This is a genomic window from Candidatus Binatia bacterium (genome assembly GCA_023150935.1).
Lineage (GTDB): Bacteria > Desulfobacterota > Binatia > HRBIN30 > HRBIN30 > JAKLJW01.
In genome coordinates this window covers 1-115,343 of sequence record JAKLJW010000004.1, presented here as the reverse complement: position 1 = coordinate 115,343, position 115,343 = coordinate 1, and the positions used below count along the sequence as shown (strand labels likewise).

Genomic DNA, 115,343 nt, shown 5'->3' with positions numbered 1-115,343 from the left:
CGATCGACTCCGCGAGCGTGGCCGACCTGCGCCGGAACGTCGACAGCGACAGGCTGTTCCACGGCAATCTGGTGTCGGAGGACGGCACTGCCACCGTCATTCTGGCCGAATTCGACGACCGCCTGACCGACATCGCCATTGCGGACCGCATCGAGGCGATCGTCGCTCCGGAGCGGGACGACACGGTTATCGTCGCACTCGCGGGGGCACCGATCCTCCGCTACTGGCTGACCCAGTACACCCGCATGATCGCCGTCCTGTTTCCGGTAGCGGTATTGGTGATCGGCCTGATCCATTACGAGGCCTTCCGCACCGTGCAGGCGATGCTCTTACCGCTGGTCACCGCGCTGCTCAGCGTGTTCTGGGCGCTCGGCATCATGGGCCTCTCGGGCGAGCCGATGGACACGTGGAGCGCCATCACGCCGGTGGTGATCCTCGCCGTGGCGGCCGGTCACGCGGTACAGATCCTCAAGCGCTTTTACGAGGAGTTCGCGCGCCTTGGCGACGTTCGCGAGGCGGTCGTGGCGTCGATCGTTGCGGTGGGTCCGGTCATGTTGACCGCGGGCCTGGTTGCGGTCGCCGGTTTCAGTTCTCTGCTCACCTTCGATGTCACCAGCGTGCGCGTCTTTGGACTGCTGCTCGCTTCGGGAATCGGCAGCGCGCTGCTTATCGAGATGACGTTCACGCCCGCCTGCCGCTGCCTCCTCCCGGCGCCGAAGCTGCGCGAGATGCAGCGCGAACGGGAGGGCCACTGGCTGGGTCGTGCCCTCGACGCGATTGCCGGCGTCGTGACGGCACGGCCGCGAGCCGTGCTCACGGTTGCGGCCCTGGTGACGATCGTTGCCGGCCTCGGCGCCCTGAGGCTTCATGTGGACAACAGCTTTCGCCTGTGGTTCTCGCCCGCAACGCAGGTGCGCAAGGACGATGCCCTCCTGAACGACAAACTGCAGGGGACAGCGTCGTTGCGTTTGCTGATCGAAGGCGCGCGAGACGGCGTGTTGACCGAGCCGGCGGTCCTTCATGCCCTCAGCGATCTCGAGGCGTTTCTGGAAGATGAGCCGGAAGTCGGCGGGGTAATGTCGATCGCCGGACACGTAAAGCGCATGCACAAGGCCATGAACCGGGGCGATGCCGCGGCTTACGCCATCCCGGACAACGCGCGGCTCATCAGTCAGTATCTTCTGCTCTACGATATGGCTGCGGGGCCTGACGGCTTGAGCGCCGTCGTCGACCCGGCACAGCGCAACGCCGTGGTCCGGGCGCTGAGTAAGACCGACAGTGCTGCCTTCTCGGCGGCGTTCATCGAGCGCGTACAGGGTTACGTGGACCGCCGCTTCGAGGGTCTTCCGGTCGAGGTGGGGGTCGCGGGGGGGACGCTCGGCGTGCAGACCGCCATGAACGAGGTCGTGATTCGGGAGAAGCTGGCCAACATGGTGCAGGTCGGGCTGATCATCTTCGTGCTCTCCACGGTGGCCCTGCGTTCGCCGATCGGCGGCCTGCTCGTCCTCACGCCGCTCTGTATCGCGACGATCGTCACGCTGGGAGCAATGGGGTGGTCGGGCACGTGGCTCGACATGACCACGGCGGCGTTCACGGCCATGGGGGTCAGCATCGGCGCCGACTTCGTCATCTACCTGCTGTTCCGCATTCGCGAGGAGTTGCGTGGCGGGACGGTCGATCTACCCGCGGCTATCGCGACCAGTTTGCAGACCTCGGGGAAGGCCATTTTCTTCGTCTCGTCCGCCGTGGTGCTGGGGTACCTGGTACTGCCGTTTTCCGGCTTCAGCCTCTGGATTCGACTCGGCGTGCTGACCGCCCTGATCATCGGCACCAGTGCGCTGGCGACCCTGGCGGTGATCCCGGCCCTAACGGTCGTCGGCCGGCCCCGGTTCTTGCTGACTGCCAATCCGCAGGAACCGCCGGCCGAGGAGCCGGAGCATCTCGCGGTTGGCGGCCTCCGCCGCGAGTTCACGGAAGCGCCACACGTTCAGGTCGACATCGTAGAAGCGTAAGGGGTCACAGCCGGCGCCGGCGAGCAGCCGCACCGTCCGCCGCCGGGAACACCGCGATCCGAGTACGTTCCACCTCAGCGCGGGCTGCGCCCGCAACCCATTGCGGAATTCGGATTGCGGAACTCATGAATCCGTCGTCCGCAATCCGAAATCCGCATTCCGGAATTCTTCGCACCATGCGACGAACTCGCGAACTAGTGCGTCAGAAGGGGTTGGACCGGAGGTTGGAGTCAGGCTGCGGCCGGGGCGGCGCCGTTAAGTGCCCCGAGCAACAGATAGCTGTTCAGCCCGCCGTATCCGTAACTGGTGACCAGGGCTTTCCGGACCGCGCAGCGGCGGGGCTCGCCGGGGACATAGTCGAGATCGCACGCCGCGTCGGGTGTCCTGAGGTTATGAGTGGGCGGTATTGTCTGATGACGAATAGCCAGCGCCGAGGCCGCCGTCTGAAAGGCGCCGGAAGCGCCGAACGGATGACCGATGACCCCCTTTATAGAAGAGATCGCGAGGCGGCCGGCGTGGTCTCCGAACGCGGCCTTTACCACGGTAGTCTCTTTGCGATCGAAAAGCGGCGACGAGTTGGCGTGGGAGCAAATATAATCGACCTCGTCGAGTTGCAGGCCGGCACGTTCGAGCAGGCGGCGAATCGCGCTGGCTCCCGCCTTTCCCGACTGGTCAACGCCAAACAGGCCGGCGCCGTCGCAGGAAGACGCCGCACCCAGAACGTCCGCATAAGGATCGATACCGCGCGCGGCCGCCCGTTCCGGGCTCTCGATCAGGACGAAGCAACTGCCCTCGCTGAGCACGATACCGGCGTGCTCGGCATCGAACGGGCGAGACGCCTGCTGCGGATCGTCATTGCGCGCCGACAGCTCCTGGGTTCTGCCCATCCCTGCCATAATCAGCGGCGCAATGGGGTTCTCGAACCCGCCCGCCACGCACACGTCCACTTCGCCGGTGCGCACGAGCATGGCGGCGTGACCGATGGCCTGCAGGCTGGAGACGCAGCCGCTCGAAAACGTGGCTTGCGGCCCTTGCGCCCCGAGCGCGCCGGCAACTTCGGCGCCGGCCGCATGATTGGGCGTACCGTTGGCGATGAACGGGTTAACGCGGCGGGCACCGCGTTCGAGCAGGATAGAATGCTGCTGTTCGGCCTCGAACCAACCCCCGAGCGACGTGCCGACGATGACGCCGACCCGGGTCGGGTCCTCCCAGTGCGTCGACAAACGCGCGTCCCGCAGGGCAAACTCGGCCGCCGCCAGTGCCATGCGGGTCACGTGGGTGGTGGTGCGAACCTTGCGCGGGTCAATCAGCTCTTCGTAGCTGCGGTCCGGGACTTCTGCTGCAATTTGGGATGCATAGCCGGTGGGATCGAAGCGGGTGATGCGGCGAACGCACGCGGGCCCCCTGAGGATAGAGTCCCAAAACCCTCGCACGTCGAACCCGGTCGGACCCACAAGCCCGATGCCGGTAATGACGGCCCGGTCCACGGTCCAAGCTTATTACACAGCACGGCGCTTATCACAAGTCACAATCGCAAATAACCCGCTATAATGTCTTTCATGAGCTCCGATACGCCACCGCCGAGGCTGAGGACCCGCATGTCCCTGTAAACTCGCGTGATCCAGTTATCGGATAGGAAGCCCGCGCCGCCCTGCATCTGCATGCAGTCCGTCACGAGGTCGTGCAGCATGTCGACCACGCGGAACTTTATCATACAGATCTCTTTCGCATCGACCTTGCCATCGCGGTAACGCTCGCACACCGAGTATACGAAGTGCCGCGCCATCTCGAGTTCGGTGGCATGTTCGACGATGCGATGGCGTACGGTCTGCAGGTTCGACAGTGGCGCCTCGTAGACGATGCGCCGCTGTAAGTGGCGGACCGTGTCATCGAGAATCAGTTGGCCGAGCGAGACCGAGCAGACGCCCGCCATCAGCCGCTCTTCCAGCAGGTTCTGCGTATGGTAGAAGAACCCGACGTTGAGTCTGCCGAGCGTGAGGCGCTTTGGAACGCGGCAGGCATCGTAGGCCAGCCATCCGGTCGGCGAGGTGTGCATGCCGAGTTTCCGGAGGCTTTCTTTGACGCGAAACCCGGGCGTGTCGGTGGGCACGATGATAAGCGTGAAACTCGTCGGCGAGACGGTCTCGCGGGTCTTCGCCAGCGTGATGACGAAGTCGGCGATCGGCCCGTTGGTAATGTAGAGCTTCTCGCCAGTCACCACCCAGTGATCGCCGTCGCTGACCGCCTCGCAACGGGTGCCGCGAAGGATATCCGAGCCCCCGTCCGGTTCGGTCGACGCCACCGCCCCAATTCGCGTGCCGGCAATCGCGGGGGCCAAGAACTCGCGTTTTTGCTCGTCGTTGGCCTGCCACGCCAGCAACGGCACGACAAGACTGTTCTGCAACACCACACTCAGGGACAGCCCGGGCATCTTGGACCGGGGCAATTCCTCAGCCAGCACAACATCGTACCCGAAGTCGAGTCCCTGACCTCCGTAGGCGGGATCCCTCGACATTCCGATGAACCCCTGACTGCCCATCTCCGCAAACACCGAGCGGGGCAGGGTCCACTGCGCCTCCCACTCGTCGGCATTGGGAGTCAGCCGGCCTTCTACATACGCGCGCAGTCGCTGCCGGAAGGCCTCATGGGCCTCCGAGAATAGGGTCATGACTGAGGAGAGGTCAGCCGGTCGTACAGGTAGTCGACGATCCTTCCGAACTGGTTCAACTCCACGACCTGAATAGGATCGATTTGGATCTCGTACTCATCTTCCAGCGCCGCTTGAAGCTCCAGAAACGCCAGCGAAGACATCTGCAGTTGGTCATCGACGCCCGCCGCGTCGGTAATGGATTCCGCAGGAATCCCCCCTATCTCCCCAAGCAGTTGGGCCAGACGGTCGCGCACCACGGCTCTACTTATCACCCTCATGCACACCTCTGGTCTCATATGTGGCTGGCTGGACACTTCGGACAGGAGGGAGCTTTCCAGAATATCCGGTTAAGATCGCACTTGACTACCTAGACAATCGCAGGGGAACATACGAAAAGTGGGAGACAAATCAAGCGGCTTTTCACAGATTGCTAAGCCACACTCGCGTCGGGCTTCCACGCGCCCTGCCGGCGCGACGCCACACCGAGGCATACGCCCATGGACCCCGCCAAGCTGTTGCACGGTTTGAGTTTCAGCGTTGCTGGTGCGACTGAGACCTCGGAGGTGCTGGCGCTCCGCCGCACCGTATACACCGCCGCCCTGAACAACGAGGGTGTGGACTCCTTCGATACGACCGCCGACCATCTGATGGCTCGCGGGCCGGACGGCACGATCGTAGCGGCATTCCGCCTGCTCGGTCCCGAACAGCGGCCGTTCCCGATCGAGGGGTTTGTCGACATAGACAAATTGCTGCTCGGAGCACGGACACCAGCCTACTTGGACCGCTTCGTAATCCGGGAAGACCAGCGCACCATCAGCAGCCGGCAGTTCATTCCGCTAGGCATGCTGAAGCTCGCCATCTTGCGAGCCCGTCAGAGGGCGATCACCGACTTCCTGATCCTGTCCTTGCCGCACCTTCGGAGTTTATACCGCTCGGCGTTCTTCCGCCCATTCGCGGAAGCCTTCAAACATCCGGTCTGGGGTGAAGTATACCCGATGCACCTCGACATCTTGGCGATCGAGCGCGTCCATTCCGAAAGGCACCCGACCCTGGTGCGGTTCCTGTTCGAAACGAGTTCAGCCGGCTTTCCCGGTTAGTTCCCATGATCCGCGCGCTGCCGGGTCTCACCCCACTCTTAGCCGCCGTTGCGAACCTAGTGCTCGCCGCCGTCGTGGCGCGACGGGCACAGCGCGACAGCCTGCGAACCGCCTTCGTAGTACTCGCCATTCTTCTCGTTTTCTGGAACCTGAACTTCTTCATCCTCCAATCCGTGGAGAACTACAATCTTGCATTTTCACTCAGCCGCATCTGCCGCACGGCGGTTATGTTCCTTCCCCCGGCGATTCTGCACCTCATGCTGGCGGTCCGGGGCCCGCTGCGACCCGGTTGGCGACGAGCCCTGCAGATAGACTATGCCTTTTCCTCGTTTCTCGCGATCCTCAACGCCGGCGACCTGTTAGTCTCGGGTCTTCGCCAGGAGCCCATGGGATGGGTATCGGAACCAACCCGTCTGCTCGGCCTCTTTACCCTCTCCACCTTGATTAACTTCGCGGTTGCCGTCGCCGCGGCTGCCGCCGGATACCGCGACACGTCCGATCTGAGGACCCGTGTCCGCATTAGGTTCTGGATAGGGGGCGCGATTGTTGCCGTTCCGCTCGCACTCACCAACCTCCTGAGGAACTACGGGGTCCCGGTATACCCCCTCGGTCCACTTGGCACGGCGGCTCTGGCCGCGGTGATCGCCTACGCGATCATACGTCACCGACTAATCGACATCGACATCGTTGTTACCAAGGGGGTTGCCTATGCAGGGGTGGCAGTGGTGCTTATCGCCCCCGCCTTCGTCCTGGCACTCTGGCTTCAACGAGCCTCCTTCGGCCAGGTGCACACGGATTTCTCCTTCGCCATATTGCTCATGCTGATAACTGTCGGCGTACTGTTTCCGGCGCTCAGAATGCGCGCCGAAACGCGGCTGGAACAATCTCTCTTCCGCACCAAGTACGAGGACCGCAACGTCCTGATGGCGTTCTCCGGCTCCCTGGTCCGCATCCTCGACCGCGACCGGCTCGTGCGGGACCTCGCCGCTACCCTGCGCGAAACCCTGCGGCTCGATCGCGTCGCCGTTGCCCTCAGCAATCCCTCCGGCCGCGTCTTTACCGTCAGCCACGCGCTGGGCGTTCCGCCCGCCGACGATCATTTCGCCGACAGCGACGGCTTCCTGACCGCACTCCACCGCCGCCGTCAGGCCGCCCTGCGCGAGGAGATCGAGGCCACCGCAACCGGGGACGAGCGTCCGCGCGTCCACGAAGTGTGCACGCGCAACGGCTGGCAGGCATGCATTCCCCTCCAGGGCGGCGGCGACCTGATCGGCTTCGTGGCCCTCGGGGCCAAACGCACCCGCGACGCGTTCTTCTCCGGCGAACTCCAGATCCTCGATGGCCTCGGCGCCCAGGCATCCATCGCCCTCGAAAACGCCCGCCTCTACGAAGAGCTCAAACGCTCGCAGGAAATCATTCGCCGCTCCGACCGCCTCTCCGCACTCGGCACCCTCGCCGCCGGCATCGCCCACGAAATCCGCAATCCCCTGGTGTCGATCCAGACCTTCTTCCAACTTGCCCCCGAAAGGTTGCACGACGAGGAGTTCCTTACGACCTTCCTTTCGCTCACCTCCGGCGAGGTCAAACGTATCACCACTCTCATCTCGGAGCTCCTCACCTTCGCCCGCTCCCCCACCCCCACCGTGGGCCCCATCGATCTCAACGAGGTCGCCGACCGCGTCGTGGCCCTGCTCGCCCCCGAGGCCCGCAAGCACAAGGTGGCCCTAGACTACGTGCCCGACCCCAGCCTGCGCCCCGTGCTCGCCGACGCCGACCAGATCAAACAGGTGCTGATCAATCTCGTGCTCAACGCCATCCAGGCGACCCCCCCCGACGGCAACGTTACGGTGCTCTGCCGCCCCACCGAGCATCACGGCGAGCCCTGCGGTCAGATCGAAGTACGCGATACCGGCGCCGGCATCCCCGCCGACCTCCTGGAGAACGTCTTCAACCCCTTCTTCACCACCAAGGACAAGGGTACCGGCCTCGGGTTGACCATCGCCAATCAGATCGTCACCGAACACGGCGGTTTCATCGCCGTCGAAAGCAGCGAGGGCGCCGGCACCCGCTTCCTCGTCTCCCTGCCCACCAGCGACCACAACGCCACCCAACCGGCCGCCGCTGCCGCCGAGGGGTAACCGAAGCCGCCCCGGACGACGCCGCTGCTTTTTTCCCCGCCGCTCCCGGCGAGGCTGCAGGTGTCTCCGGCAGGAACCAACTCCCGCACAGCGAGGCGGCACGAAAGCGGGCAGCGACGGGAGGTCAGAATCGCCACCGAACCGGACGTTCCGGTTCGTAGCTGCAAAAGGTGCCCGTCTTGACGCTGTTGGCAAGGTGGCGCCAGAGGTCGGTATCGTGCCGGGCAATGCGCGCCAGGGCGTTGGCGATGTTGTTGCGCACACTGATACGCGCGCGCTCGGTTGCGGAACCGGCGCCCGCCCCTTCGCCTTCGATCCCGCCGCCGGTTGCGAGTTGGCGCGAGAGGTGTCGGATCTCCTCGCGAGCGGCGCTCATGCGCCCGAGGTCGCAGTTGGCCTCCGCCTCCGCCAACCGGTCCCGCAGATCGCGTAGCCGCTCGCGATACGCCCGGCGGGCATCGAGGTCGACGATCGGCCCCATACCCCCGCCACCGATCGTCAGACCCGCGGCCACGGCCGCCCCGCGCGCTCCCACGCCACCAGCCGCCGGCGTCCCGGAATCCGCCCCGACCAGCTCGAGCACGTGCACCTCCCGCCCCGGATATTGCACCAACCAGGCAAGATAGCGCAGGCCCCGCGTATCGCGGAGCCGAAAGCTACGATCGGCGCCACCGAGCACCCAACCATCGCCGTCGCGGCTGAAGTACCGCTCGACGCTCTCTCGCGGAACCGATCCGTTAGAGGCTGCCCCAAAGCCCTTGACCCGTCGCGTTGCGGGCATCGATGCCTGAGTCGGAGTATCAAGCGTAAGCCCGAACCGCTCCAAACGCCGCAACAACGGACGCATCCTGAGGCGCCGCGCCAGCTCTCGCGCACCGTCGACGAGAACCACCACCTCCGGAGCGGTCAAGGAATAGCCGGCTTGCACCAGACTCGCGGCCCATTCGTATTTGATGCGAGCGACCATTGGCACAGCCTTCATGCGCTGCGCCGTATCGAGCGCCGACGCAAAATGCTCCTGCGCAACTTCGTGTCGGCCACTGACCGCTGCAAGCAGGGCGAGGTAACGCGCGACGGGTCCGAGATAAGCAGCCACTCCAATCGAAAGGACCTGCCCGTCATATTGATGGATCGCGTCGTAAAGATCGGGCGCCAAGCCCGCATGGCCGACCCTGGCGACAGCTTCGGCAAGCAGGCCGCAGGAAAGCAGCCAATAAAAGTTGTTCGAGATCTCGTCGACGGACAGTCTCTGGAGCATCCGCTGGACCCGGTCCAGCCGATCCGTCTCCGCTTCTACGAACAAGAGCGCCATTTCCCAGACGCACATCTCCGGGTACAGCCGCGCCAGTGTCCGCACCCTCTGAACAATGCCTCGAAGACCTCCGACATCGCGGAGAATGCCCATCATGTGCGCTACGTAGTAGAATTCCGCGAGCGCAATATTGCCGCCACACCCGATAGCGAGCGCCTCACTTGCTCGCCTTTGCGCGTCCGCGAACCGGCCCTCCACCACTGCCAGTGTGGCTTGCATCGCGGTGACCTGCCAGGAATGACGGGGCTGGCGTAATTCGTCCGCCAATGCGGCGCAACGATCGGCATTGCTGGCCGCTGCTTCCATATCTCCTTCCCGCAACACGAGGGTGAACCGCAGTAGCTGTGCCAGAGCCTCGACCTCTCCGTGACCTCTATCCGCCGCATATCCGCTTATCAGGTCCATCCACTGCACGACGTTAAGAGAGCGGTCCGGAAGCCATAGTACGTCATGCGCCGCAAAGACCGCCGCCGTATGACCCTCGAAGTCGTCGATGCGCGCTGCCATGTCGAGCGCGGTGCGCGCCAACGCCGCCCGCCTTTCCTGCGATGGCGCCAGCGATAAGGCACTCACCATGCGGGCCAATAAACGCACGTGCGAGGGGCTCTCGATTCCGGCCATACGCGCGAGCGCCCACTCGAGAACCGAGATAACCTCCGGATCGGGCTGACCCAGAATTGGGGGACCGGCATAGGCCAGCGCCGCCCGGGCACACAGCTCCGGGTCGCCAACCTTGCGGGCAATCTCCAGCAGCAGTTGCGCCGTTTCTCGCGCGGTCTGCGGCTGACTGGCGTTGCGCTGGGCGTCGGCAAGCGCGGACAGAACCTCGAAGCGCACCGAATCGTCGTCCGGGGCGATCTCGAGCGCACGCGTGAAGTGCTCCGCCGCCTCCTCGAACGCCAGAAGACGCCGCGCATGCTTGCCGGCCCGCAGCAGGTACGCGAACGCCTCGCGCCGATCCTCCAACCCGCCCGCGGCACCGAAGTGATGCGCGATCGCGGCCAGATGCTGTCCGTCCCGGTCCCCGTATCGCGCCGCCAGCGTGACCGCGAGACCGCGATGGAACGTCATCCGGGAAGCGGGCGCCACCCCCGCGTAAACGCAGTCGAGTATCAACGCGTGCGCGAAGCGGAAACGATCGGCCGCCTCCTGCACCGGCATCACCATCCCCAGCCGTGCGGCGCGATCGAGCGCCGCAAACACCGCGCCCGTTTCCAGCCGCGTCACCGCCGCCACCGACGAAACCTCGAAATCGCGACCGGCAACCGAGGCCGCCTCCAACACCTTCCGCGATTCCGCGGACAACTCGGCAAGACGCGAACCGATGACGTCACGCAACGTGGGCGGTACGCGGGCGACAACCTCCCGCCAATCGTCCGCATCGGCGTGTCGGCGGTCGACCAGCGCCCGTGTCAGCTCGGTGACCAGCAGAGCATTGCCGTCGGTGCGCGCGCGTAACTCCTCGACAAGGCCGGCCGGCGGCTCGATTCCAAGCGCTTCCCCGACCACGGTACCGACGTCCGTCGCGTCGAGTCCGCTCAGATGCAAGCGCTTGCACTGCGGAGCTCGAAGCATCGCCGTCAGGGCACGCTGGAACTTCTCCGCCACCACCACCTCGGTATCCCGGTAGCAGGCGACCAGCAGCAATCCCGGAAACGACAGGTGCGCGGCCACAAACCGCAGGAGTTCCAGCGACGGCGCATCGGCCGCGTGCAGATCGTCCACCCAGAGCGCCATTGGCCTCTGCGCGCCGGCGGCTTTGAGCAGCGACAGTACCGTTTCGAACATCCGGAAACGGGCCTGCTCCGCGTCCAGCGCCGGCGGAGTCGGCGGAGCCTTCACATGCCCCTCGATCTCCGGCAGCAGCAGTACCAGATCGCCGGCCGCAACCCCCACGTTCGCCAGCACCCTGGCCGCACCCGGAGCGTCGACGATGCCCCGCAGGAGCTGCACCCAGGGCCAGAAAGCCGGGGCACCGCCCCCCTCCCAGCACCGGCTGCGCAACACCCGAACCCCGCCTTGCTGCACCAGCGCCAGCGCCTCGGTCACCAGCCGCGTCTTACCGATGCCGGGCTCGCCGGCAACCAGGACGATACGGCTCTCGCCCCCCTGCACCGCCAGCCGCGCCGCCTCCAAAACGCCCAGCTCGTGCGCCCGGCCGACGAAAGCCGGTGTCCATACGTCGAGAGTCGGGTCCGGCGTGGAGGCTCTGGCTGGAAACGCTGGGCGCATATCGAGGCGTGCGACGACCGCAGGAAGCTGCGTTCCCCCACATGTGACCAAGGCGTACCGCAAGTTTCAAGAACCAATCGGACGACAGAACCAATCGGACGACCCGCGAACAACGGCCCCACGCCCATTGACATCCGGTAGCCCGTTGAGTAGCGGTTTCAGTTTCGCGGCACCCCCAACCCAATCGACTCCACCCCGGTCAACTATGTTCGACGCGCTCAGCGAAAGATTCGACCTGACCATCCGCAAACTGCGCGGCCTCGGGAAGATCACCGAGCGCAACATCGAGGATGCCGTCCGCGACGTCCGCCTCGCGCTGCTCGAAGCCGACGTCAACTTCCAGGTCGTCAAGGACTTCACCGACCGCGTCCGCACCCAGGCGATCGGCGAAGAAGTCCGCGCCAGCCTGACCCCCACCCAACAGTTCGTCAAGATCGTCCGCAACGAGCTTACCGCCGTCATGGGCGGCAGCGTGACCCCGCTCGACCTCTCCGCCTCCCCTCCGGTGGCGATCATGGTCGTCGGCCTCAACGGCTCGGGGAAGACCACCAGCGTAGGTAAACTCGCTCGCTACCTGAAAGCCGACCTCGGCCGCCGCCCGTATCTCGTACCGGCCGACGTCTACCGGCCCGCCGCCATCGAACAGTTGAACGTCCTCGCCCGGCAGATCGACTGCCCGATCCATCCCGCTCACGCCGGCGACGATCCCGTCGAGCTCGGCCGCACCGGCGTCGCCTTCGCCGGCAATCACGGCCACGACGTCGTACTCATCGATACCGCCGGCCGCCTGCAGATCGACGAGCCGCTCATGCAGGAGCTCGAACGACTCAAGGCCGCCATTACGCCTCATCACATCCTGCTCGTCGTCGACGCCATGACCGGACAGGATGCCGTCAATGTCGCCCGCGGCTTCAACGACCGATTGCATCTGAGCGGCGTCTTGCTGACCAAATTCGACGGCGACGCGCGCGGCGGCGCCGTGCTCTCGGTGCGCGCCGTCACCGGCGCCCCCGTGCTCTTCGTCGGCACCGGCGAAAAACTCGACGCCCTCGAACCCTTCTACCCGGACCGCATGGCGTCGCGTATCCTCGGCATGGGCGACATGCTCTCGCTCATCGAAAAGGCCGAGCGCGCCTACGACGAAAAACAAGCGCTCGCCCTCGAACGCAAACTCCGCCGCAACGAATTCACCCTGGAAGACTTCCGCGAACAGCTCCAGGTCGTCCGCAAGATGGGATCCATGGGCGATCTCCTCGGCATGATCCCGGGCATGAAGAAAGTCACCCGGGGTATGGACATGAGCCACGCCGAAAGCGAAATTAAACGCGTCGAGGCCATCATCGGCTCGATGACCAAGGAAGAGCGCCGTAATCACCTCATTATCAACGGCAGCCGCCGCCGCCGCATTGCGGAAGGTAGCGGCGTCTCGGTATCTGACGTCAACCGCCTGCTGAAACAGTTCCAGCAGACCAAGAAGGTCATGAAACAGATGGGGAAGCTCATGGGCCGCGGTGTGCCCCCGGGCCTCCCCACCTAGATTGCTCACCCCACTCGAAAGGATTACAGTCCAACCATGGCAACAGCGATTCGGCTCTCTCGGCACGGCGCTAAGAAGCGCCCGTACTATCGCATTATCGTTACCGACTCTCGCGCGCCGCGCGACGGCCGGCGACTCGACCAGATCGGCACTTACGACCCCTCGCAGAACCCATCGCGTGTGGTCATCAAGGAAGATAAGCTGACCCACTGGCTGCAGCGCGGCGCCCAGCCGAGCCTCACCGTTCGTCAGCTTCTCAAACGCAGCGGACTGCAGGCGCTCTCCACACCCCCGAGCGAGGCGATCTCTACGGCCACCAATCCTGACCCCGGAGAGACCCAGACATGAAAGATCTCGTGGTGTTCCTCGCCCGCTCGCTGGTAAGCGACCCGGACGCGGTCGAGGTCAAGGAGACGCAGGGCGATACCGCCTCCGTCTTCGAATTGAAGGTCGCCAAGGAGGACCTCGGGCGCATCATCGGTAAACAGGGGCGTACCGCAAAATCCATTCGCACCATTCTCACGGCCGCCGCCTCGCGCACCAACCGCAAGGTGGTGCTCGAAATTGTCGAGGACAAGTAACGCCGCTCTCCGCCCCCGCCGGTGCGGCACCGCCGCCCGGCGTGGGCGTTCGCGGCCCCCCACGCCCTTCGAGAACTCGCCGTGACCGACGAGACACTCGTGTCGCTGGGCAAGGTGGTTAAGCCACACGGTATCCGCGGCGAAATCCGCTTCGCACCTTTCAATCCGACCTCCACTACGGTCAAGGCCGGTTCGATCGTCATCCTGCGCCAGAACGGCGCCGAACAGCCTCGGCGCGTCATCGCCGTCCGCCCGCACAAACACCTTCAACTCCTTACGCTGGAGGACTGTACGTCGATGACCGCCGCCGAAACCCTCGTCGGCGCCGAGGTGTGCGTGCCCGCCTCCGCACTGCCCGCACCCGACCCCGGCGAGGTCTATCACCGTCAGATCCTCGGCCTTGCCATGGTCACCCTCGACGGCACCGCCGTGGGGACGGTAGTTGAGATAATGCCCCTGCCAAGCGCGGATGTCTGCGTCGTCCGCGCCGATTCCCGCGAACACCTCGTCCCCCTCGTCGCCGACATCGTCAAGGAAATCGATGTGCAGGGCGGCCGCATCGTCATCGACCCGCCGCCGGGCCTGCTCGACATCTGATGGACTTCCACATCCTCACGCTCTTTCCGGAGTTCTTCGCCTCACCGCTGTCGGCCTCCATGCTTCGCAAAGGCCAGGAACGCGGCGCCCTCACCTTCCATCTGCACAACATCCGCGACTACGCCACCGACAAGCACCGCGTCACCGATGACACCCCCTACGGGGGCGGCGACGGCATGGTAATGAAACCCGAGCCGATGGTCGCCGCGCTTGAAGCCCTCGGTACCGGACCCGTAGCCCCGCGCCGCATACTGCTCTCGCCGCAAGGCCACCGGTTCACTCAAGAGCGTGCCGTCGCACTCGCCACCGAACCGGCGGTCGCCCTGGTCTGCGGCCGCTACGAAGGTGTCGACGAAAGAGTCCGATCCTTCGTCGACGCCGAACTGTCGATCGGCGACTTCGTCCTCTCCGGCGGCGAGGTCGCGGCGCTCGCGGTCATCGATGCCGTGAGCCGCCTCGTCCCCGGTGTGCTCGGCGGCCCCCGCTCGGTTGTCGAGGAGTCCTTCGCCGACGGTTTGCTCGAGTATCCGCACTACACCCGCCCGCCCGAGTTCCGCGGCCAGCGCGTACCCGACGTGCTGCTCTCCGGCGACCATGCCGCCATCGCTCGCTGGCGCCGGGAACAATCCCTGCGCCGCACCCTCGAACGGCGCCCCGACCTGCTCGTCAACGCCCGCTTGTCGGACGAAGATCGCGCCCTGCTCGCCGGCCTCGACAGGTCCCGCAATGGCTGAGCTGTTCGTCGTCATCTTGCACTATCCCGTAATCGACAAGAACGGCATCGTCGTCACCACCGCGGTGACGAACATGGACATCCACGACATTGCCAGGTCCGCCAGGACTTACGGCGTCCGCGCGTTCTTCGTCGCCACACCGACCCGCCCCCTGCGCATCCTCGCGGCAAAGATCCTCGAACACTGGGACACCGGCTTCGGCGGCACCTACAACGTCACCCGCAAAGAGGCCCTCGAACTGGTCAGCCTCGAACAGGACCTCGATACCACTCTACTCACGGTCGAACGCCTGACCGGTCGCCGTCCGTGCGTCGTCGTAACCTCCGCGCGCCCGGGAGCCAACCGCGTGTCGTTCGCAACCCTGCGCGCCCGCCTCGACACCAGCGACGAACCTCACCTCCTTGTGCTCGGAACCGGCTGGGGTCTCGCGCCGGAGATCCTCGCCCGCGCCGACCTCGCCCTCGAACCCATCTCCGGCCCCACCGACTACAATCACCTGTCGGTACGCGCCGCCGCGGCAATCATGCTTGACCGCCTCCGGGGCGCACGCTAAACACCCATCTCCGCTTCGAATTCCTGCCGCGAGGTGGCCGTCATGAACGTAATCGACGCAATCGAGAGCGCCCAGTTGCGCACCGACATCCCATCCTTCAAACCCGGGGACACTTTGCGCGTCCACGTGAAGGTCATCGAGGGCGAGAAGGAACGAGTCCAGGTGTTCGAGGGCTTCGTCCTGCGGCGCAGCGGCAGCTCGACCCGTGAGACGTTTACGGTCCGCAAGGTGTCCTACGGCGTCGGTGTGGAGCGAACCTTCCCGGTCCACTCCCCGCGCATCGACAAGATCGAAGTGGTTACCCGCGGCCTCGTGCGCCGCGCCAAGCTGTACTACCTGCGCCAACGCTCCGGTAAGGCGGCCCGCATCGAGGAAAAGACCACCGCCAGGCCCGGAACCGCGGCCGCCAGTTCAGCCGCCAAGCCGTAGCCTGACCGTCGCCGTCCCGGTCACGAGTCGCTCCCCCTCGGCGTTCTCCATCACCAGGTCGCACTCGAGACGAGTGTCGCCCTCTTCTGCGTGGCGCTTCTCGGTGACTACGCCCCGCAGCACGAGCGGCTGCCCCGGACGAACCAGCGCGCGAAACGTGGCGCTCAGACGCTCTATCCGCCCGTCCGGAATCGATCGCGAGAGTAGCCCGGAAAACAAAGCCAGGCTCATGTTTCCCGGCACGATCTGCCCCGGCAGTCCCTCCTTCCGTGCCTCCTCGTCGCTGCTGAACCGCGCCCCGGGCATGTTGGCGATCTCCGCATACGCCCGCACCCGGTCGCCGCTCAGCGTCAACGACTCCGTCGCCAGTTCGTCGCCGATATCGAGATCGTGCATGCTCCCCCCACTCACCGGAACATCAAGCGCTGATCGATAGTTGCCACATGCTCGCCGGATTGATTGGCAACCTCCGTGCGCAGGACGACGAACGCCATCGTGCCGCTTCGGCCCGTCTTCTCGTAGATGTCGTGGACGCTGCCTACCACCGTCAGGACGTCGCCCACGCGCACCGGCACTCCCAGCTCCATGTCCTTGCCCGCGTCGAATCCCATCGTACCGAGTTGAGGCATGTTCGCCGGCATGAAGCGCTTGCCACGGAGGCGCAAGACGAAGGTCACCGGCGCTACCAGGGCGTCCCCGTCCTCGCGGACCGGCTCCCCGGATGCCTCCGCATAGGCGCGCACCTCCGCCTCGGTCACCGGAGCGAAGACCCAACGATCGAATTCGCTGCCGACTATCGACCGATCGATCGACGACACCATCACCCTCCCACCTTCGCCCGCTCCCGGAAGTCCACCGGCCGGTAACCGCCGACCCGCAACACCTCGACCAGATCCTCGACCGTGCGAATCTGCGCATCGATTTCGGTCGCGCAGATGCCGATGAAACTCGCCAAATGCGCATCGCTGCCGCCGACTGCCCGGTAGCCGTAGCGCTCGATCAGCGCCTGCACGCGCTCGTTCTCGCCCCGCCGGCTGCCGCCGTTCAGCGCCTCGACGGCGACGATCCCCTCCAGCGGCGGCCTGGTTGCGTAGTGCTCGCACAATCCGATCGTCGGCCGCCCCGGATGACAGGGCAACGCCAGGGCTCCCGACACGGCCGCGGCCCGCACAAACGCCTGAGCCGGCAGGCGCACGTTGGCGAAGTCGAACCTTGCCGTCAGGTCGGCATTGACGCCGTAGACGAGCATGTGCCCGTAATCGGTCTCCACCTCGGCACCGCGCAGGATCAGCAAGCCGTACTTGTCCTCCAGCGCCCGGTAATCCGCCGCCGGATTCCACTGCCGATGCTCGGTCAGCACCAGGCCATCGAGCGGCAACACGTCGCGTTTGCGGGTCAGCCACTTCAAATAAGCCTCCACCGGCACGCGGCTGTCCTCGGACGCCTCGGAATGGGTGTGCAGATCGAGAATCATGCCCGGGTAGTCGACGCGGTCACGACACGGGACGGAACTTAGGGATCGATGTGTCGGCGGTCAGGTCGTCGAACGTGACCTCGACCGGCATACCGATGCGAACCGCATCCGGGGCGCAGTCGACGATGTTCGTCAGCAGCCGGACACCTTCTTCGAGCTCCACGTACGCCAGCACATACGGCACACTCTCCCGGAAGCCCGGCGCAAGGTTTTGATAGGTCACGGTGTAGGTGTACACGGTGCCCCGACCTGACGAAAGCACCCACTCGGGATCTGCGGCCAGACAGGTCGGGCACAAAGCCCGCGGGTAGTACCGTACCGTCCCGCAGTCCCGGCATCGCTGTACGTACAACTCGTGCCGTGCGCAGGCCTCCCAGTAGCCCTTCGACTCCTCGTCGACCCGCGGCACCGGCTTTCCCGACGCTTTCGTCTCGGCCATCGAGATCTCACCCCCGTCCCAGCACCAGCGTGGCGCCGCTGTGCCGCAATCCGAGCGTCCCGCCGGTTCCGTGACACAACGCGATCCGGCAGTCGGGCACCTGGCGCACACCGCACTCGCCGCGCAACTGTTTCACCGCTTCGATCACCAGGAAAATACCGCGCATTCCCGGGTGGTTCGACGACAGCCCTCCGCCGTCCGTATTGATCGGCAAGGCCCCGCCGAGACCGATCCGCCCCTCCGACACGAACGCGCCCCCCTCGCCGCGGCCGCAGAACCCCAGCGCTTCGAGTGTCATAACCACGGTAATCGTGAACGAGTCGTAGATCATGCACATGTCGACGGTGGCGTGCCCAACTCCCGCCATCGACATGGCGCGCGGACCCGACTGGCTGGCCGCCATGTCGGTGAGATCGCGGTGCCCGGCGCCCGTGTGGCAGCATGCCTCCGCGCCGCCAAGAACGTACACCGGCGGTCGCCGCAGGTCGCGGGCGCGCTCCGCCGTAGTTACGACGATCGCTCCACCGCCGTCGCTGATGATGCAGCAATCGAGCAAGTGCAACGGCGCCGACACGATCCGCGACGCCAGCACGTCGTCGACGGCGATCGGGTCGCGGAACTTCGCCGCCGGATTGAGCCCGGCGTGCCGCCGCGTGGTCACCGCCACCTGCGCCAGTTGCTCCGAGGTCGTTCCGTAGGCGTGCATGTGCCGCTGCGCCGCCAGCGCGTACGCACCCACGACCGTCGGCCCGTACGCGGCTTCGAACTGATCCGGCGGGTCGCCGCCGAACCCACCGCCGGTACCGACCGCGAAGCGCTCCGAGGCCGCCGTGCTCCCGTAGGTGATCAGCGCCACCTCGCACAAGCCCGCGCCGATCGCTGCCGCCGCGTGCGTCACGTGGGCGACGAACGAAGACCCGCCGATCGAGGTCGAGTCGAGGAATCGCGGCTGCAGGTTCAGGTAGTCGGCCAGCGACAGAATACCCATCTGACTGACACCCGACGTGAAGTACCCGTCGACGTCGCCGATACCGAGACCCGCGTCGGCCAGGGCGCCACGCGCACTCTCGGCATGGATCCGATACTGCGTCTTCTCCGGCGCCCACCGCGTCGGGTGCTCGTAAACGCCGGCGATGACCACCTGCCGCCCGAACCCCATCGGCTACCTCCGTGCGGAAACGAAGACCAGACCGCCGCCGAACCGGGGCACGGAGATAGCCGCCCGGCGAGCGCCGCGAGACTTCGCCGGCAAGCTCAGGCTGCGGGTCCGCGCCGCTTCACGCTCGTCGATCCGTCGGTTCCGCATCCGCTCGGTGTCTCCGCGTCTGGGTAGCACAGTCGACTTCCGGATCACGGTCGGCTCGTCTGTCCCAGAAACCGCAGGAGCGTTTCCGCAAACGCCACCGGTTGCTCGTTCGCGACCATGTGTCCCGCCCCGTCGATAACTTCCAACCTCGCCCCGGCAATCCTCTCTTGCAGATCCCGGGCGCCCTCGACCGGCAGCATCGCGTCGGCATTGCCAACCGCCACCAGGGTCGGCACCCGGATCGTTCCCACCAGCGCTGCGGCGTCAAAGGCGTCGAGCGCACGGAGGTCGCCGTAGCGCACCCGCGGGTCCGTCTTCACCTGTTCGCTCCACACGCTGCGCATGATCGCCATGTCCGTGCCGGGCGCGAAGATGTCCGGCGCGAACGGCTGCGGCTGGCGGCCCTGCGTTACCCGCTTCCAGGTGTCCATCGTTTCCGCAGCCACCGCCATGCGCGCCCCCGCGCCGACGAGAACCAACCCACGCACCCGTGCCGGCTCGGCCGCCGCATAGGCCAGCGCCGCGGCAGCGCCGAGGTCGTGACCGACAACCACGCATGGCCGCAGGCTCAGCGCCCGCACGAAGTTGGCCAGACACGCCGCGTACGCCGCGACGCTGCCCAGGCTCTCGGTCCCACCCGATCGCCCATGCCCCGGCAGGTCCACCGCCACCGGACTGTGCGCCGCCGCCAGCGCATCCAGTTGGTCGCGCCAGATCTGGGCGTTCCAGCCCGCGCCGTGGACAAAGAGCACGACTTCGCCGGTCGCGAATGCCGGCGCCACCGCGGGCAGCGTCGTGCGGCCGGTGTATACGTAATTGACGGCAATGCCGTCGATGCAAACGTACTTGGATGGCATGCTCAGACCGCGAGCCGTGCGGTCACGCCCGCACGGCTCGCAACCGGATACGCCGGGTACCGCACGACCGCCGTTGTGTCAACGCTATGAATCGCGGTACGGACAACGTCGTCACCTGCCCCTACTCGATCACGACATCGGCGGGAAGCTCCGTAATGGAGATCGCCGTTCGCTCCCCGATTTCCGTGCGCCGCCCGTTGACCGTAACCGCAACCGGCAATTCCGGCCTCGGTCCCGCCAGGACAATACCGCCCGGAGGCACCTTCAGGTTGCCGCCCACCCGCACCCGTAACCTCGCCGGCGTTTCGCGTTGCATCGTGTAGTCGAGGGAACCGTAGTAGGTGGGCAATTGGCTCACACCCGTCCCGCCCGGGGCGTCGACCCACTCCGGCCGCACGCCGGCTGCGAGCACCAGCGCTTCATCGGCTTCGCGTTCGTAGGCAAACAGACTGCGGACGGCCTGCACGTAAGTCGAACCGATCCACGTGTGCGGCATGTCGCCGACGAACTGCGGCGCGGTCGGATCGCGCCATAGGATCTCCGGCCATTGGTTCCACCCGGGCGGGCGGCGGTCCGCAAGCACGCTCTCCAACAGCGCCCAGGCCTGATCGGTTTCGCCAAGCCTGACGAACACGCCCACGTTGCGGAGTTCGTACGGCGTGTACGCCTCCCAATCGGAAGCCACGCGCCGGCGGGAAAAGATCTCTGCGTACTGCGCAAACGTCCGCCGCAGAGCGGCGTCCGGCAGATACCCGAGCTCACCTCCCGGAGTTACCGCAATTGCGGTCGAGCTCGGGTCGAAATCGCCCAGCTCGACCGACGCCGGTATGTATTCGAGCTTGCGCTCCTGCATGGTGCGCTCGATCGACGCGTAAACGTCGCCCCGGAACTCGTCGCGCCACACCCGGAATTGGGCAGCCCGTGCCGCGTCGCCGACGACGGACGCCAATCGCGCAGCGTCGACAAGACCGCGCAGGGCGAAGAAATCGTCCCAATACGAATGCACCGGGCGCCGCGCGTAGCCTTCATGACTGATCGATTCCGGCATCAGCCCGAAATACGCTCGGCGCTCCGGGCCCCGGTAAGCGTCGCTGCGGCGGCGTTGGCGCAGCTCATCGATCGAGGCCGCCGCCCGGACAACCGCCGGCCACATCGAGTCAACCAACGCCGCATCTTGGGTGTACCGGTAGTACTCCGCTACCGCGTAAATGAACTCCCCGTTGCTGTCGTATTCGGGAGTGGGGTCGGCACCCCGGCGGTCCACGCAACAGGGGATCCGCCCGTCCTCGAGCTGATAAGTCGCGTACCAGCGAATGAAGTTCCGCACCGGGCCCGGAAAACCCATCTCGAGCAGTGCCGCCGACGTCATCGCGCCATCGCGAATCCACGAACGGGCATACGTCCGCGAGCCCGGCTGAATCGCCGGACCGTCGGCGTTGATGAGAATGTAGGCGATGTTGCTACGCAGGGTCCTTATCAGCGGCAACGCCGGCGCGGGCACGCGGATGTCGACCCGGTGCAGAAGAGCGCGCCAGAACCCGACTGCGGCCGCGAGGCGGGTGAGGACCGCGGCCCGCGGCGGCGCCTCGAGCGACCCCTCCTGACCGTGCAGCGGCACCTCGATCGCGACTTCGGAGACGGCTCCCGCGGCGACGCGCAGCTTGTAGTGGAGGGCGCCGGAAGCGCTGCCGGCCGGATCCATGACCCGGGTCCGCACCGGCAGCCGTCCGTCGGCGAGGAAGTCGGCGATCGTTCCTTCGCCGCCGCCGGTCACACCGCACGCGTGCGCCGCGGTGAGCGTCAGCAGACGCGGCACCCCGTCGACAAGCACGCGGCCGCCGGCACAAGCGAGCTCGTGAATGGCAGTGGCGCCACCGACCATGTTAAGCGCCTGCCAAGGCGGCAGAACCTGAAACGGCCGCACGGCGACGAATAGATCGACATCGGCGGTGCGGCTCCCGGCGTTGGCGACCCGATAGATCGCGACGATGGACGACGCCCCGGGCGCACCGTCGGCAAACACGGTAACGGCGAGGCGCAGTGCGCCCGCATACCACGTGACCGTCGGGATGGGCAGTTCGCCGTCCTCAAGGCGCTGCGCCGTGTTCGCCTGCGCCCACGTGATCAGCCGGCCGTCCGCGAACAGGAACGGCTCGATCGAGAACGCGCCGGTGTCGACTTCGAGCATCCCGTCGTCATTGAACAGCCCCTCCTTGTCGTCCTCGGGCACACCGACGACGGTCCAGTAGGTCTGTCGACCCGTCCAGTAACGCGGATACGCACCCGGCGATGCCACGCGCGCCCGCGCGACGATCGCTTCGTTCGGCGACTCGTCCCAACCCGCGGCTTCCGGCCAGGCACAGAGAGGTTCGCTGTCACCGACGCAGGCCGGCGCCGAGGGCGCTGCCGCCGGCGCGGTTCGCGGAATCGTCGAGCCGGCGGCTACAAGAAGCGCGAGCGTCAAACGCGCGAGACACCAGCAACCGAGATTTCGACCTGTACGGGCCCGCACGGCGTTGGTGTGCCCGACTCGGGGCCGATTGTCGACCGCCCATGGCCTGGTCCTTTTCGCCCACCCGGCTCTTTTCGCGCATTCGCCCCAGCACCTGCCACAGCAGCTAACCGCGCAAATTCACGAAGGAAGTCGTCACCGCCGTGTCATTTCGACCACTTCCCGGCGAAGAGCTGACACGGCGGGCGGACGGGCTTGCCATTCATCTATCACCGCCACCTGCGTGGCTGATGGCATGCAGCTTGCGGCATACGGACACGGGAGTGGACAGCGTCATGCAATCACAAACCAATCAGGAGCACGCACTCATCAAGCTGCTCGGTCAGGCCGGCACCCTCACCGCGGATCAGGTGCAGGAGGCGCAGGCAGACCTTGCCGAGGGTAAGGAAGCAGCCATCGAGTGGGTCGTCGCCAGGGCGGGCCGGTCGGAAGAGGAGGTGGCTCGGACCATTGCCGATCAGCTCCGAATGCCTTTCGTCAACCTGCCGACTCAGGCCCTCAGCGGGACGGTAACCAGCCTCGTCAAGGAGGAGCTTGCCAGCCAGGGAGTGGTGCCGCTACGCGCCTTCGACGGGGGCATCGTCGTGGCGATGGCCAACCCGCTCAATCGTGACCTGCGCCGCAACATCGAATTCGCCACCGGCCGCCGCGTCTTTGTCGAGGTCGCAACGCCGACCGCCGTGCGGGACGCCCTGCAGCATGCCTACCATCTGGACGATTCCCTCAACACCTACCTCGACGGCATCCCCGAGGAAGGCGAGGTTCCAGTCGCCGAAATCACCGATGAGGGCCTCGACCTCAAGGGACTCATGCGCGAAAGCGCCCTGCCGCCGGTGGTCAAACTCCTCAATGTCATCTTACTCGAAGGCATACGCGGCGGGGCCAGCGACGTGCACATCGAGCCCAGCATGTCCGAAGTCCGCGTTCGTTACCGCGTCGACGGCGTCTTGCAGGAGGCGTTCCGGCTGCCGAAGTGGGTGCAGGACCCGCTGGTCGCCCGTTGTAAAGTTCTCGCCAAGCTCGACATCACGGAGCGGCGCGTGCCGCAGGACGGCCGAATCAATCTCCGCTATCGCGAATCGCTCATCGATCTGCGGCTCTCCAGTCTGCCGACCCAATTCGGCGAAAAGGTCACCATGCGCGTTCTCGATCCGACCAACGCCCCCGACGGTCTGGAACGCCTCAACCTGTCCGAGCGCGACTGCTCGCTGATCAGGCACGCCATCAGCCGTCCCGAAGGCATGGTGCTGGTGACCGGCCCCACCGGAAGCGGCAAGACCACGACCCTCTATGCGATGCTCGCCGAGATCGTCTCGCCCAAGCGCAACATCGTCACCATCGAAAACCCCATCGAGTACCAGTTGCGCGGCGTTAACCAGGTTGAGGTCAACGAACGCCAGGGACTGACGTTCGCCGGCACCCTGCGATCGATTCTGCGCCAGGACCCCGATGTCATTCTGGTCGGCGAGATCCGCGACAACGAAACCGCCGAGATCGCGCTGCGGGCGTCGCAGACCGGTCACCTCGTGCTCAGCACGCTGCACACCAACGATACGGCCGCAACGATCAGTCGTCTGCTCGACCTCGGCATCGAACCCTACATGCTCGCGTCGTCCTTGCACCTGATTCTCGCGCAGCGCCTGGTCAGAAAGATCTGCCCGAAGTGTGCGGTGCCCTACGAACCCGAAGCGACGGCTTTGGCGGCATTGCACCTCACCGACACGACCCAGCGATTCATGCACGGCAAGGGCTGCCCGGCGTGCCACAAATCCGGTTACCTGGGCCGCACCGCCGTGCTGGAGGTCATGCCGATAACGCGCAAGGTCGCGGCGCTGATCGAGACCCGGGCACCGGAAGCGTCGCTGCGCGCCACGGCGCGCGAAGAGGGTCTCAAGACGCTCGCCGACCATGCCGTCGAGAAAGCGCTGGCCGGCGTCACGACGGTCGAAGAGATCCTGCGCGTGGTCGATATCGAATCGGAAGCCACCTACTGCCCGGGCTGCAACCGCCAGGTCGAAGAGAACTTCGCGGTCTGTCCGCACTGCGCGACGGCCTTACGCAACAACTGCGGAAGCTGCGGACTGCAACTCCAGAGCGAGTGGCTGGTTTGCCCGTACTGCGGAAACGCCGCCAAGAAACCTGCCCCCGTCGCCGCAATCGCTGCCCGCCCGGCGGCACCCGTTCCTCCCGCGGCGCCGGTGGCGGCCATCTCCGAAGCGCCTGCGACCCGGGTCTTCCATGCCCTCGTGGTGGACGACCAACCGGACATGCGTCGTTTGGTGAGCCATACACTCGAGCACGGCGGCATTCCGATCACCGTGACCACGGCGGCCGATGGCACCGAGGCCCTGCAGCTCGCCGAGGAAACCGTACCCGATCTCATCTTGCTCGATGTGATGATGCCGGGAATGGACGGGTTCGACGTTTGCGAGCGCCTGCGCCGCAACGTCCGCACGGCGTTCACGCCCATTCTCATGTTGACCGCGCTCGACGATGCGGGCAGTCGCGCGCGTGGTTTCCATTCCGGCACCGACGACTATATCGCCAAGCCGTTCGCCCGGGCCGAACTGCTCGCGCGCGTGCGGCGTCTGCTCGAACGAACCTACGGGGCCGTCCTGCCCAGCGATCAGCCCGCCGGGCAACCACCCGTGGCGCGGATCAGTAACGTCGCGCCGCTCAGACTATCCGCCTGAAACAAACGGGCACGAGGGAGCACCATGCACACTACCAGCACGTATCCGGAAACCGCCGTAGTCGACGCGGCCGACATCAAGGCCCGCTTCGACGAGGACCCCGATCTCATGCGGGAGATCATCGACCTGTTCCTGACCGATTATCGGGAACGCCTGACCGCCCTGCAGGCCGCCCTCGATCGTAACGACGCCGGCGACCTCTGCCTGCAAGCCCATTCGCTCAAGGGCTCCGCGGGCGCAATCGGCGCCAGTCAGGTCGCCGCCTCGGCCGCGACGCTGGAAAGCCTGGCCCGCGCGGGTGCACTTGCCGATGCCGGTCCGGCCTGTCAGGCGGTTCGGCAGCAACTCGATCGGATTGCCCCGCTGCTCGGCGCCTTGCTGGCCGCCGACCCACGGGACGTGGCCGCCGCGTAAGGTCACCGCCAACCGGCGGCAGCGGCACATACGTATACGGAAGCGCTCCTGCCAGCCCGACCGGACGTGGTTCGACGTCGTGCCGGAGCATGTGCGTATGCCGGAGTAAGAGGGCCCGCGAGCCCAAGCCGAGTCGCTCGGACGCCAGATCCGGCGCCCGACGCCAGACACTCCCACCTCGGCCCTCCGGCATGCGCACTCTTGTCGTCGCGCAAGCGGCTTTGTTAGCCACACGCAGTTGCACGACCTACCCGTCACCTTCGTTTCCCACTCTCCGATTGACAGCGGGGGCAGGGGCGTCGACTATCTTCGCCCCATGACGACACCGAAGTGGCACGATCTGACCGGGCGCGTCGCGCTGATCACCGGGGCGAGTAAGGGATTGGGCCGCACGATCGCCGAAGCGCTGGCGCAAGCCGGTGCGACCGTCGCCCTGGTCAGCCGCACCAGGGCCGACCTCGAAGCCGTCGCCGACTCGCTTGCCGCCGGCGGAGCGCGGGCGATTGCGGTCAGCGCCGACGTTACCGACGAGGCCAGCATCCAGGACATGGTCGCCGAGGTGCTCGGCCGGTGCGGACAGATCGACATCCTGGTCAACAACGCCGGTGTCGGCGAGACCGGCGCGGTTGTCGATATGGACACGAGCCGGTGGGACTGGATCATGGACATCAACGTCCGCGGACCCATGCTGTGCTGCAAACATGTCGGTCCGCACATGATCGAGCGGTGCAGCGGCAAGGTCATTAACGTCGCCTCGGTCATGGCCACGCGAGTCGCCCGCTACATGGCTGCCTATGCCGCCAGCAAGGCCGCGCTGGTGCAGTTCACCCGCACGCTCGCCCTCGAATGGATCCGTCACAACGTCCAGGTGAACGCCCTCTGTCCCGGCTACTTCCTCACCGACATGAACGCCGAGTTCTTCGCCTCCGAACGCGGCCGGCGTTTCGTCGCGGAGCTACCGATCGGCCGCCTCGGGGATCCGGCCGAGCTCGCCGCGGCGGCGATCTTCCTCGCCTCCGATGCCACGAGCTACGTCACCGGTACCGCCCTGTACGTCGACGGCGGCCACTCGCTGGGCTGATTTACGAATTCCGTGTTTGCGCGCACGGCGCGAAGAAATCTTCAGGCCATGGAGCGGCTGTGCCCCGCCGTTCGTCCCAAGTAGCGCCTTCTCGATGACCCGATCGCCCTGAGTAGCCGATGTCTTCTCAATCGGCGTATCGAAGGGCTCAGGCGGCGAATCGAGGGACAGGTTCGGCACGGGCGAACGGGCTGGTTGTTCGCTTTGGGTTGCGGGCGGTAGCCCGCGCCGAGGAAGGAAACGGCAGGAGATGCGCGGACTAAACATCGGCCGGCGCTGCCGCTTCCGTTGCTACGCTCTCGGCGCAGCGTAGAATTGTCACATGCATAATATCGCCGATTCCGAGGCCGCCGGCCTCGATGCGTGGGTGGCTGCCTTCGATCGACTCGTCAGCAGCGACGGGCGCACCCAGGGCCAGCGGCTTGTCGGTCGCCTCGTCGCCCGCGCCCAGGAGCTGGGTCTGGCACTGCCGGCCGTCCTCAACACACCCTACGTCAACACCATCCCGGTGGAGCTCCAGCCACCGTTTCCCGGCGAGCGCGAAATCGAACGCCGCATCAAGAACGTCATTCGGTGGAACGCCATGGCCATGGTGGTCCACGCAAACAAGCGTTCCGCAGGTATCGGCGGCCACATCTCTACGTACGCCTCGGTGGCGACACTGTTCGAAGTCGGCTTCAACCACTTCTTCCGCGCCGCGGAGGAGGGCCGCTCCGGAGATCAGGTGTACTTCCAGGGCCACGCCTCCCCCGGCATATATGCGCGCGCCTTTATCGAGGGCCGCCTCACCGAGCGGCAACTCCTCAACTTCCGCCGCGAACTCGCCCCCGGCGGTGGGCTGGCTTCGTACCCGCACCCCTGGTTGATGCCCGACTTCTGGCAGTTCCCCACCGTCTCGATGGGTCTGGCGCCGATCTCGTCGATCTATCAGGCCCGCTTCAACCGTTATCTCGAAGCGCGCGGACTGGTGTCGGGGCCCACCGGTCGGGTCTGGGCTTTCCTCGGCGACGGCGAAATGGACGAGCCGGAAGCTCTAGGCGCCCTCACGCTCGCCAGTCGGGAGGAACTCGACAACCTGGTATGGGTCGTCAACTGCAACCTGCAGCGGCTCGACGGTCCCGTGCGCGGCAACGGCAAGATCATCCAGGAGCTCGAAGCCATCTTCCGCGGCGGCGGCTGGAACGTCATCAAAGTCGTCTGGGGCGACGATTGGGACCCGCTTCTGGCGCGCGACGCCGAAGGCGTCCTCGTCCAGCGGATGAACGAGGTGAACGACGGCCAGTACCAGAAGTACACAGTCGAATCGGGAGCGTACATTCGCGAGCACTTCTTCGGCACCGATCCGCGCCTGCTGGAGATCGTCGCCGACCTGACCGACGCCAAGTTGCGCAAGCTGCGCCGCGGCGGGCACGACCCGGAGAAGGTCTTTGCGGCCTACAAGGCGGCCTGCGAGCACCGCGGTTCTCCCACGGTAATCCTGGCCAAGACGATCAAGGGGTACGGTCTCGGCGAAGCAGGCGAAGGCCGCAACGTTACGCACCAGCAAAAGAAGCTGAACGAGAAGGAGTTGCGCCACTTCCGCGACCGCCTCGGCATCCCGATCGGCGACGCCGACCTGCACGAGATTCCCTTCTACAAGCCGCCCGACGACAGCGAAGAACTCGACTATCTGCGCGAGCGGCGCCGCGTTCTCGGCGGTCCGCTGCCGCGCCGACAGCCGCGCGCCACCGCGATCGCACCGCCCCCCGGGGCTCTGTTCGCCGAGTACCTCGGCGGCTCCGGCGAGCGCGAAGTGGCCACGACGATGGTGCTGGTGCGGTTACTCCGCCAACTGATGAGCGATCCGGAGATCGGCCCGCGTATCGTACCGATCGTTCCGGACGAAGCCCGCACGTTCGGCATGGACGCGTTGTTTCGCAAGTTCGGGATCTACTCCTCCAAGGGGCAACGCTACGAACCCGTCGACTCCGACGTCGTCGCCTTTTATCGCGAGGCGACCGACGGGCAGTTGCTCGAGGAAGGCATTTCCGAAGCCGGTGCCATGGCGTCGTTCACCGCGGCCGGTACCGCCCACGCCACGCACGGGGTGCAGACCATCCCGTTCTTCTTCTTTTACTCGATGTTCGGCTTCCAGCGCATCGGCGACCTGATCTGGCAGAACGCCGACGCGCGGGGACGCGGCTTCCTGATCGGCGCCACGAGCGGCCGCACGACGCTCGCCGGCGAGGGCCTGCAGCATCAGGACGGGCACAGCCACGTCCTCGCCAGTACGGTGCCGACGGTGCGGGCGTACGACCCGGCGTTCGCCCACGAAATCGCCGTCATCGTCGAAGACGGCATCCGGCGGCTGGCCGTGGAGCAGGAGGACGCGTTCTACTACCTGACGGTCGCCAACGAGATGTACGTTCATCCGCCAATGCCGGACGGGGCGCGCGACGGCATCCTGCGCGGCATCTACAAACTCGCGCCGTCCGGTGCCCCCGCAGACTGGCCGCGCGTTCACCTCTTCGGCAGCGGCGCCATCCTGCGCGAAGCGTGGCAGGCACAACGCATACTGGCGGAGCGCCAGGTGGCGGCCGAGGTCTGGAGCGTCACGAGCTGGACCGAGTTGCGCCGCGACGCCCTGGCTGTGCAACGGTGGAATATGCTGCACCCGCTCGCGGAGCCGAGACAGTCGTATCTGGCCGAGGTACTCGCGCGAGAGCCTTACCCGATCGTCGCCGCCAGCGACGCGATGAAGATCGTGGCCGACCAGTTGGCGCCGTTCGTTCCCGCGGGACTGTTTGCGCTGGGCACTGACGGATTCGGTCGCAGCGACGAGCGCGCTTCGCTGCGTCGCTTCTTCGAGGTCGACGCCGCCAGCATCGCAGTCGCCGCGCTGTACGCGCTCAGTCGCCGCGGCGACCTCTCCCCCGCGGCCGTCTCCCGAGCTATCGAGGATCTCGGGATCGACCCGGAAAAGGCGGATCCGGCCCGAAGCTGAGGCGGCCGTGGCGCGGCGGCCGGCTCGACGAGCCGACCCCATCGGGGTCTCTCCCGTTGCGGGGGTGGGCGGCTACCGCCATACTCCCGGCGCGATGCGGCACAGCCTTCCCGCCCGCATGTTTGCGGGCCTGATTATCGGCGCCAGCATGGGTGTGCTGGCGCACGCGGTTCTCGGAGACTCGCCGGGGCTAGGCTGGGTGCTGGCGACGATCGTCGAGCCGCTCGGCGCGATCTTCCTCCGCCTGCTGTTCATGCTGGTCATTCCGTTGATCATCACCGCGCTCGCACTCGGCGTTGCCGGACTTGGCGACATGCGCCATTTGGGCCGCGTCGGATTGAAGACCCTCGCCTACACGGTGGCGGTATCGGCCATCGCGGTGGCGATCGGCGTCACCCTGGTCAATCTCGTGCGGCCGGGCGACGGCTTGCCGCCGGCGCTGCGGGAAAAGCTGAGCGAACGGGCGGCGGCAGTGCCGCCGGCGGCGACGGCGGCGGGCGCGTCGGGCGTGGGATTCATTGTGCAACTCGTGCCGAGTAACGTCGTCAAGGCAATGGCCGACGGGGACATGCTCGCGGTCATGACGTTTTCGTTGTTTCTCGGGGTCGGTTTGCTGGTGACGCGCACCGACTCGGCGCGACGGTTCGAAGTCGCGCTCGAGGGGTTGTTCGACGTGGTCATGCGCTTGCTGGAAGTGGTGATCCGGCTGGCGCCGCTCGGAGTGGCATGCCTGCTGTTCTCGCTTACCGCGCGTCTGGGTTGGGAGGTCCTGCGGCAACTCGGGGCCTACGTCGGAGTGGTTGTCGTCGCGCTGCTGGTGCAGCAATTCGTCGTCTACGCCGCGGCGGTGCAGTGGCTGGGGGGGATGTCGCCGCGGCGCTTCTATCGCGGCGTGCGGGCGGCGATGGTGACGGCGTTTGCGACCGCCTCGAGCAACGCGACATTGCCGACGGCACTGGAGGTGGCGGAAAAGGAGTTGCGGCTGCCGGCGCACGTGAGTCGTTTCGTCCTGACCATCGGCTCGACGGCGAATCAGAACGGCACGGCACTGTTCGAGGGGGTTACCGTGTTGTTTCTGGCCCAGTTCTACGGGGTCCACCTCACTCTGGCGCAGCAGGCGATGGTGGTGTTCGTTTGCATACTCGGCGGTATCGGCACTGCCGGCGTGCCGGCGGGCTCGATCCCGGTGGTGGCAATGATTCTCGGGGTCATCGGCGTGCCAGTGGAGGGTATCGGCATGATCCTCGGCGTCGATCGATTCCTCGATATGTGCCGGACGACCGTCAACGTCACGGGCGACCTCGCCGCGGCAGTCGTCGTCTCGCGGGGCGAGCCGGGTACGCTACCGGCACGCTGAAGAGCCTCCCAACGAGTCGGAACGTAAGAGAGCACGGTCGCACCGATCTTCGGGTCCGTGCCCGAGAAGCGGAGGCCGGGGTCATCCCCGTGGGACTGCCAACTCGCGTTCTTCCGGGGGGCGACTTATTCGCGCATCGCTTTCCGCCGGGAATAGGATTAGACTCCGAGGCGTCTGAGGGTGATGTCAGTCAGGTTCCGGCCGCCGCTGCCGGGGAGGAGGGCGCCATGAGTGCTCAACCTGGATCGTTACCTTCGCAATCCACGCGAACACAGGCGGACCGCGCGGATGCGTCCATCTATCTGCACGGGGCTGCCAGCGGGCTGGTCGGCGCGCTGACGGTAGCGCTCTGGTTTCTGTACCTCGACTTCAGTCGGGGGCACATGCTGTACACGCCGACGGTGCTCGGGACGGTGTTGTTCTACGGGGGTGGGGAAACCTCTTCGTTGGCGCCGTCGCTCGGCGTGAGCGCCCTGTTCACGGTCGTACACGCCTCGGTCTTCGTCATCATCGGCATCGCGGCGGCGCGGTTGCTCGACCTGTTCGAGCATCGCATTAACGTCGTGCTCGCGGTCATTCTGCTGTTCGTTATTCTGGGGTTCGCGTTCCTCGCCTTTGCGATGACGTTCTCCGCGTTGCCGCGCGAGGCGCTGTCGTTGCCGGACGTGTTGTTCGGCAACGTGCTCGCCGCGGTCACGATGGTCGCGCACCTCTTCCGCGCCCGCCCACCACGCGAGGTCGATCGGCCCGCCCCGTAACCTGGATTACCCCGCGGATCGGAACGTAGCCGACCCGCCGGCGAGGTTTTCCGGGAACCTCAATTGAGATCCTCCCCCGGCGCCCCTGCGTTGCTATGAAGCGGGTCCGGCAGGTCAGCGGTGCAGCGTGCGCACGGCCTCCGCCAGCCGGGCGACCGCGGCGCCGACGGTCATGACCGCGGCGCGCAGTTTTTCGTCGCGGAGGTCGTCCCCGTCGAAGGCGGTGTGGGCGGCGCTGACGACGGCCTGCTCGGCGACGAGCGCCAGACCGAGATTAGCGAGGTACTGGCGCGTGATCGGCAACGCCCGGATGCCGCCGAATGCGCCCGGCGAGGCGGAAACCACGCCGGCAACCTTGCCGCGGAGGCACGCCAGGCCGGACTGCGCCTGGCGCTCGCCGTACGGGCGCGACAGCCAGTCGAAGGTGTTCTTGAGCAGCGGCGTGATCAGGCCGTTGTACTCGGGCGCGGCGATCAGGATGCCGTCGTGGTCGGCGAAGATCTGGCGCAGGCGCGCCACTGGTTCGGGGATACCGAGTTCGGCTTCGCAGTCGCCGTCGTAGATCGGCAACGGGAAGTCCGCGAGATCGATCACGGTGACCTGCGCGCCGGCGTCGCGGGCGCCGCGCGCCATGACGTTCAGAGCCTTCTTGTTGAACGAATCCCGTCGCGCGCTTCCAGCCAGGGCCGCCAGTGTTGCCATGCGGTCGTCTCCTCCTATCGTCTGCTCCTACCGTATAGGACGTCCGGGGCCGTGCAACCGCCGCAGACGGCTGTATGCGCCGGGGCATGGGGATCGGCGGGCGCGTCGGGTCGCCGTTGTCGGTCAAGAGTTTGCGCGAGGACCTGGATGTCGCGCACGGCCGGGTGCCGGGTGGCCCGCTACGCCCGCAGCGGCGCCGCGGCCCGCCCGCGGCTCGTCCTCTCGATCGCGGCGCGACCGCCCTCGTGATACAACGCGGCTGCAATGGCGGACCTCAGTGGCGACTGGCTGACGCAGCCACGGCGCGACCTCGAACAGGCCGAGGATTCGCGGCGTGCGGGACGTCACGAGTGGGTCTGCTTCGCCGCGCAACAGGCGGGAGAGAAGGCCGTGAAAGCGCTGCACCTCCACGCGGGCCAAGAAGCCTGGGGCCGGACTGGTGTTGGACACCCACCATGCTTGGGGCCGAGCGACCAAGCGGGCAGCGTTCCGGTCCGGCGCCGACTGGTGAGCTTCGGCGTTCGGCTTCCACTCCGTACACGTACTCAGCGAAGCGGTACACGTACTCGTACACGGACTGAGGGCACGCAGCGATGGAGTTGGACCACGAGCGGTTGGACGTCTACGAGGGAGCGGCCGCCGGCTGCCCGGCAACCCGGCACCGCTTAATCCCGCGGCTCTGTAGTCACGGCAAACACGTCGATGTCGAGAACACCGCGTAAGGCGAAGACGTTTCGGACAACCGCCGCATCCGACCGCCGCCGGCGCACCCCTACGTCCCGGAGGAACCGATCCGAGGCGCGAATATCAGTAATAATACCGACGCTGCGCAATCTGCAGCTCTCGTCCCGATCCCTTGCCGACAACTCGGTAGACCAGGCGATGCTCGCCGGTGATCCTCCGCGACCACCAGCCGCTGAGGTTGCCCCGCAGGGGCTCGGGTTTGCCGAGTCCCGAAACGGGGCGGCGCTTCACGTCCGCGATGATCCTATCGATGCGCTGAGCCGTCTTCGGATCTCGCTTGCGAAACCAGCGGTAGTCTTGCGCAGCACCGGCGGTTCAGCGCTCGATCATCCGCTCGGATTGCGAACGAAGCGCCGCCGGTTCGCATCGCGCACGGCCCTCTGCAGGCGCCGCGCGTTCTTCGGGCTGCGCAGGAGATGGAGCGTCTCGGCCATGGCCTCGTACTCTTCCAGCGCGAGCATGATCACGGCCGGCGCCTTCCGTCGGGTCACGATGACTGGACGACGATCTTCGACCACCGATTCCATGAGCTTCGCGAGCTGTTGCCGGGCGGCAGTGTAACCGACGACATCCATCAATAACCGAACCTCCGAACTGTACCGTTTCTTGTTCGAATCGGCCGCGTCGGCGTCAACCGCATGTGGTGCGTAGTTCTCGCAATCCGATCTCGGGCCGCGGACGCGGACGGACGGAACGTAGGGACGGCACGCCAGGAGCTGCGCACCAAGGGCGGGGGCTGGTGTTGGACACCCACCATGCTCGGGGGCTGGTGTTGGACACCCACCATGCTCGGGGCCGCGCGGCGAAGCCGGCAGCGTTCCGGTCCGGCGCCGGCTGGTGAGCTTCGACGTTCCAAGAGATCGGTGAGGAGCGCAACCCAACCGGAGCGTGGTGGAGCGCGACCTCCGGGCGCGCTCGGGGCGGTGTGGGGCATGGCGGACACCACTCCGCCGCCCCGCCGAACGCGCCCGGAGGTCGCGTTCCACCGCCTGCGAAATCTCTGCGCGCCGCGAGGATTCTCGGAAGTAGTAGCGCAGCGCCCCCACAGGCCTTGGCGCGGAGCGAATGCAGCGATTGCCCTCGACGGCGCTACGGGCGTACGCTCGTGACCGGCATGGATATGCGGGTTGCGGTGCGGGATCTCCCCGACGACGATCGAACCCGCGGGTGGTACGAATTGCTGCCGCCCGCACCACCGGCGAGCCGAGCGGAGTCGCAGCGCAGCCGATCACCCAGCTTTGGCCTTTCCGGCCCGCCGGCGGCCAAAGGGGGCGTGTCAGCTTCCATCGGCAGGCCGAGAATACCTCGTCGTGGTCGGCCCGCCAAAGGTGACGGCCGTGAACTGGGAAACAGATATTGCCCCCCGGACAGGCGGGTTTGCACCCGTCGCACGAGAATCATGGATGCCTCGGTCGGTACCGCCGCAGCTGAGGTTCCCGAGCTCGCCACGCCGCCAACGTCGCGAAACAGTAGGTCAAGGATGGAAGTGGTCGCACGTGGACTCGAACCACGGACCTCCTGCATGTGAGGCAGGCGCTCTAACCAGCTGAGCTATGCGACCGACCGCAGCGTCGTGCAGGCGTTGGGGCTAACACAGCCGAATTGGGGGTTCAAGTGAGGACGGAACCGGTAGCCCGGGGTTGGGTTCCGTCCTTGTTAAGGTGGTAAGGTGCCGCCCCGTCAGGGTTTAACCCTTCCCGGGATCGACAGTGGCCAGCCTCCGGCATCCAGCCTCAATTCTCCCTTCGCCCAGCCCCCGGTCTCCGGCCTGCGGCCGCGTCCTCCATCTGCTCGTCCTCACCACCCTCGCCCTCTTCGTCTTCGGCTATCGCGCGGATTCCGCTGACCTGCGCGACGACGCCGACGCCGTGCAGCCGCAGCTCATCGTTCACGTCGCCAACGGCGACGGCTTCGTTCTCCCTCGCCGCAACGGTGTGCAACTCCCCGAGAAACCTCTGCTCTACCCGTGGCTCGGGGCCCTCTCCGCCACGCTCCGCGGAAGCGGCGTCGACCTGCTCGACGTCCGCCTCCCGGCGCTGCTCGCCGCCGTTGCCACCGTCGTCGCGACCTATCTCTTCGCAAGCAGCATCGCGGGCCCACAGGTCGCCCTCTGGGCCGGCCTCGTCCTCGTCACCACACCCCAGTTCGCCATCGGCGCTCGCGACCCGCGGGTCGACATGGTGTTCGCCGCCTGCGCCGTCGTCGCCATCATGCTCGGCTGGCTCGTCTGTGCCGGCAACGCCGGCCACCGCTCCGCTCTCGTCGCCGCCCTGTGCACCGGCCTGGCCGTGCTCGCCAAGGGACCCCTCGGCCTCGCACTCGTCGCCCTCGTCCTGAGCCTCGGGGTGATCGTCCTCCGTCCCGGTCGCGGCTGGAGAACCTTCCTCACACCCGCCGTTCCGGCACTGGCCGCCGGGCTTCCCGCAGTGTGGTACGCCGCCGCCACCGTGGTCGGCGGACGCGAGTTCCTCGCTCTCCATCTCCTCGAAGAGAATGTCCGCCGCCTCACCGGGGGCCTCGACCGCTCACCGCCCTGGTATTACGTCGAACCGCTCGTCACGCTCGGACTGCCATGGACGCTGCTGCTGCCGTGGGTGGTGGCCGGCGGCTGGCGACCCGACCGCCGAGCGAACGACCCGACTGTCCAACAGTGTACCAGCCCGTCTGCCGACCTGCGCTTCGTCGGGCTCTGGTTCCTCGGGATGCTCGCACTGTTCACGCTGTCCGTCGGCAAGCGCCGGGCGTACCTGCTGCCGCTGCGGCCGGCGCTCGCCATCCTCGTGGCGGCGTGGCTGGTGCCGGCCTTTGCGCGGGGCCGCGGGTCGGTCCTCGCGCGGGCGATGCCCGCCGCTGCCGACGCGGTAATCGGCGGACTGACGGCGGTCGCCCTCGCCGGCGTTCTCGCGCTGTGGTTGGGTGCCGGCGGCTGGGGCATGCATCACCAGGGCAGCTACCTGTACTGGTGGCGCGTGCACCTGCGGGATCACCTGTTGCCGGTCATGGCGCTCGTTGTCGGCAGCGGCATCGCCATCGACCTCACGATCCGCTGGTGGCTGGCAGGCCGCCGCGAACTGGCCGCGTGCGCCCTCGTCGGACTCGCCACCCTCGTGCTAGGCATCGGCGTTTCGGCCGACCAAATCATGCGCGGCGAGGCCGTGTCTTTCCGGCCGTTCGCCGCCCAGGTTAACAGCGTGGTGCCGGCCGGCACCACGCTGTCCTTCCTCGACGTCAACCAGCAGTTCACCAACTCGTTCCTGTTTCACGTCCGACGCTCGGTCGCCGTGCGGCAGGCGCCGGACCCTTCGGCTCCCTGCATCGCGCCGGCGCCGGGATACTATCTGCTGAGCGAAAAGCGCTGGGATGCAGCCCAGTGTGCGGCCGACCCGCGCTGGCGCGAACTCCTCCGGGGCGGCCCGGAAAAGGAACGGCAGCGGTTTCGGCGGCTGGTGCTGGCAAGCTATACGGGATGACCGATGCGCTACCTGTTGGTCGCCTGTGAGGTCCTGCTGCGCGAACTCGCCGACGCCGTGGCGCACTCGCCGCATATCGTCGACGTCGACTTTCAGCCGAAGGGGCTGCACGACTCCGGCTGCGTGCGCATGCTGCAAACTCTGCAAGCCGCCGTCGACCGCGCCGAGCCGTCGCGCCACGACGCGGTGCTGCTCGGTTACGCCCTCTGTGGCAACGGCCTGCACGGCCTAAAAGCGCGCGGCGTGCCGCTGGTGGCACCGCGGGCTCACGACTGCATCGCCCTGCTCATGGGCAGTCGCCAGCGCTATGCGCGTCACTTCGCCGAGAATTCCGGCGTCTTCTACCGCTCGACGGGCTGGGTGGAACGCGGCCGCGGCATGGAACAACTCGGCGTCGACGGCGAAGCCGGCATCACCCTCGACGACCTGATCGCGCGCTACGGCGAAGACAACGGCCGCTACCTCTACGACGAGATCGCCCGCGTCCGCCGGGTCTACCGGCAGTTGACGTTCATCGAGACCGGACTCGAACCGGATGAAACCTGCGCGCAGTCGGCGCGTGCGGAGGCGGCCGAAAGCGGGTGGGCATTCGCGAAGATCCCCGGCGACCTGCGCCTGTTTCGCGCCCTGGTCGCCGGCGACTGGGACCCCGCGGATTTCCTCGTCGTCGAGCCGGGCTATCGGATCGTGGCCAGCTACGACGACGGCGTGATCCGCGCGGAACGGATTCCGTCGTGAAGACCCGGTCGACCAGTGCCCCTCTGCCGGCGGACGCGGTTCGGGCAAGCGTCACGGTTGCTACGTTCCGCCGGTGCGGGGGGCAGGCACAGGGCCTGCGCGTCCCCGGGCAGGCACGAGGCCTGCCCCTACCGGAGGGGATTCCCGACTCATGACCCACCGGCGCTTGCGCTACGATCCGGCGCGGGACGGCGCGATCGAGGATTTCCTGTTCGATGCGGGGGTCGAGTTCCCGTGCGGTGGCACCTCGCTCTGCGGCGGTTGCGCCATCCGAGTGGTGGCCGGGGAGGTGCCGGTCACGCCCGGGATGAGCGAAGCGCTCACCGAGCAGGAAATCGCCGATGGCTGGCGACTGGCCTGCCGTGGAGTCGCCGGTGGTCCGATCGAACTGGAGGTCGCGCAATGGTCGCGCGAGATCCTGACCGACGAGACCGCCGTGCCGTTCGAGCCGCGACCGGGCGCCGGCGCGGCAATTGACGTCGGCACCACGACGCTGGTGGCACAACGCGTCGATCTTGCCTCGGGCGAAGTTACCGCCGTGGAAACGGCGCTCAACGAGCAGGCACGCTACGGGGCCGATCTCATGAGCCGAATCGAGCACGCCCGGCGCGAGCCCGGACGCCTCGGAGAGATCATCCGCTCGCAGCTGCGCGCCATGCTGAGCGGCATGGGGCCGCTGGAGGAGATCGTGCTGGTCGGCAACACTGCCATGCATCACCTGTGCTGCGATCTGGACGTGACGCCGCTGTCGTTCGTGCCGTTTCGTTCCCCGACGCTGGGCCTCCGCGCACTGCCGCCGGCCGTGCTGGGCGCGCCGGCAGCGTTCTTGCCGTGTATCGGCGGCTTCGTCGGCAGCGACCTGCTGGCCGGAATCGTGGCCACCGGAATGCTCGACGCAAGCGAACCGACCGCCCTGCTCGATCTTGGAACCAACGGCGAAATCGCCGTCGGCGACCGACACGGTATCGTCTGCGTCTCGACCGCGGCGGGTCCGGCTTTCGAGGGCGGGCGCATCGGCCGGGGCATGCGGGCGGGGCACGGCGCAATCGATCGGGTCGACGTTCACGACGGCCGCCTCGTGTGTCACGTCATCGGCGGCGAGCAGGCGCGCGGCCTGTGCGGCAGCGGCGTCGTCGATGCCGTCACTGGCGCGCTTGCGCTCGGATGGATCGACGGTAGTGGCCGTCTCGCCGGCGGCCGTGGGTCCATCCCGCTGGCCTCGGACGTGGCGCTTTCGCAGACCGATGTCCGGGAGCTGCAACTCGCCAAGGGCGCCGTGGCTGCGGGATTGCAACTGCTGTTGGGCGATCGGGTGTTACGCACCGACAGGGTGTTTCTCGCAGGGGCCTTCGGCAACTACGTTCGCGCCGAAAGTGCGCGCCGCATCGGTCTGCTTCCCGCGTGGGCGACCGCACCGGTCGCCGCCGGCAACGCCGCCCTGCGCGGCGCCCGCATGCTGCTGCTGGCGCCGTCACGGCGGCAGCAGCTACTCGACCGCATCGCCGCCGATGTCCGCCACCTCGAACTCGCCGCCGATCCCCGCTTCGAAGACGCGTTCGTGGAAGCGATGCGCCTCAAGGGGGGGTGAGGGCCTGGCGCAGGAACCTTACGATCGCCTCGTTCGCCTGACGGGCAATCGCAATCGGGAAGGCGATGAAGCCGTGGATGCCGCCGGGGAACACCAGCAACTCGGCGCGGTTGCCCGCGGCGAGCCAGCGGGCGTGCATGAACAGGCTGTCGTCAAGCAACGGGTCGAGCGTTCCGATCGTAAAGATCGCGGGCGGCAGGTTGGCGAGATCGGCGTACAGCGGCGATACGTCCGGATCCCGGCGGCGGGCGGCCGGAACGTAGTGGTCGGAGAACCACTGCATGATCGGGGTGTTGATGACCAGGTTGCGCGTGCCCCAGCGGCGCGCGCTCGGCGTCATGGCGAGATCGAACACGCCGAACGTGAGCATGGCGCCGGCGAAGCCGGTGAACCGGTGGCGGTCGCGCATTCGCAGGAGGGTTGCGGCGGCCAGATTGGCGCCGGCGGATTCGCCGCCGATGAGGAGGCGGTCGGTGCCGAATTCGCGCCGCGCGTGCGCCGCCAGCCATACCGCCGCCGCCTCGCAATCGTCGGTGCCGGCAGGATACGGGTTCTCGGGAGCGAGCCGGTACTCGACACTTACAACGGCCACCTCGGCGTGCGCGGCCAACCCCGACAGCGGCACGTCGTGATGATGCGCGGCGCCGAGCATGAACCCGCCACCGTGAATGTGCAGGCAGACGCCCTTTACGGTGTCGGGGATGAACTGGCGAAGCGTTATCGGACCGGCCGGACCGGGAATCCGGCGCTCGGTCGCCGAGTCCACACGCACCACGGGACCGTACAGCGACGCCCCCGACTCGCGCGCGTCGCGAATCGCCTGCGGCGCGAACTCCGTGATCGGCGGCTGCGTCGCAATCAATTGCTCGACGGTGTCATTGAACGCGGCCGTCTCCGGATCGACCGCCTCCGAAAGAAACGCTGCCGGATCGAACGTCATCGCCTTCCTCCATTCAATAACCCCCTCACGCCCCCAAGCCCCCGCGTCCTCACGCCCTCGATCTCTCAAACCATCGTCAACCCCCCACTGACCGACAGTGTCTGACCGGTGACGAACGCCGCGTCGTCGGACGCGAAGAAGGCCACCGCGGCGGCGATTTCGGCGGGGTCGGCGAGGCGGCCGAAGGGGATGGCGCGCTTGAGGGCCTCGGCGATCTTCGGATTCTCGGCCGAGATGCCCTGCAGCAGTGGGGTATCGGTCGGACCGGGGCAGACGACATTTACGTTGATGCCGTAGCGCGCCAGCTCGCGCGCCAGCGTTTTCGAGAAGCCTATGATGCCGGCCTTGGCGGCAGCGTACACGGCCTCTCCGGTGGAGCCGACGCGGGCGGCGTCCGAGCTTATGCTAACGATGCGGCCGGCCCGGCGCGCAATCATACCGTCGAGCACGGCGCGGGTACACGCGATCGGGCCCCGCAGGTTGATGGCAAGCACCCGGTCCCAGGTGTCTTCCGTCGACTGCACGAAAGGCTCGACCTTGTCCCAGCCGGCGTTGTTCACAAGGACATCGATACGTTGCAGCCGCTGCTCGGCGTTCGCCACGGCGCTACGAATCGACCCCGAGTCGGTGACGTCGAGAGTCAGTCCCAACGCGGCGCCGCCGATCTCGGCGGCGGTCTTCTGCGCACCGGAGGCATCGATGTCGGCCGCGACCACCGTCGCCCCTTCGGCGGCGAGCCGGTTAGCGATCGCCCGCCCGATGCCGCGAGCGGCACCGGTGACGAACGCGATCTTCCCGTCCAGACCCTGCATCGTCAGCTCCTGTATTGGCGGCGTCCACCATGATCGAAATCGCGAGCGGTGTGAAGAGGGACACGACCAGGGCCGAAGTCGCCAGCGGAGCCGTGATACGCCTTCCTGGGAACGCGGGCGTCCCGCCCGCTCCTTGCCAGGCGCTTGAATTCACCGGCGAGCGGGCTGGACGCCCGCGTTCCCGGGCTATGTGCGTTGCCGTTGATGTCCGCCGGCGACTGCCGGCCGTTCCATTCCGCTTTGCTGCAACAGCTTGGCCACCAGCGCGGTCCAGCCGGTCTGATGGCTGGCACCGAGTCCCGCGCCGGTATCTCCGTCGAAGTACTCGTAGAACGGAATCAGATCGCGCCAGTGAGGGTCGGTCTGGAACCTTTCCGTGCCACCGAATACCGGCCGCCGGCCGCCCTCTCCGGGCAGGAAGATACGGGTCAACCGCCGCGAGAGGTCAGTGGCAACCTCCCACAGAGTCAGTTCCTTGCCCGAGCCTACGGGGTGCTCGACCCGGAATTCATCGCCGAGAAAATGATCGAACTTCTGCAGCGACTCAATGAGCAGAAAGTTGACCGGAAACCAGATCGGTCCGCGCCAGTTCGAATTGCCGCCGAAGATGTTGGTGCGCGATTCCGCCGGCTCGTAATGGACCTCGTACCGCTCGTTGCCGATCTCGATCGCGTACGGATGGTCGCGATGGACGCGCGACAGGGAGCGAATGCCGTGCGGCGACAGGAACTCGTTGGGATCGAGCATGTAGCGCAGCACCCGCCGCAGGCGCGCCCGATTGACCAGCGACAGAAAGCGGCGTGGGCCGGCCTCCGTCGAAACGATCTCGATGAAGTCCGCCAGTTCCGGCCGGTTCTCGATGAACCACTGCAGGCGCCGCTTGAACCCCGGACAACTATCGACATCTCCCGGTTCGAGGGTCTCGACCGCAAACAGCGGGATCAGCCCCACCATCGAGCGGACCCGCATCGGCGTGGCGGCGCGACCGGGCATGTAGAGCACGTCGTAGTAGAAACCGTCACGCCCGTCCCACAGATCTATGCCGTCGCGCCCGAAGTCGTTCATGGCGCGGCAGATGTAGACGAAGTGCTCGAAGAACTTGCTGGCCACGTCCTCGTAAGCTTTGTCCTCGCGCGCCAACTCGAGCGCGATGGCCATCATGTTCAGGCAATACATACCCATCCAGCTTGTGGCGTCGGACTGCGCGAGCCGCGCACCGCTGGGAAGGTGGTCGGAGCGGCGGTCGAACACGCCGATATTGTCGAGCCCGAGAAACCCGCCGTCGAAGATGTTGCGTCCGGAGGCGTCCTTGCGGTTCACCCACCACGTGAAGTTGAGCAGGAGCTTGTGGAACACACGTTCCAGGAAGTTCCGGTCGCAGCGGCCTCGCCGCCGGCCCTCGATCTTGTAAACGCGCCACGCCGCCCACGCGTGCACGGGCGGGTTGACGTCGCCGAACGCCCACTCGTACGCTGGAATCTGCCCGTTCGGGTGCATGAACCACTCGCGCAGCATGAGAATGAGCTGTTGCTTGGCGAAGGCGGGATCGACGAGCGCCAGAGCCACGCAGTGGAAGGCGAGGTCCCACGCCGCGTACCACGGGTACTCCCACTTGTCGGGCATGGAGATGACGTCGCCGTTGAAGAGGTGTTCCCACTCGCAATTACGGCCGCGGAGGCGCGGTGCCGGTGGCTCCGGCATACCCACATCGCCCCGCAGCCACCGCTTCACGTCGTAGTGGTAGAACTGCTTGCTCCACAACAATCCCGCTAACGCCTGACGCATGACCGCACGACCGGCGGCGTCGAGGTCCGCGGGGATAACGCCGGCATAGAACTCGTCGGCTTCCTGCCGGCGCTGCGCCACCGTGGCGTCGAAGGCGGAAGCGAAGGGGTCGCCGCCGGGCGCGATCGCCGTGTCGGTCAGACGAAGCCGCAGCGTAACCGTTTGTCCGGCGGCGATCGCCAGTCGATAGTGCGCGGCGGCCCTGGTGCCGGTTTGCCGAGGGTTGACGGCGGCGGCCACGCCGTTGACCACGAAGTCGTCTATACCGTCCCTGGCGTAGGTCGGACCGTCCGTGGCGCCGAACAGGCGGCGCGTATTGGTTTCGTTGTTGGTGAAGAGGAGCGGCGGCGCACCGGCGGCATAGAGCCAGCGTGAGCCGTAGTACCCGTGCTGCACCGCGATGGTAGCGGCACCGGCTACGGGATCGTCGCGAGTCGCGTGAGGGCGGCGCTCGCCGACGCCCCACGACCAGGTATTGCGGAACCATAGCGTCGGCAGGACGTGGATTTCCGCCGTCTCGGGCCCGCGGTTGGCGACGTGTATGCGAACGAGGATATCTTCCGGCGCTGCCTTGGCGTATTCGATCTCGACATCGAAGTAACGATCGCCGTCGAATACGCCGGTATCGATCAGCTCGAACTCCGGCTCATCGCGGTTGCGGCGGCGGTTTTCGTCGACGAGGCGGGCATACGGAAACGCCGCCTGCGGGTACTTGTAGAGGTACCGCATGTACGAGTGAGTCGGCGTCGAGTCGAGATAGAAGTAGTATTCCTTGACGTCTTCCCCGTGATTGCCTTCGGGTCCGGCCAGCCCGAACAGGCGCTCTTTCAGGATCGCATCGTGCCCGTTCCACAGCGCGAGGGCGAAGCAAATCAGGGCGTGGCGGTCGCAGATGCCGGCAATGCCGTCCTCGCCCCAGCGATAGGCGCGAGAGCGCGCCTGATCGTGGGTGAAATAGTTCCATGCGTCGCCGCCGGCGCTGTAGTCCTCTCGTACCGTGCCCCACTGCCGTTCGCTGAGGAACGGCCCCCAGCGGTTCCAGTGGCGCGTACGTTGCGCGGTTTCATCGAGACGCTGTTGTTCGGCACCCCTGGGAACGTTTGTCGCGGTTGGGGACGAGGCCTTCATATGGACGACGATGCCGGGCCGGAGGAGGGTTCGAGGGAAAAGAAAAGCTGCGGGGCGGTCATGCCGCCGCCTGCGGCACGGTGGGCAGTGCGGCAAGCGTCGAGTCGATCGACTCCTGGGTAAGCTCGACGTCTTCGAGTTCGCCCGACAGATACTTCTCGTAGCCGACGAGGTCGAAGTGGCCGTGGCCGGAAAGGTTGAAGACGATGCACGGCGAAGTGCCCGCCGCCCTGGCTCGCAGCGCCTCGTCGATCGCCGCCCGGATGGCGTGAGCGGTTTCCGGTGCCGGGCACAGCCCCTCCGTGCGCGCAAACGTCACCGCCGCCTCGAACACTTCGCTCTGGCGGTAACTCGCCGCTTCGAGGACGCCCATGTGGCGCAGCAGCGAAACCATGGGCGCCATGCCGTGGTAGCGCAGGCCGCCGGCATGGATCCCCGACGGCATGAACCCGTGGCCCAGCGTGTACATGTACGCCATCGGCGCCAGGCCCACCGAATCGCCGAAGTCGTAGGCGTACTTGCCGCGGGTGAGACTCGGACACGCCGCCGGTTCGACGGCAATCAGGCGCGGCCCCTTGCCGGCGAGCGTGCGCGACACGAACGGGAACGCAATGCCGGCGAGATTCGAACCGCCGCCCGCGCAGCCGATGATCATGTCGGGCGTTTCGCCGGCGAGGGCCAACTGCTTCTCGGTTTCCAGACCGATGACCGTCTGGTGCAGGCAGACGTGGTTGAGGACACTACCGAGGGTGTAGTTGGTGTCGGGGCGCTTGGCGGCATCTTCCACCGCCTCACTGATGGCGATGCCGAGCGAGCCGGAGCACTCGGGGTCTCGGGCAAGGACGGCCCGCCCGGCCTCGGTGTCGGGCGACGGCGACGGCACCACCTCGGCACCCCAGAGGCGCATCAGCGACCGCCGGTACGGTTTCTGTTCGTAGCTGACGCGCACCATGTAGACCTTACACTCGAGGCCGAACAGACCGCAGGCGAAGGCGAGACTGGAGCCCCACTGACCGGCGCCCGTCTCGGTGCTGAGACGCGCCATGCCGGCGATCTTGTTGTAGTACGCCTGCGCGACCGCCGTGTTCGGCTTGTGCGAACCGGCCGGGCTGACCGACTCGTTCTTGTAGTAGATGCGTGCCCGGGTACCGAGATGCTTCTCGAGATTGACGGCGCGAACGAGCGGGGTCGGCCGCCACAGGGCCAACTGCTCGCGCACCGGCTCGGGGACGGGTATCCACCTTTCCGTGGCTACCTCCTGCTCGATCAATGCCGGCGGAAAAATGGCCGCCATGTCGGCAGCCGTCACCGGCGCTCCGGTAGCGGGGTGTCGATGCGGGGGCACCGGTCGCGGCAGGTCGGCAACCAGGTTGTACCAGGCTTCCGGGATTTCCCGCGTCGAGAGCACAATGCGACGTTCGCTCACCGTGGACTCCTCATGCTTCGGCGAGCCGGCTGCCGAAAGCCCCCGCAACCGGCCCTCGATTTTCTTGCTTCCAATACCGTGGTCCTCCCGATAAAACCAATGCCAATATACACTTGGCCTTTGCGATGCCATTTGCCGAGGATGGGCATGCAAGCCCGATGAACACTGGGGCACACATCGTCGACACCGAGACTGCGTCCACAGTGGCGCGGCGGGTTCGCGCGCGGGCACGCCGCTGCTGGCGCAACGCCGCCACGGCGGTACACCACCTCGGCCCCGCGGCGCGCTACGTCGAAGGGTGGGTGATCGTGCACCCACGCGATCCCTACGTTATCGAGCACGGCTGGTGCGAGGTCGACGGGCGAATCGTCGACCCGAGCTACACCGAATATGTGACCCGCGGGCTAAGCCCGCTGGACCCGCCGCTCGCTTACTTCCCGGGCTACCGATTTTCCCCACGCGCGGCCGCCTCGGCGCTGACCAAGAACCGATTGCCGATTGCGTGGAACGGCGGCGACGGGCCGTACGAAGCCGCTTTCCGCGAAGCGTGGCGCGAGGTGGCGACGCGAACGTCGGCCCCCGGCAACCCCGTTAGAACCCAGCTCGTCAACTGCCGCACGGTGCCGTTCGACGTCTTCATTGGCAGGCCCTCGCGATGGGCAAGCCCGTTCCATTTCGATCGGGACGGTTCGCGCGAAGCCGTTATTGCCCGCTATCGGCACTGGCTGATCCGTCAGCCGCTACTGCTGCGCGACGTACAGCACCTGCGCGGCAAGGTCCTCGGCTGCAATTGCCCGCCGCGCCGCTGCCACGGCGAAATCCTCGTCGAACTGGCGAATGTGCATTTGGGGGCCGCGGGGGCCGCGGGGGCCTGAGGGCTTGGGGGCGTGGGGGCCTGCTCAGGGAATTGCGATGCGCTCACGGGCGGCGCGGCGACGCTCTACCCGGCTTTCGATCATTTCGTAGAGGGTCGGCAACACGACCAGGGTGAGCAGCGTCGACGTCACGATGCCGCCGATCACCACCGAGGCGAGGGGCCGCTGAATCTCCGCTCCGGCGCCGGTCGATATCGCCATCGGCACGAACCCCAGTGACGCCACGAGTGCCGTCATCAGCACCGGCTTCAGTCGCCTTCCGGCACCCGTCACGATCGCTGCCCGCAGCGTCATGCCGTCGCTGCGCAACTGATTGATCGCGACGATGAGCACCACGCCGTTGAGCACGGCAACACCGAACAGCGCGATGAAACCGACCGATGCCGATAGGTTCAGGTTGATGCCGCGCAGCCACAGGGCGGCGACTCCGCCAATGAGCGCGAACGGAACGTTGAGGATGACCAGCGCCGCCTGCCGCACCCGGTCGAAGGTCACGTACAGCAGAATGAAGATGATCGCCACCGACAGCGGCACCACCACCGCCAGCCGCCGCGTCGCCCGTTGCTGGTTTTCGAACTGTCCGCCCCAGCGCATGTAGTAGCCCATCGGCAACTGCACCGCGGCGGCGATCCGGTCTTCCGCCTCGGCTACGAAGCTACCGATGTCACGGCCACGGACGTTCGTTTGCACCACCAGGCGCCGCTCGCCGTCCTCTCGATTTATGACCTCGGGGCCGCGCACCGTGTGCACGCGCGCCACCTGCCCGAGCGGCACCCGTTCGCCCCCCGGAGCGGTGAGCAGGATGCCGGCGACCGCCGCCGTGTCCTTGCGCAGGTCGTCGGGAAACCGCACCGCGACGCCGAACCGCCGCACCCCGTCGAGTATCTCGGTGGCCACCGTACCGCCGACTGCCGTTTCCACCACTTCGCGCACGTCGGCGACGTTGAGTCCGTAGCGGGCCATCTGGTCGCGGTCGATGTCGATCTGCATCTGCGCGGCGCCGGAAAGGACTTCGATTTGCAGGTCGGCTGCGCCGCGAACCCTGGCCAGCACCTCGGAGATCTTCGTGCCCAGACGCTCCAGTACGGCCGCGTCCGGACCGAATACCTTCACCGCCACGTCGGCCTTGACCCCGGATACGACTTCGTCGAGTCGCATCGCCATCGGTTGCGTAAAATTGAAGGTCACCCCGGGCATCCCCGAGAGCTTCGCCGCCATCGCATCGATGAGTTCCTCCTTGCTGCGCCCCGTGGTCCACTCCTCGTGCGGGTGCAACAGGACGTAGACGTCCCCCTGGTAGATGCCCATGGCTTCGGTGGCCAGGTCGGGCCGCCCGATCTTGGTCACAATCCGGCGCACCTCGGAAAACTCGAGCAATTGCTGTTCGATGCGAGTCGAGATGGCGGCGGAGTCCTCGAGTGCCACCGACGGCAGCTTGCGGGTTTCGATCAGAATGGAGCCTTCGTCGAGCTTGGGCATGAACTCCGTGCCCAGCAATGGAATCGAACCCAGTGCCACCACCACCGCTAACGTCGCCACGCCGATCGTACGGAGGCGGCGGTCCATCTGCGCAGCGAGATGGTGGACGTACAGGACGCGCAGGCGTTCGAACCAGTCCTCGCGATGCTTGGCGGTGTCGAGCCGCAACACCAACGAGGCGAGCACCGGGATCGCCGTGAGCGACAGGACCAGCGACCCGAAGATGGCCGAGCAGACGGTGATCGCCATCGGCCGGAACATCTTCCCCTCGAGACCCTGGAGCGTGAAGATGGGTAGATACACCGCAATGATGATCAGCACCCCGAAGAGCACCGGGCGCGCCACTTCCGTAGCTGCCGACGTGAAGAAGGCGCGGCGCTCGGTTGCCGTTGCCGGCAGCGCAGGCAGGTCTTCCCGGCGGCGGATGAAGTTCTCCATCATCACCACCGCACCGTCGACGATGAGCCCGAAGTCGATGGCGCCGAGGGACATCAGGTTGGCCGATATCCCGAAACCCCGCATGCCGAGGAAGGCCGCCAGCAGCGACAGGGGGATGACCAGCGCCACGAGCAAGGCGGCGCGGACATCGCGCAGGAACACGAACAGCACGGCGACCACCAGCAGCGAACCCTCGATCAGGTTCGTACGCAACGTCCGCGTCGTGCGATCGATCACTTCGGTTTGATCGTAGAACGGTTGCAGCTTCACCCCGGCGGGGAACGATCGCTCGATCTCGTCGACCCGCGCCTTGACGCGCTCCGCGACGCTCTTCGCGTTCTCCCCCTTCAGCAAGATCACCATGCCGGAAACGGTTTCGCCCTTGCCGTCCCGTGTCACCGCCCCGTTGCGCGGCATGGGGGCGACGATCACGTCGGCAACGTCGCCGACGAAGACCGGCACACCGTCCTTGCTCGCCAACACGATGCGCTTCAGATCGTCCACGCCGGCTGCCAGACCGAGGCCGCGGACCGTATAGCGCTCCGAGCGATGTTCGATGAAGCCCCCGCCGAACGCGGTGTTGTTATCGGCGAGGGCGCGCAGCACCTGGCGCAGCGCCAGCCCGTATTTCTCCAGTTTACGGGGATCGACGACAACCTGAAACTGCCGTGTCTGCCCACCCCACGAATTCACTTCGCCCACGCCCTTCACCGAGCGCAGGCGCTGGCGGACTTCCCAATCGTGCAGCGTCTTGCGCGTCATCAGGTCGTTGTCGTCGCCCTCGATCAGGTAATGGTAGATCTCGCCGAAGGCGGTGGCGACAGGTCCAAGCGTGGGCTCGACGCCCGCCGGGAGGCGGGCGCGCGCATCGTTGAGGCGCTCGGTAACGAGCTGGCGCGCGAAATACGTCGGCACGTCGTCGTCGAACACCACGGTCACCATGGCCAGCCCGAACTTCGACAGTGACCGTACCTGTTCGGCGCCCGGGACGCCCATCACCGCCGTCTCGATCGGATAGGCAATGCGATGTTCGACTTCCGGCACCGCCAGGCCGGGGGCTTCCGCAACGATAACGACCTGGTTGCTGGTCAGGTCCGGAAACGCCTCGACGGGGATCGTTTCGTAGGCGGTGACGCCGACGACGACAAGGGCGGCAACCCCGATGAGCACCAGAAACCGCTCGCGCAGGGCGAGGGCCACGAACCTGTCGAGCGGCGACATCGGCTCACTCCTCGGCCGCCGCGCTCTTCAGCAACTCCGACTTGAGCAAGAAACTGCCCGCGACCGCGAGGCGTTCGCCGGCGGCCAATCCGGCGGCGACTTCGACACGCCCGCCCGCCTCCGTGCCGGTGGCGATCGGTCGACTCGTGAAGGTCTCCCCGTCGGTAGTCACGAACACCACCTGCGTGCCGTCGAGGTCCTGCACCGCATCCGTGGGTACGGTTACGACCTGACGCGGCGCGCGCGTCTCGAAGGTGATGGTGGCAAACATGTTGGGCTTCAGCCGGCCGTCGGGGTTGGGGACGCTGCACCGTACCGTCACGCGGCGGGTGATCGGGTCGAGCGTATCGCCGACAAAGACGATGGTGCCCGAAAAAGTCTCGGCCGGATACGCGGCGACGCGCAGGGTTACCGGCGAGCCCACGCGCAGCAGCGGCAGAGCCGTCTCGTTGACCTCGGCGAGTGCCCACAGCCGCAACAGATCGCTGACCACGAAAAGCGGCGCGCCCGCGGTGACCGCCGTGCCCTCGGTGACGAGGCGTTCGAGGACGGCCCCGCCGATCGGCGAGCGCACGGGGATCTGCTCGCCCCCTTCGCCGCGCGGGTCGTCCCCGGAAGTGATGCCGAGATGCTCCATCACCTCCGCGGAGCGGCGAACTTCGGTGTTCGCCATATCGAGCGCCTGGACGGCGAGGTCGCGGTCGACCTGGGTTCGCTGAACCTCCTGCAACGAAACGGCCTTGTCGGCAAAGAGGCGGCGGGCGCGCTCGTCCGCTTCGACGGCGTATGTGAGTTCGGCGGTCGCACGTTTCCGTTCGGCAAGGGCCTTGCGGTACGCCGCCCACGACTCGTGAATTATGTGGCTGTGGAGCTCGGCAAGAACCTGTCCGGGGTGCACGCGGTCGCCCACCTGCACGAAGACGGCGAGGACCTTGGCTTCGACGATGGCGCCGATGCGGGCGGTGAGCGCTCCGTCGACCGCCAGAGTGCCCGGGGCCTCGAGTTGCTCGGTGCGTTGCTCCGCGCGGGCCGGCTCCACGACGATCCCGGCGGCCGTGCGTTGCGCGGCATCCAGCCGCACCGTGTCGGCTGCCTCGTGGACCGCCGCCACCGGCGCGGGAGGGGCCGGCCGTGATCGCCATCCGATAATGGCGGTGGTGGCCGCGACGGCGACGAGGCCGCCGAACACGATCAGCTTACCGACGGGCCGTGGAGAGGTCATGGCGCCAGCTCGGCGGGCAGGTCAACTTGCACTTCGAAGGCCCGGGCGATGGCTTCGAGGGTCACATCGAGCGCATCGCGATGCGCCTCGGTATGGACACGTTCCGCGTCGACGAGAGCCAGGACGTTGCTGCCGAGCTCGCGAAAGGTGGAGCGGGCTGCCTGCCGTGCGACGTGAGCCGGCTCGACGAGATCGGCATCGATTCGGCGCGCCCGCTCGGTCAGGCCCCGCGCGCCGGCGATCAACGCCATCGCCTCGGCGGCGAGCTGACGGCGCAACGCCTCGATGTCGGCGGCGGCGGCGCGTTCTTCGGCTAGGGCGCGTTCGATGTTGCCGGCGTTGGTGTCGAGAACGGGAATCGGCACCACCACCCCCATGACGATAGTGTCGCGATCGTCGACGCGTTTGTAGCCGCCAGTGACGAGGGGGTCGGGAATACGCCTGGCCTTCTGCAGCCGTACCGTCTCGTGGGCGCGCTCCAGGCGGGCCCGCGTCGCGCGCAACAGCGGTTGCGCTTCGACGATGCGCGCGGCAAGAACATCGGCGCTTTCCGGAGGCAGGTCGATGAGGGGCGGTTCGACCAGTCGAGCCGGCGCGACGGGAGTGTCGTCGCCCATGTTAACGCCGAGGGCCAGCGTGCTGCGTTCGAGGTCGAAGCGGGCCTGGGCGAGTTGCGAGTCGACGCGGGCGGCCTCCGCCTGCAACTTCGCGAGGTCGGCGGCAGCGGTATAGCCCTGAACGACACGGCGGCGCACCACCTCGAGGAGCGGGTCGAGTTCGGTGCGGTTCTCGGCGAAATACGCGGCGAGTTCGCGGGCGCGGACGGCCGCCAGGTAAAGGCGCATGGTGTCGAGTTTGACCTGGCGTTCGGCCAGTTCCAGTTCGGCCCCGCTGGCTTGCAGGTCGGCGGCGGCAACCGCGGTGCGCGTGCTGCGTTTGCCGCCGAGTTCCACCGGCTGACTGAGCAAGGCGAAGAAGTCGAGTGGCGGATTGCCCGCCGTAAATACGTTGCTGTCGACGCGAACGTTTTCGGCTCTCGCCTCGAACAACGGGTTGGGGAAGCGACCGGCCTGATGGAGAGCGCCACGCGCCGCGTCGACGCGGTCCGCCGCGGCCCGTAGCTGCGGCGCCACCCGCTCCACGCGCGCGATCGCCGCCGCCAACGGAAGGGGCGCAGGCTCCTCGATCCCCGAGACGGAAGAGGCAGTCATGACCGCCACCACGATCAACGCTCGGAGCGCCGGACGCGCCGCGTCGGCTAACATCAGGCGCATCCAAACCACTCCGCCCCTCGGCGTGCAAGGTCCCGGCCCGCGGCAACAACCTTCGCGGCGCCGCCGGGAGAGAGCCGGCACCGCCACATCCGCCATCCGCGTCAACTGCACCGGCGTGCTACACGGGAGTCGCGCCCGACAGCCCGGCGGGGGCGACTCCGACCCCGAATCGTCCGAGCGGGGGGCCGCCAGGACTCCTCATCGATAAGGTCTCTGACCGCCCGAAGACGACTGGCCGGGCCCGAGCGGGGCGCGTTCCTTCGGCGGGCCGATGATCTTTGCGTAGTCGAGCATATCGCGCTCGAGTTTGCGGATGTCGCGAAGGATCTTGGCCCGCAGTTCTTTGCCCTTGGGTTCCTCGTCATCGACGAGCGAGTAGGTCCGGCTCGCCAGGGGGCGTGTCTTGCCGTCGCCTTCGTCGGCGAAATCGCTGGCCTCGAAAGAGATTACGCTCTCGCCCTCCCGGGAGTTCTGCACGGTGATAACGCTGACGATGCGCTTACGTTCGGCCGGGTGGGGGGTGGGCGCCGGTGGCGGCACCACGGGCCCCAGCTCCATGATTACCGGAGGCGACACCGCCTGAGCGTGCGCCGATGCGGCGCCGAAAAGCGCGGCGCCAAGCGCCAGCACCGCCACGCCTGCCCGGTGCGCACCGCGGCCCGGTTGCATACCCCGCTCGCTCGGTCGATCGGATGCCGTCACGCTCAGCCCCCCACGTTGAGAATGATGCTCTTAACCGCGCTGGCGTTGCCGGCGCCGTCGAGCCATTGCACGCTCAGTCTGGTCCGCCCGTCCGGAAGACGCAGGGCGCTACTGAGGACGCTGCGAGTGCACGCCTGCACCAGGCTTTGTTGCCTGTTCACGAAGGCGATGTCGGTACTGAACGGGTCGAGCGTGCAGGCAAGGCTGCTCGCCGTCACTACCTCTATGCGACAACCGAGGTCGTTCAGCGCCCTTGCCACGGCCGCGTCGGATGGGTTGTAAGTCTGCACCCTGGGCACTCCGCCGAGCGGGAAATCCGGTAGGGGTCCGGCGTCGCAAACCGTCTCGCTGCCGTTACCGAAGTCGTTATCCGCCCAGAGTCGGAACCCCGGCGCCGCGTCGGGGTTGTCTGCGTTGTAACTGTTGGTGCTGGGGGGGCTGCTGCTGGAACCGGGGCGCGATTCGACCACGATGTAAAAGAAAGCGCCGAACGGGCGCGTGTAGACGTCATCCAGACCTTCCTTCCCCGACGAGGCGACGGGAAAGCCCTCGGCGTTGGCGAGGCCGAAGTACGTGATCTGCGGACCCGGCAGGATGATCGAGGTCGGCGTGGGCGTCGGCGTCACCGTGCGCGTGGGCGTGATCGTCCGGGTGCGCGTCTCGGTCGGCGTCCCGCTCTGCGTGGGGGTAAGACTCGGCGTCCGCGTCAGGGTGGCGGTGCGCGTGGCAGTCGGCGTCTTGCTCGCCGTGGGGGTGCGGCTTTCGGTCGCGGTGCGGGTCGGCGTGCGGGTCGGCGTATCGGTCCGCGTCGGGGTCGTCGTGCGCGTCAGCGTCGGGGTTCGCGTTCCAGACGGAGTTGGGGTCGGGGTGGTGGTACGCGAACTGGTGGGGGTTCGCGTCGCGGTGCGAGATGGCGTGGCGGTACGGGTGACGGTCGGGGTGTGCGTGGCCGTGCCGCTCGGAGTGAAGGTGCGCGTCAACGTCGGTGGCGGAGACGTCGGGGTAATCGTCGGCGTTTCGCTGGGAGTCGGACTCTCCGTCGCCGTGGGTGTCTCGCTTGGGCTCGGGCTCACGGTTACGGTCGGCGTCTCGCTGGGGGTCGGGGTCGGGGGCAGCGTCGGTAGAGCGAGAACGACCCCGACGGCATCGGCGATCGTGACGGCCCCGTCCCGGTTAACGTCGGCGGTGGCACACTCGGATGGCATACCGAACACGATGTCAATGACGGCCTCGAGGTCGAGGGTATTCACGAATCCGTCGCAGTTGGCATCGCCGTGCAACTGCCCGCTGGCCACGGGCGCGACGCCGAGCACTCCGAGGAACACAACCAGAACCGCACTCCTGCGAGGTCCGTTCACGTCCTAACCTCCACGGCGAGGCATTTTCGCAGCCGCACTGCTTAGCCGGAATCGCCGGACCACGCCAGTTGGCTACGCTTACAGAATAGTCGAGTCGACCGCCGATAGTCGACAGGCAACTCACGACCGCCGATCCGCAGAGCCGTATTGGAACAACTCACTGCACGGCCCCGCGGTCCTCGAAGGTGAACACCGTCAGGACGTCGCTGCCCTGAAACTGGTGCAGAGCGGGGAAGTTGAGGACGAAGCGCGCGGGAGCGCTCGACCAGTCCGTGCACGAGAAATTCCGTCCGGTACGTTCAAGCTCCAGCGACGAGTCGCCATTGTTGAAATTGGCGATCGTCGCGCGCGTCCGTGCCGTGGTCATCGCGAAGGGCTGCGGTCGGCCCCCGTTCTCATCGCCGCATGGGAGGGAATTTTCGATCGCCAGCACGAGCGGCAACCCGCTGATATTTAGCTGTGGCACGGGCGCTATGATCGCGGCACCCGGGCCGCTATCGCCGAGGCTCTGATCGAGATCGAGCAACCCGTTGCAGACACCGGGATGCGCGCCGGCAGTTCCGCACACTCCCTCTTCGAACTCGGGATCGGGATCGCACTGGGCGTCGGACCGACACGGCTCCCCGACGCGGCCCTCGGCGCAAGTGGAGTCATCCAGGCCGCATACGGCGCCGGTACCGCAATCCGCATCGGACCGGCAGAGTTGTCCGGTGTTACCGGTGGCGCATATCCGGTTGCGGCCTTCGACCGTGCCGCCGGCGGCGTCGCACTGCTGGACGTCGAACCCGTCCACACCCACCTGTCCCACATTGTGGTCGATCGCGGTGACGATACTGAAGTCGAGCCCACCCTTGCAGGCGACCACACCGGCCGCGGACACCGGCAACTGTGGCTTCAGACACAGCACAAGGCCGACGTTGGCGCCGTCGACAAATATGTACTCTGATCCACCGACAACCGCGATTGTCGCCATGCCCGTGGCATCGGGAATCCCCGCTTCGAGGTCGAGGTAGGCGTCCTCCACCACACCACCGGTCTGACCGCGAAATCCCCCAACCTTCAAGATAAACCGCGGATCGAGAATCGCCTCGAAGGAGCTGGCGCTCGGATCGATAACGAACCGCCTGCGGCCGAGCGCCGTCGGCGACGGCTCGGGTGTAGGCGACGGGCTCGGCGTCGCCGTGCCGACGACGGGACAGCCCTGCAACACGTGGCCAACGGCCACGACGATCTCGTCGATGGTGATAGCGGCGTTTGCATCGAGGTCGCCGGCGAGGCAGACGGCAGTCGTTTCGCTGCCGCCGGCAATATTCACCAGTACAATAACGTCGTCGATGGTCACGGTGCCATCGCCATTGCAGTCGCCGCCGCACGCCGTGGGGCTCGCCGCCTGCGCCGTCGCCAGCGGCAACATCAGCGCAAAGGCGAACACGATCCTGCCGATCGACGCCGCGGCGCAGGTCGCTACACGCAGTCCGTCACGGTCTCGGAATCGTTTCGCCGTTCGGCTGAATGCCATCATCGTCCCCCTGCAGTCGCGAGGTAAAGGGCAGATCCGTTCCGGCGCGCCACCCAGCGGCGTGCCGGCCGTCAAATTGACAGAAGCCGGGTTGGCGGCATAGTACGGATACAATTCGATTTTTGGAAGGAGAATCGCACCATGACAAGAGTCGCGCTCTTGTTGGTGGCCGTCCTATCGATCTGGAACGTCGGCACGATGCCGGACACGGCACTGGCGCAGGACGCCGTCACCGTCCAGGGCGAGGTGGTCGACCTGTCATGCTATCTCGCCAAGGGAAGTCGCGGCGCCGCGCACAAGTCGTGCGCTCAGATGTGTGCCAAGCGTGGGCTGCCGCTCGGCGTGCTCACCGAGGGCGGCGATCTTTATCTGCTCCTCGACGACCACGACAATTCGGATCCGTACGACCAGGTCAAGAAGGATGCGGGTTTGCGGGTCGAAGTCAGCGGCAAGCGTTTCGTCAGGAACGGCATGAACGGAATCGTCGTCGGCAGCGTCAAGGAGCTGTGATGTCGCGCGGGCCGCACGCGGGTCCGCGCCTCGCTCGGCCACTGCGGTGGTGGCAGCTCCTGGCCACCGGGTTCGGCCTGTATTGGGTCTGCGGGGTCGCCGGTTGCGCGGGGGACGGTCCGCCGCCGAAGACCGGCGGCGAGTACGACGCCATCCAGGCGGACATCTTCAACGTGCATTGCCTCGGCAGTGGTTGCCATAACGTTCTGGACAAGGCCGGCGGTCTGGTACTCGAAGCGGGCCTTTCTTACGACGACCTGGTCGATGTGCCGCCCGAGAATCTGGCGGCTCGCGACGCCGGCATGCTGCGGGTGAGAGCGCTGGATGCAACGGGGAGCTTTCTCCTGACCAAGCTGATTGGGCCTGCGGCGGGGGAGGGTTCGGCGATGCCGTTGGGTTCCAGTCCGCTGGCGGCTGGCGATATCGATCGCATCCGCGACTGGATTCTTGCCGGCGCCCCGCCGCCGGCCACGCCGCCCCCGGGAGCCTCGATCGACTGAAGCGGGTGCGCGTCCCGAGTCGAGCGGGACCAGGGACGCGCTCACTCTTGCGGCGGCTCAGTTGCCGCCGCGCCGTCGGGTTGCGTGCACAACGTAAACGGTGTGCTGGTCCCGCCGCCTTGAATCCGGACGCTGATTGAAACCGGTTCGACGCAGGCAAAGGGCATGCGCACCGCAAGCATCGTCGGCGTTACCGCTTCCACCCTGGCCTCGACCCCGTCGATCAGCACGCAATTGCCGCGCAGCGGGCTGCAGCTATTTCGGGTTTCGAGGTCGACGCACTGGGCGTCGTTACTGTGCCCGTCGATGGCGTTGAAGCCCGTCCCGAACAAGCGCACAAGCTCGCCCGCGCGCCCGGCGAGGGGCCGCGCCGCGGTTACCACGGGAGCCCGCTGCGAGCGGTGGGCCTGCGCCGGCACGAAGGCGGTATGCACGCCGTGGTCGCTGATGTCGTAAGCTGCCACCGCGCCATCGTCGCAGACCGTCGAGCGCCCGCACTGCTCCCACTGGTTGTTCAGGGCCATCACCGGAGCGGCGGTAGCGTTGCGGAAATTGTCTCCCGCGCCGCTGCGGCCGTTCTGCGTAAAGGCATTGTGCCCCGCACTCGACGGTCCGCCGAAGTCGACTCGCGAGGTATTCTCGACCGAGGCACCGTGCGTGCCGTTGCACGCCGCAGCGATGCCTTGGGCGATAGCGGTAGCCGCATCGCTGCCGCGGTTGTAGACGCGCAGGCCGGCGGTGGCGTTGGCTGCGAGGTAGTCGTTGGCAAGCTCGGCACGTGCGGTTCCAAGGACGACGATCCCGTTGGCGCCGTTGTGTCGGACGATGTTTCCGTTGGTGGCGAGTTCCGATAACACGCCGTCGCCGCCGTTGGCGGAGATACCGTTGCGGGCCGTCTCGTCGGGCCCGGCGTTGTATTCGACCACATTGTCGCGTGCGACTGCTCGGCCGCCGAGGGTCACCTGGATGCCGCCGTTGCGGTTGTCGCGGATCAGCGACTCCTCGATACGCGCGTAAGCCCCGGTGGTGACCTTGATGCCCTTGTCGGCCGCACCGGAGATCGCCGACCTGATCACGACGTTTGCGGTGCCGGCGAGGTCCATGCCGGCGTTGTCGTCGATACCGATACCGTCGCCGGTCGTTGCCGTGGTCACGGTGCAGCGTTCGATGCGGTTACCCCACGCCCCGGCGCCATTGATCGAGAGGACGTCGCGGTTCGACCCGCCGGCACCCGTCAAACCCAGACCGATGACGCGATTGCGGGCGCCGGCAATCGACAGCGCGGGTATATCGAGGCCGGCGGCGTCGACGATGCGCATACCCGCGGCGCCGGTGGCGTCGATACCGTCGATGGTGACGTCATCGGCTTGCAAGCGTGGGAGCGCGCTGGCGAGGGTAATCGTGGTCTTCACCCCGGCGGGGAAGGCCGCATCTGCGAACTGGATCAGAAATGGCTTTGGTGCCGCCTGAGCCGTCGTCAGCGCGTCTCGCAGGCTATCCGCGGCGACGCCGTCTTCGACGGTCCGCACGGTGGCAACCGCCGGGAAGACGGTGAACCGCACCTCGTTGTCTCCGGCCCCTGCGCCGAGCAGAAGGGTGTCGCGGTGTTGTACCTGACCGGTCGCGGGTTTGCGGACCTGCACCGTATGGACCCAAATCCCGGGGGCCAAATCGGTCAGACGCGGTGGCGACTCCCTGCCGGCGGTGTCGTAGGTAAGCGCCAGATCCGGCGCCGCCTCGCAACTGGCCGCGAGGCGGTAGCCGCTGACCGCGACGTCGAGCGCCTCGATTCCCGCCGGGTTGTCGAGGACGAAGGTCAGTGCCGCACCGTCCGGGGGGCACGGCGGCAGAGTCGGCGTGCTGGTTGCGGTCGCGGTGGCAGTGACCGTCGGCGTATCGGTTTCGCTCGGGGTGGGCGTTGGAGTGGCCGTGGCCGTGGTTGTTTCGCTGGGGCTTGCGGTAAGCGATGCGGTGGGTGTCGGCGTCACCGTGAAGGTTGCTGTGCGCGTTGCGGTCTCCGTCGGCGTCGGGGTCGGTTGCGCGAGCGTACCGATCAGCGACGGGAAATCGGCACTCGACAGACGCCCATCGGCGTTGGCGTCCGCCCCGGCGCAGAGGGATCCTTCGAAGACCGCAGTCGTCAGAGCGACGAGGTCGGAATCGTCGACGCGTTCGTCGCAGTTGGCGTCACCGGGCACAGCCGCCCGCGCCGCAGCGACCCAAGCGAGCCCTACGAGGCAACCAACACCGATCCGCCTGCCGAACGACACCCTTTCCTTTTTAGCGGATGCGGTGACGATCGCGCCACGGGAATCGGCTGGGAGGTCTTTCAGCTCACGTTGCCGACGCCACGGGCCTGAGCCCGGTCGAGTCCCTCGTTGAGCAGGGCGACGATGGCGGCGCTCTTGGTGACGCCAAGCCGTTGGGCAACGCGGTGAACACGACCGAGAAGGTCGGCAGGGACCTTGAGGTTGACCAGGCGCCGGCCCGCAGCATCTGTCGGACCGCCGATCAGATGAGCGAGACGCAATTCCGTCAACGGCACGTCAGGAGCTTTCCGCGCACGCTTCATACCGCCGCACCTCCTCGGCCCGCCCCGGCGGGTCTGGTCCAGTCCGTTACTGGTTCGTGCCTACACCGAAAGCTTTCTCGGGTGCAAGTCTCGTCAACGGCAACGAGGGGCACCTTCACCTCGCCCACGCGCTGCGGTATGCTCCGGCCCCGAAGGAGGACCCCACCATGACGGAACGTGTCCGCGAGATCCTCGGTTGGTACTCGAGCGACAACCCGGGAACGCTCGCCAATCTGGCGCGAATGATGAATACCGGCCGACTGGCCGGCACCGGCAAGTTCGTTATCCTGCCGGTCGATCAGGGGTTTGAGCATGGCCCCGCGCGCAGTTTCGCGCCGAACCCACCGGGCTACGATCCGCGGTATCATTTCGAGCTGGCATTGACGGCGGGCTGTAACGCTTATGCGGCGCCGCTGGGGTTCCTGGAGGCTGGAGCCGCCGAGTTCGCCGGCGAGATCCCCTTGATACTGAAGCTGAACAACTCGGATTCGCTCTACACCGGCGCCGACCCTTGCCCGGCCATCACGGGCAGCGTCGACGATGCCCTGCGGCTCGGTTGCTCGGCGATCGGATACACGATTTACCCGGGCTCGGCGTTCCGCAACCAGATGTACGGCGACCTGCGCGCCCTGGCCGAGGAAGCCAAGCGCAAGGGTCTGGCCGTGGTCGTGTGGTCGTACCCGCGCGGCAGCGCTCTGTCGAAGGAAGGCGAGACGGCCATCGACGTCGCGGCCTACGCCGCGCAGATCGCCGCGCAGCTCGGGGCGCACGTCATCAAGGTCAAGCCGCCGTCGGCCCACCTGGAGCAGGGTGCCGCAAAGAAGGTGTACGAGAAGGAACGCATCCCCACCGGCACGCTGGCCGAACGCGTCAAACATGTCGTCCAGAGCGCCTTTGCCGGACGGCGGATCGTCATCTTCTCGGGCGGGGAAGCCAAGGGCGACGACGCCGTCTTCGAGGAAGTGCGGGGCATACATGCGGGCGGCGGCTTCGGCTCGATCATCGGCCGCAACTCCTTCCAGCGGCCGAAGTCCGACGCCGTCAAGTTCCTGCACAAGGTAATGGACATCTACGCCGGGAAGGCGGCATAGCATCCGCTGTATTCGGCGCCGGCGCAGCCGGCAAGGCGCCCGCGCGGCGCTTTGCCGGCGCTGCGCGCACGGCGCCTGCCGCCGCAGTTGCGCGTGGCACGGAGGTGCCGGCCGGCGGCGCGATTGGCAGCCGCATGCCGCGTTGAGTCGACCGTCGTCTGTTGCTTGATGGGGCGAAGGCATGGCCGAACGGCGTGGCATCCGCGTTGCACTTCTGCGGAGGCATGAAGTGCGTCGCGCAAGAACTCATCGGTGCCGCGCTCGCTGGCAGTCTCGTGCTGGCAGTTCACCACGAGACGGCGCGCGCAACAACCTTCGTGGTCATGTCAGACGATGCTCTGGTTGCCACCTCGGCCGTGGTCGCGGTCGGCACAGTCAGCGCGATTGCAACCGGCGCCGACTCTCCGGATCGGCTCCACACGACAATCGCGCTGCGCGTCGACACGCAGGTCAAGGGGCCGGTACGCGAGGAAATCGTTTTCGTCGAGCCCGGCGGCGAGGCGGCCGGGAGGCGGCGCGTTGTATTCGGCGCCGCGCATTTCTTCGTCGGCGAACGCGTGCTCGTATTTCTGCGCCGGCGCCCCGACGGTCGACTGGCGACAAACGCCATGGCCATGGGGAAGTACAGCATCGTGCGGAGCGCGAGTGGCGACGTCGCTCGGCGTCAGCTCGGCGGTGAAGCGGGCGCCGCCGCTCTGACCTACGATGCCCGGCGTGGGGTCCTGACGGCCGCAGCAGCCGTCGATCAACGTCCGCTGGCCGAGTTCCTCGACGAGTTGCGGGCCCTGGCGGCCATCGCACCTGCGAACGACACGGCGCCGGCGCTGCCTGACGAATCGCTCCCGAACACGGGTAGCGCTGCCTTCACCTTCCTAGGCCCGCCGGCGGCGCGCTGGGCGGAACCGGACGCCGGGTTGCCGGTCGCTTATCGCGTCGATCCGAATGGCGACGCGGGCATCGGAAGAAACGCATCGTTACTCGCGGTAAGTCGCGCCATGGCGGCGCTGAGCCATGCCGAGACGAGCCTCCGGCTGGTTGACGCCGGCCCGGCGGTGCCGGCGCGCTTTCAGGCCTGCGACGGCGCCAGCACCATCCAGTTCAACGATCCCTTTGGGGAGATCGGCGCGCCGAGCAACTGCGGCGGCATTCTGGCCATCGGCGGCTATTGCACCAGCAGCGCCACGACCGACGTGCCGGGCGTCCCCTATCCGATGCAGCGCATTGCGGAAGGCGATCTAACGGTCAACGACGGCTTCGGCGGCTGCGGTTTCTGGACGGCAACGAACCTCGCCGAGGTCCTGACCCACGAATTGGGGCACACCGTTGGCCTCGGCCATTCGTCCGAGAATGGCCGCGAGGCCGATCCCGTGCTCAAGGACGCAACCATGTACTACCTCGCCCACTTCGACGGCCGCGGCGCCGCGGTGCGCGCCGACGACATCGCGGGGCTCCGGACCCTGTATCCCGCCGCCGCGCCGAGCGATGGAGACGGCGACGGCGTTGCGGACGGCGACGACAACTGCCCGGACGCGGTCAACCCCGAGCAGGTGGACGCGGACAACGATGGGCGTGGCGACGCCTGCGATCCTATACGCGTACGTTCGTTCACGATCTGGACTGATGCCCAGGGTCTGGCGGTAACGGCGCAAGTGTACTTCCCGGCCGGTAGCGCCTTCGATCCGGGGCGGCAATCGCTTGGCATCGAAGTGCGCGACAGTACCGGAGCGCTCTACCGGGGCGCCATGAATGCGCGTTCGTGGCGCCGCAGCGCGAGCAGTCTGCCCTCTTACAGCGGCACCCTTTCCAGCAGCACGAACGATGCGCGGGGGCGGGTGACGTTTCGCTGGCTGCGCGGTAACGCCGCGAGCATCACCGTCCGCGCCAGCGCCGCGGCGCTGGGCGGGGCAACCGGCGAGCAGACCGAGATGACCCTGACGTTCGGAAACTCGACGTTCACCGAGTCGCTGGTGCTCGAACGTAGTGGCGAGGCCTGGGTGCGTCGCTAGCCAGCCTGAGCGACGCTACGGGAAGGCCGGGAGTCGCAACGCCCGCCCCGAGCCGTCCAGAAATTGAGGGGGGTGAACGGCTGGAGATATTGGCTGGTTCACCCCCGGCCTCCGGTGCCCGCTCTTAGACTCCGCAAGTCTTCGACTCCTCGATCCGTCTTATTCCGCACTCTTTAGCGGCTTCTCGATTCCCGAACTCCCGGACTTCGGCCGCCGCCGGGTGTGCCGGGGACCTGCCGGCCGATGCCATGCGGCTTGCCGCAGCGCTAATTTCAAACCGGCAGCCTGCGCTTTTCGCTTGAAAAAGTGGGTGCGGCCGATGGAGAGTGGACCGTCGACATGCCGTCACCTTCGCGCACAACGCGACTAGAATAACGGGCTGCACTCGGTCGAGGAGAGGTTACATGAGAAAACTGTTGCCTGCGGTGCTGCTGTGGTCGGTCATCATTTCAAGCGGCGGCTCCGCACTCGCACAGATCACGCTCGTTCCGGGACAGGCGGTCCAAGTACCCCGGCGTCCAACGTACATCACTGCGGCCGACTTCAACGGCGACCGCCTCGCCGACGCGGTCGCGCTGAACCCCGGATCGAACAAGGTGACGGTGCTCTTCGGCGACGCCCAGGGCACGTTCAAGACGATTTCCGATTTCGACGTCGCTCGTGGCCTCGAACAAGTGCAGGCCGGAGACCTCAACAACGACGGTCGTCCCGATATTGCAATCGTCACCAACTTCGCGGGCGGCAGTGTCTATGTGCTCTATTCGGAGCTCAACGGGACGTTCAAAAAGGCCGCCCAGCTTGGGAAGACGTCCGGACGTCGCCCGGTGGACCTTGCCATCGGCGACTTCGATCGTCCGAATGGGAAAGGCAACGACGTCGCCACGGCCGACATCAATAGCGACAGCGTCGGCGTTTTCCTCAATTTCGGCGGACAACTTGGCTTCTCGTCCCCGTCGGCCTCCCAGGCCGGCGACCGGCCGCAACGCGTGGTTGCGGGCGACATCAACCGAGATGGCAACGATGACCTCGTAACGCTCAACACCGGGGCAAGCGGCGCCGAGAGCGTGTCGGTGCTGTTCAGCTCCGGAACAGGCGCCTTCTCCTCGCCGCGACCGTTCACGGTTGGCGTCCGCACGCGCACCCTGGTCCTGGCCGACGTCAACCGCGACCAGGCACTCGATGTTCTGGTGCTCAACGGCGGTATTTCGCCGCGGACCAACAACTTCGACGTATCCGTGTTGTTGAATAACAATCCGGCACCGGGGTCTACCGATCCTTTGTTTTCGACCATGATGCCGGTGAAGGTGAGTTGTCCGTCGAGTATCGGTGGGATCGCGATCTTCTGCCAGCCGAACGGGATAGCGGCCGGGGACTTCGACCAGGATGGATTTGCCGACTTCGCCGTTTCGGTTCACACGATTGCCCAAACCGGATCGAGCCCGACCGCGGGACTGCTGCTCGCTTATGCCGGGAACGGAGACGGCACCTTCAGCTTTGCGACGCAGGCCTCCGTGGGCACGCGGCCAAAGGGCATCGTTGCGGCGGACTTCAACGGCGACCTTATCCCGGACCTTGCCGTCGCCGAGGAAGGCGATCGTACGGTCCGTGTCGTTCACAGTCTGCCTCCGGTAAAGCGCAATCTCGGCCTGCCGTGTAACCTCGGCACCCAGTGCGAATCGACGCTCTGCCTCGACGGGGTCTGCTGCAACGCCAGCCAATGCCCCGCAGGCCAGTTCTGCAATATTCCGGGTAGCGAGGGCACCTGCGCGGTTCCGCTCGGCAACGGTAACGCCTGCACGGCTGGAAATCAGTGTGCCTCGGACAACTGCGTCGGCGGCTTCTGCTGCGGGTCGGCCACCTGCCCGGCCGGACAGTACTGCAACACCGGCAGTTGCGGCCCGCCGGCCCCGAACGGGACGCATTGCGCGACCCCCGACCAGTGCGCGTCGAGCAATTGCGTCGACGGCGTCTGTTGCGCCTCGGAGATCTGTCCTTTCGGAGCGCGCTGCGACATCCCGGGGTCGGAAGGCGTATGCATCGGACCCCAGCCCATCGGTAACGCCTGCACCAGCCCGTCGCAGTGCGACTCCGGTTTCTGCGTCGACGGTGCCTGCTGCGGCGTGAACTCGTGCCCTCTCGGTCAGTCTTGCAACGTGCCCGGCAGCGCCGGTGGATGCGCGAACATACCCCCGGCATCGGCAACCCCTACCCCGACGGCAACGCCCACATCGACGCCGACACCGCAGCCGATTGGAGCCCAGTGCAGTTCGGGAACTCAGTGCGTCTCCGGAGCCTGCGTCGATGGGGTCTGCTGCGCGTCGGCAAGTTGCCCGCAAGGCCAGGCCTGCAACATCTTCGGCGCACTGGGGAGCTGCTCGGCCCTGCGCCCCGACGGCCAGGAGTGCCGCACCGACGGCGACTGCCTGTCAGGCAACTGCCAACCCGGCACCCCGCCCGTCTGCGCGGCGCCCCGAACCCCGACGCCGACTCTCACGGCGACCCGCACGCCGACGCCGACGCCGCTCGCCAACGGGCAGTTCTGCCTCGACGACTCCGACTGCCAGTCCGACTTCTGCACCGATGGCTTCTGCTGCGCCGCCCGCTCCTGCCCGGAAGGCCAGGCGTGCAACATCGAAGGCCGCGAAGGCCAGTGCAGCGCCCCGAAACCGACCGGTGGCCAGAGCTGCAATCCAAGCGAGGCCAGTCCGTGTGCGGGCGGTCTGTTCTGTAATCCCGAGAGCGTCTGCTGCCAGTCCGCCACCTGTCCGCAAGGGCAGCGCTGCGACATAACCGGCAAGGAGGGTCGCTGCGCCGCCCCTTCGGGTTCCAACGCCGAGTGTTCGAAGAACACCGACTGCCAGAGCGGCCTGGAATGCCGGTTCGATGCGACGACCGAGAAGTACCGCTGCCTGCCGCCGCGGACGCCGACGCCGACGCTCATCCCACAGCCGACCCCGACGAAGGTCGGTGGAACGACGATTACGTCGACGCGCAGTGGCGGGTGCTCAATCGCCGATACCGGCAGCGACAGCAATGGCGCCTGGCTGCTCGCCGCATTGCCCGTTGCCCTTGGTCTCCGCCGACGGGCAATCGCGATCGTCAGCAGCCGGCGCCAGTAAGGCGGCGCACGCGGCCTGCCACTCGGGAAGCCGATCGGCAGGCCGCGTCGCACCATCGATCTCGAACACGCACCCGTCGCGTTCTCCCCGATTGCGCAACCACGCCGCCAGGATCGTCGTCCCGTCGACGTCTTCCGCAGACGGGCCACGCGGGCGCGCCGCCGCATCGCCCGGCATGCATCGCGCGATCAGACCTCCAAGATGCGCGGGGTCCTGCAACCGCTCCCGGCCGACCAACCTTCCCCCCACGACAACGTACGCGCATACAGACCGCCGGTCCGCTACCGGCTGCAGCACGAGGAAATTCTGCCGCTCGACAACCCACCCCAGCACCCGACAACGCCGCGCCAACCTTTCCAACAGCTCGATGTCGCGCTGCGCTCGGCCGGCTGCCTCGTAAGCGCACTCGGCAGCAAACGCGTCCCGCCGTCGCACCAACTCCCGCTCGGCCCAGGTCGTGTCGCCGTCGAGGAAGCGCTGGCATGCGCTCACCTGCTCCGCATACGCCTCCGCCTCGACGCGACCGGCGCACGGCGCCGTGCACGCCCCCACCTGACCGTGGAAGCACGGGCTCGCCTCGGCGTCCGGCCGCAATCTCTCCGCACACGTCCGCAGGCGAAACAACCGGCCCAGTAAGGCGCTGACGCGCTCGGCTTCCTCGCGCCCGCGAAACGGACCGATAAAGCGAGCCCGGCCCCGGCTGAGACGGCGGACGATCGAGAGACGGGGGTAGGCACCGGTCAGCGACAGCTTCACGAAAGCAATACGCGGCAGGTGTTTGCCGAGCCGGTTGTACGGCGGCTGCTCGCGCCGGATGGCCGCCGCCTCTTCGAGCGCGGCCTCGAGCTCGGAGCCGGTTACCGTCACACGCACGTCGTGGGTGTGACGAATCAGCGCCAGCGTCTTATTGCTGTGCCCGCGCGCATTACTCAAGTAACTGCGGACGCGCTCGCGCAGGTTGCCGGCCTTGCCGATGTAAAGCAGTTCACCCTTCTCCCCGAGCAGCCGGTACATCCCGGGGGCCGCCGGGAGTTGGTCGACCCGCACCCGCGGCAAAGCGCACACGAACGGCCGGCCGTCACGCGCCTGACCCTGCAGATCGATCGCCTGATTCAGCAGCGTGACGCCCCTCCCCGCGAGCCGTTCGAGCAGATGGAAGAATACCTCGACGGTAATCCGCACATCGCCGAGAGCGCGATGCCGATCCGCCTGCGGGATCGCAAAATAAGCCGCCAACGCGTCGAGACCGCGCCGGCGCAGAGCGGGCAGCAGTCGCCGCGCCAGCCTGAGCGTACACAGGTGCGGATGCGGCAGAGGGCCGCCGTCGAAAACCGTCGCGGCAGCGTTCAGGAATCCGAGGTCGAAAGCCGCGTTGTGCGCGACGACGACGTCCGTACCGAGAAAGGCCCGGAACTGCGGCCACACCACGTCGATCGGCGGCGCCGCTGCGAGCAGGTCGTCGGTTATGCCGGTCAGGCGGCTGATAAACGGCGGCAGCCGGGTGCGCGGATTTATCAACTGCTCGAACGTCTCGACGATACGCCCGTCGCGCACCCGGGCTGCCCCGATCTCGATGATTCCCGTCGCACTGGCCCCGAGGCCGGTCGTTTCGATATCCACCACGACGAAAGTCGTCTCCGCCAGCGGACGGGCGAGCGCCGTGTTGACCCGCGCAATCCAGGTCCGCTCCTCCGGCTGCCAGACGAAGCGCGGATCGTCGCCGAGCAACTGCTGCAAGACCCGGTTACCGAGTTCCGGGTCGGCAGTCGGCTGCGAGAATACCAGATCGATGAGCTCACGCGACGACGCACCACCGGGCCGCTCGCGCAGGTATTCGTAAAGCTTCTGCCGCACACCAGCCTCCTCTGCCCCCACCCCGGCTCTTAACCTGTCGGCGACCAGAAAGCGAGCAAAAGGCGAAAGGTGCGGGGCCTACCGACGACGGCTGACCGGTCAGTTGGCGGCGGCCTGCAGGTACGCCTCGATAAACGTGTCCAGATCGCCGTCGAGCACCCCGTCCGCGTTGCCGACCTCAACGCTGGTGCGGTGATCCTTCACCAGCCGGTACGGGTGCAGCACGTACGAGCGAATCTGGCTGCCGAAGGCAATGTCTTTTTTGGACTTGTCGAGTTCGGCCATTTTGTCGCGTTGTTTCTGCTGCTCCAATTCGTAGAGGCGCGCCCGCAGGATCTTCATCGCCATCGACTTGTTCTTGTGCTGAGAGCGCTCGTTCTGACAGGCCACCACGATTCCGGTGGGCAGGTGCGTCAGTCGCACAGCCGAATCCGTCTTGTTGACGTGTTGGCCGCCGGCGCCACTGGCCCGGTAGGTGTCGACCCGCAGGTCCGCCTCGTTGATCTCCACCACCACTTCGTCGTCGATTTCCGGGTAAACGAAGACCGACGCAAACGACGTGTGGCGGCGCGCATTGGCGTCGAAGGGAGAGATCCGCACCAGTCGATGGATGCCGGCCTCCGCTTTCAAGTAACCGTACGCGTACGGCCCCTCGACCGTGATCGTGGCGTACTTGATGCCGGCGCCTTCGCCGGGGGCCTGGTCCACGAGTTCCACCTTGTAGCCACGCCGTTCCGCCCAGCGCATGTACATGCGGAGCAGCATCTCCGCCCAGTCCTGCGCCTCGGTTCCGCCCGCCCCCGGGTGCAGGGTGACGATCGCGCTGCCGGGATCGTGTTCGCCCCCCAGCTTCCGTTCCAGCTCGAGCCGATCGAGGGCCTTCTCGATCTCGCTCAACTTCGCACCCGCTTCCGCCTCGGCCTCCGCATCGCCTTCGGCACCCAACTCGGCGAACACCCTGGCGTCGTCGACGTCGTTGCCGAGTTTTCGCCATGCCGCGATCGGGGCGGCAAGATCGGCACGCTCCTTCAGAACCGCCTGGGCCTTTTCGGCGTCGTTCCAGAACTCGGGGGCTGCCGCGCGGGCATCCAACTCGGCGATCCGCCGCTCACGGGTCGGGACGTCAAAGATACCTCCCGAGCGTCTCCAGACGGGCGGTGGCGGATGCGATGCGATCGGCAATCGATGTCTCGGTCATGATTCCTCCCGGGCTGTATTCTTGCGGCCTCGCCGCGGCGGCGCAAGGGACTGACTCGCCTCCAGCGCAGCCATCGTCCGGCGTTCGGCCGCCCGCATGCGCCGGGCCTCGGCGGCCGATCTCTCGTGATCGTAACCCAGCAGGTGCAGCACTCCGTGGACAAGCAGGGTCCGTAGCTCGCGAGCGAGCGACACGCGCCGCCGTTGCGCCTGCCGCGCTGCCGTCTCGAGCGAAATCACCACGTCGCCAAGAACCGGATCGTCGCCGGCGACTCGCTCGCCTTCGCGCATCGCGAAGGCCAGCACGTCCGTCGGCCGATCGGCGTGGCGATACTCTCGGTTAAGCGCCCGAATCGCCGCGTCGCCGACCAGGCTGACGGTGAGTTCCGCCTCGGCCTCGCCAAGCAGGCGGACGAGCCGGCGCGTATCGGCGCGCACCGCGGCCGCAATGGCGGCGCTGCCGCAACGGCGGTGGACACTGACCGGCATGGAATCGACCCCCGCCGCGCCCCTTCACGTCGACGACTCGGGCCCGGGATCGTTGCCGGTCCGCCGCGCCTCGCGGCGACCTTCGAAGCGGTCGTAGGCGGTGATGATGTCCTGCACCAGCCGATGGCGGACCACGTCGCGCTCGCTGAACTCGCAGAAGCGGATACCGGGCACATCGGCGAGGACCACCTGGGCTTCCTTGAGACCCGAGGGCTTGCCGGCGGGCAGGTCGATCTGCGTCACGTCGCCGGTGATCACCGCTTTCGATCCGTAGCCGAGCCGGGTGAGAAACATCTTCATCTGCTCCCCGGTCGTGTTCTGCGCCTCGTCGAGGATGACGAACGAGTCGTTCAGGGTACGACCGCGCATGAATGCCAGCGGCGCCACCTCGATGGCGCCGCGTTCCAGCATCTTTTGAGCCCGGTCGAAGTCGACCATGTCGTGCAGAGCGTCATAGAGCGGTCGCAGGTACGGATTGACCTTCTCGGCCAGGTCGCCGGGGAGGAAGCCGAGCTTTTCGCCCGCCTCGACCGCGGGGCGGGTGAGGATCATGCGCGCGAAGTTGTTGCGCATCAGTTCCGCCACGGCCATCGCCATGGCCAGGTAGGTCTTGCCGGTGCCGGCGGGGCCGATGCCGAAGACGATGTCGAAATTGCGGATGGCCTCGATATACGCTTTCTGCGCGCCGCTCTTCGGCGTGATCACGCGCTTATGGGCGGAGATGTAGATGGTGTCGAGAAAGATGTCGCGCAGGTTGGCGGCGCGGTCGCGGCTCAGGATGCGGATCGCATAGTCGACGTCGCTGGGATAGACGGGGTAACCGTTCTCGAGCAGGCCGTAGAGCTGGGTCAGAGTACGCGCGGCCAGCTCGGCCTCGACTTCGTCGCCGCTGACGAGCAGCGTGTGGCCCGCCGTACCGATGCGCACCCCGAGGACGCGCTCGATCGCTTTGAGGTGTTCGTCGTTGTTGCCCAGGAGGGCGTGCAGCAACCGCGCGTCGTCGAACTGGAGCTCGCGGCCGGCGGGACTGTGGTGGGCGATTACCAACGCAGTATTGGCTCCCGTATCACGCCAGCAGCTCGCGCGCCGCCTGCAGAACGGCGGGGATCTTGGCGGCATCCTTACCGCCCGCCTGCGCCAGCTCCGGCCGGCCGCCGCCGCGTCCGCCGACTATGGGGGCCAGCTTGCCGATCAATTGACCGGCGTGGACCTGCTTGGCGAGATCCTTGGTGACGGCGGCGAGCAGACTGACCCTGTCGTCGGCGCCGCCGGCGAGAACGACAACTCCGCTGCCGAGCTTCCGGCGCAGCGTGTCGGCCATCTCGAGGAGCCGTTGCGCATCGGCGCCGTCGACCTGCCCGGTGACGACGCGAATGCCGTTCTTGCCCACGAACGCCTGACTGAGCAGGTCGTCGCTCTGCGAGCCGGCGAGCTGCACCCGCAACTGCTGGAGCTGGCGCTCGAGCTCACGCTGCTGGGCAAGCAACCGCTCGACCTTCTCGGCCACCTCGGTTTCGCTGCCCTTCACCAGCTCGCCAAGCTGGCGCAGCGTCAGTTCGCGTTCGCGGATCGCCGCCAGCGCGCCGATCCCCGTCGTCGCTTCGATGCGGCGTACGCCGGCGGCAACGCTCGACTCGCCACGCAACTTGAATACACCGATGTCCCCGGTGCGGCGCACGTGCGTCCCGCCGCACAGCTCGATGGAGAAGTCGCCCATGCGCACCACGCGCACACGGTCCCCGTACTTGTCCCCGAAAAACGCCAGAGCACCGCCGCGGATGGCGTCGTCGTAAGACATCTCCTCCGTGCTGACCTCGGCGTTGGCGCGGATGTAAGCGTTGGTCTCGTCCTCGATGGCGGTCAGCGCGGCCGCGTCGACGCTGTGGGTGTGGGTGAAGTCGAATCGCAGACGGTCCGGCGCCACCAGGGAACCCGCCTGGCGCACCTGCGTACCCAGGCGATCGCGCAGGACAGCGTGCAAAATGTGCGTAGCCGAGTGGTTCAGGCGCGCCGCATTGCGCCGCTCGGCGTCGATGCGCAGCCGCACCCGCTGTCCGGCGCGGAAGACACCGCGCCGTACGACACCGAGATGTACGGTCAGGTCGGCGCGGGGCTTTTGCGTGTCGGTCACGTCGATGATCGCCCCGTCCGCCGCCTCGATCCACCCGACGTCACCGACCTGACCGCCCGATTCGCCGTAGAAAGGAGTCTCGGCAACGACGACCTGAACCGCGTCGCCATCGCGCACCTCGGTCGCCTCGGTGCCGTCGTAGAAGAGCGCAAGGACCTCGGACTCGTGCTCGACCGCGCCGTCGCCGACGAAACGCGAGGCGTTGCCGCTGTGCGCCACGCCGACCTCGGCACCCGCCTTCCGGGCATCGCGGGCGCGCCGGCGCTGCTCGTCCATAGCGGCATCGAAACCGGCGACGTCGACCCCGTAGCCCTCCTCGCGGAGAATGTCCTGCGTCATATCGAGCGGAAAGCCGTAGGTGTCGTAGAGCTTGAAGGCGACCTCTCCGGGTAGTTCGTGCACGCCGCGCCGACTGAGCCGTTCACGCTCGTGCGCCAGCAGGGAGAGCCCCTTCTCCAGGGTTTCGGCGAAGCGCTCCTCCTCGCTGCGGATGACCCCCTCGATGTGATCCCGGCGCTCGACGACCTCGGGATACGCCGCACCCATCGAATCGACGACTGCCTCGGTGACCCGCCACAGGACGGGCTCGGTAAAGCCCAGGTCGCGGGCGTGTCTGGCGGCGCGGCGCAGGATGCGGCGCAGGACGTAACCGCGCCCGTCGTTGCTCGGGACCACGCCGTCGGCGATCATGAAACTGAGGGCGCGCGAGTGGTCGGCAATGACCCGAAAGGCGACGTCGGCGCGCAGGTCCTCGCCGTAGCGGCGCCGGGCCAGTTCCTCGGTGTGCCGAATGAGAGTGCGGAACAGGTCGGTATCGTAGTTCGACGGTACGCCCTGCAGGACGGCCGCAAGTCGTTCGAGGCCGGCGCCGGTGTCGACGTGCTTCGCTTGCAGCTCGTCCAATGCGCCCGAGGCGGTGCGGTTGTATTGGATGAAGACGAGGTTCCAGAGCTCGATGTAGCGCGCGCAGCCGCCGTTGACCCAACAGCGGTGGCCGGCGACGTGCTGACGGTCGCAGGCCGCCGCGCCACGATCGATGTGGACCTCCGAACACGGCCCGCACGGCCCCGTGTCGCCCATCTCCCAGAAGTTGTCCTTCTCGCCAAACCGCAGGATGCGGTCGTGCCCGATGTCCGTCTCGCGCTGCCACCAGCGTTCGGCCTCGTCGTCCGTGGTAAACACGGTGGCGTAGAGGCGGTCTTTCGGGAGCTGCCACTCCTTGGTGAGCAACTCCCAGGCCCAGGCTATGGCCTCTCGCTTGTAATAGTCCCCGAACGACCAGTTGCCGAGCATCTCGAACAGCGTGTGGTGGTAGGTGTCGCGACCCACCTCTTCGAGGTCATTGTGTTTTCCGCTCAGTCGCAAGCAGCGCTGGGCACTCGCGGCGCGGGGGATGGCGCGGGCCTCGAGGCCGAGGAAGACGTCCTTGAATTGCACCATACCGGCGTTGGTAAACAGCAACGTCGGGTCCTTGTCCGGGAGCAGCGACGAGCCGCGCACCACCTCGTGCCCGCGGGCGCGGAAGAAATCGAGAAATCCCGTCCGAATCTGCGCACCGGTGATCATCGACCCTTGCTTAGCAGCCTTCCGATATTATGGCGAGAACTCGATACGGGCGGGCCGCAAACCGCGTTCTCACGGCCTTCCGACCGCCGGGCGGCCCGTTCTTCCCGCGGCGTCATTGCGGTCGCAAGGCGGGCGAAGCGAGCATACGGCGATACCACTCCGCCAGTGCCCACGTCCCGATGGCCGTGGCGTGATACCGCCAGTACGGCGGCTCGCCCTCCGTGGCCACGCCCCAGCTACCGTCGGGCTGCTGGAGGTCCATCAGGGTAGCGGCCCATGCGTTCATGACGGGATCGGCGAAACCGGTCATGACGTTTTGGAGCAAGCGCTCGCCGTAAAGGTCGATATCGAGCGTGGCCTGCGGCGAGAACGGTGCCGGCTGCGCCGCCCGGAGCTCTTCGTGCATTGCGCGCACGCAGCGTTCGTAGGTCGCCTTGTCGACGCAGCCGCGGCGAAAGGCAATGTCGATGGCCCACAAGGCATGGGTGGTCTCGTAGCCGCCGTTGTCGCGCATCGGGCCGCACACGTACACGGTGGTCTCGGGACGCCAGCCGTTCTTGCGGCAGTGCAGCGCCTCGGTCAGCGGCCGGTTGACGTTGACCCGGCGGCCCGGCTCGGTAGGCACCACCCAGCCGGCCGTGTGCTCCGCCGGGGCCGTCGCCGCGGGGTTCCAGAAGGCGCGTTGCGGATGATCCGAATCCTTCTCCGCAACGGCGCGTGCTCGATCGAAGGCCCGGGTGAGCGCGTCGCTGTCGACGGTATCCCGAATGTGGTGCAGCATCACGGCCGCGTCGAAGCGCAGTTCGTCGGTCGGAAACGCGGATAGCCAGGCGGCGGCCCGGTTCATCGCCAGGTCGAGCCGGTCCCATACGCTGCACGACTGCGCACAGGTTTGCCGGATCGCGTCGGGGGGCGAGAGCATGACCGGAAATCGCGGTGACGGCGCGGCGGCGATGCCCGCGGCCAGCCCATGCGCCGGTGCGCCGCCGCCCGCCGCACGGGTCAGCAGAGGTTGGCCCGCACCGGTGGGCAGGGGCGCGGGCGTGACACCGAAGGCCGCGCCTGACCAGGCAACCAGAAAGACAACGGTACAGCGGGACAGGAAAGCCACCTTACGGCGCTACTACGAACGTTGCGTGGGCGTCAAATCGCGCGCGACTCGCGCGTGACTCGCACGCGCCTGCTCTGTCGGGAGAGGCCGCGTCCGGACGACGAGAGTCGGCATGAACCGCAGTCGAAGTACCGTAGATGCGCCGTTTTCGCGTTGGTTCGAGGTCGACTCGCTCCGGAGAGAGCCGGTGCGGTATCTTTGCCGGGGTCGCCCGCTGGACCGGACGCTCTGTCAATTGATAAGGGCAATATGCATATTGAGCCAACCTGAGCTACTACTTCGCGAGTTCGTCGCATGGTGCGAAGAATTTCGGAATGCGGATTTCGGATTGCGGACGACGGATTCATGAGTTCCGCATTCCGCAATCCGCAATGGGTCGCGGGCGAAGCCCGCGCTGAGGAGAGGTCATGAAGACCAGGATCACCGAGCTTTTCGGAATCGAGCACCCGATCATCCAGGGCGGGATGCATTTCGTCGGCTTTGCGGAGTTGGCTGCCGCGGTTTCCAATGCCGGCGGCCTGGGGATCATCACCGGCCTGACGCTGGGGACGCCGGAGAAGCTGGCCAGGGAGATCGCTCGCTGTCGCGAGATGACGGACAAGCCGTTCGGCGTGAACCTGACCTTTCTGCCGTCTTTGACGCCGCCGGATTATCCGGGACTCGTGCAGACCATCATCGACGGCGGGGTGAAGATCGTCGAGACCGCCGGCCGCAACCCGGAGCAGGTCTTGCCGCCGCTCAAGGCAGCCGGGGTCCGCGTGATTCACAAGTGCACTTCGGTCCGCCATTCGTTAAAGGCGCAGTCGATCGGCTGTGACGCCGTCAGCGTCGACGGCTTCGAGTGCGGCGGGCATCCCGGCGAAGACGACGTACCGAATTTCATCCTGCTGCCGCGCGCCGCCGAGGAGCTCAAGATTCCGTTCGTGGCTTCCGGGGGAATGGCGGACGGGCGCTCGCTGGTGGCGGCTTTGGCACTCGGTGCGGAGGGCATGAACATGGGGACGCGGTTCATCGCCACGAAGGAGGCGCCGGTTCACCAGCGGGTGAAGGAGGCGCTGGTCGCCGCCAGCGAACTCGATACTCGCCTCATCATGCGTTCGCTGCGCAATACCGAGCGGGTCTTGCGCAACGCGGCCGTCGACCGGCTGTTGGAAAAGGAAAAGGCGCTGGGGGCGAACTTGCAGTTCTCGGACATCATCGAGGAAGTCGCCGGGGTTTACCCGAGGATCATGCGCGAAGGCGACATGGAGGCCGGCGCCTGGAGTTGCGGGATGGTGGCCGGCTTGATTCACGATGTCCCGACCGTCAAGGAGCTGATCGATCGCACCATGGCCGAGGCCGAATCGATCATCCGCCGGCGCCTGGCGGGTTTCGCCAGCGCGTGACCGAGGCCGGGGCCCGGTCCGTCCCACTGACGCGGCACGGCGCGCGAGGTAACACTAGGCCTGGCGCCGGTCGGGATCGGTTCCCGACCGGTCGCCGCTTGACCAGGGCCGAACGCGACTGGCCCCTATCAGGACCGTCGCGCGATGAAACGTCCCTGTGCGATCTTGCCCGCTTGCGCAAGTTGCTGCAGGAACTGCATCTCGCCGGCAACCGCGCCCAGAGCGTTCATGTCGAAGCCGAGAATGCGCAGGGCATCGTAGGTAAGCTGCATGTCGACCATCTGTAAGTAGAGATCGACGTACGGTCCGAACCGCCCCGTGTCGGCCGCCTCGATCACGGTGCAGCCATTCTTTTCGAGCAAGGCACGGTAGTCCCCGATACTCGCGAGGGTCGGGAACTTCATGAATCGCATATAACGGTCGGCCTCGGCGCTCGTGAGTCCGGCCGGGCCTTCGACCCAGTCGGTAAACGCCACCACGCCGCCGGAACGCACCAGCCGCGCCGCCTCGGCGACGAGTTGCGGTTTATCCTCGACGTAGCACCAGGCGTCCTCGCCCCAGACGAAGTCGGCCTTTCCCGCCGGCAAGCCACTGGCGCAGACGTCGGCGAGATGGAACGCGATGCGATCGCCCACGCCCTCGCTCTTGCAGCGCTCCCGGCCGCGGTCAACCACCTTCTGCGTTGCGTCGACGCCCGTCATTGCATCCACGTTGCGGACACGCACCAGAAAGCGCATGCCCGCGCCGGTGCAGCAGCACAGGTCGACGCCGCGCTGGCCCGGACCGATGCCCGCTCTTTCCGCCAGATCCATCGACGACTTGAAACCGCCGATGTGGATCTGTTGCCCCATGATGAGTTCCCAGAGATCGCCCTCGGCCCCGCTGTACACCGCGTTGACCTCAGCCAGATGAATGCCTGCAAGCTGCTTCACGATCGCTCCTCCGTATTGGATTGCTCGCCGCCCATTGCCGCCTGCGTAACGCGGCGAACGGCGCACCCTAGCACGGGCCGCGGCGATCGTCCTATGACAACAGTCATGTTCGAGCCGCGCGAAGCGCAATTGCGCCGACATGACCGTCTGGTCGCGAGTTTGACGATCTTCGCCGCCTCGCTGCTCTGGGGCACGCTGTGGATCCCGTTACGCGAGCTGCGCGCCGCCGGATCTTCCGCCGAATGGCTGACCGCCGCCGGCTTCATGCTGCCGTTGCTGGTCCTGCTCCCGGTCGCGGCCAGACGCCGGGCGCACATCCGCGGCGCCGGGCCGACACTCCCCGCGGCGGGCTTCGGACTCGCCCTGGCGATCGCCCTCTATGCCGAGGGAGTCGTGCGCGGCAACGTCGCGCGCGTAGTCCTCCTCTTCTATCTCATGCCGGTATGGACGGCGCTGTTGGCGCGCGTATACCGGCTGCAGCCGATCACCGGCCGGCGGCTCGCCGCGATCGGTCTGGGACTTGCCGGCCTCGCGGTGATTTACGGTCCCGGCGCGGCCGCGCCCGGCCACAACGCCTCGGCCGATTTGATGGGTCTGATTGCCGGTGTAGCCTGGGCGGCGACCCTGGTCCTGTTCCTGCCGACCGCCGGCCAGGCCCCTCTCGATCATGTGTTTGCGCAGTTCGTCTTTCTCGCTCCGGTTTACGTCCTCGTGAGCGCGTTGCCGGGCGCGGAACTGGCGGTTCCGGCCCCGGGCGATGCGGGACCGGCCGCACTCCTGTGGTTGCTCGCCTTCTCGCTGCTCTGGATGCTCCCGGTGGTGTGGCTGACGATCGCCGGGGCAAGCCGCGTCGAACCCGGGCACGCGGCCGTGCTGTTCATGCTGGAGATTGCCGTCGCCCTGGCGTCGGCGGCGGCGCTTGCCGGGGAACCCTTCGGCTCTCGCGAAGCTATCGGGGCGGCGCTGATTGCCGGCGCCGGAATGCTCGAGGTACTGGCTGACCCGGCCCGGCAGCCGGGTCGGGCCGCCGACCGGATCGGTCCGCGAGGCTGACGCCGAGCTCGTAGCGAGCCGGCCGCGCGGGCGACTTATCGGTCTGCGGAGCGTCGACCCGCACCACGTAATCCCCGTCGTCGGAAAGCTTACCGGACCACGTACCGCCAGCCGACATCCTGCCAACGAACGACGCCGTCATGGCCGGCGTCCTTTCGGCAAGAGAACCGTCCCTTAAGAGCGGAGTTATGCGCACGGCGCAGCCCCTTGACCAGCGCCGCGCAGTTCATCACACCAGACGCGAGGAGGCGATCGATGACGCACACGCCCGACTTTGCGAACTTGCGGCGCACGATTCTGCGGCAGGGTCCGCCGGGACCCGTACCGTTATTCGAGATCTTCGCCGACACGGGCATGGTCGAAGCGGTGCTCGGCGAGCGTTTCCCCATCGACCTGCGTCGCTTCATAGAGGAGCCGTCGCCGACGATCTCGGCCGAAGAGCTGCCGGCGGTGCTGACGGCGCTCGACATGTACGTGCGCTTCTGTCGCGACCTGGGCTACGACTACGTGTTCACAACGACCGGATTCAACCTGCGCCGCAGCCTTACCGCCGCGGCCGACACCACCGGTGCCCGGAACTGGGCGGACGGCCAGCGCTACTGGCAGGACGAGGCGGGCGGACCGATCCAGAGTTGGCGGGACTTCGAAACCTATCCGTGGCCAACCCCCGAGAGCCTGAGTCACCCGGGACTCGATTACGTCAGCGCCGTCGTACCGGAGGGGATGAAGGTGGCCGCCTTCGTATACGGCGGCGTCTTCGAGGTTTCGACGTGGCTGATGGGCCTGCAATCGTTCTCGTTTGCGCTCGCCGATGAGCCCGACCTGGTCGCGGCGATCGCGCAGCGAGTCGGGGAACTCGCGACCGCCACGGCCAGACAGGTCACGGCGATCGACAACGTCGAAATGCTGGTATTCACGGACGACCTCGGTTTCTTCAGCGGCCCGCTGGTGTCGCCGGCGGTCGTTCGCCGCTACATGTTGCCGCACTACAAAGCGATTGCCGAGGCCGTGCACGCGGCCGGTAAGCTGTTCGTCTTCCACTCGTGCGGCAACATGTACGGGCTGATGGACGACCTGATCGACACGGTGGGCATCGACGCCAAGCACTCGTTCGAAGACAAGATTCTGCCCGTGGACGAAGCGTACGCGCGATGGGGAGACCGCACCGCCATTCTCGGCGGGGTGGACATGGATCTCCTCGGGCGCGGCACGGTCGAGCAGGTACGCGCCCGCACGCGACAGATTCTCGACCGCTGCGCGGCCAGCGGGACGGGATACTGCCTCGGCACCGGCAACACCGCCGCCAATTACGTTCCGAAGGAGAACTACCTCGCCATGCTCGACGAGGGCCGCCGCTGGAACCGGGAGCACTTCGGCACGGAGTAGTGGGTTCCCCCGGTCGCGCCTCGCTCCCGCGACCCCGGCGCCCACCCCTCAAACGTCACCCCACGGCTGCCGCACCGGCTCCCGCCCTGCCGCGAGATAGCGCTGCATGCCGCGCTCGAGGGCCTCGATCAGATACGGGCGCAGGCGGGCCGCCGGAATGATGTGATGCAGCGCTCCCGTCTTCAACGCCCTCTGAACGCTGTGAATCTTGTCGAACTCGTCGGCCACCTCGCCGAGCTTCTCCGAGTGAACACTCCGCATCACCTCGTCGAGCTGCCCGCGCAGCCGCACCTTGTCCACACCCTCGGCCGCCCCGACCTCCTTCTCGAGCGCCTGCACCCGCGGATCCTTGCGCACCCGCGCCGCCACCTCGCCGGCAAAGACGACCGCCGCCGCCGGCGCGCCGCCGATCACCGACGCGTACGACCCCTCGACCGCAGCCGCCTCGATATTCGCGTTCAACTTGCCCGAGAACACCACGTACGCGCCACCGTGGTAACGCGAAACCACACAGAACACGATCGGACCCCGGAAGTTGACGATCGCCCGGCCGATCTCGGCTCCGTACTCGAGCTGCACTTCCCGCATCGACTCCGGCGAACCGTCGAACCCGGACAGGTTTGCCAGCACCACCAGCGGGCGGTTCCCGCTGGTTGCGTTGATCGCCCGCGCAATCTTCTTCGAGGACTTCGGAAACAGAGTCCCCGCCGTCCAGTGGTCCGGTCCGTCGGCCGGCAGAAAACCCAAACGCGGAATCGAGTGCGACTCGATGCCGATCATGCACACCGGGTAGCCGCCCAGGTGCGCGTCCCAAACCACGCCGATCTCCGCGTCGCGCATGTCGTGCCAGCGTTCCAGCGGCCGGTGATCCTGGTCGATCGCCGCCGCCATCACCCGGCGGATCTCGAACGGCCGCTTCCGACCGGGATTGCGCTCGTTCGAAAAGACATCGCCGACGAGCGCAAAACCCTCGCCGCCGTCGGTGCCGTGCGGATAGCTGCGCACGTCGCGGTCGATCGGATCGGTGGTGGCCGCCCGGCGCGGAAACGCCTCGCCCGGCAGCAGGTACGAAAGATCGTAATGCTGAAAGAGAACGCGAATCGCTTCGGCGATGTCACGTGCCCAGTACTGCGCCTGCCCGTTCGGCCCCATTATGCGCTCGTACCCGCCGATGCCCTGGTTGTCCTCCGCCGACACGCTGCCCGAATAGTCGAGCGCCTGCTTGCCGGTGAGCACCATGGCGCCGAGGGGCGTCATCACCAGGATGCCGCGCGTGTGCATCAGCATCGTCGCCTCGGCGTTCCAGTACGGCTGCGCGCCAACGTTGATACCGTTGACGACGACGTTGACCTCGCCGCCGGCCTGGGTGAACTCGATCAGCTTGCGGAGAACGTGCGAGATCCAGTCCATGTTCTCCGTCCCGCTCTCCATCGAGATCTTGGCCCCGGCCGACAGGGCGAACCACTCGACCGGCACTTTCATCTCGGCGGCAAGATCGAGCGCGCGACTTATCCGCAGGCATTCCGGCTCGGCCAGTGCCCCCATGGCGCGGCTGGGGTCGCCGAGCAGAATCACGCGCGCCATGCCCTCCTTGTACTTCCGGGTGTAGTTGCGCACGACGCCGACAACGATATTGGCGGCGTTGTTGCCGGCCGGACGCTCGACCGGCACCAGCCGGTTGCCGGCGTCGAGGTCGTACTCGACGAAATCCCCCGGCGGAAACTCCGCCTGCGCCGCGTCGCGCGTCGGCGTCAGCATGCGCACGATCTCGTAAGGGTAAACGAGGCCCCGCTGACGCATACGCAGGACCTTCAGATCGTATTCGCTCAGCGGCTCCAACGGACGGTCGGGCGGCGGCCCCGAAGTCAGCAGCAGACCGGAGCCGGTCGGATTCGACATGCGCAGCACCGTGTCGCGCAGCTCGCCGGTTTCGGGTTGCGGCATGCGGGCACGGACCACGACTTGCTCGATGCCCAGACCCTCGGTGGCCGGTGCGAGCTTGTGCATAACTTCGTTCAGCTCATCCGCATGGAGATCGAGGGGCGGCCAGACATAAAGCAGGATGCGGTTCCAGACAAACCGATTGTGCGACGTGCGCTCCGCCTGCACGCGGCGGATGCTACTCAGCGCCTCCATGAGCATGCGTTCGAGATAAGGGAGGTTGACGACCCGCCCGCTGTCGTCGCGAACCGGCGTGAGGTCCCGCACCTCGGCAATGGCGATCAGGCGCTCGTCCTTCGGGTTGCTGTGCGCGACGGCGTGGAACAGATACACCTCCGGCGACGCCGGCAGGCGCTGGGTGTCGAAGTTGGCGAGCCGCCACATGTGCATGCGCTTCGCCATCATCGGATGCAGGCCGCGGTGCAGCAGCTCCTCGGCATAGCCGTCCGCGCTCGGACGAAAGGTGAAATGCTGCACGGGGCCGTCGGCCTCGCCCTCTCCGGGACCGGTGATGACGACGACGACGCGGCGGAGCCGCCGTGGCCATGCCACCGCCGCGAGGATGGTCTGGACCTGCCGCGCGGTGTCGTCGGGCTCCGGAAGGGCCGCGGTCGACCAGACGTAAAAATCGACCACGACATCGCTCTCGGGAGGAATGTCGCGCACGATTTCGGTCAGACCGGCCGCGGTTTCGGCAAGGTGTGGGTAGTCCGCGTAAGTGGCGACGACGTGGATGTGCCTGCCCTCCCAGTCGTACTCGGCCGCGGCGAACGGGTGATGGTCGAATTCGCGGCAGATGACCGTACCGATGTCGCGGATGCGGTAATAACGCCGCGTCATTACTTCGAGAATCAGCTCGCGCAAGTTCACGTCGGCGCCGCGGTACAACCGCCACAGCACGCTGAGCAGCGGCTGTGCGCAGTTGACCAACGCGTTGATCCGGTCGCTCCGATCGTGCGCCCTCGGTCGCCGGGCGAGATAGGCGAGATGATCCTCCATGTCGCGATACACGCGGCGGCGCGACGCGGCGAACAGCGGCTCGTCGAAGTAGCGGTAACGAACTTCGCGGGCCGCGTCGCTGACCGTCTGCGCCCGGCCGTGAGTGACCGCGACCAGGCGATCGAGCAGCGCCCTGAACTCCGGGTCGGTGCGCGCAATCAGCGTCTCGACGTGATGCAGGCGCCGTTCCAGAATGTTCAGAATCACGGCACTCTGCTGATCGATGCGCTGCTGCGCCTTGAAGATCCGCACGAGACTCTCGTCGAGCCGCGGCGTGCGCTCGAAACCGTCGACCCCGTAATGCGTGAGGGCACGGCGCAGCTTGGCCAGAAAGCTCTCGGGGAGGCCCCCCCCACGGGTGTCCGGGCTGCGCAGATACGAGAACAGATACTCCTCGGTGCGCGCCGCCTCCGGCCCCTCGGGATCGTCCGAAGCTGGCTGTCGCCGGAACAGAGAGCAGAGATCGGCAAAGGCGGCCAGCAACTCGTTCTCTCCCCGCCACAGGTCTTCGTCGTCGGGCGGCAGCTCGCGGCACAACGCTTCCCGCGTCGCGAACAACATCCGCGCATCGGCGGTGTCGACATCGAATCCCAACATCAACTGCACGAGACCTTCGAGGTTCCGGCGGCAGCGCACCTGCGCGCTCTCCATGCCCACCGCTCTGCCGAGCGCCGCGAAGTCCAGCACCTCGCCCGCACCGGCGTCCCGCTCCGCACCGGCCGGCTCCAGCACCACCAGCGGGGCGCCGGTGTCCACCTGGACGTTGTTCTTGACGAGGATCTGCCGGACACGGCCGGCGAACGGGGCGGTCACCGGCATCTCCATCTTCATTGCCTCGAGGACGACGAGCCGCGCCCCGGTCTCGACCTCGTCTCCGACCTTGACCGGAATATTGAGAACCACGGCCGGCGACGGGGCGCGCACCAACCCCCCGTCGTCGCGCGACACGTGGTGCGGCACGCCGTCGACTTCGATCTGACTGTCGAGCCCCTGCGGGACCGACAGCACGCGATGACGGGCCTCACCGATGGTCAGCCAGCGTTCGTAACGGCCCAGGCGATCGACGCCGACGTCGAGGCGGCGTCCGCCGGTATCGACACGGTATCGCCTCGGCCCGAGGCGCAACACGAGAAACCGGTAACCCCGACCGCGATAGCGCAGATCCACGGTGTAACCGATGTCTCCCTTGACGCGCGGCCGGCCGCGGGCCGCCGCCGTGTAGAACTGCGACTGCTCGATGGCGAGCTCGGCGTCGTAGGCGTCGATCGCGGCTTGCAGTATGGCGACGTCGGCATGCCGGCGCGACAGGTGCGCACCGGCGGCAGCAAGCCGATCGAGCCACGTGTTGTCGCCGCCCCCGCCGCTGACCTCGGCGCGGTCCAGAAGGTCGACCAGAAAGGCCTTGTTCGTGGTGCCGCCACGGATGACGACGACCATGTCCGCAAGCGCCCGGCGCAGGCGCGCCAGGGCCTCGTCGCGGTTATGGCCGTGCGCGACGATCTTGGCGATCATCGAGTCGAACTCGGGGGGAACCACGTCGCCTTCGTTGACGCCGATGTCAATCCGCAGCCCGGGCCCGGTCGGTAAGCGCAACACCTCGACACTCCCGGGCGCCGGACGAAACTGGTTGTCCGGGTCCTCCGCGTTGAGGCGAACCTCGATGGCGTGCCCGTTGGGGAGGATCGCTTCCCCCGACCGTATCTCCGTGAGCAGTGGCGCCGCCGTGGGCTCGCCGTCGACGACGGCGCCGTCGAGACGCCCGCCCGCGGCGACGTGGAGCTGCAGCTTGACGAGGTCGAGCCCCGTCGTCATCTCGGTGACCGGATGCTCGACCTGCAAACGGGCGTTGACTTCCAGAAACGAGAAACGGCGCGTTTCCGGCTCGAAGAGGAACTCGACGGTGCCCGCGTTGCGGTAACCGGCGGACTGGCACAATCGCACCGCCGCCTCGCGCACCCAGCGGTCCTCTTCGGCCGACAACACCGGCGACGGCGCCTCTTCGAGCACCTTCTGATTACGGCGCTGAATCGTGCAGTCGCGCACGCCAACCGCCCAGACGTTGCCGTAGTTGTCGGCCACGATCTGCACCTCGACGTGCCGCGCGCCGGCCACCATACGCTCGATGAAGACCGTCGCGTCCCCGAACGAACGCAGTGCCTCCGACCGCGCGCGTTCGAAGGCCTCGTCGAGATCGGCCAGCGACTCCACCCGCCGGATGCCCCTCCCGCCGCCGCCGGCGGTCGCCTTGATCACCAATGGAAAGCCGATGCGTTCGGCGTGCAGGCGAGCCTCGTCGTGCGACTCGACGGGACCGCCGCTCCACGGCGCAACCGGAACGCCGACGCGCTCGGCGAGGTGCTTGGCGGCGATCTTGTCGCCCAACCACCGCATGACGTTGCCGTCGGGCCCGATGAAGACGACGTCGAGTCGGCGGCAGAGGTCGGCGAAGTCGGCGTGCTCGGAGACGAAGCCCCAGCCCACCCAGACCGCCTCCGCGCCGGTGTCGAGCAGTGCCCGCTCCAGCATCGCGTAGTCGAGGTACGCACTCTTGCGCTCGCCGTCCTTCGGGTCGACGAACATGGCCGGACCGATGCAGTAGCTTTCGTCCGCTTTGCGCACGAACATCGCCCGCTGCTCCGGCTCGGTGTACAGCGCGATCGTGCGTAACGGCTGCGCCTGCCGCCGTTCCAGCTCCCGGTTAAGTTCGCGCACCGCATGGATCAGGCGCATGGCGGCTTCGCCGCGGTTCACGATCGCCACACGTTGGAAGGGAACAGGCATGGAGGCTCCGGTCAGACTCGGTTGGCAGGACGACACGCGGTTGGACGGGGGGACGGAGACAGAGTTCGGGTTGTCATGTGACCTCTCGCGGACGCCGATGTTAGCATGCAACCGCAAGCCGCCTGACGGCCACCACCCGACACCCCGAGCACCCGGCCCTACGACATGGCCTCCCGCAGGGGCGCGAGCCGTTCCGCATCGACGGGGCTCGGCAGTTCGACCGTGCGGTAGCCGTGCAGAGTGACGTAAACGCTGCCACTCGCGTCTACCACCTGCGCGTCCACGCCCTCGCCCGCGGCCCGCGACACCACCACCGCATACAGAGGTCCGTTACCGCTCGCCGGTGTGGCGGCCATGTCGACACGATCGATATGCGATGGCAACGCCATCTGCCCCTTCGTGCCGAGTTGCCAGATACCCGCGGTCTGAAAGCACAGTTCAATCAGCCGTGGCGCAACCGCCAGCGGCGCCTCGGCCGGCCGATGATGCTCGGGCAGGGCCCCCGCCAGCAACCCCACCGTCCGCCCGCCGTCTCGCCACACGTTCTCGATCACCCGGTACGCCGGGCCGTGGAAGTAAATCCGGTAGACGTCGGCCGGACCCACCGCGTTACCGGCGACGCCGTTCGGCACGGCGCTTCTGAGCGATTTCGGCGCCGCACGCGTGAGCCGGACCCGGGCCGTGAAGTGGATCGTCACCTGAGGCTCGGTCTGGCCGGGCAGGTTCCGCACGCCGCTCAATCGGCAGCAGGCGACGATCCCATCCCCGGCGGGAACGAACTGCGCCTGCAGAGTCAGCACCCGGCTCTCGTCGCGGTAGAACTTGAACGGCGCAAGAAAGTTGACGTCCTCGATCGCCGCAACGTGCCAGTCGGGGAGCAAGGTGGTCGCAAGCTCCGCGAACCCTTCGATCCCCATGACGCCGGGCAGCACGGGTGTGCCGTCGATCCGGTGGTCGAAGAGGAAGGGCTGCATTTTCGGGTCGAGTACCGTCTCGGCGGTGAGGCCGTCGTACAGGCTCATGCCGGCGATACGACCTACCATCGGCCCGCGGGTCCGCGGCCCACGGCGCTCGTCCAGCCGGGCGGCATCGATACCCCCGGTGGTGTCCCACTCCTTCATCAGAATGCCGAGACGGCCGGCGACAACCACCTCGCCGCGAAAATCGCCGGCCGCCGTCAACTCGCGCCGCACTGTCGCAATGCCGGTGTCCGGCGGCAGCATGTCGATGCCTGCCATCTCCATCATCTTCGGAATCGAGCCGCGAGTGGCCATGCCGATACCACCCCAGGCCGTCCAGTCGATGGCAATGGCGCGAGTGGCGGGGCGGGTCGCGCGGAAGCTCGATGCGATCTTGCACAGGAGGTCGTTGGCCGCGGCGTAATCGGCCTGGCCACCGTTACCGAAACGACCGGCAATGGAGCTGAACGCCACCGTCGCCGCCAGCGGCAGGTCGCCGATGGCGTGCAGGAGGTTGAACCAACCGTCGCTCTTCACGTCGAACACGAGATCGAATTCGCGCGGCTCCTTGTCGGGCAGGAAACGGCTGATCTCCAGACCGGCGCAGTGCAGGAGCACGTCAATGCGCCCGTCGTTTTCGCGCACGTCCTCGATCACCCGCGCCACCGCATCCGGCTGCGTGAGATCGACTCTGTAATACCGCGGCGTTCCACCGGCGGCCCGCACCGCCTCGATTGCCGCCAGCGCGGCGTGCGCCCGCTCCAACGCCGCAAGCTCGCGCTCCACCAGAGCCGGCGTGGCGCGCTCGCCCCGCGCCTTGAGGCGCTCGAAAATATCGCGCTTCAGATTTTCCCTGTCGCTCACGAAGCGCCGGATGTCGGCGTTGCCGGGATCGGGTTCCGGCACCAGGTCGAGCAGGTAAAATGTCCCACCGCAGGCGGCCGCCAGGTCGGCGGTGATGGCCGATACGATGCTACCGGCCGCACCGGTAACGACGAAGACGCTGTTACGGTCGAGGGCGAGACCCGCGTCGCCGTCACGGACCGGTTGCTCGGCAAGGGCGACCGTCCAGCGCTGCCCGCTCTTGTAACCGACTTCGACGACACCCGGATCGGCCAGCGTCTCGTCGATCAGCAAGCCGGCGACGTCGGCCGCTTTCCGCCCGACTTCGAAGTCGACCGCCTTCACCAGCGCCTCGGGCCGTTCCCGTTTATAGGTCTTGGCGAAGCCGACCACCGATCCTCCCATCGGGGCGACCGCGCCGGGGTCGTCGTATCCGTGCTGGCCACCGAGCAACGTCGCCGAGACGAGGAAGGTGCCCGGAGCCATGATCTGCTCGTACAGCGCGCGCATAGCCGCGTAGAGCAACTTCACTCGCACACCCAGCGCCGCTCGCCAGGCCGCAAGGTCCATGGCGCGCAAGTCGCCTTCGTTGTCCAGGGCGGGCAGCCAGTACACGCCGCGGACCGGCCCCGCCGCCGTCCAACCCTTCACTCGTTCGACCACCTGATCGGAGGTCTCGGCGGGGTCGAGCTGCAGCACCTCGACACCCAGCTTTTCGAGCTTCTTCTTGAGCGCCCTGGCAACCCCACCCCGGTCGGGCATCACGAGGACGCGAGCACCCGCACCGAGCTGCACCGCGGTGGGCTTGCAGACGTCGAGGGCCGGACGCAGCACGGGCACCGGCACGCGCCGCGGGACGCGATTGGCGACGTCGATGGGCAGCACGGTCGGCGCCTCGGCGGGGCCGGAGGCTGGAGCTGGGGCTGAAGGGGGAGAGACGACTTCGGCCGCGGTCTGCGCCGCGGGCGCGGCCTTCAGGTCGGGCCGGCGGTCGTAAACGAACTGGATGACGTGCGCCAGCGTCGGGAAGTCGCGCAGCTTCAGCTTGTCGTCGCGCGGAATCTCGTAGGCGCCGCGAATGGCCGCAAACATCTCCGCCTGCTTGACCGTGTCGATGCCGAGATCCGCCTCCAGATCGAGCTCCGGGTCGAGCATGTCCGGCGGGTAGCCCGTCTTCTCCGCGAACAACTGCAGGATACGCTCCCGCACCGGATCGGAAAGACCGGCGGGTGAAGCCGAGGTCGGTGCCGAAGCCGAGGCCGGGACTGCAAGGAGAGGAGCGACTTCCGCTGCCGTCTGCGCCGCGGGCGCGGCCTTCAGGTCGGGCCGGCGGTCGTAAACGAACTGAATGACGTGCGCCAGCGTCGGGAAGTCGCGCAGCTTCAGCTTGTCGTCGCGCGGAATCTCGTAGGCGCCGCGAATGGCCGCAAACATCTCCGCCTGCTTGACGGTGTCGATGCCGAGATCCGCCTCCAGATCGAGCTCCGGGTCGAGCATGTCCGGCGGGTAGCCCGTCTTTTCCGCGAACAGCCTGAGGACCTGTTCCCTGACCGTATCTGACACCGGTGCCGGAGGTGGCGGCGCGGGCTGCCGCCCAGGGGCGACAAGATCGGCTGCCGGTACGGCGGCGGTCGGGCGCGGAGCGGTCGCCTGTGGTGCAGTCGGCTGCGCCCGTTCCGCGGCAGCGGCGACGCGTTGCGTGGGTCCCCGATCCCGCACACGCAGGGTGCGGTTGACCACTTCGAGGCTGGCGGCCGGGTGGCCGCCAGCACGGCACACCCAGGCCTGGAACGCGACCGGGTCGGCGAGTCGCGTGGCGTAGCCGAGCTCGTCGGTGTCGGGTCGCAGGCCGTCCGGTGCCGGCACATGGCGATACAGGGTCATGGCGATCTGGGAACCGAAGCCGGCACCGAGGCGCAGGGCGTATTCGACCGGGTAGGCCCCGCCCCTGGACAGATTGAGTGGCCCCAACTCGGGGTCGACTTCCTTGAAGTTCGCCACCGGCGGAACGATGCCGGTCTCGAGCGATTTGATGGCGACTACGTCTTCGATACCGGCACCCATGGCGTGCCCGGTGAAGCCTTTGGTGTTGGCAACGACGATCCGGTCGGCGGCCGCCCCAAAGCAGCCGCGCAGGGCGAACACCTCCGCCGACGCACTGCCGCCGCGCGCCGGGGTGTAAGTCTCGTGCGACACGAACACCGTCTGCGGCGCGATGTCGTAACGATCGATTCCCCACTGCGTCTCGGCCTCGCGCAACAGGCTCTCCATGACCCGCCCGATGTGGTCGACGTCGAGGCGCGTGCCGTGGAAAGCGCTGTTGGCGGTAGCGGCGGCCAGCACCTCGCAGATCGGGCGGATACCGCGTTCGCGCGCCGCCTCGGCGCTCTCGACGACGATGGCCGCCGCGCCCATGCCGACGATCATGCCGTGACGGCGCCGGTCGAACGGCAGAGCCGCCTCCTCGACGACGTCGTCGGTGGCGGCCGCCCCCGTGGCCAGAAAGCCGGAGGCGGTCCACTCGAGTAGCGCGTCGCTGGTAAAGTCGTCGGCGGCGATGATGACGACCCGGCGGCAGCGGCCGGTGCGGATCCAATCCTGCGCCAGAGCGACGCCCTGTGTGGTACTGGCGCACGCCGCGTTGATGTGCGTGTTCGGGCCGCGGGCGCCGATGAGTTCGGCAAACTGCGAGTGGCCCATGGCGAGGATCTTGAAAATGAAGCGGCGGTCGAACGTGTACGCATCCTTCTCGATCGCCGCTTTCAACTCGTGGATGCGATGGTCGAGGTCGGCCGCCAGCGGGTCGTGGTCGTTGCCGCGGCCGGTGCCGAGGCGGGCGCGGACCTGTTCGAGCGTAGCGAGCTGTTCGCGCCGGTTACCGTCGGCGAAGTAGTGCGAGAGGTCGGCAACGAGCGCGTCGTAGCCGGGGAAGGCCGCGGCGAAGATGACGCCGGTGTCGTCGCGCAGCTCGTCCGGCAGCATCCAGCGATCGGGCAGGTAGGTGCCGCGGGTGGTTTCCTTGTAACGCATGACCAGGGGAATGCCGGCGTCGCGCAGGGCGTCGATACCGGCGGCGATGGCCATGCGGGTGGTAATGTCGAGGGCGGGGATGCGCTCGGCGGACACCCCGTACTCGGCGGCGAGGTCGAAGGCGCCGCCGCGGCCAGCGAGTTTGATGACGTCGCCGGCGCTGTCGATGCTCTCGAACCGGGCCCCGCCTTCGTCGCTCTTCACGAGTCGGGTGATGCGCTTGTCGAGCATCGCCTTGCGGAAGCGCGAAGGGATCACATCGATAAACTGCTGGCCGTCGAGAATGCGGCCGATGTTGGCATCGTCGAACCGTTTCTCCGTGCCGGGCAGACCGAGGGCCGCGCCGGTGACCGCCACGGGTTCGTCCGCGGCGAGGCCGCGGGCGGCCTGCCCCCGGCCGCCGTAGATCTGCATGCCGCGCTCGAGGAATTCGGCGAACAACTTGCCGAGTTCGGAGTAGCGCTCTGCGCCGAGCGCCGGGAGCCGGGGGGCCGGCGCCGGGGCGGCGACACTCGGGTGCACAGGCAGCGGGGCCGCCGTCACGGGCAGCTTCGCTGCCACCGGCGGGACGGCGGCAACCGGCCGCGCGGCGGCGGCGATCTCTGCGGTCGCACCGATGCCGAAACCGGCGGCGTACAGGCCGCAGAGGGCCTGATTGAAGGCCACGAGGTCGCCGAGTTTCGGATGGTTGCAGAACAGCGAGGCGACCTCGGGCCGGTCGCCGAGAACGTCGTCGACGAAGCCCTGGAGAGCCTTCTTCGGGCCGACTTCGACGAAGCAGCGAGCGCCGGCGTCGTAGAGAGTCTGCAGGCCCTTCACGAACTGCACCGGGGCGGCGACCTGCTCGGCCAGCAGGTCCAGCATCTGCGGCACCACGTTCGAACCCATCGGGTAAAACTCGCCGGTGACATTGGCGACGATCGGCAGCGCCGGCGGAGCCAGACGCAGTCTTCTCAGCGTGGCCCGCAACGGCTCGCTGGCCAACGCGACGATGCGCGTGTGGAAGGCATGGCTGACCGGTAGCGGCACGGCGTTGAAACCGGCGGCGGTGAACTTCTCGATGGCGGCCTGCACGGCGGGCGTGGCGCCGCCGATGACGGACTGACTGTTGCTGTTGACGTTGGCGATGACGACGTACCCGTCGATCTCCTTGAGCATACGTTCGACCTCGGGCAGCGGGCCGAACACCGCGGCCATGAGGCCGTTGTCGTCGACGGACAGCTTCGTCATCTCGCGACCGCGAGCGCTCACGGCTTCGAGGGCATCGTCGAACGGCAGGGCGCCGGCAGCGATCAGCGCCCCGTACTCGCCGAGGCTGTGGCCCATGACCATGTCCGGCTTGATGCCGTAAGCCGCGAGCAATTTGGTGAGAGCGTGGTCGACGGCGAGCACGGCGGGCTGCGTGATCGCCGTCTGCCTCAGGCTGTCCTCGGCGCCGGCTATCGCCCGTGGGTCGTCGGGATCGACGAAGATGAAGCCGCTGAGCGGTTTGCCGGCGAGCAGCGGTGTCATCACCCGGTCGGCGCGGGTGAAGACCTCTTCGACGACGGGTTCGACGGCGCGCAGGTCCCGCAACATGTTGGCGTACTGCGAGCCCTGGCCGGTGTAGAGGAACGCCACCTTCGGCGCCGGGCCCCGGCCGCGGAAGATCCCCTGCGCCCGCAGCGCTTTCCACATGCCGGGATTGTTGGCGGCGAACGCCTTGACTGCCCTGGCGGCCTTGTCCGCAAGCTCGGCGGCATCGCCGTAATCGATGGCAATTCGCTCCGGGGCGTGCAGGTCGGTTTCCGCGGGCGCTGCCGGCGCCGGCGCATTGCCGGCGGCCGCCGCCTTCTGCACCGCCTCCAGACGCCGGAGCAGTTCGCCGGTATCCGCGCCACCGATGACCAGGGCGCCGCGCAACGGCGCCTTCGGAGCCTGATCGCGAACGGCGCCGGCCACGTAACCCGACGGTACGCTCACACTCGTGCGTTTGCCCTCGCCCGCCGTCAGAGCACCGGGCACGTGCTCTTCGAGGACGATGTGGAAATTAGTGCCGCCGAAACCGAAAGCGCTGACTCCGGCGCGGCGGACACCGCCCCTCTCGATCTCCCACGGGCGCAGCGTGGTGTTGACCGCGAACGGGCTGTGGCTGAAGTCGATGTTCGGGTTGGGACGCCCGAAGTTGAGACTGGGCGGCAGCAGCTTGTGATGGGTAGCAAGCGCGGCTTTCAGGAGACCGGCGGCGCCGGCGGCGGCCTTCAGATGGCCGATGTTGGACTTCACCGAGCCGAGGGCGATCGATCCCGGGGCGCGGTTGGTTTCGCCGAAGCCCAGCGTCAGGCTTTCGACCTCGACGACGTCGCCGACGCGGGTCGAGGTGCCGTGCCCCTCGACGTACGTACAGGAGGCCGGCGGAACTCCGGCGTTGCGCCAGGCGCGTTCGACGGCGAGGCGCTGGCCGACCGGGTTGGGCGCCGTGATGCCCTTGCCCTTGCCGTCGCTCGCGCCGCCGACGCCGCGGATAAGAGCGTAGATCTTGTCGCCGCTGCGTTCGGCATCGACGAGGCGCTTGAGCAGGAAGATGGCGGCGCCTTCGCCCATGACGAAACCGTCGGCGCCCTCCGCGTAGGGACGCGTGCCGGTGGCGGACAGAGCGCCGATCTTGCAGAACTTGATGAACGACGAGGCGCCCATGTTCCGGTCGATGCCGCCACAGACGGCGGCGTCGAACTCGTGCTCGACCAGACCCTCGACGGCGGCATTGACGGCGGCCATCGCCGAGGCGCAGGCGGCGTCGACGACGAAGTTGGGACCGCGGAAGTTGAACAGATTGGCCAGCCGGCCGGCGATGCAGTTCGACAGCTCGCCGGGCATGGTGTCCTCGGTTATTTCCGGCAGCCTGGCGTCGAAGCGGGCGTGCGCTTCGGCGGCGATGGCGGCTTGCACGGCGGCCGGCAGGGCGGAGAAACTGGGGGCCTGTTCGAGTTCGCGGGCGAACTCCGGAAAATAGACCCGCATCGCCGTCAGGTAGTGCTTTTCGCCGGCCATGGCGTTGCCGATGATGACGGCGGTGCGGTCGAGGTCGAGCGGTCGTTGCGGATGTCCGTAGTCGGCGAGGGTTTCGCGGGTGCATGCGACGGCCCACTTCTGGCCGTCGTCCATGGCTTCGCTGACCCTGGGCGGAATGGGCAAACCCCACTGCAAGGGATTCCATTCCCACGCCCGCACCCAGCCGCCGATTTTCGAGTACGTCTTGTCGGGCGCCTTCGGATCGGGGTCGTAGTACAGCGCCGGGTCCCAGCGCTCGGGACTCACGTCGGTAATGCTGTAGCGTCCGGTGCGGAGGTTTTCCCAGAATACGGAAGCGTTCGGCGCATCGGGCAGGATAGCGCCCACGCCGACGATGGCGATGGCGCGATCTGCAGTGTCTTCCATTGCTGCTCCTGTAGGGGATCTCGTCGCTCGTTCGGTCCTCGGTTCATGCCGCGGCGCTCGCGCCGCCGCCGCGCCCGTAGACCAGGTCGGCGATCGCGTCCATGTCGGCCAGCAAGCCGGCCTGGGCCCGGTGAATGGCGGGCAGTCCCAGTGCGGCTTCGAAGGCCGGGACCTCGGCGTCGGCGACGGCCCCGCCGCCGACGGCAAGTCCGAGGCCGTCCCGGGCGATCTTCGCCGCGGCCTCGCGGGCGAAGCAGCGGCTGATCGCCGCGATACCTGCGGGATCGAACCGGGTGTCGGTTTTCGGATTCAAGGTGCCGGCCGCGGCACCCACGGCGCGGCGCGCCATTTGCTCTGCACATTCGGCGAAGGCGACGAGTTCGCCGATGCGGAAGAGGACGTGTTGATGGCGGGTGAGGCGCCCGATGCGGCAGCGTTCGAGGACCTCGGCCAGGGCGTGCAGTGCGAGGGCGGCGACGTCGCAGCCGGTGTTCGGGTGTTCGGAACGGATGGCTTCAAGACCACGGGCGGCCTCGTGATAGTGCTGGCCGCGGGTCTTGAGGTGCGCCTGCCAGCGATCGCGACTGATGGTCATCTCCATAATCTCGGAGGTGCCTTCGTAGATCGTCGTGATGCGCACATCGCGTTTGATCTTCTCGACCATGTATTCCCTGGTGTAGCCGTAGCCGCCGAGGGCCTGGATGCTGGCTTCGGCGGCGCGGTTGCCGGCCTCGGTGGCCATGTACTTGGCGATAGCGCCCTCGGTGTTGAGCATCTGGTCGCCCTCGTCGAGCCGCCGCGCCACGTATTCCATGTAGGCACGGGCGGCTTCGAGCCGGATGACGTTGGCGACAATGAGCTTGTGCGTGTACCCCGGCTTTTCGGAAAGCGGGCTGCCGCCCTGAATGCGCGTGGTCGAGTACGGGACGGCGCGGTCGAGAGCCGCCCAGCCGGCGCCGAGGCCGAACCCGGCCACCATGAGCCGCGTATAGCCGAACACGGCCTGGGCCTGGGCGAGACCTTGTCCTTCGACGCCGCCGACGAGGTTTTCCGCCGGCACGTAGACTTCGTCGAGGGACAGGGCCGCCGTGTTGCTGAGGCGGATACCGTGCTTGTCCTCGGGTTTGCCGGCGCTCAGACCCGGCGTGCCGCGTTCGACAATGAACCAACTAGGGCCACCCGGGGCGTTGGCGAGAATGGTGTAGACGTCGGCGACGCCGCCGTTGCTGATCCACTGCTTCGCCCCGCCGATCCGGTAACCGACGACCTTGCCGTTCTCTTCGACCGGGACGGCCGTAGTCCGCAGGGCGGCCAGATCGCTGCCGGCCTGCGGTTCGGTAGCGCCGTAGGCCATGAGGATACCCTCGTCGGCGATGCGGGTCATGTACTTCGTTTTCTGTTCCGGGGTGCCGCCGACGACGATCGGGTCGCTGCCGAGGAAGGTGGCCAGCACCCCGGTGGCGACGCCGACGTCGAGGTGACCCATGGCTTCGCAGATGCGGTAGAGATCGAAGACGCCACCGCCCATGCCGTGGTACTCTTCGGGAATGAAGAAGAGCTGGATACCGAGTCCGGCCCCGCACATGTCGCGGACGATCGCTTCGGGGAACTCGTCCCGGCGATCGAGATCGAGCAACGTCGCGTCGGCGAGGTTACGGGCAGCGAATTCGTGCAGCGCCGCGAGCGTCGCATCGAGGGTTTCCTTGTCGATCCCTGCGCCCATATTACCGAGCCCTTTCCGTCCAATCGGTGGGTGTTCCGGGGGAGCTACCGCCAACGCCGGTCGCCCACCTCTCCGTCGCACGACCCGCGACGGCTAATGTTTGTGATCGTTACGGTCGAAGGTTCCTTATTCAACAAGCGGGCCATGCGGAGGTCGATGGTTTGTCCGGGAAGCCCTGGATGGGGCCGGATTTCCGACTCCCAAAACCGGGAATCGTCTACCCGGAGGACTACACCTTTTTGGAAGGTGCTGCCACGCCACTTCACACCGCCGGTGAAATGTGTAAGGCACGGCAGGGAGAGGGCTCTTGCTCGTGGACGTTGCTAACGGGGCCGTCGATATCCGCGGTTTGCTGCACGCGATCCTGACCTGTGTGACGGCGGGGCCGGGCCTCGGCTTCAATCGCGCGGTGTTGTTCCTGGCGGACGAAGGCGACACGGAGCTGATGGCGGCGATGGCCATCGGTCCGGCGACCCGGGAAGAGGCGCACGCTACCTGGGCGCGCCTGGCCAGCGAGTCGATGTCGATCGAAGAGCTGCTCCGCAAGGCGCCGGCAGAGGGGGTCAAGACAGGATTCCAGTCGCAGGTCGAGGGGCTGAAGATGGTGCTGTTGCCTCCCGCCGACGCCGGCAACCCGTTGCTGCAGGCGTATCGCGACCGGCGGGTAGTGAGGATCCTCGACCCGGCGACGTTGGGGGACATTCCGCCGCGGCTGCGCGCCGTGTTTGCGGGCACCGAAGTCGTCTGCGTGCCCCTGCTCGCCAAGGACCGCGCGGTGGGATTGATCGTCGCGGACAACGCATTCTCCCGCGAGCCGATCAGCGAGCAGAGGGTTCAGTTGCTGCAGATACTTGCCCTGGTGGCCGGGCTGGCTCTGGACAACGCGCGCATCTACCGGCAACTCGAACGCCAGGCGCGTCAGGTGAGGGAGGCTCTGGAACAACTCGGCGCGGCCCAGGAACGGCTGCTGCACAACGAGCGTCTGGCCACCGTGGGCGCGGTGGTAGCCCGCGTCAGTCACGAGATCCGCAATCCGCTCACCACCATTGGCGGGTTTGCCCGCAGCCTCAGCAAGCGGCCGGACGATATCGAGCGGGTGGCGCGCAACTCGGATATCATCGTCGAGGAAGTCGAGAAGCTGGAACGGCTGCTCAAGGAGATGCTGGATTTCACCAGCCCGCGGGCGCCGAGCTTCGAGCCGACGGAGATCAACGCGCTCGTCGAGGCATTTGTCGGCGTTCACCGGGCCGGCACCGCCGAGCGGCGGGTCGCGATCGACATGGACCTCGAGCCCGGCTTGCCGCAGGTCCTGGCCGATCGCCATCAACTACAGCGGGTATTCCTCAATCTCTGGCAGAACGCCCAGCAGGCGATGGAGGAGGCCACCGGGGGGGTACAGGCGGTCATCGGCATCCGCACCTGGCGCGAGGGCGAGACCGTCAAGGTCGCCGTTTCCGACACCGGCAACGGCATTCCGGCAGAAAACCTGAGCCGGATCTTCACCCCGTTTTTCACCACCAGGCACCGTGGCACCGGGCTGGGTCTGGCAGTCGTGAAGAAAATCGTGGATGATCACCACGGCAGTATCGAAGTCCGAAGCGAGTATGGTATGGGCACCACGTTCATCGTCGCCCTGCCGGTCGCAAGGTGATTGCATGGCCCGCATCCTCCTGGTGGAAGACGACGACAATCAGCGGCTGCTTTATCGCGAGGCGCTGGAGGACGCGCGTCACGAGGTCGTCGAGGCGCGCGACGGACGGACGGCGCTGGAATGTATCCGCGGCGGCAGGCTGGACGCCGTCATCCTCGACATCAACATGCCCGGAATGGACGGCCTGCACACCCTGACGCGCATTCATAACCTCGATCGCCGTCTGCCGGTGATCCTCAACTCGGCGTACGCCACTTACAAGGAGCAGTACGTCAGTTGGATCGCCGACGCCTACGTGACGAAGTCATCCGATCCGGCCGAGCTGATGGCAGCCGTACGCGACGTACTCGCGAGCCGCGGCGCCGCGTGATGCTCGCGGGTTGGACCGAGACGACGTTGACGATGCTCCTGGCCGGGGGCCAGGGCGAACGGCTTTATCCGCTGACGAAGAGGCGCGCCAAGCCTGCAGTGCCCTTCGCCGGCCTCTACCGCATCGTCGACTTCACGCTGTCGAACTGCCTGAACAGCGGCCTCAAGCGAACTTACGTCCTGACGCAGCATCAGTCGCTGTCGCTCGACCGGCACCTGCGCATGGCGTGGAGCATCCTGCACCCCGAGCTCGGCGAGTTTATCCAACCCGTGCCGCCGCAGCTTCAACTCGTCTCGCGCTGGTATGCCGGGACCGCCGATGCCGTGTTCCAGAACCTCTACCTGCTCGAAGAGGATCGACCCAGGAACGTGCTGGTCGTGTCGGGAGACCACATCTACCGGATGGACTACGGTCCGATGATCCAGTTTCACCTCGAACGCGACGCCGATGTGACCCTGGCTTCGACGCAGGCCTCGCTCGGCGAGGCGACACGCATGGGCGTGCTGGAGGTCGATGCGGCGTCCCGCATCACCGGTTGGGCGGAGAAACCGGCCCAGCCGAAGCCGCTGGCCGCCGATCCGACGCGAGCGCTCGTCAACATGGGGGTTTACGTCTTCAAGACCGCTCCGCTGGTACGGGCGCTGATTGCCGACGCGAAGCGGGAGTCGCAACACGATTTCGGCCACAACATCATTCCGGCCATCGCCGCGGGCGGCCGGGCTTACGCGTTCGACGTCATCTCGCGCTGTCCGGCGGCGCAGCACTACTGGCAGGACGTTGGCACGCTGGACAGCTACTTCGACGCCCACATGGATCTGCTGCGGCCGCAGCCGTCGTTCAACCTGCAGGCGCCCGACTGGCCGATCCGCACGTACAGTGGCCAGCACCCGCCGGCAATGATTCGCAACGTCGCCGGCCGCGAGGCCCGCGCGGGAGACAGCATCATGGCCCCCGGGAGCACCATCGCCGGGGGCACCGTGCGGCGCTGCGTTCTCTCGCCCGGCACCTTCGTCGGTCCGGGCGCCGAGGTGGAGGACGCGATCCTCATGCCGGGCGTGAAGATCGGCGAGGGGGCCCGGGTCCGCCGCGCCATCGTCGACGAGACCGTCGTCGTTCCCGCCGGCATGGAAGTCGGACTCGATCCGGTCGCCGACCGGCGCCGCTTCGACGTGACCGAGGGGGGCGTAGCCATCGTTCCGGAAGGGACGGTCCTCGCGTGAGCGGCAGCTCCCGCTGCCCGTGTCCCCTGCCCCGTCCCGCAAGCCCTACTGCTCTCCGTCGGTCTCCGGAGCCGCCGCATGTCTTTCGACCTCGCCTTCCTCGCTTTAGTCGTAATCGTCTGGTTCGCCTTCGTCTCGGAGGCGGCGACGGGATTCGGTTCGACGATCATTTCGGTGACGCTGGGAGCTTTGTTCTATCCGATCGGTGTGCTGGTTGCGCCGCTGGTGCCGGCCAATGTTCTGGTGCTCGGGTATCTTGTCGGCCGCCACCATCTGCACGCCGATTGGCGGCTCATACGCGGGCGGATCCTGCCGTGGATGGCGACCGGTACGGGGTTGGGCCTCGTCCTGCTGCAGCGACTCGCCGCGCCGGCACTGCAGGAGATCTTCGGTGCGGTGGTGGTAGCGCTGGCCGCGCGCGAGGTGCTGGCCTGGTGGCGGGGGCCGGCGGTGCAACGCCCGTTGTCGCCGCTGGTCCAACGCGCGTCGTTGTTCGGCGCCGGCCTGACCCACGGCCTGTTCGCCACCGGCGGTCCGTTGCTGGTCTATGCGGTGAGCCGCGGCGGGTTGAACAAGGCGGCGTTCCGCAGCACCCTGTCGGTCGTGTTACTGGTGCTGAACGTCTGCCTGACCGTGGCTTACCTCGTCACCGGGAGGTTCACGGCGGCGACCCTGCCGTACTTCGCGGTGCTGGTGCCGGTGGCGGCGCTGGGTATCCTCGGGGGCGAATGGCTGCACGGCCGGCTGCCTGAGGACAAGTTCCGCGCCGCGGTGTTCGCGCTGCTCGGCTTCGCCGGACTGGTAACGCTGCTCAAGTGAGCTTGGACACCACTCGGGCGAGGGACTATGTTCACGATCGCGTTTGAGGCAGGTCATGGCGGTACCTTCCCCGTTGGTCGGCAGCTCGGCAACGCCCGATGCCCTGCGCCGAGCCGGTGACGGACGGGGACACCGATGATTCAGCCCACACGGCGGTACTGGGAGATCTTCTTCGAGGTCTACGAAGCCCTGCCGCGGCAGGGTCCGGGTAACCGGGCCTGCGCCGAGCAAGCCCTCGGCCTTTGCCGGGATCTCCCTCCCTCCCCGGTGGTACTCGATCTCGGCTGCGGTGTCGGGGGACAAACGATTCACCTCGCCGATCTCCTCCCGGGGCCCATCGTGGCTATCGACAGCCATGCTCCGAGCATCGAGCGACTGTCCGCGATACTGGCCCGGCGCGGGTTGTCGCCTCGAATCCGGGCCCTGGTGGGAGACATCTCCAAACCGGATCAACTCCCCGGGAGTTTCGATCTCATCTGGTCCGAGGGCGCCCTGTACAACATCGGCATCGAGCCGGCGCTGCGGATCTGCCGGGGGTTGCTCCGCCCGGGGGGCCATCTGGCTTTCACCGACGCGGTCTGGCGCCGGCCCGACCCGCCGCCCGAACTCAAGGCGAGCTTCGATTCGGAGTATCCGACCATGGGGCAAGTGGACAACGTACTGGCGACAATCGAGCGCGGTGGCTTCGCACTGCTCGGCCACTTCACGTTGCCGGACGAGGCATGGTGGGACGACTTCTATACCCCGATGCTGCGGCGGATCGCGGCGCTGCGCGGCAAGTACGCCGGCGACGACGAAGCCCTTGCCGTACTCGATCGACTGGCGCAGGAGCCGGAAATGCACCGGCGGTATTCGGAGCATTACGCCTACGAGTTCTTCGTCGCACGCCGGCGCACCGGAGGAGACCTCCCGTGAACCCAAATCCGGCGCTAACGCGGCGGCGCGCCTCAACCAGTCCGGCCAGTCGGTCCGCCGCGGCACTGATCTGCAGTATCAACTTGCCGGCGTGCGAGATCAGGCGGCCCGCGATGGTGAACAGCGCGAAGCGCAGTCGCTTGGGGCGCGCCGCACTGACCACCGCCAGGTACTTCGTGTCGTAGCCTGCCGCAAACGAATCCTTTCCCTGCTCTCCCTTTTTCCGGGCTAGCGCCGGATCAGGGCCACCTGTGAACCGGACCGTAGGGGCAGGTTCCATACGGGTCAGTAACGTGTCGTGGTCAGACGACGGGCGGATAGCCGGTACAAACGCCGTGTTTGACATAAGCTCGATTCTCGGACGTTGCCCGCCATCCCCCTCGTCTTTACGATCCCCCCTTCACAGCCCGTATACAGCGCGGACAAAGCGCGTGTCAACAGAAGATTGCGCCGGCAGGACGGGTGCATCGTGCCGGGGTCGGTGGGACATCCACTCGCGCCTGCCGGAGAGATGGGGGTCCAGCACCTCATCCAGCACCTCAGGACTCGAACCAGGGACCTCCTGCATGTGAGGAGGATAAGGAGAAAATCCGCCGCCGTACGCGGATATCCTGGACCGTCCTAAGACGTTGGTTTCAAACGTTGATCACCCGCTTTCGAAAATCCGCCAATGTGCGCCAATAGACGTCCTTGTCCGTCGCCTTGGCTACAGTTTGGCTACAAATCAGCGGCGCTCGACACTGGTTGAGTTGGTTGGCAAGCAGACACGAGATCACCTCCCCTGATGCCGCCGACCTGATGCGCGCCTGAAGCGGACTCGGTGTTCATCAACGATCGCAAGGCCGCGGCGCAGCTCTCGCAACGCCCCGGTAGAGATGAGTCGTCGCACCGGTGTCTGAAGCGTTTTCCAACGTTGGTCCTTGAGACGGAACACGACGATTCCACCATGCGTTCCGGGTCGGTACTGCCGGATATCCGCGAACCCTCTGTCGAAACTCATCAGGACTCGGTTCTCCGCGGTTGCGGCCCGCAGCACTGCCGGGTCGGCGTGGCCGGCCAGCCCTTCATCCTTGACAGTCGATACGTCGATACCGGCAGCGCGCAGTAGCTCGGCGAGATCGCTCGGCAGGTTTTCGTCGAGCTTAACCTTCACTGATGCAGGTCCGTGTGGAGCGGGAGTTGCTCTTCCTCGCGCGTGAGCCACGCCGCATAGGCAACGGCAGCTCGGACATCCTCACGCTTGAGGTCGGGATACTGTCGGAGAATCTCGTCCGCCGGCTCATCCGCCGTGAGGTAATCCAGGATGACGGAGACCATGATCCGCGTGCCCTTAATGCAGGGCTTTCCGTGGCAGATATGCGGATCGATCGAAATTCGCCGGCGCCAGTCGAGATCCTTCTTCGTGGGGCCGACTCGCTTAGCCATCTGATGCGTCTCCTTGTAACCTTGCAGGGCCTACTTGCGGTGCGCGCGATCGTAGCGCTTTCTCCTCACCTTCGCGACTGCCGTTTCGACGTCGGCCATCGACAACTTGGATCCCTTGAAAGCTTCCTTGGCGACGCGCAAGGCAGCGTCGAGTCGCTGCTGCGGTGATAGGGGTGCGAGGAGGAAGTCTTCCGGATCGATCTTCGGCGTGGTTGCTTTGGACATGAATCATCCCTCCAGCCCTGTCTTCAGTTTGTATTGGGAGTCTACAGGGAGGTGCTGGACACCCATCGCTCTGGCGGGCCCGTGTGGATGTCCTATCGACCCTCGTTGCCGGACGAGGCATGGTGGGACGACTTCTATACCCCGATGCTGCGGCGGATCGCGGCGCTGCGCGGCAAGTACGCCGGCGACGACGAAGCCCTTGCCGTACTCGATCTACTGGCGCAGGAGCCGAAAATGCACCGGCGGCATTCGGAGCATTACGCCTACGAGTTCTTCGTCGCACGCCGGCGCACCGGAGGAGACCTCCCGTGAACGAGCGCCGGTCCCGGCTCGACGCTTCCTTCTCGACCCAGTGAAGGACGCCGTCGCCGACGATCGAAGTCGTGAGGAAATCCACACGGACGTTGCGGCTTACCCTCAAGATCGAATGGCCTCGATGAGCGCGGCCAGCACCGGCGGCTGCACGCCGCCCGGCCGGTAGATGATACCCTCGCTCACGCGCGCGAACGGATGCTCCAACTCGATCGCCGTGAGACGCCCGTTCCCGACCTCGGGCTGCACGATGCCGCGCGGCAACAGCGTGACAAACGGACCCTCCATCAGCAGGGCCTTGATGAACATCATCGATGCCGATTGCAGAACCAGGCGCGGCGGAATCACCCCCATCGTCCGAAACCCGAGCTCCCACAGGTCGACGATCGCCTGCGGCCGGTTCGGCAGAATCCACTGCACACCGTCGAGAGACGCGATCGCAACCGGCGCCGGCTGGAACGGCATGCAGTCGGGCCGGCAAGCAAGCACGAAGTTGGTGGAGATCAACTCCTCGTGCACCAGGTCCTCGGCACGATGCACCGGCGGCAACCCACTGACCACGGCGTCGAGCGCCCCTTCGCGAACCAGCTCGGTCAGGCCTTCGTACGTGCCGTCGACGACGTCGATCGACAGCCCCGGCTTCGACGCGAGCAGCTTCGCGACGACCGCCGGCAAGGAAGGTATGGCGAAGTTCGCCACCCCGAGCCGCAGGTGCCCGAGCTGCCCCTCCCTGATGGCGCGGATCTCCGCGATCGCCTGATCTCCCTGGTTCAGCAGAAGCCGTGCGTGCCGCAGCAACGCCAGGCCGTAAACGGTCGGCGCCACGCCGCGCGGACCCCGCTCCAGCAACGGCACCCCGAGCTCGGCCTCGAGGTTCTGAATGCTCTTGCTCAACGCCGGCTGCGAAAGATGGATCGCGTTCGCTGCCCGCAGCACGTTGCCGTGCTCGATGACCGCCACCAGATGCCGAGCCTGTCTCAGGTCCATACCCGTGTGCCCCGTGACCAGCGTAAACGCCGGCCGATATGAACGCAAAGCATACTTTTATCGAAACTTGGTATTGGACAGGCATATCGGAACTGAGGGATAGGCGTATCTAAGGAGATCCTGATGACCGCTCCACACCGAACCGCGACTCCGCGCCAGGTCGCCATGCTTTTCGACCTGAACAAGTGCATGGGCTGCCAGACCTGCTCCGTCGCCTGCAAGATGTTGTGGACGCGCGAGGCGGGCGAGGAACTGCAATGGTGGTGCACCGTCAATACGCAACCCGGCCTCGGCACGCCAAAGGGCTGGGAGCAGATGGGCGGCGGCTACGACGCCAACGGCAAGGTCGTACTCGGTCACGTGCCGGCGGCGGAGGAGTTCGGCGGCGGGTGGACCTTCAATCACAGCGAGGTGTTCTTCGACGGCAACGGCCGCTCGGTACACCTGGCCCCGTCGGCGAACGGCCGCGAGCCGTCGTGGGGCCCCAACTGGGACGAAGATCAGGGTGGCGGCGAGTATCCGAACGCGTATTTCTTCTACCTGCCGCGCCTTTGTAACCACTGCACGCGCCCGGCCTGCGTCGACGCTTGTCCGACCGGCGCGATGTACAAGCGCGCCGCCGACGGCATCGTGTTGCGGAACGAAGACGCATGCCGCGGTTCCCAGCGGTGCATGGCGGCGTGCCCGTACAAGAAGATCTACTTCAATCACGTCCGTAAGGTCGCGCAGCACTGTAACCTCTGCTTCCCGCGCCTCGAAGCCGGTGTCGCCCCGACGTGCGCCCGCCAGTGCCCGGGCCGGCTGGTCTTCGTGGGCTACCTCGACGATACCGACGGGCCGATCCACAAGCTCGTGCACGAGTGGAAGGTGGCGCTGCCGCTGCACCCCGAGTACGGCACCGAGCCCAACGTCTTCTACGTGCCGCCGCTGTCGCCACACCGCGTCAACGCCGACGGCTCGATCGCGTACGGCACGCCGCGTATCCCACCCGAGTATCTCGAATCGTTGTTCGGTCCGGCGGTGCACGCCGCGTTGGAGCGCCTGCGCGGCGAACTGGCGGCAGTGCGCGAGGGGCGGACGTCGGAGATCCTCGACACCCTGATCGTTTACCGCTGGCAGGAGTTGTTCGGGCCGTTCACAGCGCCGCCGGCGACGGTCGGCACACTGCAAGAGGAAGCGCAGTCATGAGCGAAGAAGCACAACGCCGCCGCTGCAACACCGGCTGGGATCGGGTGGCCTTCGGCACGCATTGCGTCGACTGCTTCCCGAACAACTGCCCGCTGCTCGTCTTTGTGAAGGACGGCAAGGTCGTGCGCGAGGAAGCCGCCGGCGTACTCGAGACGGTCGAGCCCGGCGTGCCCGACATGAACCCGATGGGCTGTCAGAAGGGTGCCTGTTGGAGCCGCCAACTGGACGCGCCGGATCGCGTGCTCTACCCGCTGCGGCGCGCCGGCGCGCGCGGCGAGGGACGCTGGGAACGGATCTCCTGGGACGAGGCGCTCGACGAAATCGCCGACGCCATGCTGGACGCGATCGTCGAAGTCGGCCCAGCCTCGATCGTTCACGAGGTATCGCCGGAAATCAGCGTGATCCCCGCATCGGCGCGGTTCATGAACATCATCGGCGGGACCTCTCTCGACGTGAATGCCTCGATCAACGATTTCTTCGTCGGTTACCATCAGGTGTTCGGCAAGTCCCACTTCGGGACCTCGGTCGACGACTTCTTTCATGCCGACTGCATCCTCATCTGGCACTGCAATCCCGCGTATACGGCCATTCCGGCCTTCCATTATCTCGTCGAGGCGCGCTACCGCGGCGCCGAACTGGTGTTGATCTCGCCCGATGTAAACCCGTCGCACAGTCATGTGGATACGCACGTGGCCGTGCGGCATGGGACCGACGCGGCGCTGGCGCTGGCCATGTGTCAGGTGGTTCTCGCCGAGGGTCTGGGCGATCTCGGCTTTGTCCGCTCGCAAACCGATCTTTCCTTGCTGGTGCGCACCGACACGCAGGAGTTCCTGCGCCAGTCGCACCTCGAGGCGGGTGGGCGTGACGACCGTTTCTACCACCTGCACCCGGATCGAGGGTTGGTTCCCGCCGATCCGGGCAGCTTGCTGCTGGACTTCGAGCCGCGGCTGGACGGGACGGTTACCGTGCGGCTGTCCGACGGTGGGGAAGCGACCGTGGAGCCGCTACTGGCGCGGCTGCGCCGGATGCTCGACGCGCACTACACGCCGGAGGCGGCAGCGGCCATTTGCGGTGTGCACCCGGAGACCATCCGCACCCTCGCTCGGACGGTAGCCGCCCGCCGCACGCGCATCTTTCTCGGCGCCGGTATCAGCAAGTATTTCCATGGCGATCTCATGACGCGGGCGATGCTCCTGCTGCTTGCGGTCACCGGCAACTGGGGCAAGAAGGGTAGCGGCACGAGCGGCTGGTGTTCCTCGCTCTTCGACGGCAACACGCTCGCCATGGCGAAGTTCAAAGCCGGGGCGGAGGGCGCCATCGAGATGCGCGACACGATGAGCATGATGGTCGAAGGGTTACGGGCGCAGGACCCCACCCTCACCGCCGAGCTCGCGGCCAATGCGTTCTGGCGCATGGTGGGCCCGTCGACGGGAATGAGCCCGCCGGCCTTCTTCTGGTATTGGCACGCCGGTTACCGCGACCGCTGGAACCGGCCCGAGTGGAACGACACTACGATGCCGCGTTCCTTCGATTCGTATTGGAGCGAGGCCCTCGAGGCGAACTGGTGGGCAGGCGCGGCGCGCCCGGGACCGGCCTCGCCGCCGCGGGTCTTGCTGGAGATCGGCGGCAACATCGTGCGCCGCAGCCGTGGCGGTCAGCGGGTCATCCTCGACAACCTCTGGCCGCAACTCAGCAAGATCGTCTGCATGGACTACCGGGTGTCGCAGACGGCGTTGTACGCCGACATCGTGTTGCCGGCGACGCAGCATTACGAGAAGACGACCTTCAACATGCCGACACCGTGGAGCATGTTCCTGACCATGTCGGATGCGGTCGCCGATCCGCCGGGGGAGGCGCGCTCGGAGTGGGAAGTGCTTGCGGCGCTGTGCAGGGCGCTGGGTACCCGTGCCGCCGCCCGCGGGCTGACGAGCTACAGCGACCATAACGGCGTCGAGCGTTCTTATGACCGGCTGTGGAGCGGCTTCACCCTCGACGGCGCGCTGGTGGACGACGAGACGGTTGCGGCCGACATGGTGGAATCCGCAGTCGCGGTGGGCAATCTGCCGGCAGGGACAACCCTGAAAACCTTCCGGGAGCGCGGCTGGAGCCGCTATGCCGATTGGGGTCTGGTCACCTTTGCCAAGGGCCAGGCCTCGCCGTTTCCGCGCGGCGAGACGCATGCGCCGCTGCGCAATCACGTCGAGCTCGGACATCCCTATCCGACGCTGACCCGCCGCGCCCAGTTTCTGCTCGATCACCCCTGGTACCGCGAAGCCGGAGAAGATCTGCCCGTGCACAAGGACCCGCCACCCATGGGCGGAGCGTACCCGTTCGCCCTCTCCAGCGGCCATAGCCGGTGGAGCATCCACGCCATGAACATGACCAATCCCGTCATCCTGGAAACCCACCGCGGCAAGCCGTTCGTTCTCGTGAACGACGCCGATGCGCGGGCCAGGGGCATTGCCGACGACGCCCTCGTGCGCATCCGGAACGACGCCGGCGAATTCGTCGTCGCGGCGCGTGTCAGCCCGGCGCAGCGCCCCGGTGCCTTGACCGTGTACAACGGCTTCGAGGGCTTTGCGTTTCCGGGTGGAGCCGGCGCCAACGAAGTCGAGCCCGGGTTGATCAAATGGCTCCATCTCGTCGGCGGGTACGGGCACCTGACCTTTACCCCGATCGAGTGGCAGCCAACACCGTTCGACCGCTGCGTGTACGTCGAGATGGAATGCGTCGAGAGCCGCTGAGTCGATCCTCGTACAAGAAAGCCATTACAACCGGAGAAGGAGAGAGAAAAATGCCGCAGCCGATCAGCATGCCGTGGTCTGCCCCCGTGTTCCCGCCGCCACCACACCACTGGCCGGGGGTCCGTCTCGTCGTGTTCCCGTTCCTGCCCAAACCGGGCGCCGTGGAGGCGATCCTGCCGCCGGGCATGGTGGCTGGCGAGGGGCCCTCCATGATCACGATGCTCACGTATCCGGAGACGCCGATCATTCATCCGTTCAAGGAGCTGGTAGTGATGGTGCCGGTGCGCGTCGGCACCGTGGAAGGCAATTACGTTCCGTACATCTACGTCACCACCGACGAGGCATTGATTCCGGGGCGCGAGATCGCCGGCTTTCCGAAGAAGATCGCCGACGTGGTCTGGGAGCGCGACGGCGATCGGTTCCGCGGCTCGGCGACGCGCCTCGGCAAGTGCATCCTGTCGCTCGAAGGGACGATCACGGGCCCGATGCCACCGGAGGTGGCGGCGATGCAGTCCGACGCCGCGCGTCGCCCGTCAATCAACTACAAGCTGATTCCGGGTCCGGCCGGAGAGATCGAGATCGAGGAGATCACGGCGGTGCAGCTCGAAGTGGTACAGCACCAGGTGGAGATCGGCTCCGGCTCGGTGCGCTGCGAGGGCTCGTCCTGGGATCCCGTCGCCGACCTCATCCCGGATTCCGAGGGGCCGCTGATCGCCATCCTCTCCGACAACACGATTCCCGCCGGCCGGGTGTTGCAGCGCATCGATCGGAAGGCAGGAACCCGCTCCGCCGCGTGAGTCCGGAGGCGCCATGACCGACCTGACACCGGAACAGAGAGAGGTCCAGGCGTGGGCCCGCGACTTCGCGCGGCGTCACATCGCGCCGCGGGCGTTGGTATTGGACAAGGATCCGGAGAGCCCGGCGCGCGACGAGTTGCTGCGCGAAGCGGCGCGGGCCGGCATTCTCGGCGCGGGTTTGCCGGAGTTCATGGGCGGCGCGGGACACGACCCGTTTACCGGCGTCCTGACCACGGAGGAGTTTGCCGCCGCGTGCGCGGGGTGCACGGTGTTGTTCGGAGCGACCATGCTCGGGCTGACGCCGATCCTGTTCTGCGGCGATCCGGCGGCGGTGGCGCGTTTCGTGCCGCCGCTGGCGGCGTCGTGGCAGACCGACGCGCCGAAGCTGGCGGCGCTGGCGGCGACCGAACCGGACGCCGGGTCGGATTTCATCATGGGGCATCCGCAGGGGCGCATGCGCACCCGCGTGGTCCGCGACGGCGACGGCTACCGGATCAACGGCCGCAAGGTGTTCATCTCCAACGGTTCGATCGCGAGTCTGGTCACGGTGTTCGCGTCGAACAGCCCGAACGGCCCGATTCGCGACGGGATGAGTTGCTTTGCAGTGCCGGCCGACACGCCGGGGTTCTCGGTGGGGCAGGTGTTCGACAAGATGGGGCAGCGTGCGTGCCCGGCGGCGGAGCTGGTGTTCGAGGACGTGTGGGTGCCGGAAGCGCACCGCCTCGGCGCCGAGGGCGCCGCCTGGGCGCTCAACCGTTTGATCATGTCGGTGACCCGCGCCCCGGTGGCGGCGATCGCACTCGGGATTGCGCGGGCGGCCTACGAGAAAGCGCTGGAATACGCCGGGATGCGCGTGCAGGGCGGGGCGCCGATCGTGCGGCATCAGGCGATGCAGGTGTTGTTGGCGGACATGGCCATCCGGGTCGAGGCGGCACGGTGTCTGGTGTGGAAGGCGGCGCGGGCCATCGCGGCGGGTGAACCGTCGCTGAAGCTATCGTCGATGGCGAAGACGTTTGCGTCGGACGCCGCGGTGGCCAACGCCACCGACGCCATCCAGATCCTCGGCGGCTACGGCTACATGCACGAGTACGGCGTCGAGAAGTTGCTGCGCGACGCCAAGCTCACGCAGATTTACGAGGGGACGAACCAGATCAATCGCTTCGAAATCATGGAAGCGGTGATCGCCGAGGGCGCGTAACTCTCTACTGCTGACCGGTTTCCCGTCTCCGGTTTTCTGTTCGTGACTTCGGGGGAAAGGCGATTGACGTCGGCCACCCCGGCGGGCGAGACCGGGCGCCGCGGATCCCGCCGGTTGTCAGCTTACGAGGTCCCTCCGCAGCGCGGCGCAGCGCGGTCGGACCTCTGCAAGTCAATGAAAAGGTACGTCTTCAGGGCCGACCGGCAGCTGTTTTTCAGCCTATGGGCTCGTTTCGGCCGGCAAAAACGAGAGCATAGTCCGTATTGGCTGGAATATTTAACGTACCACCCCATATCAGACCTTCGACCTCGCTCCTTCCTGAACCGATCCGGGACCGGTTTCACCGTCGCCTTGCCTCCGAGCAGCGGATTGCTGAAGGTCGGCAGTCCAACGCCCGGAGCCATAGTTTCGGGCAAGGCTCGGCCGTGCTGAGCTAGTATTTTTGCAATCACCGGCGGACCCGCACTCCGGAGGCCTCTCGCCTGCGGCCCGAAGCCTTCGGCGGACGGGCCGGCGGACGTGTCAGCAATCGTCGTACTTCTCCGGCGCGTGTAGCCCCTTCGAGCACTGCCGCCGGTTTCTACGGACTGGTCTATCACCTCCCATTGCTTCGGACCCCACCTCGCGGTGACGCCCTTATGTTTGGTTACAGGCCGGAGCGCGCGTGCCTGACGAGGACTTTCACCTCGCTGACCATGCACGCTTACGGGCGCACTGGTGGCGGGTTTCAAACCCGCCCAACGGCGCTGCACGTTTCGCAGTCAGCAGCCCTGGCCCGCGAGCCGCAACTGCGGCAACGAGCTGTCCCATCCTGGGGTGCTCCGGTTCCAGATCGACAGCAAGGCCATGCCCGCGCAGAGCGTCGCTGCAGATCGGTCCGATCGATCCAACGACGACTCTCGCGCCTGCCTCAACGAGGTCGCGAGCCAGGTCGATCTCCTGTGCGACTTGAAGGACGTGGTACACTTGCGTGGCGCTCGTGAAGAGCGCCACGTCCACGGTACCGTCCACAAACCGGCGGATCAGCTCCGCCATCTCGCTCGCCCGCCGGCTCTCGAAAGAGATGACAGTGAAGCCGTGAAGCCCCCGTTCACCTGCGGACGCCATACCGGCAGCATGTCCAGCGTCGGCGCTTGCGTCAATCGACATCGCTGGAACGGACGCTCCGCGCACGTTCAGGGGGCGGCGTGGCCGCGCAGCACGAGCGCACGCAGTCGTCTCGATGGAAGCAAGAGCGGGCGCCCGGAGGTCGCGCTCCACCCGAAGATCGCTCCCCACTCGAAGTAAACCGACACCGCGCGGCTGGCAGCGAGAAGCGGCAGAAGGCCGCGCGGAAATGGCCCCCACACGGCGACGTTGTCGACCGCAACTTCCGTCGGTGTCCGTGGGTGTTTCGCGAATCGGCCGCGACGCACCTCGCGTGCCTTGACTGTCGGCATTTTTCCGGGAGAAATGACGACATGCCCGTCGCCGAGATCCCGCGCCTCCTCGAGCCTCCGCGCCAATCCTTTTTCTTGTTCGGTCCACGCGGCACGGGCAAGAGCCGCTGGTTGGGGAAACGATTCGCCAGCGCCGCCGCGACCTTCGACCTCCTGGACGAGGGGCTCCGGGTGGAACTCCTTGCGGAACCCGACGCCCTGGCCCGTAAGCTGGACGGCCTGCAGCCCGGAACATGGGTCGTCATCGACGAGGTGCAGCGGGCACCGGTGCTGCTCAACACGGTGCATCGCTACATCGAAAAGTATCGGCTGCGGTTCGTGCTTTGCGGTTCGAGCGCCCGCCAGCTCCGCCGCCGGGGCGTGAATCTGCTCGCGGGCCGAGCGGTGGAACGGCGCCTCCATCCGTTCGTGCCCGGCGAGCTCGGCGACCGGTTCGACCTGGGCGCGGCGCTCAGCGTCGGCACGCTTCCGCTGGTATGGAGTGCCGCCGATCCCCGCGACTCGTTGCGGGCCTACGTGCAAACCTATCTCGTGCAGGAAATCCAGGCCGAAGCCGCAGTACGCGGCCTCCCGAGCTTCGCGCGGTTCCTGCCGATCGCGGCGCTGCTTCACGGGCAGGTCCTGAACGTCGCGGCGCTCGCACGTGATGCGGGCGTGCCCCGGTCGACCGTGCAGACGTACCTCGAGATCCTCCACCAGACGCTGCTCACCTTCCAGCTCGACGCCTACCGCCCGCGCCTGCGGGTTAAAGAGGTCGCTCATCCGAAACTGTATTGGGCAGACTCCGGTCTCGTGCGGGCCTTCAAGCGCGCGTTCGGCGCCCTGCAGGACGAGGAGCGCGGCGCCTTGTTCGAAGGCTGGGTGGCGCAGACCCTGCGTGCCATGAACGACTACGCCGGGCTGTTCGACGACTGGTCCTACTGGTCGTCGCACGGCAGCGGCGGCGCGGTGGAGGTCGATTTCGTGCTCCGCCAGGGCAAGCGGTTGGTGGCCATCGAAGCCAAAGCGGGCCGGCGGTTCAAACCAGACATGCTCAAAGGGCTCCGGGCGATCGCCGGCCTCGACGGGATCAAGCGCCGCCTGCTGATCTATGGCGGCCAGGACTCGTGGCGGACGGACGACCGCATCGAGGTGATGTCGGCGGATGCCTTCATCGCCGAGCTGGCGCGCGGGTTCTGACGCCCCGGTGTCGGCGGTTTGCAACCGTGGTCCATATCGACGCCGGTCAGACGTGAATGGAGAGATCCGTGCACACCCAACGATCGATCAGGGCGAGTTTCTGGAATCGACGGACCCCCTGCGGCGACGACGGACCGCTCGCGCCCCGTGGCGACACGGCCAACGACCGATGCGCCCGGCATCGCAGCCAGCGCCGGGGAGTCCAGCAACAGCCGGGCAGACAGGCTACTTCGACGTCGGTCGGTGGAGCGGACGCCGCAATGAAGCACTGCGAACCGGCCGGCGGCGCTTCGAACACACCCTCGACCACCAACGTGTGAAGATGGATGCCGGTGTTGAGCGCCGACCCACAGCGTTGAATCGCCGTCACCGCACCGCCGCAACCCACGATGCCGTGCTCGCGTGCGCGGCGGCGTTCGAAGGCGAGCAGAGCGCGCGTGAACACCGCCAGTACGGCTCGGCACAGGGCGTACTCGTAGGCGAGCTTGTAACGTAATCGGTGCGGGAGGGTCAGCCGACCCGAAGCCTTCCACGCTGACCCGCATGGTCGCGATGTCGAGTGACGTGCATGCGAAGAAGGTTCCCAGGTAGCCCACCTGGATCGCACCCGGCACCGTGTAGAGATGAAGCGTCGTCTTCCCCGCCTCCGGCACCGGCAGCGGGCTGTCGGCGATGCCGGCGAGCGCCGGCGCGGATGCCAGGCAGGCGGCGCTGACGAGCGCCGCGATCGGGTAGGTTGGGTCGCGACATTACTGAGCCGTGCTTATCGAGCCATTTGCGAGATCAAGGGAGACTCGGCCAGGTTCGTGTCGATCGAAGAAGTGAGCAAGCACGAGTATTGACGGAGGTGTCCATGCGCAAGGTCACGGGAAGGAAGTCGTAGGCGATGAAGCTGCTGGAGAAGATCGCGCGTGGCCCGCTCACCCTGGGCATGGCCATCGAGTCCATCCGCAAGAGCGAGGAGCTTTCGCAGGACGAGTGCGCCAGGAAGCTCGGTGTCTCGAAGTCGCATCTCTGCGACGTCGAGAAGGGCCGCAAGACAGTGAGTCCCGAGCGTGCCGCGAAGTGGGCACGGGCTCTCAGCTACCCCGAGTCCGTCCTGGTGCGTCTCGCCATCCAGAGCGAGCTGGACGCGGCGGGGTTGAAATACAAGGTCGAGATCGAGGCCGCGCAACGTTCGGATCGCTCCGATCGCCTGGGGCGACCGGTTCCCGCCGGCGGCCCTCGGCCTCGCCGTCGCGGTGCCGGTCGACCATCGCCGACACTCCGGTGGGAGTTGCCCGCAGCCGGCGCCGCCGGGCCTCGATGTTGCGAAAGGCGGAGACGATCGAGATGAGCCGCGCGTTCTTTTCGCGTCGGCCTTCATCGCCTCGATCCGGCAACCTCCCGATGCAACTGCGTGCTCACACCGCACACGAGAAAATCCCCGTAGGGTGGCATCTCGCGCAAGATGATGGCCGGGCGATTCTTGATCTGTCCATCCGCCTGCGACAGCGGCGTGAGGACAACGTCCCCCTCCGTCATCGCCGGATGTCGGCCTGGGCGTACTCGGGCTCGTTGTCACCGAATGCCCGCGCCAAGCCGGCGCTGCTGGCGGCAAGCCAGGCAACTCGATCGCCGTCCCCCTGGGGCGACAACACCGTAACCAGCAGGAGGGCGTTGCGGGGAAGATCGAACGGCTCGTCGAGCCGAATCCGCTCCCCGTCATAGTGAGCCTTCAAAGTTACGCTGGTCATGACCCTCAATTACGCCCTACCGTGTGGCCGAGCAAGGACCGAGGGGGATCGAGGGATCGAGAGGCGGCAGCGCCACCGGCCGAATGTCGCCGTTCAGGCGCGACGGCTTAGTACTGCCCGCCGCAAGTACCGTGACGTATTCTGTCGGTCCGGCGAAAGAGTCTGTCGATAAACGGCCAAACCCGGCTTCGACAAGCTCAGCCTGAGCGGTGGTGGATCAGCCTGAGCGGTGGTGGAGTTGATTTCATTGGGTTTTTCCACGCCCACCCTGAGCTCGTCGAAGGGCGAACGGGAGTTTATCGACAGACTTTTCCGCCGGCATGACGAGATCGAGATTCGTCGCTGGACTTGTGGATTGCAGTACTTAGCTCGCCGGACGCATCGATGCGCTGGCGGACCGCGTCGTCGTCCACGCGCGCCAACTCGCACAGCGCGTCTACCCGCCAATAAACCTCGGCCCCACGGGGCTCTTCGGAGCATACCCGGTCGGCGACCAGGGGCAGTGTGCCGCTGGAGACGTCTGCAACGACAACTGCACGGCGTGTATCGCCTGCGGTGCGGCGACGATCATCCCGCCGGAAGGCGGCGTGGTCGCGGGGACGACCGTCGGCGGCACCAGCGCGTTCGGTGGAAGCTGCGGCGGCGCCGTATTCGCGCCCGAGCGGGTGTTCCAGTGGACGCCGACGGTGTCCCACGACGCGAGCATTTCCCTCTGCGGCTCCCCCTTCGCGACCAACTTCGACAGCGTACTGTACGTCCGAGAGGGCACCTGCGTCGGACCGGAACTGGCCTGCAACGACGACGGCGGATCATTCATGTGCGGGCGCGCGTCGAGGATCGCCCTGCCCGCGGTAGCGGGCACCACCTACTTCATCGTCGTCGACGGTTTCGCCAGCGAGACGGGCAACTTCAGCTTCAGCGTCATGTAGAGGTCGCAGCAGCGGCCACCGACTACCACGGGATCGAAACGAGCGCACCGCGGTTGCCGTCTGCTGCAGCGCCGTGGGCGTCACCCTTTCTTTGGCACGAGCTTCACTTGAAGCTCGCACCCGACGGCACGGGCGTAGCGACGAAGCGTATCGAGCGACGGCGTGTGCTTGCCCGCAGCCTCGAGACGCGAGATTGCGCTCTTGGTCGTACCCATCCTGTCCGCGACGGCGTCCTGCGTAAGGCCCGCACGGGTCCTGGCCCGGAGCAACTGATTTGCCACCGCGTATTCCAGCTCCAGCGCCTGATACTCCTCGGCAAAACCCTTGCGCGTCCTCGCCTTCGCGAGGAAGGCGGCATGGTCATGTCGAACGGGCTTGTACTTCAACTCAGCCATTCTGCAACTCCCTTTGACGCTTGCGCGCCAGCTTCAGATCGCGGTCCGGCGTCTCCTGCGTCTTCTTGATGAACGCGTGCAGCACGACGACCCTGCGCCCGGCCAGGAAGCAGTAGAGCGCTCGACCGGTCCCGGATCGCCCGTGAGGTCGTAGCTCGAACAGCCCATCCCCGAGCGCTCGTGAGTGCGGGAGCTTCAGGCTTGGCCCGTGTTCCACCAGGAGCTCGACGAGCCGTCGCATAGTCGGCCAGCACGTCGACAGGCCATGCCTCAATCTCCGCGAGAACACGTGCGTGAAAGTACTCGATCTCGAATGGCACCGAATCGGGTTAGCAGGCTTGCTAACATGGCGCAAGCCCACCTTGGTGTCGCCCAACGCGAATTCGACAGAACTACCTGATTCACCTTACGAGGGCGGCTGCGCCCATGGCGGATAGCTCGCACAAGCGGGGCAGTTGACATAAGACCCATACTCAGACGTTCTCCCCGCGTCGCGCGGCGCGGGGTCGTGGTGCATGCTTCCGATGGCCGCCGCAATGGTCGTGGCCAGGGCGTCGAGCAGGGCCAGATCGTCTTCGGTGAATCCCGTGCGGTTCAGCGCGTGGGCCGCTTCGATGACGCCGATGGCGGCGCGTTCGGCCAAGGCGCGAGCGATCTCGGACGCGAGCTGGCCAAGGTCGCGCTTGGCGGACGCGGGTACCCAGGCCGCGCCCGCGTTCGTGCTCTCGAAGACGCCGCCACTCGTGCCCGCATAAAGAGTGGTCGGGGCGACGGGATCAATGACCAGGGGGAACTGACGAGACGCCCATCCGCGACGGCCGTGCGCAACCGGGCTGGTACGTTGGGGGGAACTGACGAGACGCCCATCCGCGACGGCCGTGCGCAACCGGGCTGGTACGTTGGCGACCGGCAACGGGACGTGCTGGCGGTGGTCCGATACGGAGGTTGTTCGCGCCGTCGAACCCATCACGTGGACTCCCGATCTCCCCGTGTTCGAGGTGACGACGGTGCCGTTGGTCAAACGGGCCAGGGGTTGCCGGACACCCGGGGTTGTCCTCCGAATGAGGACACGGGTTCGACGGGCGCAATTCCTTCGGTGGCCTGCCGGTGCAACCACGGGTGGCCCGATCGCCGGTCGGGTTGCCGTTGACGAGACGTCGTGGGTGTCCATCCGGGCGGGTGTCGCGCCCGACGGCGATAATATCAACCGTGATGCCGGGGCCCTGCACACGGCCGCGATGCAGGCGCGGGTGGTGGCCGAAGGGGCGCAAATCGGGATGGCGTTCGACGGCGACGGCGACCGAGTCGTCCTGGCGGATGAAACCGGCGCCGTGGTCGACGGCGACGAACTCCTGGCCATCATCGGACTCGATCGCCTTGCGGCCGGAACCCTGCCGTCGCAAACGGTCGTGGCCACCGTCATGAGCAATCTTGGCCTCGAAGTGGCGTTGCGCGCGCGCGGCGGGCGGCTGGTGCGGACGCAGGTCGGCGATCGCTACGTCGTCGAGGCTATGCGGCAGGGCGGTTACGCGGTCGGCGGCGAACAATCGGGACACATAATCCTGCTGGAACACGGCACGACCGGTGACGGCGTACTCGCCGGACTTCAGGTGTTGCGCCTCATCGTCGAAAGCGGGCGGCCGTTGAGCGCGTTGCGACGGCAGATGCAGCGGTTTCCGCAGACGCTGGTCAATGTCCGCGTCGCCGAGCGCTGTGACCCGCAAGGTATCCCCGGCGTGCGGCAGACGATCGATGGAATTGCGCGTGCGCTGGGAGAACGCGGGCGAGTTCTGGTTCGTGCGTCGGGGACCGAGCCGTTGATCCGTGTCATGGTCGAAGGCGAGGACGCCGATCGCGTCCGGATTCATGCCGAAGAGATTGCCGCGGCGATCCGTGCTGGCGCCGGCTCGCCGGCCGGCACCGGCGCGTGAGCGGCGCGAGGGCGGTTATGACGAAGCTGGGTGTGAACATCGATCACGTGGCGACCCTGCGCCAGGCGCGGCGGACGCCGTATCCGGACATTGTTGCGGCGGCACTGGCGGCGGAGCGTGG

General features: G+C 66.9%; 87 protein-coding genes, 1 tRNA gene and 4 pseudogenes (1 of these 92 running past the window's edge). 44 read left to right on the top strand and 48 right to left on the bottom strand.

Features of this window, described 5'->3' with window-relative positions:
- Positions 1-2,012: the 3' portion of an MMPL family transporter gene (locus L6Q96_04620; GenBank protein ID MCK6553854.1), read on the top strand. The gene continues 397 nt to the left of window position 1, outside the view; only the last 2,012 of its 2,409 coding nucleotides appear in the window; the start codon falls outside the window, past its left edge; it ends in the stop codon at positions 2,010-2,012.
- A 230-nt stretch (positions 2,013-2,242) separates the two neighbouring features.
- On the opposite strand, the gene L6Q96_04615 is transcribed toward L6Q96_04620, so the two are convergent.
- From L6Q96_04615 to L6Q96_04605, 3 genes are read right to left on the bottom strand one after another with little or no spacing between them, the layout of a single operon-like run.
- Complete coding sequence (locus L6Q96_04615) at positions 2,243-3,499, bottom strand: beta-ketoacyl-[acyl-carrier-protein] synthase family protein (GenBank protein MCK6553853.1); 1,257 nt, start codon at positions 3,497-3,499, stop codon at positions 2,243-2,245.
- A 38-nt stretch (positions 3,500-3,537) separates the two neighbouring features.
- On the bottom strand, positions 3,538-4,680 hold the full coding sequence (locus L6Q96_04610) for an acyl-CoA dehydrogenase family protein (protein ID MCK6553852.1): 1,143 nt from the start codon (positions 4,678-4,680) through the stop codon (positions 3,538-3,540).
- Positions 4,677-4,916 (bottom strand): acyl carrier protein, encoded by a 240-nt coding sequence (locus L6Q96_04605; GenBank protein MCK6553851.1) that lies wholly within the window; start codon positions 4,914-4,916, stop codon positions 4,677-4,679. Before L6Q96_04605 ends, L6Q96_04610 begins: the two co-directional genes overlap by 4 nt.
- 243 nt (positions 4,917-5,159) lie before the next feature.
- Here L6Q96_04605 and L6Q96_04600 point away from each other — a divergent pair, with 243 nt between their 5' ends.
- The gene (locus L6Q96_04600; protein MCK6553850.1) at positions 5,160-5,759 is read left to right on the top strand and encodes a GNAT family N-acetyltransferase; all 600 of its coding nucleotides are present in this window, start codon (positions 5,160-5,162) and stop codon (positions 5,757-5,759) included.
- Positions 5,760-5,764: 5 nt separating this feature from the next.
- Positions 5,765-7,897 (top strand): ATP-binding protein, encoded by a 2,133-nt coding sequence (locus tag L6Q96_04595; GenBank protein ID MCK6553849.1) that lies wholly within the window; start codon positions 5,765-5,767, stop codon positions 7,895-7,897.
- Positions 7,898-8,021: 124 nt separating this feature from the next.
- Here the strand turns inward: L6Q96_04595 and L6Q96_04590 are convergent, their stop codons facing one another.
- On the bottom strand, positions 8,022-11,441 hold the full coding sequence (locus L6Q96_04590) for an AAA family ATPase (protein ID MCK6553848.1): 3,420 nt from the start codon (positions 11,439-11,441) through the stop codon (positions 8,022-8,024).
- A 205-nt stretch (positions 11,442-11,646) separates the two neighbouring features.
- Here L6Q96_04590 and ffh point away from each other — a divergent pair, with 205 nt between their 5' ends.
- The 7 genes from ffh to rplS all read left to right on the top strand — a co-directional run bounded on the left by ffh (position 11,647) and on the right by rplS (position 15,872).
- Positions 11,647-12,978: a signal recognition particle protein gene (gene ffh, locus L6Q96_04585; GenBank protein MCK6553847.1), complete on the top strand. Its 1,332-nt coding sequence runs from the start codon at positions 11,647-11,649 to the stop codon at positions 12,976-12,978.
- A 36-nt stretch (positions 12,979-13,014) separates the two neighbouring features.
- Complete coding sequence (gene rpsP / locus L6Q96_04580; GenBank protein ID MCK6553846.1) at positions 13,015-13,326, top strand: 30S ribosomal protein S16; 312 nt, start codon at positions 13,015-13,017, stop codon at positions 13,324-13,326.
- Positions 13,323-13,559, top strand: coding sequence for a KH domain-containing protein (locus L6Q96_04575; protein ID MCK6553845.1), 237 nt, complete (start codon positions 13,323-13,325; stop codon positions 13,557-13,559). The genes rpsP and L6Q96_04575 overlap by 4 nt, the downstream gene beginning before the upstream one ends.
- Positions 13,560-13,640: 81 nt before the next feature.
- A complete protein-coding gene (gene rimM / locus L6Q96_04570; protein MCK6553844.1) occupies positions 13,641-14,156 on the top strand; it encodes a ribosome maturation factor RimM in 516 nt (171 codons plus the stop codon).
- Complete coding sequence (trmD, locus tag L6Q96_04565) at positions 14,156-14,890, top strand: tRNA (guanosine(37)-N1)-methyltransferase TrmD (GenBank protein ID MCK6553843.1); 735 nt, start codon at positions 14,156-14,158, stop codon at positions 14,888-14,890. Before rimM ends, trmD begins: the two co-directional genes overlap by 1 nt.
- Positions 14,883-15,443 (top strand): RNA methyltransferase, encoded by a 561-nt coding sequence (locus L6Q96_04560; protein ID MCK6553842.1) that lies wholly within the window; start codon positions 14,883-14,885, stop codon positions 15,441-15,443. Before trmD ends, L6Q96_04560 begins: the two co-directional genes overlap by 8 nt.
- 42 nt (positions 15,444-15,485) lie before the next feature.
- On the top strand, positions 15,486-15,872 hold the full coding sequence (gene rplS / locus L6Q96_04555) for a 50S ribosomal protein L19 (protein MCK6553841.1): 387 nt from the start codon (positions 15,486-15,488) through the stop codon (positions 15,870-15,872).
- Here the strand turns inward: rplS and L6Q96_04550 are convergent.
- The 7 genes from L6Q96_04550 to L6Q96_04520 form a co-directional block, all read right to left on the bottom strand.
- Positions 15,855-16,268, bottom strand: a complete 414-nt coding sequence (locus tag L6Q96_04550) for a hypothetical protein (protein MCK6553840.1) — start codon at positions 16,266-16,268, stop codon at positions 15,855-15,857. The genes rplS and L6Q96_04550 overlap by 18 nt on opposite strands.
- An 11-nt stretch (positions 16,269-16,279) precedes the next feature.
- On the bottom strand, positions 16,280-16,693 hold the full coding sequence (locus L6Q96_04545; GenBank protein MCK6553839.1) for a MaoC family dehydratase N-terminal domain-containing protein: 414 nt from the start codon (positions 16,691-16,693) through the stop codon (positions 16,280-16,282).
- A complete protein-coding gene (locus L6Q96_04540) occupies positions 16,693-17,346 on the bottom strand; it encodes a PHP domain-containing protein (protein ID MCK6553838.1) in 654 nt (217 codons plus the stop codon). Before L6Q96_04540 ends, L6Q96_04545 begins: the two co-directional genes overlap by 1 nt.
- 19 nt (positions 17,347-17,365) lie before the next feature.
- Entirely contained in the window at positions 17,366-17,785 is a 420-nt protein-coding gene (locus L6Q96_04535) for a Zn-ribbon domain-containing OB-fold protein (GenBank protein ID MCK6553837.1), read from the bottom strand.
- Positions 17,786-17,792: 7 nt separating this feature from the next.
- Entirely contained in the window at positions 17,793-18,944 is a 1,152-nt protein-coding gene (locus L6Q96_04530) for an acetyl-CoA acetyltransferase (protein ID MCK6553836.1), read from the bottom strand.
- Between the two features lie 191 nt (positions 18,945-19,135).
- Positions 19,136-19,948 carry an alpha/beta hydrolase gene (locus tag L6Q96_04525; GenBank protein ID MCK6553835.1) on the bottom strand — a complete coding sequence of 271 codons (813 nt, stop codon included), beginning with the start codon at positions 19,946-19,948 and terminating at the stop codon, positions 19,136-19,138.
- Positions 19,949-20,069: 121 nt separating this feature from the next.
- Positions 20,070-22,412 carry a hypothetical protein gene (locus L6Q96_04520; GenBank protein MCK6553834.1) on the bottom strand — a complete coding sequence of 781 codons (2,343 nt, stop codon included), beginning with the start codon at positions 22,410-22,412 and terminating at the stop codon, positions 20,070-20,072.
- Positions 22,413-22,735: 323 nt separating this feature from the next.
- On the opposite strand from L6Q96_04520, the gene tadA reads away from it, so the two are divergent.
- The 6 genes from tadA to L6Q96_04490 all read left to right on the top strand — a co-directional run bounded on the left by tadA (position 22,736) and on the right by L6Q96_04490 (position 31,746).
- Positions 22,736-25,153 (top strand): Flp pilus assembly complex ATPase component TadA, encoded by a 2,418-nt coding sequence (gene tadA / locus L6Q96_04515; protein MCK6553833.1) that lies wholly within the window; start codon positions 22,736-22,738, stop codon positions 25,151-25,153.
- Between the two features lie 24 nt (positions 25,154-25,177).
- Positions 25,178-25,567: an Hpt domain-containing protein gene (locus L6Q96_04510; protein ID MCK6553832.1), complete on the top strand. Its 390-nt coding sequence runs from the start codon at positions 25,178-25,180 to the stop codon at positions 25,565-25,567.
- Between the two features lie 316 nt (positions 25,568-25,883).
- Complete coding sequence (locus L6Q96_04505) at positions 25,884-26,648, top strand: glucose 1-dehydrogenase (GenBank protein ID MCK6553831.1); 765 nt, start codon at positions 25,884-25,886, stop codon at positions 26,646-26,648.
- 322 nt (positions 26,649-26,970) lie between these two features.
- A complete protein-coding gene (gene aceE / locus L6Q96_04500) occupies positions 26,971-29,631 on the top strand; it encodes a pyruvate dehydrogenase (acetyl-transferring), homodimeric type (protein ID MCK6553830.1) in 2,661 nt (886 codons plus the stop codon).
- 94 nt (positions 29,632-29,725) lie between these two features.
- Complete coding sequence (locus tag L6Q96_04495) at positions 29,726-30,988, top strand: dicarboxylate/amino acid:cation symporter (protein MCK6553829.1); 1,263 nt, start codon at positions 29,726-29,728, stop codon at positions 30,986-30,988.
- A 227-nt stretch (positions 30,989-31,215) separates the two neighbouring features.
- Complete coding sequence (locus L6Q96_04490; GenBank protein MCK6553828.1) at positions 31,216-31,746, top strand: hypothetical protein; 531 nt, start codon at positions 31,216-31,218, stop codon at positions 31,744-31,746.
- 114 nt (positions 31,747-31,860) lie between these two features.
- Here L6Q96_04490 and L6Q96_04485 read toward each other — a convergent pair whose 3' ends face one another.
- Positions 31,861-32,448: an NAD(P)H-dependent oxidoreductase gene (locus L6Q96_04485; protein ID MCK6553827.1), complete on the bottom strand. Its 588-nt coding sequence runs from the start codon at positions 32,446-32,448 to the stop codon at positions 31,861-31,863.
- 264 nt (positions 32,449-32,712) lie between these two features.
- Here L6Q96_04485 and L6Q96_04480 point away from each other — a divergent pair.
- A pseudogene (locus L6Q96_04480) lies at positions 32,713-32,880 on the top strand (HEPN domain-containing protein).
- A gap of 375 nt (positions 32,881-33,255) precedes the next feature.
- Here the strand turns inward: L6Q96_04480 and L6Q96_04475 are convergent.
- The 3 genes and pseudogenes from L6Q96_04475 to L6Q96_04465 form a co-directional block, all read right to left on the bottom strand.
- A pseudogene (locus L6Q96_04475) lies at positions 33,256-33,489 on the bottom strand (Txe/YoeB family addiction module toxin).
- Positions 33,490-33,518: 29 nt separating this feature from the next.
- On the bottom strand, positions 33,519-33,767 hold the full coding sequence (locus L6Q96_04470) for a type II toxin-antitoxin system prevent-host-death family antitoxin (protein ID MCK6553826.1): 249 nt from the start codon (positions 33,765-33,767) through the stop codon (positions 33,519-33,521).
- 912 nt (positions 33,768-34,679) lie between these two features.
- A tRNA-Val gene (locus tag L6Q96_04465) sits at positions 34,680-34,753 on the bottom strand.
- Between the two features lie 148 nt (positions 34,754-34,901).
- Between L6Q96_04465 and L6Q96_04460 the strand changes: the two genes are divergently transcribed.
- The 3 genes from L6Q96_04460 (at position 34,902) to L6Q96_04450 (ending at position 38,988) form a co-directional block, all read left to right on the top strand.
- Positions 34,902-36,662, top strand: coding sequence for a glycosyltransferase family 39 protein (locus L6Q96_04460; GenBank protein ID MCK6553825.1), 1,761 nt, complete (start codon positions 34,902-34,904; stop codon positions 36,660-36,662).
- A gap of 3 nt (positions 36,663-36,665) precedes the next feature.
- On the top strand, positions 36,666-37,400 hold the full coding sequence (locus tag L6Q96_04455; protein ID MCK6553824.1) for a DUF1638 domain-containing protein: 735 nt from the start codon (positions 36,666-36,668) through the stop codon (positions 37,398-37,400).
- A 151-nt stretch (positions 37,401-37,551) separates the two neighbouring features.
- The gene (locus L6Q96_04450; protein MCK6553823.1) at positions 37,552-38,988 is read left to right on the top strand and encodes an ASKHA domain-containing protein; all 1,437 of its coding nucleotides are present in this window, start codon (positions 37,552-37,554) and stop codon (positions 38,986-38,988) included.
- Here L6Q96_04450 and L6Q96_04445 read toward each other — a convergent pair.
- The 4 genes from L6Q96_04445 to L6Q96_04430 form a co-directional block, all read right to left on the bottom strand.
- Positions 38,975-39,928 carry an alpha/beta hydrolase gene (locus L6Q96_04445; GenBank protein MCK6553822.1) on the bottom strand — a complete coding sequence of 318 codons (954 nt, stop codon included), beginning with the start codon at positions 39,926-39,928 and terminating at the stop codon, positions 38,975-38,977. The two genes, L6Q96_04450 and L6Q96_04445, sit on opposite strands and share 14 nt — an antisense overlap.
- A 65-nt stretch (positions 39,929-39,993) precedes the next feature.
- Positions 39,994-40,740, bottom strand: a complete 747-nt coding sequence (locus tag L6Q96_04440) for a 3-oxoacyl-ACP reductase FabG (protein MCK6553821.1) — start codon at positions 40,738-40,740, stop codon at positions 39,994-39,996.
- Between the two features lie 186 nt (positions 40,741-40,926).
- The gene (locus tag L6Q96_04435) at positions 40,927-43,653 is read right to left on the bottom strand and encodes a glucosidase (protein MCK6553820.1); all 2,727 of its coding nucleotides are present in this window, start codon (positions 43,651-43,653) and stop codon (positions 40,927-40,929) included.
- A 58-nt stretch (positions 43,654-43,711) separates the two neighbouring features.
- Positions 43,712-45,079, bottom strand: coding sequence for a TrpB-like pyridoxal phosphate-dependent enzyme (locus tag L6Q96_04430; GenBank protein ID MCK6553819.1), 1,368 nt, complete (start codon positions 45,077-45,079; stop codon positions 43,712-43,714).
- A gap of 158 nt (positions 45,080-45,237) precedes the next feature.
- Between L6Q96_04430 and L6Q96_04425 the strand changes: the two genes are divergently transcribed.
- Positions 45,238-45,954 carry a DUF4326 domain-containing protein gene (locus L6Q96_04425; GenBank protein MCK6553818.1) on the top strand — a complete coding sequence of 239 codons (717 nt, stop codon included), beginning with the start codon at positions 45,238-45,240 and terminating at the stop codon, positions 45,952-45,954.
- Positions 45,955-45,978: 24 nt separating this feature from the next.
- Here the strand turns inward: L6Q96_04425 and L6Q96_04420 are convergent, their stop codons facing one another.
- The 6 genes from L6Q96_04420 to L6Q96_04395 all read right to left on the bottom strand — a co-directional run bounded on the left by L6Q96_04420 (position 45,979) and on the right by L6Q96_04395 (position 55,170).
- Entirely contained in the window at positions 45,979-49,092 is a 3,114-nt protein-coding gene (locus L6Q96_04420) for a CusA/CzcA family heavy metal efflux RND transporter (GenBank protein ID MCK6553817.1), read from the bottom strand.
- A gap of 4 nt (positions 49,093-49,096) precedes the next feature.
- Entirely contained in the window at positions 49,097-50,314 is a 1,218-nt protein-coding gene (locus L6Q96_04415) for an efflux RND transporter periplasmic adaptor subunit (GenBank protein ID MCK6553816.1), read from the bottom strand.
- The gene (locus L6Q96_04410) at positions 50,311-51,588 is read right to left on the bottom strand and encodes a TolC family protein (GenBank protein ID MCK6553815.1); all 1,278 of its coding nucleotides are present in this window, start codon (positions 51,586-51,588) and stop codon (positions 50,311-50,313) included. Before L6Q96_04410 ends, L6Q96_04415 begins: the two co-directional genes overlap by 4 nt.
- 198 nt (positions 51,589-51,786) lie before the next feature.
- Positions 51,787-52,257 carry a hypothetical protein gene (locus L6Q96_04405; GenBank protein MCK6553814.1) on the bottom strand — a complete coding sequence of 157 codons (471 nt, stop codon included), beginning with the start codon at positions 52,255-52,257 and terminating at the stop codon, positions 51,787-51,789.
- A 35-nt stretch (positions 52,258-52,292) separates the two neighbouring features.
- Complete coding sequence (locus tag L6Q96_04400) at positions 52,293-53,648, bottom strand: dockerin type I repeat-containing protein (GenBank protein ID MCK6553813.1); 1,356 nt, start codon at positions 53,646-53,648, stop codon at positions 52,293-52,295.
- Positions 53,649-53,805: 157 nt separating this feature from the next.
- Positions 53,806-55,170 (bottom strand): hypothetical protein, encoded by a 1,365-nt coding sequence (locus tag L6Q96_04395; protein MCK6553812.1) that lies wholly within the window; start codon positions 55,168-55,170, stop codon positions 53,806-53,808.
- Positions 55,171-55,308: 138 nt separating this feature from the next.
- On the opposite strand from L6Q96_04395, the gene L6Q96_04390 reads away from it, so the two are divergent.
- Together L6Q96_04390 and L6Q96_04385 are read left to right on the top strand one after the other, a co-directional pair.
- Positions 55,309-55,677 (top strand): hypothetical protein, encoded by a 369-nt coding sequence (locus tag L6Q96_04390; protein ID MCK6553811.1) that lies wholly within the window; start codon positions 55,309-55,311, stop codon positions 55,675-55,677.
- Entirely contained in the window at positions 55,677-56,177 is a 501-nt protein-coding gene (locus L6Q96_04385) for a hypothetical protein (protein ID MCK6553810.1), read from the top strand. Before L6Q96_04390 ends, L6Q96_04385 begins: the two co-directional genes overlap by 1 nt.
- Positions 56,178-56,218: 41 nt before the next feature.
- On the opposite strand, the gene L6Q96_04380 is transcribed toward L6Q96_04385, so the two are convergent.
- Complete coding sequence (locus L6Q96_04380) at positions 56,219-58,375, bottom strand: right-handed parallel beta-helix repeat-containing protein (GenBank protein MCK6553809.1); 2,157 nt, start codon at positions 58,373-58,375, stop codon at positions 56,219-56,221.
- 131 nt (positions 58,376-58,506) lie between these two features.
- The gene (locus L6Q96_04375; protein MCK6553808.1) at positions 58,507-58,749 is read right to left on the bottom strand and encodes a hypothetical protein; all 243 of its coding nucleotides are present in this window, start codon (positions 58,747-58,749) and stop codon (positions 58,507-58,509) included.
- A 167-nt stretch (positions 58,750-58,916) separates the two neighbouring features.
- Here L6Q96_04375 and L6Q96_04370 point away from each other — a divergent pair, with 167 nt between their 5' ends.
- From L6Q96_04370 to L6Q96_04360, 3 genes are all read left to right on the top strand, one after another.
- Positions 58,917-59,840 carry a class I fructose-bisphosphate aldolase gene (locus L6Q96_04370; GenBank protein MCK6553807.1) on the top strand — a complete coding sequence of 308 codons (924 nt, stop codon included), beginning with the start codon at positions 58,917-58,919 and terminating at the stop codon, positions 59,838-59,840.
- Positions 59,841-60,034: 194 nt separating this feature from the next.
- A complete protein-coding gene (locus L6Q96_04365) occupies positions 60,035-61,846 on the top strand; it encodes a matrixin family metalloprotease (GenBank protein MCK6553806.1) in 1,812 nt (603 codons plus the stop codon).
- Positions 61,847-62,250: 404 nt separating this feature from the next.
- Positions 62,251-64,965, top strand: a complete 2,715-nt coding sequence (locus tag L6Q96_04360) for an FG-GAP-like repeat-containing protein (GenBank protein ID MCK6553805.1) — start codon at positions 62,251-62,253, stop codon at positions 64,963-64,965.
- Here L6Q96_04360 and L6Q96_04355 read toward each other — a convergent pair.
- From L6Q96_04355 to L6Q96_04330, 6 genes are all read right to left on the bottom strand, one after another.
- Positions 64,852-66,819 (bottom strand): hypothetical protein, encoded by a 1,968-nt coding sequence (locus L6Q96_04355; protein MCK6553804.1) that lies wholly within the window; start codon positions 66,817-66,819, stop codon positions 64,852-64,854. The genes L6Q96_04360 and L6Q96_04355 overlap by 114 nt on opposite strands.
- Before the next feature lie 99 nt (positions 66,820-66,918).
- Positions 66,919-68,017 (bottom strand): peptide chain release factor 2 gene (gene prfB, locus L6Q96_04350; protein MCK6553803.1). Its coding sequence is split into 2 segments (ribosomal slippage): positions 66,919-67,944 and positions 67,946-68,017, totalling 1,098 coding nucleotides; the frame shifts between segments, so codons are not numbered across the junction.
- On the bottom strand, positions 68,014-68,505 hold the full coding sequence (ybeY, locus tag L6Q96_04345) for an rRNA maturation RNase YbeY (protein MCK6553802.1): 492 nt from the start codon (positions 68,503-68,505) through the stop codon (positions 68,014-68,016). The genes prfB and ybeY overlap by 4 nt, the downstream gene beginning before the upstream one ends.
- A 24-nt stretch (positions 68,506-68,529) precedes the next feature.
- Entirely contained in the window at positions 68,530-69,552 is a 1,023-nt protein-coding gene (locus L6Q96_04340) for a PhoH family protein (protein ID MCK6553801.1), read from the bottom strand.
- Between the two features lie 19 nt (positions 69,553-69,571).
- A complete protein-coding gene (gene alaS, locus L6Q96_04335; protein ID MCK6553800.1) occupies positions 69,572-72,199 on the bottom strand; it encodes an alanine--tRNA ligase in 2,628 nt (875 codons plus the stop codon).
- 115 nt (positions 72,200-72,314) lie between these two features.
- Positions 72,315-73,313, bottom strand: a complete 999-nt coding sequence (locus tag L6Q96_04330) for a hypothetical protein (GenBank protein MCK6553799.1) — start codon at positions 73,311-73,313, stop codon at positions 72,315-72,317.
- Between the two features lie 407 nt (positions 73,314-73,720).
- Between L6Q96_04330 and L6Q96_04325 the strand changes: the two genes are divergently transcribed.
- Positions 73,721-74,698 (top strand): nitronate monooxygenase family protein, encoded by a 978-nt coding sequence (locus L6Q96_04325; GenBank protein ID MCK6553798.1) that lies wholly within the window; start codon positions 73,721-73,723, stop codon positions 74,696-74,698.
- Positions 74,699-74,826: 128 nt separating this feature from the next.
- On the opposite strand, the gene L6Q96_04320 is transcribed toward L6Q96_04325, so the two are convergent.
- Complete coding sequence (locus L6Q96_04320; GenBank protein ID MCK6553797.1) at positions 74,827-75,630, bottom strand: methyltransferase domain-containing protein; 804 nt, start codon at positions 75,628-75,630, stop codon at positions 74,827-74,829.
- A 93-nt stretch (positions 75,631-75,723) separates the two neighbouring features.
- Between L6Q96_04320 and L6Q96_04315 the strand changes: the two genes are divergently transcribed.
- Together L6Q96_04315 and L6Q96_04310 are read left to right on the top strand one after the other, a co-directional pair.
- Positions 75,724-76,683, top strand: coding sequence for a DMT family transporter (locus tag L6Q96_04315; protein MCK6553796.1), 960 nt, complete (start codon positions 75,724-75,726; stop codon positions 76,681-76,683).
- Between the two features lie 255 nt (positions 76,684-76,938).
- Positions 76,939-78,069: a uroporphyrinogen-III decarboxylase-like protein gene (locus tag L6Q96_04310; GenBank protein ID MCK6553795.1), complete on the top strand. Its 1,131-nt coding sequence runs from the start codon at positions 76,939-76,941 to the stop codon at positions 78,067-78,069.
- 48 nt (positions 78,070-78,117) lie between these two features.
- On the opposite strand, the gene L6Q96_04305 is transcribed toward L6Q96_04310, so the two are convergent.
- The 3 genes from L6Q96_04305 to L6Q96_04295 form a co-directional block, all read right to left on the bottom strand.
- A complete protein-coding gene (locus L6Q96_04305; protein MCK6553794.1) occupies positions 78,118-83,790 on the bottom strand; it encodes an ATP-grasp domain-containing protein in 5,673 nt (1,890 codons plus the stop codon).
- A 158-nt stretch (positions 83,791-83,948) separates the two neighbouring features.
- Positions 83,949-92,039, bottom strand: a complete 8,091-nt coding sequence (locus L6Q96_04300) for an SDR family oxidoreductase (GenBank protein MCK6553793.1) — start codon at positions 92,037-92,039, stop codon at positions 83,949-83,951.
- 43 nt (positions 92,040-92,082) lie between these two features.
- Positions 92,083-93,762, bottom strand: coding sequence for an acyl-CoA dehydrogenase family protein (locus L6Q96_04295; GenBank protein MCK6553792.1), 1,680 nt, complete (start codon positions 93,760-93,762; stop codon positions 92,083-92,085).
- Between the two features lie 313 nt (positions 93,763-94,075).
- Between L6Q96_04295 and L6Q96_04290 the strand changes: the two genes are divergently transcribed.
- The 5 genes from L6Q96_04290 to L6Q96_04270 all read left to right on the top strand — a co-directional run bounded on the left by L6Q96_04290 (position 94,076) and on the right by L6Q96_04270 (position 98,737).
- Positions 94,076-95,413, top strand: coding sequence for an ATP-binding protein (locus L6Q96_04290; protein MCK6553791.1), 1,338 nt, complete (start codon positions 94,076-94,078; stop codon positions 95,411-95,413).
- 4 nt (positions 95,414-95,417) lie between these two features.
- Positions 95,418-95,783, top strand: a complete 366-nt coding sequence (locus L6Q96_04285; protein ID MCK6553790.1) for a response regulator — start codon at positions 95,418-95,420, stop codon at positions 95,781-95,783.
- Positions 95,783-97,003 carry a glucose-1-phosphate adenylyltransferase gene (locus tag L6Q96_04280; protein MCK6553789.1) on the top strand — a complete coding sequence of 407 codons (1,221 nt, stop codon included), beginning with the start codon at positions 95,783-95,785 and terminating at the stop codon, positions 97,001-97,003. Before L6Q96_04285 ends, L6Q96_04280 begins: the two co-directional genes overlap by 1 nt.
- Before the next feature lie 78 nt (positions 97,004-97,081).
- Entirely contained in the window at positions 97,082-97,822 is a 741-nt protein-coding gene (locus L6Q96_04275; GenBank protein MCK6553788.1) for a sulfite exporter TauE/SafE family protein, read from the top strand.
- Positions 97,823-97,957: 135 nt separating this feature from the next.
- Entirely contained in the window at positions 97,958-98,737 is a 780-nt protein-coding gene (locus tag L6Q96_04270; protein ID MCK6553787.1) for a class I SAM-dependent methyltransferase, read from the top strand.
- 772 nt (positions 98,738-99,509) lie between these two features.
- Here L6Q96_04270 and L6Q96_04265 read toward each other — a convergent pair.
- Genes L6Q96_04265 through L6Q96_04255 form a run of 3 tightly spaced genes read right to left on the bottom strand, consistent with a single transcriptional unit; the run spans position 99,510 to position 100,387 of the window.
- Positions 99,510-99,890, bottom strand: a complete 381-nt coding sequence (locus tag L6Q96_04265) for a DUF5615 family PIN-like protein (GenBank protein ID MCK6553786.1) — start codon at positions 99,888-99,890, stop codon at positions 99,510-99,512.
- Positions 99,887-100,162, bottom strand: a complete 276-nt coding sequence (locus L6Q96_04260; GenBank protein MCK6553785.1) for a DUF433 domain-containing protein — start codon at positions 100,160-100,162, stop codon at positions 99,887-99,889. Before L6Q96_04260 ends, L6Q96_04265 begins: the two co-directional genes overlap by 4 nt.
- Before the next feature lie 30 nt (positions 100,163-100,192).
- The gene (locus tag L6Q96_04255; GenBank protein MCK6553784.1) at positions 100,193-100,387 is read right to left on the bottom strand and encodes a hypothetical protein; all 195 of its coding nucleotides are present in this window, start codon (positions 100,385-100,387) and stop codon (positions 100,193-100,195) included.
- 102 nt (positions 100,388-100,489) lie between these two features.
- Between L6Q96_04255 and L6Q96_04250 the strand changes: the two are divergent.
- A pseudogene (locus tag L6Q96_04250) lies at positions 100,490-100,699 on the top strand (hypothetical protein).
- Positions 100,700-100,804: 105 nt separating this feature from the next.
- On the opposite strand, the gene L6Q96_04245 reads toward L6Q96_04250, so the two are convergent.
- Positions 100,805-101,686 (bottom strand): LysR family transcriptional regulator, encoded by an 882-nt coding sequence (locus tag L6Q96_04245; GenBank protein ID MCK6553783.1) that lies wholly within the window; start codon positions 101,684-101,686, stop codon positions 100,805-100,807.
- A 123-nt stretch (positions 101,687-101,809) separates the two neighbouring features.
- On the opposite strand from L6Q96_04245, the gene L6Q96_04240 reads away from it, so the two are divergent.
- From L6Q96_04240 to L6Q96_04225, 4 genes are read left to right on the top strand one after another with little or no spacing between them, the layout of a single operon-like run.
- Complete coding sequence (locus L6Q96_04240; protein ID MCK6553782.1) at positions 101,810-102,874, top strand: respiratory nitrate reductase subunit beta; 1,065 nt, start codon at positions 101,810-101,812, stop codon at positions 102,872-102,874.
- On the top strand, positions 102,871-105,618 hold the full coding sequence (locus L6Q96_04235; GenBank protein ID MCK6553781.1) for a molybdopterin-dependent oxidoreductase: 2,748 nt from the start codon (positions 102,871-102,873) through the stop codon (positions 105,616-105,618). The genes L6Q96_04240 and L6Q96_04235 overlap by 4 nt, the downstream gene beginning before the upstream one ends.
- Before the next feature lie 50 nt (positions 105,619-105,668).
- Positions 105,669-106,415: an acetoacetate decarboxylase family protein gene (locus tag L6Q96_04230; protein ID MCK6553780.1), complete on the top strand. Its 747-nt coding sequence runs from the start codon at positions 105,669-105,671 to the stop codon at positions 106,413-106,415.
- A 13-nt stretch (positions 106,416-106,428) separates the two neighbouring features.
- Complete coding sequence (locus L6Q96_04225) at positions 106,429-107,613, top strand: acyl-CoA dehydrogenase family protein (protein MCK6553779.1); 1,185 nt, start codon at positions 106,429-106,431, stop codon at positions 107,611-107,613.
- Positions 107,614-108,294: 681 nt separating this feature from the next.
- On the opposite strand, the gene L6Q96_04220 is transcribed toward L6Q96_04225, so the two are convergent.
- Positions 108,295-108,648 carry a uroporphyrinogen-III synthase gene (locus tag L6Q96_04220; GenBank protein MCK6553778.1) on the bottom strand — a complete coding sequence of 118 codons (354 nt, stop codon included), beginning with the start codon at positions 108,646-108,648 and terminating at the stop codon, positions 108,295-108,297.
- A 425-nt stretch (positions 108,649-109,073) separates the two neighbouring features.
- Between L6Q96_04220 and L6Q96_04215 the strand changes: the two genes are divergently transcribed.
- On the top strand, positions 109,074-110,231 hold the full coding sequence (locus L6Q96_04215) for a DUF4143 domain-containing protein (GenBank protein ID MCK6553777.1): 1,158 nt from the start codon (positions 109,074-109,076) through the stop codon (positions 110,229-110,231).
- Positions 110,232-110,277: 46 nt separating this feature from the next.
- Here the strand turns inward: L6Q96_04215 and L6Q96_04210 are convergent, their stop codons facing one another.
- Positions 110,278-110,676, bottom strand: coding sequence for a transposase (locus tag L6Q96_04210; protein MCK6553776.1), 399 nt, complete (start codon positions 110,674-110,676; stop codon positions 110,278-110,280).
- 441 nt (positions 110,677-111,117) lie between these two features.
- Between L6Q96_04210 and L6Q96_04205 the strand changes: the two genes are divergently transcribed.
- Positions 111,118-111,567: a helix-turn-helix domain-containing protein gene (locus tag L6Q96_04205; GenBank protein MCK6553775.1), complete on the top strand. Its 450-nt coding sequence runs from the start codon at positions 111,118-111,120 to the stop codon at positions 111,565-111,567.
- Positions 111,568-111,593: 26 nt separating this feature from the next.
- On the opposite strand, the gene L6Q96_04200 is transcribed toward L6Q96_04205, so the two are convergent.
- Together L6Q96_04200 and L6Q96_04195 are read right to left on the bottom strand one after the other, a co-directional pair.
- Positions 111,594-111,755: a hypothetical protein gene (locus L6Q96_04200; protein MCK6553774.1), complete on the bottom strand. Its 162-nt coding sequence runs from the start codon at positions 111,753-111,755 to the stop codon at positions 111,594-111,596.
- The gene (locus L6Q96_04195) at positions 111,752-111,967 is read right to left on the bottom strand and encodes a hypothetical protein (GenBank protein ID MCK6553773.1); all 216 of its coding nucleotides are present in this window, start codon (positions 111,965-111,967) and stop codon (positions 111,752-111,754) included. The genes L6Q96_04200 and L6Q96_04195 overlap by 4 nt, the downstream gene beginning before the upstream one ends.
- Before the next feature lie 587 nt (positions 111,968-112,554).
- Here L6Q96_04195 and L6Q96_04190 point away from each other — a divergent pair.
- A complete protein-coding gene (locus tag L6Q96_04190; protein ID MCK6553772.1) occupies positions 112,555-112,896 on the top strand; it encodes a hypothetical protein in 342 nt (113 codons plus the stop codon).
- An 80-nt stretch (positions 112,897-112,976) separates the two neighbouring features.
- Here the strand turns inward: L6Q96_04190 and L6Q96_04185 are convergent, their stop codons facing one another.
- The 3 genes and pseudogenes from L6Q96_04185 to L6Q96_04175 all read right to left on the bottom strand — a co-directional run bounded on the left by L6Q96_04185 (position 112,977) and on the right by L6Q96_04175 (position 114,258).
- Positions 112,977-113,291, bottom strand: coding sequence for a helix-turn-helix domain-containing protein (locus tag L6Q96_04185; GenBank protein MCK6553771.1), 315 nt, complete (start codon positions 113,289-113,291; stop codon positions 112,977-112,979).
- Positions 113,284-113,611 (bottom strand): annotated as a pseudogene (locus L6Q96_04180) (type II toxin-antitoxin system RelE/ParE family toxin). The gene L6Q96_04185 and the pseudogene L6Q96_04180 overlap by 8 nt, the downstream one beginning before the upstream one ends.
- 86 nt (positions 113,612-113,697) lie before the next feature.
- Positions 113,698-114,258: a hypothetical protein gene (locus L6Q96_04175; GenBank protein ID MCK6553770.1), complete on the bottom strand. Its 561-nt coding sequence runs from the start codon at positions 114,256-114,258 to the stop codon at positions 113,698-113,700.
- Between the two features lie 196 nt (positions 114,259-114,454).
- Between L6Q96_04175 and L6Q96_04170 the strand changes: the two genes are divergently transcribed.
- Positions 114,455-115,222 carry a hypothetical protein gene (locus L6Q96_04170; protein MCK6553769.1) on the top strand — a complete coding sequence of 256 codons (768 nt, stop codon included), beginning with the start codon at positions 114,455-114,457 and terminating at the stop codon, positions 115,220-115,222.
- A 17-nt stretch (positions 115,223-115,239) separates the two neighbouring features.
- A partial coding sequence (locus L6Q96_04165) for a pyridoxine 5'-phosphate synthase (GenBank protein MCK6553768.1) occupies positions 115,240-115,343 on the top strand: 104 nt, incomplete at its 3' end.

What these genes read in the sequence shown, in the direction of transcription:
- L6Q96_04370 (MCK6553807.1), top strand. Translation starts at nt 58,917, where the DNA reads ATGACGGAACGTGTCCGCGAGATCCTCGGTTGGTACTCGAGCGACAAC.
- L6Q96_04610 (MCK6553852.1), bottom strand. Translation starts at nt 4,680, where the DNA reads ATGACCCTATTCTCGGAGGCCCATGAGGCCTTCCGGCAGCGACTGCGC.
- L6Q96_04225 (MCK6553779.1), top strand. Translation starts at nt 106,429, where the DNA reads ATGACCGACCTGACACCGGAACAGAGAGAGGTCCAGGCGTGGGCCCGC.
- L6Q96_04280 (MCK6553789.1), top strand. Translation starts at nt 95,783, where the DNA reads ATGCTCGCGGGTTGGACCGAGACGACGTTGACGATGCTCCTGGCCGGG.
- L6Q96_04175 (MCK6553770.1), bottom strand. Translation starts at nt 114,258, where the DNA reads ATGGGTTCGACGGCGCGAACAACCTCCGTATCGGACCACCGCCAGCAC.
- L6Q96_04220 (MCK6553778.1), bottom strand. Translation starts at nt 108,648, where the DNA reads ATGGCGGAGCTGATCCGCCGGTTTGTGGACGGTACCGTGGACGTGGCG.
- L6Q96_04295 (MCK6553792.1), bottom strand. Translation starts at nt 93,762, where the DNA reads ATGGGCGCAGGGATCGACAAGGAAACCCTCGATGCGACGCTCGCGGCG.
- L6Q96_04375 (MCK6553808.1), bottom strand. Translation starts at nt 58,749, where the DNA reads ATGAAGCGTGCGCGGAAAGCTCCTGACGTGCCGTTGACGGAATTGCGT.
- L6Q96_04590 (MCK6553848.1), bottom strand. Translation starts at nt 11,441, where the DNA reads ATGCGCCCAGCGTTTCCAGCCAGAGCCTCCACGCCGGACCCGACTCTC.
- L6Q96_04205 (MCK6553775.1), top strand. Translation starts at nt 111,118, where the DNA reads ATGAAGCTGCTGGAGAAGATCGCGCGTGGCCCGCTCACCCTGGGCATG.
- L6Q96_04525 (MCK6553835.1), bottom strand. Translation starts at nt 19,948, where the DNA reads ATGCCATCCAAGTACGTTTGCATCGACGGCATTGCCGTCAATTACGTA.
- ybeY (MCK6553802.1), bottom strand. Translation starts at nt 68,505, where the DNA reads ATGCCGGTCAGTGTCCACCGCCGTTGCGGCAGCGCCGCCATTGCGGCC.
- L6Q96_04420 (MCK6553817.1), bottom strand. Translation starts at nt 49,092, where the DNA reads ATGTCGCCGCTCGACAGGTTCGTGGCCCTCGCCCTGCGCGAGCGGTTT.
- L6Q96_04450 (MCK6553823.1), top strand. Translation starts at nt 37,552, where the DNA reads ATGACCCACCGGCGCTTGCGCTACGATCCGGCGCGGGACGGCGCGATC.
- L6Q96_04540 (MCK6553838.1), bottom strand. Translation starts at nt 17,346, where the DNA reads ATGATTCTCGATCTGCACACCCATTCCGAGGCGTCCGAGGACAGCCGC.
- L6Q96_04240 (MCK6553782.1), top strand. Translation starts at nt 101,810, where the DNA reads ATGACCGCTCCACACCGAACCGCGACTCCGCGCCAGGTCGCCATGCTT.
- L6Q96_04470 (MCK6553826.1), bottom strand. Translation starts at nt 33,767, where the DNA reads ATGGATGTCGTCGGTTACACTGCCGCCCGGCAACAGCTCGCGAAGCTC.
- L6Q96_04410 (MCK6553815.1), bottom strand. Translation starts at nt 51,588, where the DNA reads ATGCGCCTGATGTTAGCCGACGCGGCGCGTCCGGCGCTCCGAGCGTTG.
- L6Q96_04435 (MCK6553820.1), bottom strand. Translation starts at nt 43,653, where the DNA reads ATGAAGGCCTCGTCCCCAACCGCGACAAACGTTCCCAGGGGTGCCGAA.
- L6Q96_04285 (MCK6553790.1), top strand. Translation starts at nt 95,418, where the DNA reads ATGGCCCGCATCCTCCTGGTGGAAGACGACGACAATCAGCGGCTGCTT.
- L6Q96_04485 (MCK6553827.1), bottom strand. Translation starts at nt 32,448, where the DNA reads ATGGCAACACTGGCGGCCCTGGCTGGAAGCGCGCGACGGGATTCGTTC.
- aceE (MCK6553830.1), top strand. Translation starts at nt 26,971, where the DNA reads ATGCATAATATCGCCGATTCCGAGGCCGCCGGCCTCGATGCGTGGGTG.
- L6Q96_04215 (MCK6553777.1), top strand. Translation starts at nt 109,074, where the DNA reads ATGCCCGTCGCCGAGATCCCGCGCCTCCTCGAGCCTCCGCGCCAATCC.
- L6Q96_04195 (MCK6553773.1), bottom strand. Translation starts at nt 111,967, where the DNA reads ATGACCAGCGTAACTTTGAAGGCTCACTATGACGGGGAGCGGATTCGG.
- rpsP (MCK6553846.1), top strand. Translation starts at nt 13,015, where the DNA reads ATGGCAACAGCGATTCGGCTCTCTCGGCACGGCGCTAAGAAGCGCCCG.
- L6Q96_04310 (MCK6553795.1), top strand. Translation starts at nt 76,939, where the DNA reads ATGACGCACACGCCCGACTTTGCGAACTTGCGGCGCACGATTCTGCGG.
- L6Q96_04245 (MCK6553783.1), bottom strand. Translation starts at nt 101,686, where the DNA reads ATGGACCTGAGACAGGCTCGGCATCTGGTGGCGGTCATCGAGCACGGC.
- L6Q96_04260 (MCK6553785.1), bottom strand. Translation starts at nt 100,162, where the DNA reads ATGGCTAAGCGAGTCGGCCCCACGAAGAAGGATCTCGACTGGCGCCGG.
- L6Q96_04255 (MCK6553784.1), bottom strand. Translation starts at nt 100,387, where the DNA reads ATGTCCAAAGCAACCACGCCGAAGATCGATCCGGAAGACTTCCTCCTC.
- L6Q96_04385 (MCK6553810.1), top strand. Translation starts at nt 55,677, where the DNA reads ATGTCGCGCGGGCCGCACGCGGGTCCGCGCCTCGCTCGGCCACTGCGG.
- L6Q96_04505 (MCK6553831.1), top strand. Translation starts at nt 25,884, where the DNA reads ATGACGACACCGAAGTGGCACGATCTGACCGGGCGCGTCGCGCTGATC.
- L6Q96_04545 (MCK6553839.1), bottom strand. Translation starts at nt 16,693, where the DNA reads ATGGTGTCGTCGATCGATCGGTCGATAGTCGGCAGCGAATTCGATCGT.
- L6Q96_04315 (MCK6553796.1), top strand. Translation starts at nt 75,724, where the DNA reads ATGACAACAGTCATGTTCGAGCCGCGCGAAGCGCAATTGCGCCGACAT.
- L6Q96_04445 (MCK6553822.1), bottom strand. Translation starts at nt 39,928, where the DNA reads ATGACGTTCGATCCGGCAGCGTTTCTTTCGGAGGCGGTCGATCCGGAG.
- tadA (MCK6553833.1), top strand. Translation starts at nt 22,736, where the DNA reads ATGCAATCACAAACCAATCAGGAGCACGCACTCATCAAGCTGCTCGGT.
- L6Q96_04560 (MCK6553842.1), top strand. Translation starts at nt 14,883, where the DNA reads ATGGCTGAGCTGTTCGTCGTCATCTTGCACTATCCCGTAATCGACAAG.
- L6Q96_04550 (MCK6553840.1), bottom strand. Translation starts at nt 16,268, where the DNA reads ATGCACGATCTCGATATCGGCGACGAACTGGCGACGGAGTCGTTGACG.
- ffh (MCK6553847.1), top strand. Translation starts at nt 11,647, where the DNA reads ATGTTCGACGCGCTCAGCGAAAGATTCGACCTGACCATCCGCAAACTG.
- L6Q96_04185 (MCK6553771.1), bottom strand. Translation starts at nt 113,291, where the DNA reads ATGGCTGAGTTGAAGTACAAGCCCGTTCGACATGACCATGCCGCCTTC.
- L6Q96_04300 (MCK6553793.1), bottom strand. Translation starts at nt 92,039, where the DNA reads ATGGAAGACACTGCAGATCGCGCCATCGCCATCGTCGGCGTGGGCGCT.
- L6Q96_04305 (MCK6553794.1), bottom strand. Translation starts at nt 83,790, where the DNA reads ATGCCTGTTCCCTTCCAACGTGTGGCGATCGTGAACCGCGGCGAAGCC.
- L6Q96_04440 (MCK6553821.1), bottom strand. Translation starts at nt 40,740, where the DNA reads ATGCAGGGTCTGGACGGGAAGATCGCGTTCGTCACCGGTGCCGCTCGC.
- L6Q96_04425 (MCK6553818.1), top strand. Translation starts at nt 45,238, where the DNA reads ATGAACACTGGGGCACACATCGTCGACACCGAGACTGCGTCCACAGTG.
- L6Q96_04270 (MCK6553787.1), top strand. Translation starts at nt 97,958, where the DNA reads ATGATTCAGCCCACACGGCGGTACTGGGAGATCTTCTTCGAGGTCTAC.
- L6Q96_04200 (MCK6553774.1), bottom strand. Translation starts at nt 111,755, where the DNA reads ATGACGGAGGGGGACGTTGTCCTCACGCCGCTGTCGCAGGCGGATGGA.
- L6Q96_04235 (MCK6553781.1), top strand. Translation starts at nt 102,871, where the DNA reads ATGAGCGAAGAAGCACAACGCCGCCGCTGCAACACCGGCTGGGATCGG.
- L6Q96_04510 (MCK6553832.1), top strand. Translation starts at nt 25,178, where the DNA reads ATGCACACTACCAGCACGTATCCGGAAACCGCCGTAGTCGACGCGGCC.
- L6Q96_04415 (MCK6553816.1), bottom strand. Translation starts at nt 50,314, where the DNA reads ATGACCTCTCCACGGCCCGTCGGTAAGCTGATCGTGTTCGGCGGCCTC.
- L6Q96_04495 (MCK6553829.1), top strand. Translation starts at nt 29,726, where the DNA reads ATGCGGCACAGCCTTCCCGCCCGCATGTTTGCGGGCCTGATTATCGGC.
- L6Q96_04530 (MCK6553836.1), bottom strand. Translation starts at nt 18,944, where the DNA reads ATGGGGTTCGGGCGGCAGGTGGTCATCGCCGGCGTTTACGAGCACCCG.
- L6Q96_04395 (MCK6553812.1), bottom strand. Translation starts at nt 55,170, where the DNA reads ATGATGGCATTCAGCCGAACGGCGAAACGATTCCGAGACCGTGACGGA.
- L6Q96_04405 (MCK6553814.1), bottom strand. Translation starts at nt 52,257, where the DNA reads ATGCAACCGGGCCGCGGTGCGCACCGGGCAGGCGTGGCGGTGCTGGCG.
- L6Q96_04600 (MCK6553850.1), top strand. Translation starts at nt 5,160, where the DNA reads ATGGACCCCGCCAAGCTGTTGCACGGTTTGAGTTTCAGCGTTGCTGGT.
- L6Q96_04360 (MCK6553805.1), top strand. Translation starts at nt 62,251, where the DNA reads ATGAGAAAACTGTTGCCTGCGGTGCTGCTGTGGTCGGTCATCATTTCA.
- L6Q96_04325 (MCK6553798.1), top strand. Translation starts at nt 73,721, where the DNA reads ATGAAGACCAGGATCACCGAGCTTTTCGGAATCGAGCACCCGATCATC.
- L6Q96_04275 (MCK6553788.1), top strand. Translation starts at nt 97,082, where the DNA reads ATGTCTTTCGACCTCGCCTTCCTCGCTTTAGTCGTAATCGTCTGGTTC.
- trmD (MCK6553843.1), top strand. Translation starts at nt 14,156, where the DNA reads ATGGACTTCCACATCCTCACGCTCTTTCCGGAGTTCTTCGCCTCACCG.
- L6Q96_04455 (MCK6553824.1), top strand. Translation starts at nt 36,666, where the DNA reads ATGCGCTACCTGTTGGTCGCCTGTGAGGTCCTGCTGCGCGAACTCGCC.
- L6Q96_04535 (MCK6553837.1), bottom strand. Translation starts at nt 17,785, where the DNA reads ATGGCCGAGACGAAAGCGTCGGGAAAGCCGGTGCCGCGGGTCGACGAG.
- L6Q96_04595 (MCK6553849.1), top strand. Translation starts at nt 5,765, where the DNA reads ATGATCCGCGCGCTGCCGGGTCTCACCCCACTCTTAGCCGCCGTTGCG.
- L6Q96_04230 (MCK6553780.1), top strand. Translation starts at nt 105,669, where the DNA reads ATGCCGCAGCCGATCAGCATGCCGTGGTCTGCCCCCGTGTTCCCGCCG.
- L6Q96_04390 (MCK6553811.1), top strand. Translation starts at nt 55,309, where the DNA reads ATGACAAGAGTCGCGCTCTTGTTGGTGGCCGTCCTATCGATCTGGAAC.
- L6Q96_04490 (MCK6553828.1), top strand. Translation starts at nt 31,216, where the DNA reads ATGAGTGCTCAACCTGGATCGTTACCTTCGCAATCCACGCGAACACAG.
- L6Q96_04575 (MCK6553845.1), top strand. Translation starts at nt 13,323, where the DNA reads ATGAAAGATCTCGTGGTGTTCCTCGCCCGCTCGCTGGTAAGCGACCCG.
- rplS (MCK6553841.1), top strand. Translation starts at nt 15,486, where the DNA reads ATGAACGTAATCGACGCAATCGAGAGCGCCCAGTTGCGCACCGACATC.